This is a genomic window from Streptosporangium sp. NPDC006930, assembly GCF_040635605.1.
In the GTDB taxonomy this organism is placed as follows: Bacteria; Actinomycetota; Actinomycetes; order Streptosporangiales; family Streptosporangiaceae; genus Streptosporangium.
The window spans coordinates 115,344-228,287 of the sequence record NZ_JBEYID010000013.1 but is presented as its reverse complement, the minus strand read 5'-3'; the positions used below and the strand labels follow the sequence as shown (position 1 = coordinate 228,287).

108 protein-coding genes, 2 tRNA genes, 1 pseudogene, 1 riboswitch and 1 other annotated feature (1 of these 113 cut by a window edge) are annotated in these 112,944 nt (G+C 67.3%); of the genes and pseudogenes, 66 read left to right on the top strand and 45 right to left on the bottom strand.

Features of this window, described 5'->3' with window-relative positions; all coding sequences use genetic code 11:
* Positions 1-526: the 3' portion of an integrase gene (locus ABZ664_RS23525; RefSeq protein ID WP_362513625.1), read on the top strand. It extends 374 nt beyond the left edge of the window; only the last 526 of its 900 coding nucleotides appear in the window; its start codon lies beyond the left edge, outside the window; it ends in the stop codon at positions 524-526.
* On the opposite strand, the gene ABZ664_RS23520 is transcribed toward ABZ664_RS23525, so the two are convergent.
* Positions 502-1,275, bottom strand: coding sequence for a hypothetical protein (locus ABZ664_RS23520; RefSeq protein ID WP_362513622.1), 774 nt, complete (start codon positions 1,273-1,275; stop codon positions 502-504). The two genes, ABZ664_RS23525 and ABZ664_RS23520, sit on opposite strands and share 25 nt — an antisense overlap.
* 450 nt (positions 1,276-1,725) lie before the next feature.
* Complete coding sequence (locus ABZ664_RS23515) at positions 1,726-2,268, bottom strand: flavoprotein (RefSeq protein ID WP_362513617.1); 543 nt, start codon at positions 2,266-2,268, stop codon at positions 1,726-1,728.
* Between the two features lie 86 nt (positions 2,269-2,354).
* On the opposite strand from ABZ664_RS23515, the gene ABZ664_RS23510 reads away from it, so the two are divergent.
* Positions 2,355-2,603: a cell division protein SepF gene (locus ABZ664_RS23510; RefSeq protein ID WP_362513614.1), complete on the top strand. Its 249-nt coding sequence runs from the start codon at positions 2,355-2,357 to the stop codon at positions 2,601-2,603.
* Positions 2,604-2,780: 177 nt separating this feature from the next.
* Here ABZ664_RS23510 and ABZ664_RS23505 read toward each other — a convergent pair whose 3' ends face one another.
* Positions 2,781-3,179: a nuclear transport factor 2 family protein gene (locus ABZ664_RS23505; protein ID WP_362513611.1), complete on the bottom strand. Its 399-nt coding sequence runs from the start codon at positions 3,177-3,179 to the stop codon at positions 2,781-2,783.
* Positions 3,180-3,266: 87 nt separating this feature from the next.
* Between ABZ664_RS23505 and ABZ664_RS23500 the strand changes: the two genes are divergently transcribed.
* Positions 3,267-4,040: a helix-turn-helix transcriptional regulator gene (locus ABZ664_RS23500; protein ID WP_362513608.1), complete on the top strand. Its 774-nt coding sequence runs from the start codon at positions 3,267-3,269 to the stop codon at positions 4,038-4,040.
* Between the two features lie 264 nt (positions 4,041-4,304).
* On the opposite strand, the gene ABZ664_RS23495 is transcribed toward ABZ664_RS23500, so the two are convergent.
* From ABZ664_RS23495 to lepB, 3 genes are all read right to left on the bottom strand, one after another.
* A complete protein-coding gene (locus ABZ664_RS23495) occupies positions 4,305-4,901 on the bottom strand; it encodes a hypothetical protein (protein WP_362513605.1) in 597 nt (198 codons plus the stop codon).
* A 135-nt stretch (positions 4,902-5,036) separates the two neighbouring features.
* The gene (locus tag ABZ664_RS23490) at positions 5,037-5,579 is read right to left on the bottom strand and encodes a hypothetical protein (RefSeq protein ID WP_362513602.1); all 543 of its coding nucleotides are present in this window, start codon (positions 5,577-5,579) and stop codon (positions 5,037-5,039) included.
* Between the two features lie 230 nt (positions 5,580-5,809).
* Complete coding sequence (lepB, locus tag ABZ664_RS23485) at positions 5,810-6,691, bottom strand: signal peptidase I (protein WP_362513599.1); 882 nt, start codon at positions 6,689-6,691, stop codon at positions 5,810-5,812.
* A gap of 927 nt (positions 6,692-7,618) precedes the next feature.
* Here lepB and ABZ664_RS23480 point away from each other — a divergent pair.
* Positions 7,619-7,858: a DUF4231 domain-containing protein gene (locus ABZ664_RS23480; RefSeq protein ID WP_362513597.1), complete on the top strand. Its 240-nt coding sequence runs from the start codon at positions 7,619-7,621 to the stop codon at positions 7,856-7,858.
* A gap of 234 nt (positions 7,859-8,092) precedes the next feature.
* Here ABZ664_RS23480 and ABZ664_RS23475 read toward each other — a convergent pair whose 3' ends face one another.
* Positions 8,093-9,382 carry a RelA/SpoT domain-containing protein gene (locus ABZ664_RS23475; RefSeq protein ID WP_362513594.1) on the bottom strand — a complete coding sequence of 430 codons (1,290 nt, stop codon included), beginning with the start codon at positions 9,380-9,382 and terminating at the stop codon, positions 8,093-8,095.
* A 1,054-nt stretch (positions 9,383-10,436) separates the two neighbouring features.
* Here ABZ664_RS23475 and ABZ664_RS23470 point away from each other — a divergent pair.
* Complete coding sequence (locus tag ABZ664_RS23470; protein ID WP_362513591.1) at positions 10,437-11,132, top strand: DUF6188 family protein; 696 nt, start codon at positions 10,437-10,439, stop codon at positions 11,130-11,132.
* A 631-nt stretch (positions 11,133-11,763) separates the two neighbouring features.
* On the opposite strand, the gene ABZ664_RS23465 is transcribed toward ABZ664_RS23470, so the two are convergent.
* Positions 11,764-12,531: a Shedu anti-phage system protein SduA domain-containing protein gene (locus ABZ664_RS23465; RefSeq protein WP_362513588.1), complete on the bottom strand. Its 768-nt coding sequence runs from the start codon at positions 12,529-12,531 to the stop codon at positions 11,764-11,766.
* A 556-nt stretch (positions 12,532-13,087) separates the two neighbouring features.
* On the opposite strand from ABZ664_RS23465, the gene ABZ664_RS23460 reads away from it, so the two are divergent.
* From ABZ664_RS23460 to ABZ664_RS23400, 13 genes are all read left to right on the top strand, one after another.
* Entirely contained in the window at positions 13,088-15,109 is a 2,022-nt protein-coding gene (locus ABZ664_RS23460; RefSeq protein ID WP_362513585.1) for a pentapeptide repeat-containing protein, read from the top strand.
* A gap of 104 nt (positions 15,110-15,213) precedes the next feature.
* On the top strand, positions 15,214-15,585 hold the full coding sequence (gene cutA / locus ABZ664_RS23455; RefSeq protein WP_362513582.1) for a divalent-cation tolerance protein CutA: 372 nt from the start codon (positions 15,214-15,216) through the stop codon (positions 15,583-15,585).
* A gap of 61 nt (positions 15,586-15,646) precedes the next feature.
* Positions 15,647-15,772: a hypothetical protein gene (locus ABZ664_RS23450; protein WP_362513771.1), complete on the top strand. Its 126-nt coding sequence runs from the start codon at positions 15,647-15,649 to the stop codon at positions 15,770-15,772.
* Positions 15,730-16,536 (top strand): helix-turn-helix transcriptional regulator, encoded by an 807-nt coding sequence (locus tag ABZ664_RS23445; RefSeq protein ID WP_362513762.1) that lies wholly within the window; start codon positions 15,730-15,732, stop codon positions 16,534-16,536. The genes ABZ664_RS23450 and ABZ664_RS23445 overlap by 43 nt, the downstream gene beginning before the upstream one ends.
* 99 nt (positions 16,537-16,635) lie before the next feature.
* Entirely contained in the window at positions 16,636-17,043 is a 408-nt protein-coding gene (locus tag ABZ664_RS23440) for an ATP-binding protein (protein ID WP_362513579.1), read from the top strand.
* 415 nt (positions 17,044-17,458) lie between these two features.
* Positions 17,459-18,301, top strand: a complete 843-nt coding sequence (locus tag ABZ664_RS23435) for a sigma factor-like helix-turn-helix DNA-binding protein (RefSeq protein WP_362513576.1) — start codon at positions 17,459-17,461, stop codon at positions 18,299-18,301.
* Position 18,302: 1 nt separating this feature from the next.
* A complete protein-coding gene (locus tag ABZ664_RS23430) occupies positions 18,303-19,124 on the top strand; it encodes a protein phosphatase 2C domain-containing protein (protein WP_362513573.1) in 822 nt (273 codons plus the stop codon).
* Between the two features lie 126 nt (positions 19,125-19,250).
* Positions 19,251-19,682, top strand: coding sequence for a plasmid replication, integration and excision activator (locus tag ABZ664_RS23425; protein ID WP_362513570.1), 432 nt, complete (start codon positions 19,251-19,253; stop codon positions 19,680-19,682).
* Between the two features lie 83 nt (positions 19,683-19,765).
* On the top strand, positions 19,766-21,190 hold the full coding sequence (locus tag ABZ664_RS23420) for an FtsK/SpoIIIE domain-containing protein (protein ID WP_362513567.1): 1,425 nt from the start codon (positions 19,766-19,768) through the stop codon (positions 21,188-21,190).
* The gene (locus ABZ664_RS23415) at positions 21,187-21,381 is read left to right on the top strand and encodes a hypothetical protein (RefSeq protein ID WP_362513564.1); all 195 of its coding nucleotides are present in this window, start codon (positions 21,187-21,189) and stop codon (positions 21,379-21,381) included. Before ABZ664_RS23420 ends, ABZ664_RS23415 begins: the two co-directional genes overlap by 4 nt.
* Positions 21,378-23,090 carry a replication initiator gene (locus tag ABZ664_RS23410; RefSeq protein WP_362513561.1) on the top strand — a complete coding sequence of 571 codons (1,713 nt, stop codon included), beginning with the start codon at positions 21,378-21,380 and terminating at the stop codon, positions 23,088-23,090. The genes ABZ664_RS23415 and ABZ664_RS23410 overlap by 4 nt, the downstream gene beginning before the upstream one ends.
* Positions 23,087-23,281 (top strand): helix-turn-helix domain-containing protein, encoded by a 195-nt coding sequence (locus tag ABZ664_RS23405; RefSeq protein WP_362513558.1) that lies wholly within the window; start codon positions 23,087-23,089, stop codon positions 23,279-23,281. Before ABZ664_RS23410 ends, ABZ664_RS23405 begins: the two co-directional genes overlap by 4 nt.
* A complete protein-coding gene (locus ABZ664_RS23400) occupies positions 23,278-24,648 on the top strand; it encodes a site-specific integrase (protein WP_362513555.1) in 1,371 nt (456 codons plus the stop codon). Before ABZ664_RS23405 ends, ABZ664_RS23400 begins: the two co-directional genes overlap by 4 nt.
* 212 nt (positions 24,649-24,860) lie before the next feature.
* Here the strand turns inward: ABZ664_RS23400 and ABZ664_RS23395 are convergent.
* Positions 24,861-24,949: transfer RNA gene (locus tag ABZ664_RS23395), tRNA-Ser, on the bottom strand.
* Positions 24,950-25,069: 120 nt separating this feature from the next.
* Positions 25,070-27,499, bottom strand: coding sequence for an AAA family ATPase (locus ABZ664_RS23390; RefSeq protein WP_362513552.1), 2,430 nt, complete (start codon positions 27,497-27,499; stop codon positions 25,070-25,072).
* 117 nt (positions 27,500-27,616) lie between these two features.
* On the opposite strand from ABZ664_RS23390, the gene ABZ664_RS23385 reads away from it, so the two are divergent.
* Positions 27,617-28,573, top strand: a complete 957-nt coding sequence (locus ABZ664_RS23385) for an NAD(P)H-quinone oxidoreductase (RefSeq protein ID WP_362513549.1) — start codon at positions 27,617-27,619, stop codon at positions 28,571-28,573.
* Positions 28,574-28,577: 4 nt separating this feature from the next.
* Positions 28,578-29,093: a bacterial proteasome activator family protein gene (locus ABZ664_RS23380; protein WP_350942052.1), complete on the top strand. Its 516-nt coding sequence runs from the start codon at positions 28,578-28,580 to the stop codon at positions 29,091-29,093.
* A gap of 49 nt (positions 29,094-29,142) precedes the next feature.
* Here the strand turns inward: ABZ664_RS23380 and ABZ664_RS23375 are convergent, their stop codons facing one another.
* On the bottom strand, positions 29,143-29,961 hold the full coding sequence (locus ABZ664_RS23375) for an HAD family hydrolase (RefSeq protein WP_362513545.1): 819 nt from the start codon (positions 29,959-29,961) through the stop codon (positions 29,143-29,145).
* A 251-nt stretch (positions 29,962-30,212) separates the two neighbouring features.
* On the opposite strand from ABZ664_RS23375, the gene ABZ664_RS23370 reads away from it, so the two are divergent.
* Positions 30,213-30,416: a cold-shock protein gene (locus ABZ664_RS23370; RefSeq protein WP_012886943.1), complete on the top strand. Its 204-nt coding sequence runs from the start codon at positions 30,213-30,215 to the stop codon at positions 30,414-30,416.
* A 659-nt stretch (positions 30,417-31,075) separates the two neighbouring features.
* Here ABZ664_RS23370 and serS read toward each other — a convergent pair.
* The 3 genes from serS to ABZ664_RS23355 all read right to left on the bottom strand — a co-directional run bounded on the left by serS (position 31,076) and on the right by ABZ664_RS23355 (position 35,502).
* Positions 31,076-32,338, bottom strand: a complete 1,263-nt coding sequence (gene serS, locus ABZ664_RS23365; RefSeq protein WP_362513541.1) for a serine--tRNA ligase — start codon at positions 32,336-32,338, stop codon at positions 31,076-31,078.
* Between the two features lie 406 nt (positions 32,339-32,744).
* Positions 32,745-33,665, bottom strand: a complete 921-nt coding sequence (gene pheA, locus ABZ664_RS23360; RefSeq protein ID WP_362513538.1) for a prephenate dehydratase — start codon at positions 33,663-33,665, stop codon at positions 32,745-32,747.
* A 307-nt stretch (positions 33,666-33,972) separates the two neighbouring features.
* On the bottom strand, positions 33,973-35,502 hold the full coding sequence (locus ABZ664_RS23355; RefSeq protein ID WP_362513535.1) for a glycosyltransferase 87 family protein: 1,530 nt from the start codon (positions 35,500-35,502) through the stop codon (positions 33,973-33,975).
* A 67-nt stretch (positions 35,503-35,569) separates the two neighbouring features.
* Here ABZ664_RS23355 and ABZ664_RS23350 point away from each other — a divergent pair, with 67 nt between their 5' ends.
* Positions 35,570-38,074 (top strand): hypothetical protein, encoded by a 2,505-nt coding sequence (locus tag ABZ664_RS23350; protein ID WP_362513531.1) that lies wholly within the window; start codon positions 35,570-35,572, stop codon positions 38,072-38,074.
* Here ABZ664_RS23350 and mptB read toward each other — a convergent pair.
* The 3 genes from mptB to ABZ664_RS23335 all read right to left on the bottom strand — a co-directional run bounded on the left by mptB (position 37,956) and on the right by ABZ664_RS23335 (position 40,802).
* Positions 37,956-39,428, bottom strand: coding sequence for a polyprenol phosphomannose-dependent alpha 1,6 mannosyltransferase MptB (gene mptB, locus ABZ664_RS23345; protein WP_362513527.1), 1,473 nt, complete (start codon positions 39,426-39,428; stop codon positions 37,956-37,958). The two genes, ABZ664_RS23350 and mptB, sit on opposite strands and share 119 nt — an antisense overlap.
* Before the next feature lie 291 nt (positions 39,429-39,719).
* Positions 39,720-40,400, bottom strand: coding sequence for a glycosyltransferase (locus tag ABZ664_RS23340; protein WP_362513524.1), 681 nt, complete (start codon positions 40,398-40,400; stop codon positions 39,720-39,722).
* 48 nt (positions 40,401-40,448) lie between these two features.
* The gene (locus ABZ664_RS23335; RefSeq protein WP_350942041.1) at positions 40,449-40,802 is read right to left on the bottom strand and encodes an STAS domain-containing protein; all 354 of its coding nucleotides are present in this window, start codon (positions 40,800-40,802) and stop codon (positions 40,449-40,451) included.
* Positions 40,803-41,374: 572 nt separating this feature from the next.
* Here ABZ664_RS23335 and ABZ664_RS23330 point away from each other — a divergent pair.
* Positions 41,375-41,788: an RRXRR domain-containing protein gene (locus ABZ664_RS23330; protein ID WP_362513519.1), complete on the top strand. Its 414-nt coding sequence runs from the start codon at positions 41,375-41,377 to the stop codon at positions 41,786-41,788.
* Positions 41,788-42,330: a hypothetical protein gene (locus ABZ664_RS23325; protein WP_362513516.1), complete on the top strand. Its 543-nt coding sequence runs from the start codon at positions 41,788-41,790 to the stop codon at positions 42,328-42,330. The genes ABZ664_RS23330 and ABZ664_RS23325 overlap by 1 nt, the downstream gene beginning before the upstream one ends.
* A 134-nt stretch (positions 42,331-42,464) precedes the next feature.
* Here the strand turns inward: ABZ664_RS23325 and ABZ664_RS23320 are convergent, their stop codons facing one another.
* Both ABZ664_RS23320 and ABZ664_RS23315 read right to left on the bottom strand, forming a co-directional pair.
* On the bottom strand, positions 42,465-43,592 hold the full coding sequence (locus ABZ664_RS23320) for a HAMP domain-containing sensor histidine kinase (RefSeq protein WP_362513512.1): 1,128 nt from the start codon (positions 43,590-43,592) through the stop codon (positions 42,465-42,467).
* A complete protein-coding gene (locus tag ABZ664_RS23315; protein WP_362513509.1) occupies positions 43,589-44,284 on the bottom strand; it encodes a response regulator transcription factor in 696 nt (231 codons plus the stop codon). Before ABZ664_RS23315 ends, ABZ664_RS23320 begins: the two co-directional genes overlap by 4 nt.
* A gap of 129 nt (positions 44,285-44,413) precedes the next feature.
* On the opposite strand from ABZ664_RS23315, the gene ABZ664_RS23310 reads away from it, so the two are divergent.
* The 4 genes from ABZ664_RS23310 to ABZ664_RS23295 all read left to right on the top strand — a co-directional run bounded on the left by ABZ664_RS23310 (position 44,414) and on the right by ABZ664_RS23295 (position 46,488).
* Positions 44,414-44,578 (top strand): hypothetical protein, encoded by a 165-nt coding sequence (locus ABZ664_RS23310; protein WP_362513505.1) that lies wholly within the window; start codon positions 44,414-44,416, stop codon positions 44,576-44,578.
* A complete protein-coding gene (locus ABZ664_RS23305) occupies positions 44,578-44,844 on the top strand; it encodes a DUF6412 domain-containing protein (RefSeq protein WP_362513502.1) in 267 nt (88 codons plus the stop codon). Before ABZ664_RS23310 ends, ABZ664_RS23305 begins: the two co-directional genes overlap by 1 nt.
* A gap of 291 nt (positions 44,845-45,135) precedes the next feature.
* On the top strand, positions 45,136-45,831 hold the full coding sequence (yidC, locus tag ABZ664_RS23300) for a membrane protein insertase YidC (protein ID WP_362513499.1): 696 nt from the start codon (positions 45,136-45,138) through the stop codon (positions 45,829-45,831).
* Positions 45,832-46,275: 444 nt separating this feature from the next.
* Positions 46,276-46,488: a hypothetical protein gene (locus tag ABZ664_RS23295; protein WP_362513496.1), complete on the top strand. Its 213-nt coding sequence runs from the start codon at positions 46,276-46,278 to the stop codon at positions 46,486-46,488.
* 118 nt (positions 46,489-46,606) lie between these two features.
* Here the strand turns inward: ABZ664_RS23295 and ABZ664_RS23290 are convergent, their stop codons facing one another.
* Both ABZ664_RS23290 and ABZ664_RS23285 read right to left on the bottom strand, forming a co-directional pair.
* Positions 46,607-47,056, bottom strand: coding sequence for an ATP-binding protein (locus tag ABZ664_RS23290; protein WP_362513493.1), 450 nt, complete (start codon positions 47,054-47,056; stop codon positions 46,607-46,609).
* 157 nt (positions 47,057-47,213) lie between these two features.
* Positions 47,214-49,085, bottom strand: coding sequence for a PAS domain S-box protein (locus tag ABZ664_RS23285; protein ID WP_362513489.1), 1,872 nt, complete (start codon positions 49,083-49,085; stop codon positions 47,214-47,216).
* Between the two features lie 125 nt (positions 49,086-49,210).
* On the opposite strand from ABZ664_RS23285, the gene ABZ664_RS23280 reads away from it, so the two are divergent.
* Complete coding sequence (locus tag ABZ664_RS23280) at positions 49,211-49,795, top strand: methylated-DNA--[protein]-cysteine S-methyltransferase (RefSeq protein WP_362513484.1); 585 nt, start codon at positions 49,211-49,213, stop codon at positions 49,793-49,795.
* 114 nt (positions 49,796-49,909) lie between these two features.
* Here the strand turns inward: ABZ664_RS23280 and ABZ664_RS23275 are convergent, their stop codons facing one another.
* Positions 49,910-51,286: a cytosine permease gene (locus tag ABZ664_RS23275; RefSeq protein WP_362513481.1), complete on the bottom strand. Its 1,377-nt coding sequence runs from the start codon at positions 51,284-51,286 to the stop codon at positions 49,910-49,912.
* Positions 51,279-51,391, bottom strand: a riboswitch (TPP riboswitch). Its footprint overlaps the gene before it by 8 nt.
* Before the next feature lie 253 nt (positions 51,392-51,644).
* On the opposite strand from ABZ664_RS23275, the gene ABZ664_RS23270 reads away from it, so the two are divergent.
* Both ABZ664_RS23270 and ABZ664_RS23265 read left to right on the top strand, forming a co-directional pair.
* Positions 51,645-52,894 (top strand): IS3 family transposase gene (locus ABZ664_RS23270; protein WP_362513758.1). Its coding sequence is split into 2 segments (ribosomal slippage): positions 51,645-51,954 and positions 51,954-52,894, totalling 1,251 coding nucleotides; the frame shifts between segments, so codons are not numbered across the junction.
* Positions 51,947-52,060, top strand: a sequence feature (AL1L pseudoknot). Its footprint overlaps the gene before it by 114 nt.
* A gap of 458 nt (positions 52,895-53,352) precedes the next feature.
* Entirely contained in the window at positions 53,353-53,676 is a 324-nt protein-coding gene (locus tag ABZ664_RS23265; protein WP_362513478.1) for a hypothetical protein, read from the top strand.
* Positions 53,677-53,797: 121 nt separating this feature from the next.
* Here ABZ664_RS23265 and ABZ664_RS23260 read toward each other — a convergent pair whose 3' ends face one another.
* The 5 genes from ABZ664_RS23260 to ABZ664_RS23240 all read right to left on the bottom strand — a co-directional run bounded on the left by ABZ664_RS23260 (position 53,798) and on the right by ABZ664_RS23240 (position 58,481).
* Positions 53,798-54,559 carry a hypothetical protein gene (locus ABZ664_RS23260; protein ID WP_362513475.1) on the bottom strand — a complete coding sequence of 254 codons (762 nt, stop codon included), beginning with the start codon at positions 54,557-54,559 and terminating at the stop codon, positions 53,798-53,800.
* Positions 54,560-55,037: 478 nt separating this feature from the next.
* Positions 55,038-55,361, bottom strand: a complete 324-nt coding sequence (locus ABZ664_RS23255) for a rhodanese-like domain-containing protein (RefSeq protein WP_362513472.1) — start codon at positions 55,359-55,361, stop codon at positions 55,038-55,040.
* A 252-nt stretch (positions 55,362-55,613) separates the two neighbouring features.
* Positions 55,614-56,219, bottom strand: a complete 606-nt coding sequence (locus tag ABZ664_RS23250; protein WP_362513469.1) for a transcriptional regulator — start codon at positions 56,217-56,219, stop codon at positions 55,614-55,616.
* A gap of 15 nt (positions 56,220-56,234) precedes the next feature.
* Positions 56,235-56,822: a DM13 domain-containing protein gene (locus ABZ664_RS23245; RefSeq protein WP_362513465.1), complete on the bottom strand. Its 588-nt coding sequence runs from the start codon at positions 56,820-56,822 to the stop codon at positions 56,235-56,237.
* Positions 56,823-57,179: 357 nt separating this feature from the next.
* The gene (locus ABZ664_RS23240; RefSeq protein ID WP_362513462.1) at positions 57,180-58,481 is read right to left on the bottom strand and encodes an LCP family protein; all 1,302 of its coding nucleotides are present in this window, start codon (positions 58,479-58,481) and stop codon (positions 57,180-57,182) included.
* A gap of 294 nt (positions 58,482-58,775) precedes the next feature.
* Between ABZ664_RS23240 and ABZ664_RS23235 the strand changes: the two genes are divergently transcribed.
* Both ABZ664_RS23235 and ABZ664_RS23230 read left to right on the top strand, forming a co-directional pair.
* The gene (locus tag ABZ664_RS23235; protein WP_362513457.1) at positions 58,776-60,257 is read left to right on the top strand and encodes a hemolysin family protein; all 1,482 of its coding nucleotides are present in this window, start codon (positions 58,776-58,778) and stop codon (positions 60,255-60,257) included.
* Entirely contained in the window at positions 60,254-61,288 is a 1,035-nt protein-coding gene (locus ABZ664_RS23230; protein WP_362513453.1) for a hemolysin family protein, read from the top strand. Before ABZ664_RS23235 ends, ABZ664_RS23230 begins: the two co-directional genes overlap by 4 nt.
* A gap of 402 nt (positions 61,289-61,690) precedes the next feature.
* Here ABZ664_RS23230 and ABZ664_RS23225 read toward each other — a convergent pair.
* A tRNA-Leu gene (locus ABZ664_RS23225) sits at positions 61,691-61,773 on the bottom strand.
* A 165-nt stretch (positions 61,774-61,938) separates the two neighbouring features.
* Here ABZ664_RS23225 and ABZ664_RS23220 point away from each other — a divergent pair.
* The 7 genes from ABZ664_RS23220 (at position 61,939) to pknB (ending at position 70,774) form a co-directional block, all read left to right on the top strand.
* A complete protein-coding gene (locus ABZ664_RS23220) occupies positions 61,939-62,679 on the top strand; it encodes a DUF3662 and FHA domain-containing protein (protein ID WP_350942016.1) in 741 nt (246 codons plus the stop codon).
* 17 nt (positions 62,680-62,696) lie between these two features.
* Positions 62,697-63,164 (top strand): FHA domain-containing protein, encoded by a 468-nt coding sequence (locus ABZ664_RS23215; RefSeq protein ID WP_350942014.1) that lies wholly within the window; start codon positions 62,697-62,699, stop codon positions 63,162-63,164.
* Positions 63,161-64,471 (top strand): PP2C family serine/threonine-protein phosphatase, encoded by a 1,311-nt coding sequence (locus ABZ664_RS23210; protein ID WP_362513447.1) that lies wholly within the window; start codon positions 63,161-63,163, stop codon positions 64,469-64,471. Before ABZ664_RS23215 ends, ABZ664_RS23210 begins: the two co-directional genes overlap by 4 nt.
* Before the next feature lie 4 nt (positions 64,472-64,475).
* Entirely contained in the window at positions 64,476-65,855 is a 1,380-nt protein-coding gene (locus tag ABZ664_RS23205) for an FtsW/RodA/SpoVE family cell cycle protein (RefSeq protein WP_362513444.1), read from the top strand.
* Positions 65,852-67,309: a penicillin-binding protein 2 gene (locus ABZ664_RS23200; RefSeq protein ID WP_362513441.1), complete on the top strand. Its 1,458-nt coding sequence runs from the start codon at positions 65,852-65,854 to the stop codon at positions 67,307-67,309. Before ABZ664_RS23205 ends, ABZ664_RS23200 begins: the two co-directional genes overlap by 4 nt.
* Positions 67,306-68,817, top strand: coding sequence for a protein kinase (locus ABZ664_RS23195; RefSeq protein WP_362513438.1), 1,512 nt, complete (start codon positions 67,306-67,308; stop codon positions 68,815-68,817). The genes ABZ664_RS23200 and ABZ664_RS23195 overlap by 4 nt, the downstream gene beginning before the upstream one ends.
* An 82-nt stretch (positions 68,818-68,899) precedes the next feature.
* On the top strand, positions 68,900-70,774 hold the full coding sequence (gene pknB / locus ABZ664_RS23190; protein ID WP_362513434.1) for a Stk1 family PASTA domain-containing Ser/Thr kinase: 1,875 nt from the start codon (positions 68,900-68,902) through the stop codon (positions 70,772-70,774).
* Positions 70,775-71,004: 230 nt separating this feature from the next.
* Here the strand turns inward: pknB and ABZ664_RS23185 are convergent, their stop codons facing one another.
* The 3 genes from ABZ664_RS23185 to ABZ664_RS23175 all read right to left on the bottom strand — a co-directional run bounded on the left by ABZ664_RS23185 (position 71,005) and on the right by ABZ664_RS23175 (position 72,539).
* Positions 71,005-71,577: a gamma-glutamyl-gamma-aminobutyrate hydrolase family protein gene (locus ABZ664_RS23185; protein WP_362513431.1), complete on the bottom strand. Its 573-nt coding sequence runs from the start codon at positions 71,575-71,577 to the stop codon at positions 71,005-71,007.
* Positions 71,578-71,703: 126 nt separating this feature from the next.
* Entirely contained in the window at positions 71,704-71,862 is a 159-nt protein-coding gene (locus ABZ664_RS23180; protein WP_362513428.1) for a hypothetical protein, read from the bottom strand.
* 26 nt (positions 71,863-71,888) lie between these two features.
* Positions 71,889-72,539: a class E sortase gene (locus tag ABZ664_RS23175; protein WP_362513425.1), complete on the bottom strand. Its 651-nt coding sequence runs from the start codon at positions 72,537-72,539 to the stop codon at positions 71,889-71,891.
* A 211-nt stretch (positions 72,540-72,750) separates the two neighbouring features.
* Between ABZ664_RS23175 and ABZ664_RS23170 the strand changes: the two genes are divergently transcribed.
* Positions 72,751-72,996, top strand: a complete 246-nt coding sequence (locus ABZ664_RS23170) for a cell division protein CrgA (RefSeq protein ID WP_362513423.1) — start codon at positions 72,751-72,753, stop codon at positions 72,994-72,996.
* Between the two features lie 50 nt (positions 72,997-73,046).
* On the opposite strand, the gene ABZ664_RS23165 is transcribed toward ABZ664_RS23170, so the two are convergent.
* Both ABZ664_RS23165 and ABZ664_RS23160 read right to left on the bottom strand, forming a co-directional pair.
* Complete coding sequence (locus ABZ664_RS23165) at positions 73,047-73,922, bottom strand: rhomboid family intramembrane serine protease (protein ID WP_362513420.1); 876 nt, start codon at positions 73,920-73,922, stop codon at positions 73,047-73,049.
* Positions 73,923-74,231: 309 nt separating this feature from the next.
* Positions 74,232-74,768, bottom strand: a complete 537-nt coding sequence (locus ABZ664_RS23160; RefSeq protein WP_362513416.1) for a peptidylprolyl isomerase — start codon at positions 74,766-74,768, stop codon at positions 74,232-74,234.
* A 207-nt stretch (positions 74,769-74,975) separates the two neighbouring features.
* On the opposite strand from ABZ664_RS23160, the gene ABZ664_RS23155 reads away from it, so the two are divergent.
* Together ABZ664_RS23155 and ABZ664_RS23150 are read left to right on the top strand one after the other, a co-directional pair.
* Positions 74,976-75,623: a hypothetical protein gene (locus ABZ664_RS23155; protein ID WP_362513413.1), complete on the top strand. Its 648-nt coding sequence runs from the start codon at positions 74,976-74,978 to the stop codon at positions 75,621-75,623.
* 248 nt (positions 75,624-75,871) lie between these two features.
* Positions 75,872-76,963, top strand: a complete 1,092-nt coding sequence (locus ABZ664_RS23150; RefSeq protein WP_362513410.1) for a hypothetical protein — start codon at positions 75,872-75,874, stop codon at positions 76,961-76,963.
* Between the two features lie 362 nt (positions 76,964-77,325).
* Here ABZ664_RS23150 and ABZ664_RS23145 read toward each other — a convergent pair whose 3' ends face one another.
* A complete protein-coding gene (locus ABZ664_RS23145) occupies positions 77,326-77,862 on the bottom strand; it encodes a hypothetical protein (protein ID WP_362513407.1) in 537 nt (178 codons plus the stop codon).
* 208 nt (positions 77,863-78,070) lie between these two features.
* On the opposite strand from ABZ664_RS23145, the gene ABZ664_RS23140 reads away from it, so the two are divergent.
* From ABZ664_RS23140 to ABZ664_RS23120, 5 genes are all read left to right on the top strand, one after another.
* Positions 78,071-78,739, top strand: coding sequence for a response regulator transcription factor (locus tag ABZ664_RS23140; RefSeq protein WP_362513403.1), 669 nt, complete (start codon positions 78,071-78,073; stop codon positions 78,737-78,739).
* Position 78,740: 1 nt separating this feature from the next.
* Positions 78,741-80,390: an ATP-binding protein gene (locus ABZ664_RS23135; RefSeq protein WP_362513400.1), complete on the top strand. Its 1,650-nt coding sequence runs from the start codon at positions 78,741-78,743 to the stop codon at positions 80,388-80,390.
* 50 nt (positions 80,391-80,440) lie between these two features.
* The gene (locus tag ABZ664_RS23130; RefSeq protein ID WP_362513397.1) at positions 80,441-80,860 is read left to right on the top strand and encodes a Rieske (2Fe-2S) protein; all 420 of its coding nucleotides are present in this window, start codon (positions 80,441-80,443) and stop codon (positions 80,858-80,860) included.
* Between the two features lie 531 nt (positions 80,861-81,391).
* Entirely contained in the window at positions 81,392-82,285 is an 894-nt protein-coding gene (locus ABZ664_RS23125) for a L,D-transpeptidase family protein (protein ID WP_362513395.1), read from the top strand.
* A 254-nt stretch (positions 82,286-82,539) separates the two neighbouring features.
* Positions 82,540-82,785, top strand: coding sequence for a hypothetical protein (locus ABZ664_RS23120; RefSeq protein WP_350941987.1), 246 nt, complete (start codon positions 82,540-82,542; stop codon positions 82,783-82,785).
* 171 nt (positions 82,786-82,956) lie between these two features.
* On the opposite strand, the gene ABZ664_RS23115 is transcribed toward ABZ664_RS23120, so the two are convergent.
* Positions 82,957-83,922, bottom strand: coding sequence for a serine hydrolase domain-containing protein (locus tag ABZ664_RS23115; RefSeq protein WP_362513390.1), 966 nt, complete (start codon positions 83,920-83,922; stop codon positions 82,957-82,959).
* Between the two features lie 249 nt (positions 83,923-84,171).
* Between ABZ664_RS23115 and ABZ664_RS23110 the strand changes: the two genes are divergently transcribed.
* Positions 84,172-84,660 carry a MarR family winged helix-turn-helix transcriptional regulator gene (locus tag ABZ664_RS23110; RefSeq protein ID WP_362513387.1) on the top strand — a complete coding sequence of 163 codons (489 nt, stop codon included), beginning with the start codon at positions 84,172-84,174 and terminating at the stop codon, positions 84,658-84,660.
* Between the two features lie 74 nt (positions 84,661-84,734).
* Entirely contained in the window at positions 84,735-86,180 is a 1,446-nt protein-coding gene (locus tag ABZ664_RS23105) for an MFS transporter (protein ID WP_362513384.1), read from the top strand.
* Here ABZ664_RS23105 and ABZ664_RS23100 read toward each other — a convergent pair.
* On the bottom strand, positions 86,167-87,018 hold the full coding sequence (locus ABZ664_RS23100; protein WP_362513381.1) for a DUF72 domain-containing protein: 852 nt from the start codon (positions 87,016-87,018) through the stop codon (positions 86,167-86,169). The two genes, ABZ664_RS23105 and ABZ664_RS23100, sit on opposite strands and share 14 nt — an antisense overlap.
* Before the next feature lie 112 nt (positions 87,019-87,130).
* Here ABZ664_RS23100 and ABZ664_RS23095 point away from each other — a divergent pair, with 112 nt between their 5' ends.
* From ABZ664_RS23095 to ABZ664_RS23075, 5 genes are all read left to right on the top strand, one after another.
* Entirely contained in the window at positions 87,131-88,090 is a 960-nt protein-coding gene (locus tag ABZ664_RS23095) for a superoxide dismutase (RefSeq protein WP_362513378.1), read from the top strand.
* Between the two features lie 169 nt (positions 88,091-88,259).
* Positions 88,260-88,757, top strand: coding sequence for a DUF1203 domain-containing protein (locus ABZ664_RS23090; protein WP_362513376.1), 498 nt, complete (start codon positions 88,260-88,262; stop codon positions 88,755-88,757).
* A 305-nt stretch (positions 88,758-89,062) separates the two neighbouring features.
* A complete protein-coding gene (locus ABZ664_RS23085) occupies positions 89,063-89,413 on the top strand; it encodes a winged helix-turn-helix domain-containing protein (RefSeq protein WP_362513373.1) in 351 nt (116 codons plus the stop codon).
* On the top strand, positions 89,414-89,683 hold the full coding sequence (locus ABZ664_RS23080; protein ID WP_362513370.1) for a hypothetical protein: 270 nt from the start codon (positions 89,414-89,416) through the stop codon (positions 89,681-89,683). It abuts the gene before it with no gap.
* Positions 89,684-89,712: 29 nt separating this feature from the next.
* A complete protein-coding gene (locus tag ABZ664_RS23075; RefSeq protein WP_362513367.1) occupies positions 89,713-90,681 on the top strand; it encodes an NAD(P)-dependent alcohol dehydrogenase in 969 nt (322 codons plus the stop codon).
* Positions 90,682-90,739: 58 nt separating this feature from the next.
* Here ABZ664_RS23075 and ABZ664_RS23070 read toward each other — a convergent pair whose 3' ends face one another.
* Positions 90,740-91,993, bottom strand: coding sequence for an MFS transporter (locus ABZ664_RS23070; RefSeq protein WP_362513364.1), 1,254 nt, complete (start codon positions 91,991-91,993; stop codon positions 90,740-90,742).
* Between the two features lie 550 nt (positions 91,994-92,543).
* Between ABZ664_RS23070 and ABZ664_RS23065 the strand changes: the two genes are divergently transcribed.
* Positions 92,544-94,223, top strand: a complete 1,680-nt coding sequence (locus tag ABZ664_RS23065; protein ID WP_362513361.1) for a cellulose binding domain-containing protein — start codon at positions 92,544-92,546, stop codon at positions 94,221-94,223.
* Between the two features lie 438 nt (positions 94,224-94,661).
* On the opposite strand, the gene ABZ664_RS23060 is transcribed toward ABZ664_RS23065, so the two are convergent.
* Entirely contained in the window at positions 94,662-95,039 is a 378-nt protein-coding gene (locus ABZ664_RS23060) for a DUF5997 family protein (protein ID WP_362513358.1), read from the bottom strand.
* A 55-nt stretch (positions 95,040-95,094) separates the two neighbouring features.
* Between ABZ664_RS23060 and ABZ664_RS23055 the strand changes: the two genes are divergently transcribed.
* Both ABZ664_RS23055 and ABZ664_RS23050 read left to right on the top strand, forming a co-directional pair.
* On the top strand, positions 95,095-95,826 hold the full coding sequence (locus ABZ664_RS23055) for a LysR family substrate-binding domain-containing protein (RefSeq protein WP_362513354.1): 732 nt from the start codon (positions 95,095-95,097) through the stop codon (positions 95,824-95,826).
* A gap of 428 nt (positions 95,827-96,254) precedes the next feature.
* Entirely contained in the window at positions 96,255-96,683 is a 429-nt protein-coding gene (locus ABZ664_RS23050) for a hypothetical protein (protein WP_362513351.1), read from the top strand.
* A 110-nt stretch (positions 96,684-96,793) separates the two neighbouring features.
* Here the strand turns inward: ABZ664_RS23050 and ABZ664_RS23045 are convergent, their stop codons facing one another.
* The 3 genes from ABZ664_RS23045 to ABZ664_RS23035 form a co-directional block, all read right to left on the bottom strand.
* Positions 96,794-97,636: a carbohydrate ABC transporter permease gene (locus tag ABZ664_RS23045; RefSeq protein ID WP_362513348.1), complete on the bottom strand. Its 843-nt coding sequence runs from the start codon at positions 97,634-97,636 to the stop codon at positions 96,794-96,796.
* Between the two features lie 10 nt (positions 97,637-97,646).
* Positions 97,647-98,603 carry a sugar ABC transporter permease gene (locus ABZ664_RS23040; RefSeq protein WP_362513345.1) on the bottom strand — a complete coding sequence of 319 codons (957 nt, stop codon included), beginning with the start codon at positions 98,601-98,603 and terminating at the stop codon, positions 97,647-97,649.
* 72 nt (positions 98,604-98,675) lie between these two features.
* Positions 98,676-99,953: an extracellular solute-binding protein gene (locus tag ABZ664_RS23035; RefSeq protein ID WP_362513342.1), complete on the bottom strand. Its 1,278-nt coding sequence runs from the start codon at positions 99,951-99,953 to the stop codon at positions 98,676-98,678.
* Between the two features lie 739 nt (positions 99,954-100,692).
* Here ABZ664_RS23035 and ABZ664_RS23030 point away from each other — a divergent pair.
* Positions 100,693-100,893, top strand: a complete 201-nt coding sequence (locus ABZ664_RS23030; RefSeq protein ID WP_362513339.1) for a hypothetical protein — start codon at positions 100,693-100,695, stop codon at positions 100,891-100,893.
* Positions 100,894-100,966: 73 nt separating this feature from the next.
* Here the strand turns inward: ABZ664_RS23030 and ABZ664_RS23025 are convergent, their stop codons facing one another.
* Both ABZ664_RS23025 and ABZ664_RS23020 read right to left on the bottom strand, forming a co-directional pair.
* On the bottom strand, positions 100,967-101,677 hold the full coding sequence (locus ABZ664_RS23025; protein ID WP_362513336.1) for a DUF998 domain-containing protein: 711 nt from the start codon (positions 101,675-101,677) through the stop codon (positions 100,967-100,969).
* Positions 101,678-101,852: 175 nt separating this feature from the next.
* Entirely contained in the window at positions 101,853-103,349 is a 1,497-nt protein-coding gene (locus ABZ664_RS23020) for an FAD-dependent oxidoreductase (protein WP_362513333.1), read from the bottom strand.
* Positions 103,350-103,850: 501 nt separating this feature from the next.
* Here ABZ664_RS23020 and ABZ664_RS23015 point away from each other — a divergent pair.
* The 6 genes from ABZ664_RS23015 to ABZ664_RS22990 all read left to right on the top strand — a co-directional run bounded on the left by ABZ664_RS23015 (position 103,851) and on the right by ABZ664_RS22990 (position 108,628).
* Entirely contained in the window at positions 103,851-104,339 is a 489-nt protein-coding gene (locus ABZ664_RS23015) for a MarR family transcriptional regulator (RefSeq protein WP_362513330.1), read from the top strand.
* 330 nt (positions 104,340-104,669) lie between these two features.
* Entirely contained in the window at positions 104,670-104,969 is a 300-nt protein-coding gene (locus ABZ664_RS23010) for a hypothetical protein (RefSeq protein WP_362513327.1), read from the top strand.
* A gap of 127 nt (positions 104,970-105,096) precedes the next feature.
* Positions 105,097-105,633 (top strand): MauE/DoxX family redox-associated membrane protein, encoded by a 537-nt coding sequence (locus ABZ664_RS23005; protein ID WP_362513323.1) that lies wholly within the window; start codon positions 105,097-105,099, stop codon positions 105,631-105,633.
* Positions 105,634-105,683: 50 nt separating this feature from the next.
* Complete coding sequence (locus ABZ664_RS23000; RefSeq protein ID WP_362513321.1) at positions 105,684-106,259, top strand: hypothetical protein; 576 nt, start codon at positions 105,684-105,686, stop codon at positions 106,257-106,259.
* Between the two features lie 3 nt (positions 106,260-106,262).
* Entirely contained in the window at positions 106,263-108,086 is a 1,824-nt protein-coding gene (locus ABZ664_RS22995; RefSeq protein ID WP_362513318.1) for an ABC transporter ATP-binding protein, read from the top strand.
* Positions 108,083-108,628, top strand: a complete 546-nt coding sequence (locus ABZ664_RS22990) for a S26 family signal peptidase (protein WP_362513315.1) — start codon at positions 108,083-108,085, stop codon at positions 108,626-108,628. The genes ABZ664_RS22995 and ABZ664_RS22990 overlap by 4 nt, the downstream gene beginning before the upstream one ends.
* A 64-nt stretch (positions 108,629-108,692) precedes the next feature.
* On the opposite strand, the gene ABZ664_RS22985 is transcribed toward ABZ664_RS22990, so the two are convergent.
* Complete coding sequence (locus tag ABZ664_RS22985; protein WP_362513755.1) at positions 108,693-109,313, bottom strand: AfsR/SARP family transcriptional regulator; 621 nt, start codon at positions 109,311-109,313, stop codon at positions 108,693-108,695.
* 24 nt (positions 109,314-109,337) lie between these two features.
* Positions 109,338-109,589: pseudogene (locus tag ABZ664_RS22980) on the bottom strand (winged helix-turn-helix domain-containing protein); the annotation flags it as partial.
* A 477-nt stretch (positions 109,590-110,066) separates the two neighbouring features.
* Here ABZ664_RS22980 and ABZ664_RS22975 point away from each other — a divergent pair.
* Positions 110,067-112,766 carry a LuxR C-terminal-related transcriptional regulator gene (locus ABZ664_RS22975; protein ID WP_362513312.1) on the top strand — a complete coding sequence of 900 codons (2,700 nt, stop codon included), beginning with the start codon at positions 110,067-110,069 and terminating at the stop codon, positions 112,764-112,766.
* Positions 112,767-112,944: the final 178 nt, after the last annotated feature.

Here is a 112,944-nt window from a genome sequence, read left to right as displayed (position 1 = left end):
GGTCCGTCGTATGGCGGGCAACCTGGACTTCCTCGTTCTGTCGGACTCCGTCCTCCTCCTGGACGTGGTCGGCGAGGAGGAGCCGACAGTCGTCTGTGACGACCGGGTGAACCGGATCGGCAGGGCGCATCGATCTGCCATGGACACCCTCGCCCACGGAAGCGCCGAGCACGTGACCGCGCGCCGGGAGTACGTGGAGACCATGCGGGACCACCGCAACCGCGAGGGCGGTTTCTGGATCGCCGCCGTCGACCCGCTCACCGCCGAGCGGTCGCTCACCGGCACGCTCCCCGCCGACCGGGTCCGGGCAGCCGCCCTGCTCAGCGACGGAGCCTCCCGGCTCGTCGACCTGTTCGAGCTGGCCACCTGGCGCGAGGCCCTCGACGTCCTCGAACATTCAGGACCCGGCGAGCTGATCCGCAGGGTCCGCGAGGCGGAGAACGCCGATTCCGACGGCTCCCGCCGGCCCCGAACGAAAACCCACGACGACGCGACGGCCGCCTACTGCCTGTTCGGCCGAGGGTGAGGATGCGGCTGAACGCCTCCCGGTGCGGTCTGACTGTCCCCGCGCGACGGGCGATCATCTGATGATCTTCCCCTGAGCGGCGAAGGACCGTCCAGGTGAAGGAAGAGTTCGTGCGCCGAACCGATGCTGGCGCGCAACGCCCGCTCCAGCTCATCGGCCTCACCCGCGAGATATCCGATCTCAGGCATGCCCAGGGCGTCGGCGCCCGACTCGACGAACAACTCCTCATAGCGCGGCAACCGTTCCACCAGCGCCTCGATCTGACCACGGGCCCGGTAGGCGCGTTCGGCGTCGGCGACATGAGCCGCGTAGCGCTCCAACGCCTCGACCTTCGCGATGACAGCGCTCTCACTGCCGGCGAGTACCCGCTCCAGCGGCTCCATCGCCGCCGCCACCTCCCGGGCGACCCCACCACGCACGAGATCGCGGTGTTCTCCACGCAGGGAGGACAGCTTGGCCAACAGGCGCGCGACCTCCCACTCCTGCGACGGCAGCATGACGGCGTTCCGTACGTCGTCAAGCAGCCTTTCGGCGTTGACACGCGATCGCAGGATGGAGTCGACCGCCGTCCGCGCCCGGCCGAGCAGGCGGCTCGCATCGGTGTCGAAGTCATCGGACAGAAGATAGGAATCCCGGTAGCGGTCCGCGAGAGCGTACAGTTCCCGTTCCGGAGTGGCGCTCTCCTCGGAATCCCCGGCGGCTCTGATCGCGAGGTGAAGGCAGTACGCGAGCATGATGAGCAGCAGCACTGCGAGCCAGGCTCCTCCTCCGAGGAAAAGCACCATCAGAAAGCCGACCCCCGCGAACATGCCACCGGCAGCCGGGAGATCTACGGACTTCCTTCGCGGAATCTCCGGTGGCCTCCAACCGGCCCGTATGCGCCCGAGCAGGGAGGGATTCGCGCGCAACAAATCCGCGATCTCCGAGGGCAGTCTGGGATCGACCACCACAAATGATCGCTGTCTTCCTGGTCCTTTCAGATACTCACCCCCTGTTCCACGGGTCATTGTAGGGTCCGAAAGTCGGAGTAGACGTGAGCCGGCCGATCGAAATCGGATAACTTCAGAAGAAGGCATGCGCCGCGAAAACCAGGGGTGATCTCGCATCACCCGATAATCGCGGACACGTAATGCCTTTCCAAGGCAGACCGATAATCCCCGGGATCGACGCGACCCATGGCATCGACTCTTCGCCCCGCGCTATGGGCGGCCGCCGCGTATCGGGCGAGGCCGTTTCCCTGAGATCTCCTGGAGAGCGAGGGCCCATTCGTCTCCGGTGTCGGTCGGGTCGGGTCCGGAAGGGCTGGGCAGGACGCGGACGCCTTCGGCCCTGAGGCTCTCGACGCTCCGGCGGAACGGCGCGCGCGTGGCGAGAGCGTCGTTGACGAAGGGGAGGACGACTACGGGGATGCCGAGACCGGGGGCCTCGGCGAGGAGGCCGAGGGCGTAGGTGTCGGCGATGCCATGGGCGAACTTGTTGACGGTGTTGTAGGTGGCGGGGGCGACGATGATCGCGTCGGCCCTGGGCGGCTTGGGCTCGTCCGGCCTTCGATATCGGCTGCGGACGGGACGCCCGGTCTGCCGTTCTAGGACGGGGACGTCGATGAAGTCCAGCGCGGACGGGGTCGCGACGACCTGGACGACCCAGCCCTCGTCCAGGGCGAGGGCGACGAGACGGCCGACGTCCCGGGCGGCGCCCGCCGCGCACACGATGACGTGGAGAAGCCTGCCGGACTCAGTCACGCGATCACTCCCGGGTACGCGACATATTCGCGGGTTCCAAGCAGAAGACACCTTGACGGGTGTGACGGACGGTGGAGACTTGTCCGGTGGTCAAAACACTACGTCCCCAGAACTACAACGAGGCGATCTACGTCGGACACTTCTTCCGTACGGGCATGCCCGTGGTGATGGATCTCAACGGGCTCACGGACGACGAGGCGAAACAGTTCGTCGACTTCGCCGCCGGCCTGGTGTTCGGCAGAGGCGGGGACATGGACCGGCTGTCCCCCAAGGTCTTCCTGCTGATGCCTCGCGAGGCGGGCAATCGAGTGCCGGCCGTCGAAAGGACACCGTAGGCCGGACAGTCTCACGGAGGCGCCTCGCCCCGGCCCGCCCACCCGGGAGCGCCGGGCGGTCGCTGTCGTCCCCTATCGCCCCTGGCGTGACGCGGAGATGTGCGCCCCACCCCGCTCAGCGCGAACGCGAGATCGTCACGGCGCGGGCAGTCGACCGGTATGCCGTACGGTCAGCGATCAGCGAATCTCCCACCACTTCAGGTTGGCGGCCGCGTGGGAGGTCGGCTCAATGATCTCCCACGCCTCGGTGATCAGACCGTCGTTGAGCCGCCAGATGTCGACGACCGTGATCTCCGGCCCTGCACCGGGCAGCCGACGCCGCGAATGCATCACGACGTGTTCGCCGTCCGCCAGCACGTGCTGGATCTCGACCTGCATACCGGCGAGCGGGACGAGCGCGGCACCCACGGCGGCCAGCCATTCCGGCTTCGTATGGAAGGTCGCGTCCGGCCGGTGGTGGAGGAAGTCGTCACTCAGCAACGGCGCGAGCGCGTCGACGTCGCCGGTCGCGACCAGTGCCGTCAGCGCCTGCTGGACGATGCTCTTGTTGTCATAAGCCATGTTCTGCGTAGTCATGGGCAGCAGTGTTTCCACCTCCGGGGTGGTTGTCGATGAAATCCCATTTCATGGCGTTCGGCTGTTCGATGAGTAGCATCGACGTTCATGTACACGGTGGGTGAACTGCTACGGCAGTGGCGACATCGCCGGCGACTCAGCCAGCTGGATCTCGCGATCGCCGCCGACGTGTCGGCTCGTCACGTCAGCCTGGTGGAGACCGGCAGGTCCCACCCGAGCGCCGAGATGATCCTGCGGCTGGCCGAGCAGCTCGACGTGCCGTTGCGTGAGCGCAACCGGCTGCTGCTGACTGCCGGCTTCGCGCCCCGCTATACCGAGCGACCGCTCGATCAGGAGGCGCTGTCAGCGGCCTGGGGCGCGATCGAACGGGTACTGCGCGCGCATGAGCCGTATCCGGCGCTGGCCGTCGATCGTCGGTGGAACATCGTGATGAGCAATCGCACCATCGACCCGTTCCTCGCCGGCGTCGCCCCCGACCTGCTGGCCCCGCCGATCAACATGGTGCGGCTGGGATTGGATCCGCGTGGGCTCGCTCCACACATCGTCAACCTGGCGCAGGTGCGTGCGCTACTGCGTATCCGGATCACACGACAGCTCGCCACGGCTCCCGACCCCGAGCTCACCGCACTCTACGAGGACCTCCTCGCCCCCCACTCTGAGGAAACGAGCAAACCGGTCGAGTCCGAGGTCGCCATCCCAATGATCTTCAACTTCGGTGGGCGGGAGCTGCGACTGTTCTCGACGACCACCACGTTCGGCACTCCGATGGACATCACCCTGGACGAGGTCGCGATCGAGTCGTACTACCCGGCGGACGCTGAGAGCGCCGCCTACTTCACCTCACCCGACATCGGCATGTAGTCTCGGCGCCTCCTCGGTTCGTCACGCAGATCATGAACGAGCCAGCCGGTCATGTCAGTCCAGCTCGATCCTGGGCTACACGACTCATCGGCTCTCAGAAAGTGGACTCGCGTGAGCTGGCCATACTTCTCATGGTGCCCTTCCCGGGAAACCCTCCGCCTCTGCCTGGTGGGCCGTACGGCAACGCGTCGGGGCAACGCACGGCGACAGTGTCTGGAACTCTACGGATCACCCGATGCACCGATCAGAAGATCAATCTGACGTCTATTCCACCCACCACCAACCATCTCCAAGATCGTGCGTGGCACTGCCGAGGTCACCGCTCGCCGTCTGGATCGTCGTACCTCGACCATCGGAACCCGGTATGTAGGCGACGCCCCTGCCGGTCTCTGCCCGCCAATCTTCGAATACCGGCAGGTAGAGAGTGTCGCCTTGTGGCCGTACCTGACCGTCTATCGACAGGTACTCCATCCACCCGGGCACAGTGAGCGGCCGGTGATTGCCGTGGTCGACGGCGAGTTGGGCGAATGCGGCTTGGTGCGACCAGATCAGGCTCTCCGCGTACAGAGCTTCCCAGTCAGCGGTCCTGGCCACCGCTCCGACGCCGAGAGTGAGCAACAGCGCAGCGACACATCGGCCGTAGTCCCTGAGGGACAGATAGCTCATCACCACCGCGGTCGACCGACTGATCACCCACAACCAGGACGCCATGATCGCAAGCCAAGCGAACAACCAGGACACCCTGAACACAGGGATCCAGAAGTACTCCAGCGCTAACAGCACGAACCATGCGAGTACCACCTTGAGCACCGGTCGGCTCGCGGGCCTCTTCTCACTGGGTTCACCGAACTCGGTCGACACGGCTGAAGTCTTCTGTAGCAGCGAATGGCCAGGCCATGTCTGGCCAGATAATTTCACACTGCTTGCACCGTTTCTCTCCACACAGCAGGTCTCACCCCTGGCAGCCCGGTCGTAGAAGAAGCTCTTGGGAACGAGCTACGAGGCAAGCAGATCGAAATGAAAACCGACGATCAGTAGTGCGGCCGCCACGATACGGATGTGAACCGCGCGAGGATGCGTGAAGATCATGGGCAGCTTCGCGCACACCTTGTCGATGACAAGTACGGTTCCAGCTACAGCCAGGGGGAGCAGAAAGCACAGCGCGGCGATGGCGACAACCCTGAGGAGGCCGACGAGCACATCCAAGCCGGAGACAGCGACCGGTACGGGAATGTCAATGCTCCATACGATGTCCCATATGGCGACCCAGCCGAACGCCATGACAAACGAGGCGACCGAAAACGAATAGATCAACGCGCGGCTCCAGAGAGCCTGAACGAGGGCGTGTAGCCGATCTGCGAACGACGTGAGACGCTCGGGACCCGCGATGTCGAGCAGGATCGTCATACCACTGACGAAGGCCGCGATTTTTCCGGCCCTGCCCCACCAGATCATCGGCAGGCCGAACATGCCGTTTCCCAAGGTGGACTTACCGTCCAGCCACATCTGCCAAGCCTCGAAATAGCCGATGTCCGCCACGATTGGAGCGTATGACCCGACTTACCGCCTGACCAGTACCTCGCTCCGACGCACTCGAAGTCGGAAGCAGAAAGGTACGGCTAATAAAAGGGAGACTGAGGCACGGATGACTTATATGTCCGAATGATCCCAAAGATCCCTAGGAGCATTCGGAACCGGTTTCCCTGCCGATCCCAAAAGCCCGGCTGCCCGGATCCGCCTAAGTCAACCTCCCTCTATCCCCGTGCCCCTCACTCAACGGCGGCAAGGTCCACGATCGCGATGACGCTGGACACCGGAATCATGGCATCCTCCTGCTTTTTACTCGGGTCGAGAAAGTGGCTGCGCGAATCGAGAGAAACGTGCCGGTTATCTCCTTGCACCCAAACACGCCCTTCGGGAACGACCACTGGGCCGAAGGCAAGGCGAGAAGCGGGAAGCTCCTTGATGTAGGACTCCTCCAAGGGGTATCCGTTCAAAGTCATTCGTCCTTTGCCATCGCAACACTCCACAGCAACCCCTGGAACCCCGATGACTCGCGAGACGCGTACCCCCTTATCATCCCAATTCTCGGGGGTCTCGAAAAGGATGATGTCACCGAGCTTCGGAACGTATCGCCCTCCGATATGGGTCACCGTTATGTGACTGCCTGCTTTTATCGTAGGTTCCATGACTTCACTTGGGACGCCATACTTCTTCTTTTCCGCCACACTGTCGACAAGGCCGCATCCGCCGAGCAGCGGCAGAATTACAGCCAAAAACAGAGCATGCGACACGTAGTATTTCATCACGAAATTATAGACACCGGTGTGCGCTAATGAGACATATCTGAGGATTATCCCGTGCAGTTCTCCGACCCCGCAGGAGGTCCGTGGCCTCTGGTAGAGAGACGGGCTGGAGACCGGCTGCGTGTCGTTCATGGCATACACCGAACGCACCCGGGCGGCGATAAGCCGGTGAGCCGTGACCAGAAGACCCCGGTCCGTCCCGGTGTTCTCACGCCGGGCCTCGCTCGCCAACCTCAATACCTGGGGATGCTCCCAGTCCAGAATGGGCGTCGCCGCCAACTCGCCCTCGCCCGTTCCCTGGTGGGCGGCGCGACGACGCCGTAAGGGCGAGAAGACCAGCTTCATTTCATGATCGTATATGTGGCTTGCGGCGCATCAGGTGGGACCTGCGAAGTGCGCCGACTTCTTCCGCCGTCCGCCGCCTCACTGTTTGGCATAACTTGCAGGTACAGGCCATAACCTGGTCGGCAGGGTACGCCCCGACGTGAGCCTGATCCCGGCGTCGGCAAGCTTCGCTGAACAGGACATCGAGGCCAACCACCTGGGAAACGCGACCACCATCATTCCGCGAACACCGGCCGAGAGCCGCTCACGGTGACCTACGGCTGCATACCCTGGAAACGATCAACGGCGCCTGCTCCGAGGGAAGTCCCTGGTCAGACGCCGTTTTCCGAGCTGAGCGGAGAGCGTGGGATTCGAACCCACGAGACCGGTCACCCGGCCTAGCGGTTTTCAAGAGGGCTGCGTTTCGAGCGACGACAGTGCCTCTGACCAGTATAGAAGCATCTTTGCGGGCTCCTATCACAGAAGATCATCCCGCACATATCCCATCAGATCTGCGTGAGCTGCCTTACGCCGAACCACGACCATCGGATTAGAAGTGGAGCGTTGTTCGTACGCCGGACGACAGGCTGACCTGCGGTTAAGGCATCCGATGTTCCCGGGTGCGGTATCCGCGTTCCGCGCATTTTCCGGATCTTGATTGATGCGCCACATGATCAAAAAGGCGCCGTAGAACCCAAACCGCATTAGCAGCTCGGATCTCGACCGTCTCGATCAGTTCAAGCTGGACCAACACGGCCCAGCGGCCAAGGTTGAACGGGCTGGTACGGCGGTGAACTGCAACCCACTACGAGTACAGGCAAGCCGCTCATCCTGGGGACACTCCTGGGAACGTCGCCACGACTCCTGTACGCCCCTCCAGTTGGTGCAGGTGAAGGGCTTGGACAGTTGAGGCAGGGCATGAGAGAAAGATGGATCATGTCCGCCAGAATGCCTGACGATCCTTGGGACGCGCCGGATCCCGCGCTCGCCTACGCGCTGCGGCAGCAGAACTGGTACTCCGCACATCGAGATCGGGCACGGCGGTTGCACTGGGGCTCCGAGGTACTCATCCTGCTGACGACGGCCGCCGCCACGCTGGCAGCCGCTCTCCAGGCGCCGGCATGGGTGACCGCGGGTATGGGCGCAGTTGCGCTGATCTTCGCCGGTCTGCGGAGAATCTTCGACTAGCACGAGAACTGGTTGTCCTTTTCGAGCGCGTGGGCGGAACTCGGACGCGTGATCCATACCTACCGTCTCTTACCGGAATAGCGCCGGGGCGAAGCGGAGAAATCAGAGTTGGTGCGGCAGGTCGATGACATCGTCATGGGCGAAGCGACGGCATGGACGGCGCGTCGGAGAACCATGAGGGATGGTGAGCAGACTTCCTAGGGGGCTGCAACCTGGTCCGTGTCTAAGCAAGTCTTAGTCTTCTTGCTTCTTGCGATCCTCGCTAGCAAGCTTGGCAGCTCGCTCCTGAATCTCTCTCTTTATCGCATCGAGACGTTGTGATGCTTCAGCCAGGACGGCTGCTTCTATGGGCTCTACTCCGTGCACTGCGTAGCTTCTTAGGCGCCGCAGCTGGTCAAACTCTCGCATCATGTTGGGAGGAAGCACCCTCGCGCGCGTGAACAACGCAGAGGTTGGCATGGCTGGCTGGCGAACCTCAAGTGGTACAGCAAGCTCCCGAGCCAGGCGCTCAAGGTCAATCCAGTGATCCAGGAAAATGCCCAACTGGCGATGGTATTCCTGACGGTCGGAGGCATCTTCTGGGACCGCGGATCCGTATTTCGCCTGCAGTACTCTATACAATTCGTAGCGAGTAGGGTCTTCTGCTAGTAGAGCATCGCTGATCTGCTCCGCAAGTGGTCGTTCCTCAAGATTCCCGTGCAGTGCTTCTACGTAGCGGGCGAGGTACTGGGAGGTGTTAAGGCCCAAGCGAGCAGTGAATTCGAAGAGCAGATCAACACGCCCTAGGCCGGACTCGCTGATCGGATCTTCTGTTTTATCCGTTGCGAGGCGTATCAGATGAGCTGCAAGCTCATAGTGGTTCGCGAACGGTTGGCCATCTACCGTGACCCTGGCTTCACCCGCTTTCTGCAGCATTTCCAGGGCGATCTCACCAGAGATCACTAGGCCGTTAAGCTGATCTAGAATGGCGTGCTCGGTGTCGGACAGCTCTCCTGCTAGCGGTTTATAGATCAGATCGTGCTCTACCTCCGACCAGGCGTGCATTAATATAGATGCTACTTGTATCTCGATCCTGGCTCGCGCATATCGCTTGTCCGGCTCGCTCAGATGGCGCTCCTTGAGTTGCACTCTATAGTGGAGAGCCGAATAACCAGTAAAGCGCTTACCCTTAGTGTTGGCATCGGGTGATGGAAACTCTTTCTTCTCTTGTACGTCAAACAGTCTGTTGATCACTCCATCAACTTGGGTCCGTTCCGCCGGAAAATAAAGCGCAACGCGTACGCCTGTCAAATCAACGATGTCATCGTAGATATCGTCGACGGAGTTGTATCTACCATCGGCCGTGTGTCGCTGGACGCATTTAGCTCGAAGACGTGAGACTGATTTAGCTCTGTGGGTGACGATAGATCGAATTCCTGCCGCTTGGAGTGTTGTCTCAAGCTCTTGAGCTGCGATGCGCCCCACTTGTGCATAGAAGTCATACTCCTTGGTGTATCGGTTGATGAACTCCTCGATGAAATCCATAACTACTGGCCCGCCTATACTTAAGCAACTTGCATGTGCTGGTGTCTGCCACGGGGGAACTCGTCTCGCTGGGCAAATGCAGTCCGATGAAAGGTGGCCTCGCCAGAAGTGATCGAGGCCAGACAGCAAGCCCTGTAATGCCTTAGTAGGCAGAGTAAGGGATGTCTTGATGTTCTGATGCCCAGACGCGAAGAACCTGAAGGAGGTTCCTCAAGCGTGCGCAGGGCTACACAGGTTGAATTCGTAGAGTCGGTCATGTCGAGGGTGATCCCGGTCTGTGCCAGGCAGCCGGTGAGCAGATATGGCCGGTACTGGATCTTCTTCAGCTTGCGTTTCACGATACGGACGAGTTTAGGCAGGTCGGCGGCAGCGATCAGCCACGCAGGGTCCTATTCGATGAGCGTCCACCCCCGGCTCTGGGCTCTGATCAACTCTCGGCTGAGGCCACGTGTCTTAGGGTCCTGTTCCGCGATCATTCGTAGGATGCGAGTCGCCTGCCCAACTCGCTCGACGATCGCCGCGATGACATCGATCGTCTCTCCCTGCTGGTCGGTGTACGACTCGAAGCCTGGTTCAGGCTGAAAACATCCCCACCAATCGAGCAGGACACAAAGGGCAGCCTGCCTCGGCGGCCCTGGATGCTTGACGATGACCTCCAGCAACACGTCGGTTCCTACGACGGCTGCTGGATAGAGCGTCCCTGCGTGATCGTTTCCTACAGCTGATCGAACGCCGCCTCCTTGGTCCAGGTCATTGCGAGTACTCCTGATCAAGTTGGCGAAGGCCTCCGCGACTGCTTCGGGCCGGTACCACCTCGGTCCTGGGATCGATGCCCAATCCACGGCTTGAGGATCCATGGGGCCAGCGTAGGTAATGCCCGATTTCAAAGCTCCTTGGCCAGGAAGGTTCACCTTCGCTATCAGCTTGGGAAGTGTATGGATCACAGCTTGTAGGGGCGCTGAGCTGGGCGTTCGGCCGGTCATGAGTGACCGTGGTTAACCCCTCGTCACCCGGTCTAATGGCACGCTAATGGCACGAGCGGCAGGATGATCCGGTGAAGCTGAACGAGAAGGTCGCGGCGGGGATCGCGGAGGAGTACCTGGACCGGTGGCGCCGTGTCGCGCGCTACGACGAGCTTGCCGTGATGGAGGAGAACGACGACAAGGAGTGGGAGAACGTCGTCGGTGAGGACGGCCAGGAGTACAAGGTCCTCGCCTATGTGCTTCCGCACGGCGACGGAACGCTTCGGATGGTGATCTCGGTGAACCGCCGGAGAAAGGATCGTGCGGCTGCCGACCCGCTGATCCGGGAAGCGGTCATGCGCTCAGACGGCACCGTGACCACACCGGCAGATCTGGCCGAGCTGGAGGATCGTTGGCTTCTGCCCTACCGGGGGATGCGGGTGGTCCAGGTCCAGGTGAGTTATCAGCTGACGTTGCTCCTCGACGGTGACGCCCAGGTGACCATCGAGTCCACGGCGACCCTCACCAGCGGCTCACTGAGCGCTCCCGACGCGGAACCGGTCCAGTTGGCCCCTGAGCGCCAGGAGGTGGCGCCGGCCCTGGCTCTCTTCGGCGCGACACTCGTGTCAGCGGTTGCCTTCAAGTCCGGTGCGCTGCGGCTGGTCTTCGACACCGGGACACACCTGACCGTGAAGCCCGATTCCCACTACGAGGCGTGGAACACCCGCGGTCCTGACGATGTGCGCTTCATCTGCCTGCCGGGCGGCGGGCTTTCGATTTTTCGATGATCAGAAGAGCCGGTTCGGAAGATCTCGGCACGTGACTCTCGGACCTGCTACTTCCTAGGTCAGCGGCGGTCGCGCTGTGTCCGTGAGTCCCCCTTGTTAACCCTTCTGATGGGCACGCAACGGGCACGGCATGACGCTAAACCTAAACCGCATTAGCAGCTCTGATCTTGCCCGTTCCGATCAGTCCCACCTGGACCAACTGGCGCGGCCGGTCCCTCCGGAACGGGGTTGAACTGGGCTGGATTGCAACTAGAACTGCAACTAGAAATCCGTCACTGGTGGGACATGATCTCGATGATGTGTGCCGTACTCGCAGACAGTCGCGCCTCGTGCGGACGCACACACCTCAGCCTGCCTGATCTTCCCGTCTGCCTCGACCCACCGCGAAGCGGCAGCGGGCCGGCGACGGAGGGGCAAGCCCGTCTTCGCGTGTCCGTTCACCCGTCGCCGTTCCTCGTTCATGGGATGCCAACCGTCGCAGACGGGCTTGAGCCGGAGGTGCTGGCCTGCTGGGCTTGCCTGGGTCGAGGCAGACGGGATGATCAGGCCCACCTCAGCCAAATACGGTCCTTCGGCCGTGTACCGACAATCATCCCGGAGCTGAGTGCCCCCGCCGGAGGCAACATTGTCGTCAGACAGACCAATCAAGGGCTTCATCATCAACGATCCATTGCCGTCCCCCAGCACTTTGCTCTCCTGCTTCTATCCGCCTAGCGGATTCGAGCATCTCCGCTCGAATAGTGATTCGGTGCAGAGCTACACGATAAAGCCAGTCGTAGGAGCGAATATCGAGGTGCATGTCCCAACAGAGTTGCTCCAGTTGATCCCGATCCTGTAGAGATCGATCGGCTGCCCGACCAATCAAAATAAGTCCTTTCGATCGATCATTTATACCTAGTAGCCCCAGTCCATTTTCTGCGGTATGGCGATTGGCGTAATCACGATTCCTTGCGAGCCATCTACGCCATTCAAGAACCTGGCTGATCCCTTCATCCAGCTGCTCCGATGGTCTGCGCTTTTTAGTAAAAAGCTTGGTCTGCGGACTCTGTAGTTCGACCAGGATCCATTGACGTGCATAGCTGTGTGCTTCTCCTATCAAGAAGTCTGGGATGAACTCCGAACCTAGTCGGCTTTGCGGGATTGCCCACCGTCCATGGGCTCCCTGTAGATGCTGAACGAGCATTCTGGGATAGTTATTGAGAAATGCCTGTATCGGCCTCTCGTTGGAAGCTGCATCGATGGTTGACAGATAGTTTTCTGTTTCAGCGGTATCAATATCCTCCCACCACCATACAAAGTGTTCTATCTGGGGATCGTTTCGTAGTTCGTCAATATGACTTCTCCTCCAATGCGGCCAGTGCACCGAAGGGGCGCCATCAGGTGGACCAGGAATCCTCATGAGGACATAATGGACCATTCAGGCAGTCGGCGCACCAAATTCTTGACGAGCTATCCAGCTTCTTGCGCGAGAATAAGCTACAAATAGGACAAATGATGACAATTTGATAGATAGACCATAAAGTGGTCTTCACTGCTGTTTGAGCTACTTCTTCTACCAGGCCGCAGCAAGCCGACTTGCCACCGTTCACTTCGGCGGCTCTCAAGATGACTCACAGAGATGGGCTTGCCAGTGCCCACGTGTGTTGCTCATACTCTTTGTGGTGATTGGTTCGGTAAGCCCGTCCACATACCTGCTGGGTGAGCTGCACGAGCACTGATGCAGTCTCCCTCCTCCATAACTGCTATCAGACCACAGTTTCAGATAGCAGCGGAAGCTGATCGCGAATCCATGCTAAAGCGCTTTTCGTTTGGGCAGTTCATCCGAGGTGCGTAGTCAACGCCATCACTTAAAAGCCGCTCATATTCATTTGCATCCGATGCATCCTCCGACTCGATTTACAAAAGCCCCCAAAGGGCCTTTCAATATTTCAATTCCTCGCCATGGCTATATAGAAATGGATATCATCGACATGCAGCACGAGCATAAAGTAAAGTATTTTAATGGAGGCGGAAGCAGCTCTTGGGACTTCTGTGGTTATGCCGGGTGCCCAGGCGCCAAAGTTCCAGGGCATGATCTATGTTACTTACACTTGCCAGCCGAGCAGCGGAGAGATTATCTGCATGCGGTGCATAAGCAGAAATACCCGCTGGAGCTCAGCGGCCTTACCATTACTGGTCCAGAGTTTTCGGCAATCATGGCTGCAATGCCAGTTAAAGAAAAAAGTCCCTATGAACGTTTTCCAATAATGCCTCACACGTCATGTAGAGGAACTCTATTCCCGGATAAGATTAACGCTCACCAAGTCATATGGAACGGCCATGTAGACTTCACCAATGCGCAATTCGCAGAAGAGCTCTTGATACAGGACGGAACATTCAATGAGCTCGTGGACTTCAGCGGAGCGAAGCTCGCTTCGATAAATGCGTCACACTGCAAATTTAAAGACCTAAAGATAGAGATGTCTACCATCGAAGGGAGTTTTAACTTATCTACTTCCGAGATATCTAGTAGCTGTTCTATCGCTGGATCCAAAATGGGATCTCTATACATGCGAAGTGCTGTATTGAAGTGTCCCCTTAATCTTCAAGGTGCGACAACTGGATCAGGGGCGTCAGGGCACTTCGACTTAACCTCAGCAAAAATTACTGGTGGACTGAACTGTATAGATGCTAGATTCCCCGTATCTACGGCTTTCGGAAGTCCGTATCGGGAATCAGAGCCCTCAGAAGTTACCGGATTAATCGATTTCCGCGGCGCCACTTTTGGTGATCAAGGTAAAGGGCGATGCGTCTTTGCGCACATGGAACTCAAGAGTGCAGATTTCTCGGACAGCATATTCCATGGGCGCGTTACCTTCAGCAATATCACCATGACAGGAAGATGCGAACTTCAAAACATCCGACACGAATATGACCTCAATCAAGACTCGCAATCCGTAAAGCAATTCAAGCCAACACTTTTTGACGGTTTTCAATTTAAAAACGTGAGCTTCGATGAAGCTATCGAACTCAAGAATTGGAAATCTAGCGGCGAGGTTCAACTTAACTCGATAACGTCTGATAAAGCTATTGAAGTCCTTGATGCAGACATTAAGCACTTGTCACTGCAGAACGTTGGCTGTCTGAGCTTCAGTGGCCTCGGGAGCTTCTCGACGATGAATCTCTCTCGATGCAAGTTTTCCAACGGAGGGCAGGTTCGATCCGGTGTATCTGAATTCAACATTGAGCAGTGTTCCAGCAGCGCGCCATTCACTATCGCGCCATTGTCTTTTGAGGGAAAGCCATCGATTCTCGCGCTAAATGGCACTGATCTAAACAACTTCATATTTTCCGGCCTAGATCTACGTAGGGCAAGAATAGAAACCGCAGCAAATGTAGACAAGGTCGCTATTCAAGGCCCTATCTTGATGCATATCCCTCCTGTCCTCAGATCAAGGAGGGCTGTTCTCCTTGGCGAAATAGCTTACCGGTCAGAAACGGTAGGACGGCGAAGCTGGCGTAAGCGCGCCTCAGCGGACGTCCTGCCAATACCTTCGGCATCTGAGCTACAAGCTTCTTATCGAGCATTGAGGAAAGCGCAAGAAGACCGAAAAGATGAGCCTGGAAGCGCTGATTTCTACTATGGCGAAATGGAGATGAGGAGACTCGCATCGACAAAACCGTCTTCGGAATGGATCATACTCACTTTGTATTGGCTGGTATCGGGATACGGGCTGCGGGCATGGCGCTCACTGATGATTCTAATTATCATACTGACTGGATCTTCAGTACTTATACATAGATTTGGTCTAATAAATCCAGTCGAGCTTGCCGACGCATTCCTATTCTCGATACAGAACTCATTGTCTATTAACAATGCAAAACTTTCTTCTTCACTGAACGCTGTCGGGTCCTGGATACAAGTCGTGCAACGAGTGTGCGCTCCAGCTTTCATCGCTCTCGCACTCCTGGCTCTTCGCGGTCGTGTCAAGAGGTAGCGGCCCGAGCACGGCCGCGCGCGAGAACGGCCCCCAGGCCGCACGCGCAGCGTGCGGCCGAGCGCAGGGCCGCTCAGCGGCGCGGAGCGCCGCTCTTGATACCTATGAGAACAATTCGGCAGTGTGTTGGCATGATCGAAAAAACTTCGGATTGCATCGAGGTCCGTGTCACTGCCAGCAGTCGTGATGAGGCTGATCGGATTTGTTCGGCAGTGGTGGAGCGTCGGCTGGCTGCGGGGGCTCAGGTCGTCGCGCCGATCGAGTCGACCTACTGGTGGGCCGGGCAGATCCAGCACTCCGACGAGTGGCTGTTGCTGATGACGACCACCACCGAACGATTCGAGGATCTGGCGCGGTGCGTGCGGGAGCTGCACTCCTACGAGGTGCCGCAGATCATCGCCAGCGCACTCGTAGCCGGCACTCCTGACTATCTGGAGTGGATCAGGCGGGAGACGGTCCCGCGTTCCGGCGGGTAGCGGTGATGTCGCCGAGTAGCTCGCGGACGGTGTGGTCGGTGCCTATGAGAACAATTTAGGAGTGATCCGTGATGGGCTGCGCTCGACGTGCAGGTGGCTGGTAGAACGCTGGGTGTGGAGGATCGTCGGGATCGCCTACGGGCGCTGGGTGAGCTGTTTCGTCGGCTACGTAAGGATGCTGGGCTGACGGGGAAGGATCTGGCGTTGCGGGCCGGGGTGGCTCAGCCGACGATCTCTCGGATTGAGACGGGGCGGCTTCTTCCGGTTCCGGAGACGGTGGATCGTCTCGTTGAGGCGTTGGGCCTGGATGATGCGGGCCGCGGGGAGCTGGATGCGCTGCTGGTGCGGCTGCGTGATGAGGTGTCTCGTCTCAAGGGCGGGCTTGCCGGTCGGGAGGCGGCCAATGTCACCCGGTTGCGGTCGGCGCGTCGGGTGGTGGTGTTTTCTTCGGCAATGATTCCGGCGTTGTTGCAGACGGCGGAGTATGCCCGGTTGGCGTTGGCGGTCGGTCGTGAGGTGGATGAGGAGGACGCTGCCAGGGCTGCGGCGGTTCGGGTGGAGGGGCAGGCGGTCCTGTTCGAGTCCGGCCGGGAGTTCTCCTTCGTGCTGACCGAGGGGGCTGTGCGTACGTGGCCGGGGTCGCCGGCGTTGATGCTGGCTCAGCTTGATCGACTGCTCCAGGTGGCGACGCTTCCTGGTGTCGCTGTCGGGGTGGTGCCGTGGTCGGTGCAGGTTCCGGCGTTCCCTCTGCATGGGTTCACGGTCTATGACGGTGCGGTGAGCGTGGTGGAGAGCCTGACGGGTGATCTGACGTTGACGGAGCCTCGGGAGCTGTCGACTCACGGGGAGACCTTCGAGGTGTTCGCGGCGGTGGCTGTCTATGGCGAGCAGCTGCGGGATCTTCTGGGGCGAATCGGTGCCGACTATCGCACCTTGACGACACACCTCTAACGACTGACGCATTTATGCGTCGAATTCCTTGAGATGCTTCTAGCATCACTCATACGCTGGCCCGGTGGATGTATAGCCCCCTAGACATCGGAGTCCGCTATGTCGCCCTGGCGCATGTCCCGCACCTTTCCCGGCTCTCCCGTGGCGATCACCGAAGCGCGACGCTTCGTCACCGCCCTTCTGAGCACCTGGCCCGTGACCGAAGACGCCGAACTGATCGTCAGCGAACTGGCCACCAACGCCATCCGTCACTCCGCAAGCGGCCGGTTCGGCGGCTGCTTCACCGTTGCCGTCCACGCCACCCACAGCCGAATCTGGCTCGGCATCCTGGACCAGGGCGGCCAGCGCGCACCGCACCCCCTCCCCCCTCAAGCGGACGAGGAAGGGGGACGGGGCCTGGCCCTCGTCGCCGCTCTGGCGACCAGCTGGGGTGTGACCGGAGACGAGCAGGGTCGCATCGTCTGGGCCACCCTTAACCCGGCTCCCGAGAAAACGGCTGCACGGTGAAAAGGTGCCTGGCCCCGCACGTGGGACCGTTGCAGGCCGGTCACATCCCGTTGACCTGGATCGACCCGCGAGAAGACGGGCGACGGCGAGTGATCGCCTGGACCTGTGACTGCCGCTCGGTCATTTACGAACTGTGCTCGGCAGGCGGGCAGTCCTACCTTCGCCGCACTGTGCAGGGCGTTCATCTGAATGTCACCGAGACTCCCCGAACCTGCGCCAGGGAAGCGCATGACCTTTGGGCCGAGTTGCTGACGGGGCACGTGCGATGACGCGCGGTGTGCCCAAGCGACGCTCAGCGATTCGGGCAACCAGCCCAAAAACCGGCGAACAGCTCAATGCCGTACTGTCAAGGGGGATAGACGACATTTCGTCTAGGGGTCTAGACTCGGCTGAGCATCACCGAAAGGGAACCCCTGTGCCACCGAGTGACCTTGAGCGCATCGCCGCCATGGACGACCCGTATCTGTTGATCCGGGCCGCAACCGAGCGGCTGAGCATCGCACAACAAGAGGTCACCGAACTGGCTCGCCTCCGACGCCGCGTCATTCAGGAGTTGCACGCCCAAGGCATCTCATACGCGCAGATCGCCGAGCAGGCCGGTCTGTCACGGGGACGCATTCACCAGATCAAGCACACCGGTCCGGCCCCAGAAGGGGCGTTCCTCGGTGTCGGCACGGTGACCGTGGTGACTCCGCTACGGCTGGACCCAGAACACAACCGGCCCGTGGTCGCCCTGGACGACATGCGCTCAGGCAAGCGATTGGAAGACCTCGCGCGCTCCTTCGGACTCACCGTGGCCTCCGACAACGTCTCGGTCGACGGGCAGATCGATCTCAACCGGCCCGGCCTGCTCGTCATCTGCGGCCCCCGGATGGCCGAAGCGATGCGCACCGCCTACGACACCGACCCCGTGATCAGATGGGAGCGCGACGACCTCGGCTGGTTGCTGCGCGACACCCGGACCAACGTGGCCTATCGCTCCGGTAGCCAGGTCAACCCGCCGAAGCCGACCGACTCGGCCTACCTCGGCCGTCTCCCTCGGCCGGACGGCAAAGGCATGTTCCTGGCCATCGCCGGCATTCACCCCAACGGCTCACTCGGCGTCGTCGACCTGCTCGCCTCTGAGATGGCCACCATCTGGGGTCAGGTGGGTGACCAGCGTTTCTCCACGGTGGTCTCCGTTGAATACGACCCCGCTACGGGAGAGCCAGTCCGTACGCAACTGGCCAGCCCTCTCTATCGACACGAAGACGACTGACGTGCGACTCAGCCTCGCCACCGAACCCGCATACGCGAATCGTCCTAATGAAGACTTCATCGGGACCACTTCTGACGCGGTGGTCCTCCTGGACGGTGCCGGAACTCCGGCGGGACTGAAAACGGGCTGTTCCCATGGCGTCGCCTGGTACGCCCACACGCTCGGCTCGACCCTGCTGGCCGCGGTTACTCAAAGCTCCGGCGCCTTGACCGAGATCCTGGCCGAGTCGATCAAGAACGTCGCCTCGTTGCACGATTTCACCTGTGACCTGGTGCATGCGGGATCCCCTTCGGCCACGGTCTCGATGGTGCGCCGTACGGGTGACGTTCTGGAATGGCTGGTGCTGGCCGACTCCGCCGTTGTCCTCGACACCGATACGGCAGAGCCGACGGTGATCTGTGACGATCGCGTGAATCAGATCGGATCGCGCTACCGGGCGCTGATGGACAGCCTGCCGGGCGGAAGTCCCGAGCATGCCGAGGCGTTTCGAGGCTACGTCGAGACGTTGCGCGATCATCGCAACCGGGACGGCGGTTTCTGGGTGGCCTCCGTCGACCCCCTCGCCGCAGAACAGGCCCTCACCGGTGCCGTCCCGGTGGATCAGGTGCGGGCGGTGGCATTGCTGAGCGACGGGGCGACCCGTCTCGTCGACCGCTTCGCCCTGGTGTCCTGGCGACAACTCCTCGACATCCTCGACCAGGACGGCCCCGACGAGTTGATCTGCCGTGTCCGACAGGCCGAGCACAGCGATCCGAACAGCTCCCGATGGCCTCGGGGCAAGGTCCATGACGATGCCACTGCGGCGCTCTGGAAATTCCCCTAAGGCATTTCGTCCACCCCCCTAGACAGTTCGCTGACTCCGGCCTAACTTACTTGCATAGCCCCCTAGACACCTCATCTCTGCGGAATGACCGCACCTGTCTAGGGGGGTCGACAACAGGAGTTCATCATGGCCCTTCAGGGACCCATCCCCGTTCGTTTTGAGCAGGTTTTCCCGCACGGCTGCTATGTCGTCGGTGAGGTCGAGCAGGTCAAGGACTTCGACGCCTCGTCCAAGGGGCGCACGGTCTACGCCAAGGACAAGACCACCGGAGAGCTGGTCTGGCAGGTCGCCGTCATGGATGCCGATCCCACCGTCAAGGCCGGACAGAAGACGGTGGCGGTCAAGATCCTGTCCCCGACTCAGCCCGTCGTCCCGGCCGCCTTGCCGGGGGTGCCGTTCGTGCCGGTGGAGTTCGACGGCATGACCGCCACCGCCTACGTCGGCCAGAACACCGGCCGTCTGGCCTGGTCCATCCGCGCGACCGCGATGCGCGCTCCCCGCTCGGCTGCGGCTCCGGCTGCGGCCAAGGCGTCGGCCGGTAAGGACATCGCGGCCTGACACGCAAGCGGGGCCGCTGGAACTGGCATTCCGGCGGCCCCTCGATCTCCCCAGACAGCGAATCAAGAGAGGACTCCAGCCTAATGTTCAAAAAACTGCCCGGTGACGAGACCCGAACCCTCGTCACCACCACCCCCGATACCGCCGTGGTGTTCCGTCCGGCCGTGGTCACGACCCCGGCGATCTTCACCATCACCATCTTCCTGTGGCGACTGCTGGCCGGAATGGTCCGCCTCATCTGGCGTCACCCGATCGCCGTGGCCGTGCTCGCCGTGCCCGCCACCATCGCCATCGTGTACGGCTGGCGCGTCGCCCTGGTCCTCGTCGCCGTTCCGCTCTCGGTGCTGGCGCCGTGGCCGTTCTTCGATCGGGCCTCGTTCAACCGGTGGATGGGCTGGCGGCTGCTGGCCTTCTGGCGGCTGGTGTGGGTCTATCGGCGGCACTGGCAACCGGTGATGATCGTCTCCGGTCTCGGCCGTCACCTCCAGGGCCGCGACTACCTGCCCTACCTCGTCCGCGTCACCTGTACCTCGTGGGCTGACCTGGTCACGGTGAAGATGATCAGCGGACAGTCGGTCAAGGATTGGGCCGACCGCCTCGCCCACCTCGCCCACGGCTTCGGCGCCACCTCATGCCGAGTCACCATCGCCCGCTCAGGCCGGTTGCTGCTGGCCTTCCCCCGACGTGACCCGCTGGCCACCCCCTTACCCGCACTCCCCATCCCCGACGTCGCGTCGATCGGGCCGGTCGAGATCGGCCGGTGTGAGGACGGCACCCCGTGGCGGCTCAACGTTCACGGCACACATGTCCTGGTGGCCGGTGCCACCGGAGCGGGCAAAGGCTCGATCATCTGGTCCACCATCCGGGGCCTGCTGCCTGCGGTGCGGGCGGGCCTGGTCCAGGTCTGGGCGCTGGATCCCAAGCGGATGGAACTGTCCTTCGGTCGTGATCTGTTTGGTGAGCGCTACGCCGCGACTCCGGTGGCCTGCGCCGATCTGCTGGAAGCGGCTGTGTCGGTCATGCAGGAGCGGGCCGACCGCTTCGCCGGACTCCAGCGCTCCCACACCCCCACCCTCGATGACCCGTTCGTCCTGGTCGTGGTCGACGAGGTGGCGTTCCTGACCGCCTACCAGTCCGACAAGGGCCTCAAGCTCCGCATCTCCGCTGCCCTGGCGACGCTCACCACGCAGGGCCGTGCGGTCGGGTTCGGCGTGATGGCCGCGCTCCAGGACCCGCGCAAAGAGGTCATGAACGTCCGCAACCTGTTCCCCGACAAGATCGCCCTCCGGCTGGACGAGTCTGAGCAGGTGGACATGGTCCTCGGCGACGGCGCCCGCGACCGGGGAGCACTGGCCGATCACATCTCCCCGGTTCCCGAGCAGGGCGCGGGCATCGGCTACGTCCGCTTGGAGACCTCACCCGATCCGATCCGCGCCCGTGCCGGCTACGTCTGCGACGCCGATATTCGCGCCATGGTCGCCGACTTCGCCGGGGAGGCACCCCAGTGAAGATCATCATTCAGGGCAGCCTCGCCGAGATCGACGCGATCCCCTTCCGCCTCCTGGGCTCTCTGTCCGACTTCCCGGCGCGCTTTGAGCTGGTGCTGTCGGAGGTGGTGAACATCCGGCTGCGCCGCGACCCCTACAGCGACGCCTACCGCTTCACCGCCGACGTGCTCAACCGAGAGGAGAACCGGTGACCGACACCCCCGCTTCCCCCGCCTCCTCCTCGCCGGACGGCTCTGATCGCACCCTTCCCCGCCTGGTGCGCGACACCCTGCCCTTCGCCCTCGACGTGGCGGTGGAGGTCGCCAAGCTCAACGGCGTCTGCATCCGCCCCCTCGAACTGCGGCGCCTGGACACCCACACCGGCACCGTCGAGTCGTTCAACATCCCCTGCGGGACCACCCAGGAAGCCAAGTGCCCGCCGTGTGCCCTGCGCAACAAGCAGCTTCGTAAGGCGCAGTGCCGAGAAGGCTGGCATCTGGAGGCCGAACCCGTCGCCGAACCGCACCCCTCGACCGAAGAGCAGCGGTGGCTGATCGAGTTCCGGGCCGACGTCCAAGCCAAACGGGACGAGGCGGAACGGGACGGGGACGACACTCTCGACTGGGACGAGGCCATCGCGGGCATCGATGCGGAGATCAACGCCGCCGGGATGCGCGGCAACGTGCTGGGCGGCCGGTCGACTCCCAAGCGCTCGCGCTCCACCCGCCGTCGCCAGGATGCGCCGGACCTGCCCAAGCGGGCCAAGCAGAACACCACCCTCGGGCGGACGTTCATCGCCTCCGACGGCAAGGTCTACCGGCCGTCCATGTTCATCACCCTGACGCTTCCCTCCTACGGACGCATCCACAACGGCGTCCCGGTCAACCCGGCCACCTACGACTACGCTCGCGCGGCCCGCGACGCGCTGCACTTCTCCAAGCTCGTCGACCGCTTCGTGCAGAACCTTCGCCGAGTGGCGGGCTATGACGTGCAGTACTTCGCCACCGTCGAACCCCAAAAGCGGCTCGCTCCGCACCTGCACATGGCCATCCGCGGCACCATGCCCCGCGCGGAGGTCAAGGCCATCGCCGCCGCCACCTACCACCAAGTGTGGTGGCCGTCCGTCGATGAAGTCCGCTTCGACGGCGACCGTCTGCCGGTCTGGAGCGAGCGGGCCGAACGCGCTGAGCCCCACCCAGACGGCCAGGCCGGCGACTACCTCGACCCGACCACGGGAGAGCTGCTGCCCACTTGGGACGAGGCCCTCGACCACCTCGGCGCCGACGAGGCGGCCGACCCTCTGCACGTGGTCCGCTTCGGCGCCCAAGCCGACGTGCAAGGCGTGCTCGCCGGATCGCCGGATGCCGACCAGTGCCTCATCTACCTGTCCAAATACCTGACCAAGAACCTCGGCGATCCCCTCGACCCGAAAGACACCGACAACCAGGCCCGTCGCGACCATGTCACCCGCATGGTCGAGGCGCTGCGGTATGAACCCTGTTCCCCGGCGTGCGCGAACTGGCTGCGCTACGGCATCCAACCCAAGGGGGCCAAGGCGGGCATGGTGCCGGGCCGCTGCCGTGGCAAGGCGCACAAGGCCGACCACCTCGGCTACGCCGGACGGCGCGTCCTGGTCTCCCGCAAGTGGTCGAACAAGACCCTGCGCGAACACAAGCAGGACCGGCGGGCCTGGGTGCTCGACATGCTCGGCCTGCCCGACGAGACCGTGACCGACCCGCACCGCTACATCTGGCGCCCGGTCTCGTCCAAGGATCCCAACCGCACCCCGTTGGCCAAACGGCTGCTGCGTGAGGTCGCCAACCGTCAACGCACCCGCGCACGCCTGATCGAACTCCAAGCCAGAGCAGACGGACAACCCATCGAAGATCCCTCGGTGATCGAGACTCGGGAGGCAGCGTGAGCAAGAACCGCGACCAGCTCATGACCGTCCCGGAGATCCTCGACGAACTCGGCGGGGTGTCTCGGCGCACCTTCTACCGCTGGCGCGAGATCGGCCACGCTCCCCAGGGCCTCAAGCTCCCGAACGGCGAGATCCGCATCTACCGCAGCGACTTCACCGCGTGGCTTGAAACCCTCCGGGAGGCAGCGTGAAAACCTCCTACGACATCAAGGTCTGGGATATCAGGCGGAACCAGTCCAGTAAGGCACCGTCGTACGAATTGAGGTGGGCTGTCGGACGTCGCCGTAAGTCACGAACCTTTCGCACAAAGGCACTGGCCGAGAACTTCCAGTCAGATCTCCGGCAGGCGGCCAAGCGCGGTGAGGCATTCGACGAGGAGACCGGACTTCCGCTCTCCATGCTGGCCGTTAAAAGCGCGGTGAACTGGTTCGGCTTCGTCATGGCGTACGTGGACATGAAATGGCCCCACGCGGCAGCGAAGACCCGCGACAGTCTCACCGATGCCCTGGCGACCGTGACACCTGCTCTGGTCAATGAGGACGCACCTGGGCGGCCTGATCCGCTGGTCCTCCGGGAGGCTCTCCGGCGGTATGTCCTTCCCCCTGCCGCTCGGCATCTCGTCCAACCAGCGGAGATCCGGACGGCTCTCGCCTGGCTCGAACGGCACTCGCTCCACATCGCCGACCTGAACAAGGTCCGGAACGTGCGGCTCGGCCTGGATGCGCTGACGCTCCGGCTCGACGGCAGAGCCGCTGCGGCTACCACGATCGCCCGTAAGCGGTCGGTCTTCTACAACGCCCTTCAGTACGCGGTGGACTTGGAGGAGTTGCCCTCCAACCCGATCGACAAGGTGAAGGCGTGGAAGCCTCCGAAGGTCCGGGAGGTTGTTGATCGGCGCGTGGTGGTCAACCCGGTCCAGGCGCGTGAGCTGCTCACCGCAGTGACCTACGTGAGCCGTCTCGACCGTGGCCGGCACCTGCGCGGCTTCTTCGCCTGCCTCTACTTCGCCGGTCTTCGCCCGGCTGAGGCGCTCGGGCTCCGCAAGCAGGACTGTCACCTTCCCGCGACCGGCTGGGGGCGGCTGATCCTGGCCAAATCCAAGCCGCAGACGAACAAGAAGTGGACCAACAGCGGGGAGGCTCACGACGATCGCGGACTCAAGCACCGGGCAGAGGACGAGGGCCGTCCCGTGCCGATCCCGCCTGAGCTGGTGTCCATCCTTCGCGAGCACATCGAAGAGTTCGGCGTCCACGAGGACGGGCGGCTGTTCTGGACCTCACGCGGGGGCGTGATCTCCATCGGGACCTACTGCGAGGTGTGGAAGGCTGCGCGGGCCTTCGCCCTGACTCCCGAACAGCAGGTCTCACCCCTGGCGGCTCGGCCGTACGACCTGCGCCACGCTGCGGTGTCCCTGTGGCTCAATGCCGGGGTGGCGGCTCCCGACGTGGCAGAGCGGGCGGGGCATGGGGTGGATGTGCTTCTCAAGGTCTACGCCAAGTGCATCGACGGCGGCGCGGAGATCGCCAACCAGCGGATTGAGGACGCGCTGGCGGCGTGAGTCCACCGGTTACGGTGAGAGGGTCTCGGTCATCCGGGACCCTCTTTTTTTGCTTGATGAGCTGGGCAAACGTGGCCGGTTCCATCCCACAGATATCCCACGACCAGCGACATGTGGCCGCTCACGGTGGCCTACGGCTGCACATCCTGGAAACGATCAACGGCGCCTGGTCCGAAGGAAGTCCCTGGTCAGACGCCGTTTTCCGAGCTGAGCGGAGAGCGTGGGATTCGAACCCACGAGACCGGTCACCCGGCCTAGCGGTTTTCAAGACCGCCGCCATCGTCCACTAGGCGAGCTCTCCTGGTGACACGTCCGAAGAACGTGTCAGATTGCACCCTAGTCTCTCATTGGCCCGAGCGTGCCCGGACCCGGCAGGCGCCGTGGCTCCGATCTGGAGTCGTGGCGCCCGCCGGTGTGTGGATCAGGGCTGAGGACCGGCGAAACCGTCGCCGACCGAGGCGGCCAGGCGGAGGTAGGACTCGCGGGTGCCGGCCTGGAGCCTTTCCAGGTCGATCTCCGCGCCCTCCTCGAGGTGCGGGTCGTAGGGGACGCGGACGACGGCGCGGCAGCGGGCCGCGAAGTGGGCTTCCAGGCGGTCGAGGTCGACGGTCGACTTCGAGCGCGGGCGGACGCTGCACAGCACCACGGTCGCGGAGCGTACGAGCTCCTCGTAGTGGTGGGCCTCCAGCCAGTCGAGAGTCGCCGAGGCGGCGCGGGCGCCGTCCACGGAGGGGGAGCTGACCAAGACGAGCTGGTCGGCCAGTCCGAGCACACCGGACATGGCCGAGTGGAGCAGGCCGGTGCCGCAGTCGGTGATGCAGATCGAGTAGAAGTTCTCCAAAACCTGGGAGACCGACTGGTAGTCGGCCGCGCTGAAGGCCTCGGAGACCGACGGGTCCCGGTCGGAGGCGAGGATCTCCAGGCGCGACGGGGCCTGGGAGGTGAAGGCCCGGATGTCGACGTACCTCTTGATCTGCTGACGCTCGTTCAGCAGGTCGCGGACGGTCGCGGAGGTTTCGAGTTCGACCTTGTCCGACAGGGTGCCGCGGTCGGGGTTGGCGTCGACCGCGATGACCCGGTCGCCGCGTACCTGGGCCAGGGTGGCGCCGAGGCCGACCGTGGTCGTGGTCTTGCCGACACCGCCCTTGAGGCTGAGTACGGCGACACGGTGGTGGCCGGTGGCCACCGGGGTGCGCGCGCGGCCGACCAGCTCTCTGCGGCGGCGGACCTCCGGGGACTCGCCCGGCTTGATCAGCCCTGCCGACGCCTTGTAGACGAGTTTCCGCCAGCCGCCGGCGGGCGCGTTGCGGCGGCCCCTCAGCAGCGACTCCGGATCCAGGCTGTCGGCGGACGGCCGGGGAGCCGTGCCCGGAGGCTGCTGCCTGGCCGGTGCGCCGAAGGCGGGTGCCGGGGCCGTCTGGCGGCGGCGTGCCTGGTACGGCTCCCGAGCCGGTTCCGCCGCGTCCCGACCGGGTGCGAAAGGGTTCTCCCGTTCCGTCGTATCCCGACCGCGCTCCTGGGGTGAAGGGGTCTCCCGTTCGGGGGCGGGGGGCGCCTCCCGGCCCGGCGAGAAGGCCGTGGGGCCGGAGAAGGCGGCGAAACCGGAGGAGCCGGAGGAAGAGGGCGACGGTGAGCTGGAACGCTCCGTGTCGAATGAGCCGAACGAACCGAAGGCTCCGGAGGAACCGGGGGCGTCACCGAAGGCGCCCGAGGTGGACTTCGAGCCGAAGGCACCCGCCGTGGAGGGGCGCTCCGGCGACGCGGCCGGTTCCGGCCTGTCGGTGCCGAAGGATTCGGATGCCTGGAACGACTCCGACTCGGGCTCGGAACCGGGCGGAGGAACGGGCGCGAAGCGATCCGGAGCGGGTTCGAAACGCTCGGGCGCCTGCCTGGACGACGGCGACTCCTTCGCCGCCGACGTCACCGTGGAGTCGAAGGATCCGAAAGGCTCGAAGCTCGTGCGGTCGCGGTCGTGCTCGGCGCCGGTGGAGGGGAAGTGGTCGGCCTCTGCGGCACCTGACGGGAATCGGTCGCCACCGTCGGACGAACCAGACGTACCGGATGGGCCTGATGCACCGGACGAACCGGACGTGCCGGATCCAGTGGTGCCGGAGGTGCCGGACGGGGACCGGTCGGCCTCGGTGGTTCCGGCGGAGAGATCTCCGCTGGTCGAGGAGAAGTCCTTGTCCCCCGAGGCGGGGCGCGTGTCGCCGCTTCCGAAGGAGAAGCGGTCGGAGTCGGTGCCGCCGAACTCCTTACTGCCGAAGGTGAACCGCTCGGTGTCCGAGGAGGACGGTCTGAGCGGCTCCAGGTCGGAGGGCTCCGCCGAGGCGGGAGAGGAAGCGGGGCCGGCCGGCTCCGCCGGACGCTGGGGTTGCTCGAACAACCCGCGGGACGGCTCCTGGGCGGGCGCCGCGAACGGGGTGCGGATGTGCGGCTCGGTGAAGTCGCCGACGCCGTACTCGCCGGTGTCGGCCGGCTCCTGGCGCGGCAGAGGCTTGAGCGGCTCGAGAAAACCGTCGTTGTCCTGCTTGCCGGACGCCGGGGCGGGCACGGTGAACGACGTCACCGTGTCGGAGGCCTCCATCCACTCGGCCGCGTCGGCGTCCTCCACCGGCGGGTCGGTGTCCGGGTGGGCCGAGTCGACAGCCGCACGGAACAGCGGCGAGGACGTCGTGTCGGGCTCGGTCGGGACCAGACTCCAGGGATCCTTCGGGTACGGCGAGACGACGGCGTCGTCCACCGTGGTGGCCTTCACCGCCAGGGCGGGCGCCTCCTCCTCGTGCTCCTTGATGGCATCCAGCCACGCGAGCTGTTCCTCGAGAGATTCCTCACGATCGTGTCTTGCCACCGTGTTCCCCCTCGGGATGGGCATAAAAGGGCAGCAAACACATAGCAGGTTAACGCCCTGTGTTCATGTCAACGCCTGCAACCACCAAGTTGGGGCTCAGCGGATACCTTTTCTCACATGCGCGCCATCGTGATCGATAAACCAGGCGGACCGGAAGTTCTGACGTGGCGGGAGGTTCCCGACCCGCTACCCGAACGTGGCGAAGTCATCATCGACGTGACCGCCTCCGCGGTCAACAGGGCCGACGCGCTCCAGCGTCAGGGCTTCTATGATCCGCCCCCCGGCGCCTCACCGTACCCGGGTATGGAGTGCTCCGGCGTGGTCGGTGCGGTGGGGCAGGACGTGGAGGGGTTCGCGCCGGGTGACCGGGTGTGCGCGCTGCTCAGCGGAGGTGGGTACGCGGAGAAGGTCGCCGTGCCCTGGCAGCAGGTCATGCGGGTGCCGGAGGGCGTCGACCTGGTCGAGGCCGCCGGGCTGCCCGAGGTGGCCTGCACGGTCTGGTCCAACGTTTTCATGACCGCGCGCCTGCGGAAGGGCGAGACCCTCCTCGTGCACGGCGGTGCCAGCGGGATCGGCACGATGGCCATACAGCTGGCGAAGGCGTTCGGCTCGCGCGTGGTGGTCACCGCCGGGTCCCCCGAGAAGATCGAGCGCTGCCTGGAGCTGGGAGCCGACGAGGGGATCGACTACCGGCGGGAGGACTTCTCGGAGAAGGTCAAGGCCGACGTGGTCCTCGACATCATGGGCGGCAGGTATCTTCCGGGAAACATCAAGGTTCTCAAGACAGGGGGGCGGCTGGTCGTGATCGGCCTGCAGGGCGGCGCGAAGGGCGAGCTGAACCTGGGGGCCCTGCTCGCGAAGCGGGCCTCGGTGTACGGCACCACGCTGCGCTCCCGGCCCGTCGACGAGAAGGGGGTCATCGTGCGCGGGGTCGTCGACAACGTCTGGCCCCTGCTCGACGCCGGGGCGATCCGGCCGGTGGTGCACGCCCGGGTGCCGATGAGGGAGGCGGCCGAGGCTCACCGCATCCTGGAGTCTGGAGAACACGTCGGGAAAATCCTGCTAGTAAGTTGAGGTTATGAACGCTGAGGAGAGCACTCCGCACATCGTGGTCGTGGGTCCCCAGGGCTCCAAGGGCGAGGAGGAGGGCGAGAGCAGGTCCATCGCCGACCTCGTCGAGCAGCCCGCCAAGGTGATGCGCATCGGCAGCATGATCCGTCAGCTCCTTGAGGAGGTCCGGGCGGCTCCTCTGGACGAGGCCAGCCGCAAGCGGCTCAAGGAGATTCACGAGAGTTCCATCAAGGAGCTCGAAGACGGTCTGGCGCCCGAGTTGGTCGAGGAGCTGGAACGGCTCTCGCTGCCGTTCACCGAGGACGTCAACGGCACCCCGCCCAGCGAGGCTGAGCTCCGGGTCGCCCACGCGCAGCTGGTCGGCTGGCTTGAGGGACTTTTCCACGGCATACAGACCACCTTGTTCGCCCAGCAGATGGCGGCTCGCGCCCAGCTGGAGAACATGCGCAGGGCTCTGCCCGGCGGCATGTCCCTACAGCAGCAGGAGGGAGGACCCGCGGGTAACGCGGGCCCCTACCTGTAGAAGGCCCGCGATCCGGCGAGAGCCGGGGCGACCGCCACCCGCGGAGCCTTCATGGGATGCCTTCATGGGGGTCGCGAAGCCCGTCACCCTTGTAGAGCTCCTCAAGAACTCCGGCGACCCCGTCGTCGTTGTTGGCCGCGGTCACGTGATCGACCGCGGCCAGCACCTCCGGGTGGGCGTTGGCGACGGCGTACGAGGTGCCGGCCCACCTGAGCATCGGCAGATCATTGGGCATGTCGCCAAAGGCGACCACCTCTTCGGCCACGACGCCGAGCGTCATAGCGAGATGGGCCAGTGCCGATGCCTTCGTCACACCGTGCGCGCTCATCTCTATCAGTGCCCGACCGCTGGAATGGGTGGGGGTGACAAGGTCACCGACCAGCCCGTAAACCGCCTCATGGAGGATGTCGGGGTCCATTCTGGGGTGCAGCGCTAGAAGCTTGGCGCAGGGCCGCGAGGTAAGTGCGTCCGTTCCGACGCGGCGTCCGACGACCGTCTTGCTGTCCCATCTTCCGAGACGGAAGTCCGATTCGTGGGCGAATCCGCCCTCGTATTCCACGGAGAAGGCGAGGTCGGGCACCTTTTCACGGAGGCGTCTCACCACCTCTTCGAGCACGTCCGGGTGGATGAGGTGGGATTTGACGATCTGCTCGCTGTGCAGGTCGTAGACGAGGGCTCCGTTGGCGCATATGGCCAGCCCACGACGGCGTACGGCCCCCGCGACCATGCTCATCCAGCGGGGTGGCCTGCCGGTCACGAAGACCAGCGTGGCCCCGGCGTTCTCCACAAGCGCAAAAGCGGCGGCCGTGCGGGGAGAGACGGTACCGTCCGAGCGCAGAGCGGTGCCATCGAGGTCTGTGGCGACCAACCTGGGGCTTTGCATAACACGTCCCAGTCTGCACTGTGATGGCCGGTCTGTCGGCCCCGGGATCCGGTCCGAGGAATCTTCCTCATGGCGGGAACACGCCCGCGCCGGATAGTGTTAGATGTGATGGCGTTGTATTAGCTGAATCCCGTTGTGAAAACCAGTTTGACTGAGCCACCCCGGGGCCCGCTGTACGACACATGGGGTTCATGAGGTGTGAATCCCAAAGTTTCAAATCCTGAGGGAGAGCTTTAATGGCTCAGGGAACCGTCAAGTGGTTCAACGCTGAAAAGGGCTTCGGCTTCATCGCACCGGACGGCGGTGCACCGGACGTGTTCGTGCACTTCTCCGAGATCCAGGGCAACGGCTACCGTAGCCTCGAAGACGGCCAGCGGGTCGAGTTCGAGATCACCCAGGGCCAGAAGGGCCCGCAGGCCTCGCAGGTCCGCGCCGTCTGACGCATAGACCTCTTGGTTGAACCGGGAAGGCGGGGTTCGCTTCTGGCGAACCCCGCCTTCTTCGTTTCCGGACCACCGGAGTCACCGGAGTCATCCGGACCACCCAGCACATCCGGGGTAGTTCGCGGCACCCGGACCATTCGGATCCTCCGGGTTCCCCATGAAGAAGCGACACCTCGGATCCTCCGGCCCTGAGAGCGATCGTGAGAGCTTCGGCCACGGTGCTGCGCGGTTTCCCTCCGACGATCATTTCCCGCCCTCTCGCGGGCCTGAGAACGCGCCGGACGCCGATGGCGCCGCCGAGGCGGGGGCGCATCCCTACCTACCTCTCGGCCGGGCGGACGCGAGACGACCACAAAGGTGCGGGGGGCGCGAGGAGACCATGGAAGCGCGGACGGACGCGAGACGACCACAAAGGTGCGGGCGGGCGCGAGGAGACCATGGAAGCGCGGACGGGCTCGGGGGCGGCCACGAAGACACGGGACCGACCGCAAGACCATCGGAGACCGCGAAAGCGGTGGAAGATCCAGGCTTTCAACGGGGTCCACCGACCCGTCGCGGGCAAGCCGGGCCGCGAAAGCGGTGGAAGGTCCGGGCCGAACGCGAAGAAAGCCCCGCCGTGGGCGGGGCCTTTCGCGAACTTCGCCGCGAGCGGCGGGTTACTTGACGGGTTCGAGCACGTCGAGGCCGACGTACGGGCGCAGAGCCTTGGGGAGCACGACGGAGCCGTCGGCCTGCTGGTGGTTCTCCAGGATGGCGACGATCCAGCGGGTGGTGGCCAGCGTGCCGTTCAGGGTGGCCACATGCTGGGGCTTGCCACCGGAGTCACGGAAGCGAACGCCGAGACGGCGGGCCTGGAAGTCGGTGCAGTTGGAGGTCGAGGTGAGCTCGCGGTAGCTGCCCTGGCTGGGCACCCACGCCTCGCAGTCGAACTTCCGCGCGGCCGAGGACCCCAGATCTCCGGCCGCGGTGTCGATCACCCGGTAGGGCAGCTCGACCTTGGCCAGCATCTCCTTCTCCCAGGCGAGCAGACGCAGGTGCTCGGCATGGGCGTCCTCGGGGCGGACATAGGAGAACATCTCCACCTTGTCGAACTGGTGAACCCGGATGATGCCCCGGGTGTCCTTGCCGTACGAGCCCGCCTCGCGGCGGAAGCAGGAGGACCATCCCGCGTAGCGGTACGGGAGCGCGGAGCCGTCGAGGATCTCGTCGCCGTGGTAGGCCGCCATCGGCACCTCGCTCGTGCCGACCAGGAACAGGTCGTCGTCGGGCAGGTGGTAGACCTCGCTGGCGTGGGCGCCGAGAAAACCGGTGCCCTTCATCGACTCCGGCTTGACCAGCACTGGCGTGATCATCGGGACGAAGCCGGCCTCGATCGCCTGCTGCATAGCCATGTTGAGCAGCCCGAGCTGCAGCCTGGCGCCGACACCCTTCAGGAAGAAGAACCGCGAGCCGGAGACCTTCGCGCCACGCTCCATGTCGATCGCGCCGAGGATCTCTCCCAGCTCCAGGTGGTCCTTGGGCTCGAAGTCGAAGGATGGCTTCTCGCCGATCTCCTCCAGCACGACGTAGTCGTCCTCGCCGCCGGCGGGAGCCCCCTCCTCCACGAGGTTGGACACCGTGTAGATCAGCTCGTCGAGTTCGGAGCCGAGCTTCTCCGCCTCGGCCTCGGCGGACTTGACCTGCGCGGAGAGATCCTTCGCCCGCTCCAGCAGGGTCGCCTTCTCCTCACCCGAGGCACGGGAGACCGACTTGCCGATGGTTTTCTGCTCGGCGCGGAGCGTCTCGAAGCGACTCAGCGCGCCGCGCCGCCGCTCGTCGAGGTCGAGCAGCGTGTCGACGACAGAGTCGTCCTCACCGCGGGCACGCTGCGACGCCCGTAGCCGGTCGGGATCCTCACGAAGGGTACGCAGGTCAATCACAGCCACAAGGCTACCGATGTACTGCCTGCACCCGCGCCCGGATTAACCTCCCGCCCTCCGAGGCCGCGGTGGCCCCACGGGGGCGGAACCCACTTTCCCGCCCGGCGGGACACCTTCGGCGGACACCCACCGGTCCCGCTTTTCTTCCTGAGACGCCTTCGTTTCTCCCTGGGACGCCTTCGAGCGGGCACACCGGCCCTGTTTCCCGTCCGGCGGGACACCTTCGGTAGACACCCCCGGCCCGCTCCCCCCGACACGCATCCGGCGAGCACGCACCGGCCCCGCTCCCCTCTGACGCGCCTCCGGCGAGCACCCGCCGGATCCGTTCCCCTCTCGGGGGCACCTTCGGCGGGCACTCTCCGCCTCCCGCCCGGGGACCGGCGCCGACTCGCGGGCCGGGTGACGGTCAGACCTGACCGTTGCGGATCCTGCCGAGCCAACTGGCGGCCTCGGTGAAGTCGCTGTCGTTCGTACCACGCTTGATCTGCGGGAAGAGACCGTCGGCACGCGGGTAGCTGCCCAGGAAGCGCACCTCGGCGGAGACCCGGTGGAGACCCGAGATCGCCTCTCCGACCCGAGCGTCGGCGACGTGGCCCTCGAAGTCGAAGTGGAAGAAGTAGCGGCCGATACCGTCGCCGGTGGGCCGCGACTCGATGCGGGACAGGTTGACGCCGCGGACGGAGAACTCGGTCAGCATCTCCAGCAGCGCGCCCGGGTGGTCGTCGGCGAGGAAGACGACCAGGGAGGTGCGGTCGGCGCCGGTCGGCTCCGGCAGCGGTCCGGGACGCGACACCTGGACGAACCGGGTGACGGTGTCGGTGCGGTCGCCGATCCCGGACGCGAGCTCGACCAGGCCGTAGTGCTCTCCGGCGATGCGCGCGGCGATGGCCGCGTCGTACGGCGAGCCGGGCAGCGCGACCTCCTGCGCCGCGGCGGCGGTCGACGGGGCGGCGACCACCACGGCGTCGGGCAGCTCGCGGGCGATGAAGTTGCGGCACTGGGTGATGGCCGCCGGGTGGGTGAAGACCCTCTTGATGTGGCCGATCTCGGTATCGGGACGCGCCAGGAGCGAGAATTCGACGGGAAGCAGCAGCTCGGCGGTGATGAGCAGCGCCTCACCTCGGGCGAGCTCGTCGAGGGTCGTGGTGATCGCGCCTTCGAGCGAGTTCTCCATCGGGACGACGGCTCCGTCTGCCTCGCCGCGCCGTACGGCCTCAAGGGCCGCGGTGACGTTCGGGCTCGGCAGGCGCTCGGCCTCAGGCGCCAGGATGCGCAGGGCTTCCTCGGTGAAGGTCCCCTCCGGTCCCAGGTAAGCGAGTTTCGGCATGGCCCCAGGGTATCCGGCGACTGTCAGAAAATGTGCGCAGGATTACATACCGATACGACCGACTCCTATCCGATCAATCGAAGTCGTCCCACGTCAGAGGTCGTTTTCTCGTCGATCTTCCCCTCGACGGCCACCGTGCGCCGGAGCCCTTCCCGCTCGGGCCCTCCTTCACGCCCGTCCTGAGCCGCTCCAGCCCGGACCGCACCCTTAGAAGCTCCCGCCCAGGGCTCGCCCCTTGAGTCTTCCGTCCGGGAACCGCTCCCGCTCGATCCCCTCGACGGTCACCGCGCGCCGGGCCCCCTCCCACTCAGGCCCCTTCGACGGCCGTTTCACGTCCGGGGCCCTCGTCCCTCCCGGGCCGCTCCGCCTCCGGGGCCGTATCCCGCCGGGAGAGCGCCTGGAACGTCGCCCTTCGCCGGGGCAGCCACACTCCCAGCACCCAGACCAGGGCCAGCGCGCCCAGCCCGAATCCGTTCTGCACGATCTTGCCCAGCACCGGGCTGAGCATCGGGATCTCCATCGCCTTGATCGTCACTCCCCACCAGGGGATCGGCAGCACGTAGTAGAGCCAGACCCCGGCGGCCACCCGGAGCCTGACCGGGTCGCGCCCGTCACCGACCAGCGCGCCGAGCACCACGACCACCCAGGCCAGATGGTGGATCCAGGCGACCGGCGAGAGCAGTACGGCCATCAGCCCGACCAGGGCCACCCCACTCACGAGGTGCCCGTCGAGCAGTGCTCTGCGGGCGTGGCGGAAGCCGTACCAGGCGACCACGGCGACCAGCGCCACCCAGAGCAGGCTCGTCAGCACGTCGGGGAGGTAGAGCCGAATGAGCATGCCGCGCATCGACTGGTTGGTGGTCGCCGCGTTGGCACCGAGCCGCTCGGGGTCGAGCAGCGCGCGGAACCAGAAGTCGGCGGCGTCCGCCGGGATCACCAGGAACGGGAGCAGGGTCAGCAGCGCGGCGGTGAGCGCGGCCACGAGGAAGGTCTCTCGATGCTCCCGCCTCGCGCCGGGTCCGAAACCGGCGATGAGAAAGTAGATCAGGAAGACACCCGGGGTGAGCTTGACCGCGGTGGCCAGGCCGATCAGCATGCCGCGCGGCCACAGCGGGCGCCTGGCCACGCAGTCGGCCAGACAGAGCGCGACGAGCAGGATGTCCACCTGGCCGAAGCGGACCTGGTCCCTGATCGGCATCAGGTAGGTACACGCGATCATCAGGGCGGCGAACAGCAGGGGCGTCCACAGCCGGCCCATGGCCGTCCCGCTCGTCCCGCCGAACCCGCCAAATTTACCCAAACCACCCAGTCGGGTGCGTACGCCCCGGAGTTTCCTCTCCGTTCGCGCCGGATCCCCACCGGGCACGCGGGGAGCGGAACCCGGCGAGAGCGGGACCTCGTCCGCCGCTCCAGACGCTCCCGACCTCCCCGGCGCGCCGTCCACCCCGTCGAACACGGCGCGGAAGGAGAGCCAGACGGAGACCCCCAGCGTCAGGAAGATCAACGCCGTCCACGCCCACTGCGCCGTCGTCCACGACACCGCCGCCAGCGGCGTGGCGAACAGCGCCGCCACCGGCGGATAGGTGAAGGGCAGCAACTGCGGCGCGGGCGTGACGAACCCGTAGACGGACCGACCCTCCAGGATCGCCGCTCCGCCGGTACGGTACACATCCAGGTCGACCAGGCGCTGGTCGTCCACATTGCCCAGCCAGTAGAGCACCAGCGGGGCCACCGCGGCGGCGACGAGCAGCAGCGCGGACAGCCACGAGAGCCACGCCGGCCGCGACGGCCACGTCCATGGGCGCCGCTCGGTCGTGGTCGCCTCGCCAGTCCTCACGAGCAGGCAGGTTACCGTGGGGGCGGGGAAAAGTGGCCGCCCAACGGGCACGGACAGGGGGAACCGGATGGCTTCGGCGCACAGCGGTCACGGGCGCGCGTGCCCGGCGACCGGGGGACCCGCGACACGACCGGCGTTCCGCCGGGTCGCCGGGACCGTGCCGACCACCGCGTCCCTGCTACTGGCCCTGCTGTCGGTCCTGCTCTGTGTCCTGCTCGGCCTCCCGGGTACTCCGGAGGCCTTCGCCGCCTCCGGTGTTCCCCATGCTCTGGGAGCTCAGGGGGCCTCGGGTGCCTCGGATGCCGGTACGGGCGCCTCGGATGCCGGTACGACGGGCGCCTCGGGTGCCCCCGGGGTTCCGAGGGCCTCCGGTGACGGCATGACGGGCGCCTCGGCGGTGACGCCTCCCGGAAGGGTCGTGATCATCGGGGTGCCCGGCCTGGAGTGGAGCGACCTCGACCGGGAGCGGACCCCGAACCTGTGGAGGCTCGTGGGTGAGGGCGGGTCCGCGTCCATGTCCACCCGGGCGGTCCCGCCGCCCGAGCGGGGGATCACGTGCCCGGCGGCGGGCTGGCTGACGGTGTCGGCCGGCCAGCGCGCGGGCGCTCCCGGTACGGGTTGCGAGCCCCCTCGGGCACCGGAGGCGGCCTCCTACGGCGGGGCGAGCGTGCCCGGCTGGGGCGAGCTGACCGCTTTCAACGCCACCACCTCCTACCGGCCGGTTCTCGGGCAGCTGGGCGGGCTCGCGGCGGAGGCGGGTCTGAAGGTAGCGGCCGTCGGGCCGGGAGCCGCCCTCGCCGCCGCCGACAGATCCGGAAAAATCGGGAAATACGCGGCGAGTGTCGAGGAACTGGGCGACCTGTCCCCGTACGGGCTGATCGTGGTCGAGGCCGACGACCTCGCCAGGGCCTGGACCGGTGACGCCCCCGCCGCGGACGACGCCCCTGCCACGATGACCGCCCAGGCCAGGCGGGAGGCCGCGACCAGGGCCGACCGCGTGGTGGGCGCGGTCCTCGACCGCCTGCCCCCGTCGCTCGCCGACGGCACGACCCCGGCGTCGCCCACGACGAGCACGGCCCCGGAAACCACCGCCCCCGGAACGGAGACCACGGTCCTGGTCGCCGGCCTGGCCGACGCCTCGGTCGCGCCTCACCTGCACGTGGCGATCGCCCGGGGGCCGTCCCCCGGCGGGGGAACGTACGCGCGCGGCTACCTCACCGCCGCCTCCACCCGACAGGACGGCCTGGTCACGAACACCGACCTGACCGCCACCGCGATCGGCCTGCTGGGCCTGGAATCCCCCAACGGGGTCGTGGGACGCGCCTGGCAGGGCGGCGAGGCGAGCGAGGAGCCGGTCGCGGCGACGGTCGAGAAGCTCGCCGACGACGACCTGGCGAGCCAGGTGCTGCGCGAGGTGAGGGGGCCGTTCTTCGCGGTGTTCGTGGCGGTGCAGATCCTGTTCTACCTGCTGGCCGCCGTCGCGATCCGCCGGGGCTGGGGCGGCTCTCGTGCCCTGACGGCCATCCAGGTCGTCGCCGTGGTCAGCGGGGCGATCGCGGTCTCCACCTTCCTGGCGCAGCTGATCCCCTGGTGGAGCCTGCCCGCGCCGATGGTCTGGGTGATCGTGACGATCCTCGGTTTCGCCTGCGCGGTCGCCGGGGTGGCGCTCTCCGGACCGTGGCGGGCGCATCCGCTCGGCCCGCTGACGGTGGTCGCCGCCATCACCTCGGTCGCGCTGCTGGCCGACGTGATGACCGGCTCGGCACTTCAGGTGAACGCGGTCACCGGCTACGAGCCGGTCACCGGCGGGCGCTTCTACGGTTTCAGCAACATCGCCTTCGCCGTCTACGCCGCCGGCACGATCCTCGCCCTCGCCGGGATCGCCCAGTGGCTGATCTCAGGTGGCCGTCGGACACTCGCGCTCGCGGTGTGCGCGGTGTACGGAGGGCTGGCGGTGTTCGCCGACGGCTGGCCCGCGTGGGGCGCCGACTTCGGCGGGGTCCCGGCGTTCCTGGTGGGGGTCGCGATCCTCATCATCCTGGTGTCCGGCGGGCGGGTCTCACCGATGAGACTGATCCTGGTCGGCCTGGCGGGCAGCCTGCTGATCGGCGCCATAGCGGCGGTCGACTGGCTGCGGCCCGCCGACCAGCGCACCCACCTGGGTGCCTTCGTGCAGCAGGTGCTGGACGGGGAGGCCTGGACCGTGGTCGGCCGCAAGTTCGGCGCGATGATCGGGGTCACGGTCGGTAACTGGTCGCTGTCGCTGCTCACCCTGGTCGCGCTGGCGTTCCTGTTCCTGGTGCTCGACCGCCCTTCGCGGTGGGGGGCCTCGGCCCTGGGCCGGGCCTACACGCTCGCGCCCGCGCTGCGCGCCGGGCTGATCGGGGCACTGGCCTGCTCACTGATCGGGTTTTTGATGAACGACTCGGGCATCGCGATCCCCGCGATGGCGCTCACGGTCGCGGTGCCGCTGACGCTGGCCGCCTGCGTGCGCGCCGTCCGGCTCTCGCCGCCCACCACACCAGGGCGATCGTCAGTGCCAGCAGCGTCCACGGCACCACCGTCTCCCTGAGCAGGGTCTTGGTCCAGAGCAGGTCATCGGGCCGCGCTATCTCCCTGGCCGGGAGGTAGGCGAGCGACAGCACGGCGACCCTGGCCACCATGAACGCCTCCAACACGGGCCAGGACGCCATCGCCAGCAGCGCGAAGGCCAGCCCGTCGTACCAGGGCAGCGCGTACGGGGCGGCGAACAACCAGGCGACCACCATCGCGGCGGCCACGGCCGGCCCCACGGTCTGCGCGGTGTCGGCGGGCAGCGTCCGCAGCACGAGCCAGGCCAGGCAGGCCATCAGGAGCAGGGACCCGATCTGGATCCACGCCGAGTACGCGCCCGGCCCGAAAAGCGACTGGAGCCCCACCTTGACGAGTTGCCAGGGGGTGGCGAGGGAGACCCTCTTACTGGCGGCGCTCACCTGATCGAGCACGTGCGGCCCGGCGACGGCGTAGATCGCCACCACGGTGGCCGTCGCGGTCCCCGCCACCACAGCGAGCCTGCCCGGCGAGCGACGCAACTCCCACGCGGGTCCTAGGGCGACGAGCCCGGCGTTGAGCTTGACCCCGATGCCCACCCCGAGCATCAGCCCTGAGGCGGCGCCGCGCACCGTGAGTGCGGCGACCATGCAGGCGACGGCGAGGGTGTCGACGTGTATCCCGGCGGCGAGGTGATAGATCATCAGCGGGTTCGCCACCCACAGCAGCGCCGCGCGCCGCTGGAGGTTCGCGTCCCCCCTGGCGAAACGGTGCAGCAGCAGCGCCGTACCGATGAACGCCGCCGCGTTGACGACGGCCATCACGAAGACCGTCAGCCTGACCGAGTCACCGCCCACGAGGCTCGCCAGCGCCTGTACGGCGGTGGCGACCGGGCCGTAGACGCTGGTCACACCGGCCCACTCCTCCACCGCGCCGGTGACGGGGTCGCCGGGCAGGGTGGCGGGGGTGATCGCGTACGGGTCCAGGCCGAGCGTGACCAGGCGGCCGTACGCGGCGTAGTTGAGGTGGTCGGCCGAGCCCGAGGGCGGCAGGAAGGCGAGCAGGCCCGACACGGCGCAACCGGCCGCGAGCAGCCAACGCGGGTCGGGTCCCCACCGCGACCTGAGCGCGCCGACGAGTCCGAGCCCGCCCAGTACGATCGCGACGGCGCTCATGGCGATGACCAGATGGGTGCCGGGATGGACGTCCAGCGAGTACGGCGGCTGCCAGGAAGAGCCGGGCAGCCTCGGAACCATGGCCGAGGGGCCGAGCAGTCCGATCAGAACCGTCGTCGCCGCCGAAAGCCCCACGGCTGCGAACGCGGCGATGTCGAGCCCTCGCGGCGTATCGCCGGCGGGGCTCCGCCTCTCGTCGACGACCGACGCATCCCGAGTCACCCGCAAATTCCAGCACACCCGGCAGGGTGCCCGGTTCGGCGCCGGCTTCCAGACCTGCCGACCTGGTCAACCGGGTCCCATGCCTGGAAGCCGGGTTGACCGTGTCCGGAGGTCCGGTGCCGGATCGGCCGGGTGCCAGGTTGGCCGGACGTTCGGTGCCGGATCGGCTGTGTCAGCCGGAGGTCCGGTGCCGGATCGGCCGGGTGCCAGGTTGGCCGGAGGTCCGGTGCCGGATCGGCTGTGTCAGCCGGACGTTCGGCGCCGGGTCGACCGGGTGTCGGGTCAGCCGGGTTAACGGCGCGCCAGGAGGGCGCGGGCGACGTCGCGGAACTGCCTGGCCCGATGGATCTGGGCCTTCCAGTCGGTACCGGTGGCCCGGTGTGCCATCTCGACCTGAACCTCGCGCACCCGGAAGCCCTTCCTGAGCAGGTCGATCGTGAGACCTGTCTCCACGCCGAAGCCGCGCGCCAGGGGGCGGGCGGCCTCGAAGGCCGCCCGTGTCAGGCAGCGCTGCCCGTTGAGCGGCTGGGTGGGGGTCCAGCCGGTGGCGCGCTCGACGCCCTCACGCGCGAGTTTCACGACGAATCCGTGGCCGCCGAGCTTCACCCGGGTGACGAAGACGGCGATCGTCATGTCGACCTCGCCCGCCGCGACCGGCTCGATCAGCGCCGTGGCCGTACGGGCGGTGTCGCCCAGATCGGCATCGAGGAAGAGCAGGTGCCGGGGCTCCTCGCCGTCGAGCAGGCGCACGGCGTGGGCACCGCTCTCCATGGCGGCGGCCTTGCCCCGGTTTCGGCTGTGTCGCACGACGCGGGCGCCGGCGGCCTTGGCCACCCGTCCCGTCTGGTCGACGGAGCCGTCGTCGACGACCACGACGAGGTCGACGCCGGGCAGCGCCAGGACCGCGGCCACGGTGGCCCCGATCCTGTCGCCCTCATCCTTGGCGGGAATGATCGCCGCCGTGCCGACCATCGAACACCTCCAGCGTGGTGACCCCGGGCATCAGCCGTGGGGAGGACGTCATCCTTGGGAATCGGAGGTCAGCAGCTTCTCCGGCAGGGTCTCGTGCACGACGAAGACAGAGTCGAGACCTGTGACCTGCAGGATCTTGCGCACTGCGGGCCGGGGCGCCGCCACCTCCAGTGTGCCGCCCCGCTCCCGCAACCGCTTTAGCGCGGACAGCAGCACGTTCATGCCGGTGGAGTCGCAGAACTCCACCGCGGACATGTCGAGGACGACACGCATGGTCTGGCTCTGACCAAGCAGCCGGGTGAACTCGGCCTGCAGGCGAGGCGCGGTGTATAGGTCGATTTCGCCAACGATGGTCACGACGGTGTGCCCGGCATGAGATCGAGTTGAGACTTTTAGCTCCACAGCGGGCACACTATCGGCGCGAGAGCCGCTGGTCACGTTCTCTTGAACAACCCGAGTCGTCCGCCCTTTGTCCCCCGTTTCCATGTCACGGAAACCCTGAGTGCGCGAAGCTTGACACTACGCAACGACGGCTTGGCCCGAAAGGGAGGAGACCCGGCACCTCCCGATCACCGCCGCGCTACATCAGCGGCCATTGAGTCACAAGAAACGGGCTCGAACGATCAGTCAACGACCCCCTCCTGAAGGAGGGGGCTTGAAGTGCAGTAATGCGCTTTGAAGCCCTGCGTTGACCAGCCCTGGTCATCAGCTCAAGGAGGTGCATTTTGATGACTACGTCGAACACAAGATCGCAGACCGACCTTGGGGTGCTTCCTCAGCCCCAGGCTCTCGAATCCGTGGGAGCGGACACGCCCGAGGGTGGGCACGAAACGGCTCACGGACACCGCCTCGCAGCGGTATCTGGTGTTCAACCTGGGCGAGGGGAGATCGAGCAGGCCGGCACCCGGTCTACTCGGCGTCACCCCGACCCGGCTTCGGCTGGGAAGGGAGCGGGCACTCCAGCCCACCCGGTCGTGTTCGTCCTGAACAAGCACGGCCAACCGTTGCAACCCACGAGCCCTGCCTACGCGCGGAAACTCCTCCGTTCCGGCCGGGCTGTGGTTCACCGCCATACCCCATTCGTTATCCGGCTGAAAGACCGCACGGCAGCCGATTCCGTCGTGGCGGGCGTACAGGTCGGTATCGACCCCGACTCAAAGCACACCGGCAAGAAAACCGGTGTCCACTTCGGCCGCATCGCGGTCCGCAGCACCGGCAGTTTCAACATCACCACCCGGCACGGCACGGTGCAGGGCATTCACCACCGCCACATCCGGCTGCTCCAACGAGCAGACGGCTACGGCTACACCACCCACCCAGAAGCGCGGCACCATACCGCGTTTCCTCCCGGCCCTGAAGGACCAAGTCTCCACGCTGGTGGTAATTGATGAACACCGACCTACCCGAAGATCTCCAGCGAAAGCGGCTCCGGGAGCACCTGGAGTCCATGATCACTCGTACCGACAAGGCCACCTCGTGGCGCGACGCGGCGAGTTCACTGCGAAACCTGGTGGACCACGAGGGGCACATCCCGATCAGGACCCGCCTGTCGACCGAGGACCTGGACTTCCTTGAGGGAGCGCGTGAGGAGCTCCTCGACTTCGCCACGCTCGGCGTCAGACTGCTCGACCTGCACCGGCCGCGCGACGCGGGCGGCGTCACCAGCGACACCGCGCATCCGATCCTGCGCTGCCGCAGCTGCATGTGGCGCTGGCCGTGCCCGACGTTCCGGGCGATGGTGGAATCTCTCGGCACCACCAGGAGGCTGACCTCCTGCCAGCACGTCGAACGCGACACCGAGGGCGACGAGTGCGCGCAGATGACTCTCATGGTCGCCGTGAGACCCGAGAACCTCGATGACCTCGATGACCACGTCACGCCCGCGCCGGCCGCCGGCGGCACGGGTTCCAACGGCACGGGCGCGAACTGACCGTCCTCCGACCGTCCTGCCCCGCACCCGGGCTCGACCGTTCAACACGCGGCCGCCCAGGCGAAGGAGCACCCGGCACGCGGCCGCCCGGACGAACCGAACGAAGGAGCACCCGGCACCCGGCACGCGGCCGCTCAGGCGGAGAGTGACAGCCGGATCTCGAAGCGGCAGCCGGCGCCGGAGTTGACGACGCCGATCGACCCCTCGTGGGCCTCGACGATGCCTCGCGCGATCGCCAGGCCGAGGCCCGCTCCGGCGCCCTCGGCGCTGGGGGTACGGGCCGTCTCGCCGCGGAAGGCGACATCGAAGACTCGGGGCAGGTCGTCGGCCGGGATGCCGCCGCAGCAGTCGGCGACGGACAGGCAGGCGATGTCGTCCTCGGCCGAGGCACGGACCACGACGGTGCCGTCGCCGGGGGTGTGCCTGATCGCGTTGACCACGAGGTTGCGCAGCGCCCGGGAGAGTTCGGCAGCATCGGCTTGGACGGGGACCACCTGGTCGGCCTCGCCGGTCAGCCGCACCCCCTTCGCCCTGGCCAGCTGTTCGACCCCGGCCAACGCGTCGGCGACCAGATCCCCGAGGCCGATCCGGCTGCGCGACAGGCGCAGCGTCCCGGCGTGGATCCTGGACAGCTCGAACAGGTCGTCGACCATGCCCGACAGCCGGTCCACCTCCAGGCGGATCTGGCGGTGGTAGCGGCCGACGGTCTCCTCATCGGAGACCACCCCGTCCTCCAGGGCCTCGGCCATCGCCCTCATACCGGCCAGCGGAGTGCGAAGGTCGTGGCTGACCCAGGCGACGAGCTCGCGGCGGGCGCTCTCCAGTGCGCGCTCGCGCTCGTGGCCGAGCCGCAGCCGCCGATACGCCTGGTCCAGGCTCCCGGCAATCGTGCCGAGCTCGGCGGGCAACCCCTTCGGGGGGGTGAACTCCCCCGAGGGCGATACGGCGTGCACGGCGTCGACGAGCCTGCGGCTCGCCGCCACGACCCGGCGCGAGAGCACCGTCGCGACGCCCAGCCCGACCAGGCCGCCCACGACGACCACGCTGAGCACGATGTCCCTCGGCGTACCCTCGATGATCATTTTCAGGGTGATGGCGACCACTCCGCCCACCGTCGCCACGACGGTCACCACGACGACCACCGCGAGCATCACGCCGATCGACCGCTCGCGCAGCAGCCGCATCGCGCCCAGCCCGGCCAGCGCGACCAGCAGGCCCAGCCCGGCGGTGACCGCGACGATCAGCAGGATCTCGGGGATCACGGCTCCGCCAGCGGTTCGTAGCGGTAGCCGACACCCCACACGGTGACGATGCGCCGGGGAGCGGTCGGGTCGGGCTCGATCTTCTCGCGGAGGCGGCGGACGTGGACGGTCACCGTGGACGAGTCGCCGAAGGACCAGCCCCATACCTGGTCGAGCAGGGCGGCGCGGCTGAAGGCCTGGCGGGGGTTGCGCATCATGTGGGCGAGGAGGTCGAACTCGCGGGCGGTGAGCAGGACCTCGTCGCCGTGGAGCCGCACCTCGTGGGCGCCGACGTCGACCGTGAGCTCGCCGTCCCTGAGCACGCCGGTGCCGGCGGGCAGGGAGGTGCCGCGCGCCCGCCGCAGCACGGACTGTACGCGCAGGGCCAGCTCACGCGGGCTGAACGGCTTCGTGACGTAGTCGTCGGCACCGGTCTCCAGGCCGGCGACCCTGTCCAACTCCTCGCCGAGCGCGGTCAACATGATCACCGGGACCGGCCAGCGCTCCCTGAGCTTCCTGCAGACCTGGAGTCCGTCCATCTTTGGAAGCATCAGGTCGAGCACCATCAGATCGGGCGGGTTGGCCAGCGCGCGCCTGAGCGCCTCGGCGCCGTCCCCGACGCAGTCGACCGCGTGACCGTCGCGTTCCAGGTAGCGGGCCACGACCTCGGCCACCATCGGATCGTCCTCGACCACCAGAATCCGCGCGCTCATGGCCTCCACGGTAGGCCCGCGAGGGAGCGATCCCTCATTCGTGTCACCGGTCCGTAAGGACTCGATCGTTATGACCATCGTTATGATCAAGGCCCTCGCCGTTTCCCCGGCCGACGTACGGTAGAGCGCATGAGTCGTATCGTGTTCGGGGTTCTGGGCGTCCTGCTCGCGCTCTACGTGGTGTTCGGGCTCGTGCTGCCCGCCCTCTTCGGGCTGCTGAAGTTCGCGCTCGTGCTCGGGGTGATCGCCCTCGTGGTCGTCGCCGCGGTCACCGTGGTGGGCAAGTTCAAGTAGTGAACCTCCTGCTCGCCGTCCAGACCCTGGCGGTCTGGATGTTCGACGGCGGCGGTGTGCTGACGGCCGCCGCCGTGGTCGGGCTGGGCGTGCTCCTGCTCGCCTGGGCGCTGCGCCCGGCGCCCGTCACCTCGGGTACGGGGTCACGGTCACCGCTGTCCCGGCGTGACCGGGCCAGGCTGACGATGTTCGTCCGGCAGCGCGACCCCGACGCGGCCGGGAGGTCCCGGCCCAGAGCACCCTCCGCGGGCCCGGCGCCCGCGTAACCCCCGCGACTTCTCGTGACTTCTCGCGACCTCTGTGCCCACCGCGCGTGATCGCCGTGTGTCCTTCATGCGCGTGATCACTGTGTGCCCGCACAGATGTGGTCGCCGTGCGCCCACGCGCACGTGATCGCCGTGTGTCACCCGCGCACATGACCGGCAACCCCGTACATGCGTGGTCGGCATGTCCCCGGGACACCCGGCCTTCGCGCGCCGCGCACGCGTCCCGGAAAGATCCCCGCGGTTCGCGGGTGCCTTCTGCGCTGTCTTCACTCCGCTCAGAAGGGCCCTTCCATGTTCGACCCCGTCATCTCGTTCACCGCCGGCCTCATCGCCGCGCTCGCCGAGCCGTTGGGCTCGACCCCGCTCGCGATCGTCGTGTTCACCCTCCTCGTCCGGCTCACGCTGCTTCCGCTCGGTGTCATGCAGGCGAGGGGCGAGCGGGTCAGGACCCGCCTCGCGCCGGAGCTCCAGAAGCTCAGGAAGCGGTACGGCCGCGACCCCGAGCGGCTCCAGCGGGAACTGGCCGCCCTCTACGCCAGGGAGAAGACCTCACCGCTGGCCGGGTGCCTGCCGTCCGTGGCGCAAATGCCGTTCCTCATGGTGACGTACCAGGTGTTCGTCTCCTCGACGATCGCTGGGCAGGCCAACGCGCTTCTGACCCACGGGCTCCTCGGAGTGCCGCTCGGGCAGCAGTTCGCGGGCACGGTGGCCGGATTCGGACTGATCAGCGGCCCGACCATGGTGTTCGCCGGACTCTTCCTGCTGCTCGTCGCCGTGGCGTGGGTCACCTCCCGCCGGATGCGGCGCACGATGAGCGAGGACCTGCAGCCCGCGGCGCTGCGCCGGATGCTGCCCCTGCTGCCGTACGGGACGGTTCTGGTCGCCATGGTGCTGCCGCTGGCGGCGGGGATCTACCTCCTCGTCTCGACGGCCTGGACGGCCGGGGAGAAGGCGGTGCTGCACCGCCCGGCGCTCGCCGGGGCGTGAGGGGTGCCCGTCCTCGGATCCATCGAGCTCGGCACCGGCGAGGGAGTGCCGTCACACCGGCTCGACCTCCACGAAGGAAGCGCCGTCACACCCCTTCGACGCCCACGAAGGAAGCGCCGCGACATGGGGTCGGCAGCCGCGGAGGAAACACCGTCACACCGCTTCGGACACCTGCGAAAGAAGCACCGTCACACAGGTTCGGCAGCCGCGAAAGAACCGCCGTCACACCGGCTCGGCACCCGCGAAAAACCACCGTGAACGTTTCACGTTCGCCGCACCTCTCCTCGCCGGTGTCACGAGGTCAGGCCCGCTCCGCGGACCGGGACGGTAGAGGTGATCTGTTTCCGGGCGAGCGCCGGTGTGATACTTCCGGTGCCGTCCGGCCCGACGGAGTGATCACACGTCTTCGCGGAATCGCATTTCGTCCATGCCCCAGGAGGAATGATGCGCAAGACCCTGACCCTGCTCGCCTCGGCCGTGCTGGCCACCGGCCTGGCACTGTCCGTCGGCGCGGCGCCCGCACAGGCCGCCACCCTCAGAAACGTCTACTACTACGACTGGGACTGCCACCGGGTCGGAAACCTCGGCATCCAGAGCGGCTGGTGGACCTCGTACAGCTGCGTCCCCCAGTACGACAAGTGGTTCCTCTACGCATAGAGCCCGGGTAGCCGCCCACCGAACAACGCCGCCCGGCGGGCCCCGGGTGGGCGCTCGGAGATCGGGATCCCGTCCCGCCTCGTGACGTGTGAGGCGGGACGGAACACCGTCGGGAGCGTTACCCGCATTCCCTGAGGGCGGGTTCGGGGGTGGAAACACGGCCGTTACCTACCGTGTCGACCGCCGCGACCAACGCCCACACCGTGGTGATGTCTCCCTCGTGCCTGACGCCCCAGGTGGAGGCCAGATACTCGACGATTCCGAGTCCTCGCCCTCCCAGGGAGGAGAGCGCCGGGCGTCCCGCCCGCGGTTCGGTGGCGGCGCCACCGTCACTCACAGCGACTTCGACATGCTCCTCGGTCCAGCGCCATGACACCCTGATCTGCCCTGATGGCAGGGGGTGGGCGTGACGCAGCGCATTGCTCAGCAGTTCGCTGACCACGAGCACCGCGTCATCGATGGCGGACTCGTACACACCCCGTTCCTGCAGGTCAGAGCAGAGGCGTTGGCGTGCGACAGCGACGCTGGACGGTGCATACGGCAACAGAACGACGCTCGACGCACTCACCTCCCCGTATGCCTGTTCCCCCCTGAGGAACTCACCCCAGTACGACCGAAATGCCCCGTTAGATAGTCTTGGAAACCGCACACCAACTACAGCTTGTGCACATTCGACAATAGATCAGCACATCCGTTACCGGCTCGTTACCGCTTCGGCGTGTCGATCAGGTAAGAGCGTTCGGCGTGTCGGCAATACGAAGAGCCAACCTCATCCGGGTGCCGCCCGAGGGGCGCGGATGCGCCGTGACCTCCCCTCCCTGGGCCCGCGCGAGGCTCCGCACGATGTAGAGGCCGAGGCCGACCCCGCCGAATCTGCGGCGGTCACCGCTGTCCGCCTGAACGAAACGTTCGAAGACGCGCTCCCGGCTGGCGGGGGCGATCCCCACGCCCTCGTCGTCCACGACCAGCACCACCCGGTCGCCGTCCACCCACGCCTCGACCCTGATCAGGCCACCGTCCGGCGAGTACTTGAAGGCGTTCTCCAGCAACTGGGCCAGCAGGATGTCGGTGGCCAGCGCGTCACCGGACACCGGGGGCAGGTCGTCGGGGACGGCGACCTCGATGCGGTGCAGGTCCGACAGGATCGGCAGGCCCAGCGTGGCACCCCGTACCAGCTCGGCCAGGTCGAAACCCTCGATCCTGAGCATGAGCTCTCCGGCCCCGGCGCGCGAGCCCAGCAACAGGTGGTCCATGAGCTGGCCGAGGGAGCGGGCCCGCTCGGCGATGGTGTGCACGGCGGCACGGCGCTCGGCGTCTGTCATGCCGTCCCAGCGGCTGTCGAGCGTGCTGGCGAAGCCTCGGACCACGGTGATCGGCGTGCGCAGCTCGTGGCTGGTGGTGGCGAGGAAGAGGTCCTTGGCCTCCTCCAGCTCCTTCGCGCGGGTGACGTCGCGAAAGTCGACCACGATCTCGCCCGTCTCCACGATCTCCGCGCAGAGCACGTCCAGCCAGGTGCCCGACGGCAGCTGGATGCCGAGCTTGTCCCCGGGCCTCGGCAGCTCGAACGGCGGCGGCCCGCCGATCACCTCTGTGGCGTGGAAACCGGTCAGCTCGCTCGCGGCCGGGTTCCACCGGACGACCCTGCCCGCGCCGTCGAGGACCGCGATGCCGTCGGCGCTGGCGTCGAACACCGCCCGCTCGTGGGCCCGCTGGCGTACGGCCTCCTGGTAGGCCATCGCGTTGCCCACGGCGATGCCCGCGTGACCGGCGAGGAGCTCCAGCAGCTCCAGCTCCAGGTGGCTCACCTTGCGCTTGGCGAACAGCGCGTACAGCGCACCGTACGGCCGCCCGCCCATGGCGGCGAGGCCGAGGGCGATGGTGTGCAGGCCGGGCAGCCGCGACCAGATCAGCTCGTCCAGGCGGTTCTGGTCGCCGGTCTCCAGCAGGACGGTCCTGCCCTCGCGCAGCAGCCTGCCGACCAGGCTGGTGCGAAGGTCGGCGGTGGAGTCGCGTATCGAGTCGGGAAGGTTGTGGCAGGCCACGAGCCTGAGTTTGTCGCCCTCGATCAACACGAACCCGCCCGCCTCGGCCCCGGTCAGCTCGGCGAGGCTCGCCGCGATCCGGTCGAGCACGGCGGGCAGCTCCAGCTCGGCGTTGATGTCGGCGACCACGTCGGTGAGCCTGCGGACGAGCTGTGCCCTGCGGGTGCTGCGCTCGTTGGCGGTCTCGTCGGTCTGGGCCAGGTGGTAGACGCTGACGTAGCCGAGGAGGGCGCCGTCCGGCGAGGACAGCGCGCCGGTGTCGACCCGCACGTCGATCAGGCTGCCGTCGCGGCGAAACCGCTTGGTCCTCAGCGAGACCTCACCGCCGGTGCGGACCTTCTCCAGGACCGCGTTGTGCTCGGCCGTCAGCTCCTCGGGGACCACCGGCGCCCGGCGCCCGACGATCTCCTTCGCCGACCAGCCGAAAAGGCGCTCGGCGGCGGGATTCCAGGCGAGCACCGTCTGCTCGCGATCGATGGCGACGATCGCGTTGGGCGCCGCGGCGACGACCTCACGGCCGATACCGCCGTCACTGCCGGCCCTGTAATCCACCACAGACCCATAGTGCCGTCTCAACCGGCCTGATCTTGGCACTTTCGTCCCGCACGTGTTGCCACTGGCCGGGCGATCCGTCCGATACTCTGCGGTCACCACACACCTGGATACGAAAGGGTGGGGCCATGTCATCCGGCGACATCGATGCATTGCTACGGGTGACCTCGCCCGACTACGTCGGCACGAGCCATCCCGACATCGCGTTCGGCACGCTCGACGGCCCGCTGGGGCGTCTCACCCTCGCGGTGACGGGCAGGGGTGTGGTGGCCTGCAGCTACGAGGACGAGAACGTCGTCTTCGAACGGATCAGCAGGGAGGTCGGCACGTTCATCGGGCCGGACGCCCGGCGGCTCGATCCCGTCCGCCGGGAGCTGGACGCCTACTTCTCCGCCAGGCTCCGCGCCTTCACGACACCGGTCGACCTGCGCCTGGCGACCCAGTTCTCCAGGACCGTCCTGCAGATGATGCTCGCGGTGCCGTACGGGACGGTGACGACCTACCGCGAGATCGCCGAGCGGATCGGCAGGCCGCGGGCGCTGCGCGCGGTCGGCAACGCGCTGGGCAGCAACCCGGTGTGCGTCATCGTGCCGTGCCACCGGGTCGTCGAGAGCGAGGCCGTCCTGGGCGGGTACGCCGGAGGATCCGCCGCCAAGGAACGCCTGCTGCGCATCGAGTCCACCGCCATGGCCCGCGATCCCGGCGGCGCGTAGACCGCCTCGCCCACTCGGCCGCCCCTCTCCGTCCGGCCGAAGGCGTACGCTCCCGTGCGACAGAAAGCCGTACGCCCTCGTATGCCCCGACCGGAAACCGCACGGCCGGCACGGTCAGGAGCGGCGCCGGAGCGCGCCGAGGGCCAGGGTGGCGAGACCCGCGACGAGGAACGCGCCGACGGACGCGCTCATCCACGGCTGCGGGACGAAGCCGAGCGCGTCGCGGACGCCGTTCCAGAACGAGGTCCACCACGCGACCTCCGGAGCGGTCGGCAGTGCGGCGAGCATCCACCACGTCACGAAGCCCAGCACCCACGCGACCACCATGAGCGGGCGCGAGGGCGCGGTCTCCGAGGTGTCCCAGCGATCGGCGCCGCCGAGCAGGAAGTAGTCCGCGGCGAGCACCGCGAACATCGGCACGAATACCGCTCCGATGAGCCCGAGGAAGCCGGTGTAGGTCTCGGCGTTGACGAAGATCGCGAGCAGGGTGACCAGCACGCCGATGGCGACGGAGATGATCCGGCGGTCCAGCCTGGGCAGCAGGTTCTGCAGCGACATCGCGGTGGAGTAGACGTTCACGAACGACTGGTCGGTCTCGCGCAGCACCAGGATGCCGAAGAACAGCGGGCCGAGCGCCGCGGCGACGAAGGGGTCCCAGACCTGGTTCGGGTCGTTGCCGACCAGTGCGAGCGCCGCGATGCCGAGGACGAGGCAGGCCACCTGGGCGATCGTGTAGCCGCCGACGACCCCGGTGAACGCGGCCCTGCCGGAGCGGGAGAAGCGGGCGAAGTCCGCCGCGACCGGCACCCACGAGACCGACAGCGCGATCACGTAGTCGACCGCGGGGGCGAACGCCTCCCAGGATCCGCCTCCGATCGCCGGTCCCCGCTGGAAGAGCGCGACTGTGAACCAGATCATCGAGATCACCACACCGGCGGTGACGTACCTGCGGAGCAGGCGAACCGCTCCCAGCGGCCGGATGGTGAGCGCGGTGGTGATCACCCCCGCGACGACCACCCAGACCGCGTAGGGCACCTCGACACCGAAGGACCCGGCGATGGCCTGGGCGCCCTGGGCGATCACCCACAGCTCGAAGGCCCCCCAGCCCAGCATCTGGATGATGTTCAGCACGGTCGGCAGGTAGGAGAGCCTGGCCCCGAAGAGGCCTCGCAGCAGGACCATCGCCGGAGCGCCGGTCCGCTGCCCGGGAATCGCGGCCAGGCCGACCATCGCGGTACCGATGACGCTGCCCACGACGGCGGCCAGGATCGCGGCCACGAAGCTCAGCGGCCGGTCGCCGAGCGGGTTGATCAGGGCGATCGCACCGGAGAACCCGAGCAGGCTGACTCCCAGGTTGGCCCAGAGCGCGCCCTGGTCGAGCACGCCGAGGGCCTTGGGAGGAGCCTCGCCGAGCGTGAGGGGCGCCTCGACCGCCCCTGAGTCCCCGGGATCGCCGGAGCCCTTGGTGGAATCAACGGCGGCAGACGTCATCGCGCACACTCCCTACGCCGGCATTACCCGGACAGGTTCATGCGGTCGGCGACAGCTGTAGTCGCCCTCTCAGCCTGGTTGCCCCAAGCTCCCGCGTTGGTTGACACGCAAAGCCGGGATCACCCCAGCTCGCGCCCTCATGATGCACCATTCGCCCGTGTTCGGCCAGTGCCGGGTTCGCGCGAACGTCTCATGAGACGAGTCCGTAGACGTCCGCAGAAGTACAGCTACGTACGTAGCGGTAGCTGTACTTCCTGGCTGTACGGCAACCGTCTGACCTCTAGGTCTAGAGGGATATCCCTCTAGTGAACCGCGCCGGGATTGCTGGAGGCTTCATCGGTTGGAAAGGATGAAGCTCATGTCGGGTCGATCTGGTTCGTCGCACCCCGCCCAGCGTCGGTATCCGCCGGAGTTGAAAGAGCGGGCGGTTCGGATGGTGCAGGAGGCAACCGCGCAGTCCGGGGAGTCGTTCGGCGTCATCACCCGCGTTGCCCGGCAGTTGGGCATCGGGTCAGAATCGCTGCGCAACTGGGTCAAGCAGGCCGAGATCGACGGCGGTCAGCGGCCCGGGACCAGCACCGATGAGGCCAAGCGGATCGCCGAGCTGGAGCGCGAGGTTCGCGAGCTGCGCCGTGCCAACGAGATCCTCAAGGCGACATCGGCTTTTTTCGCCAGGGAACTCGACCCTCGACCGCCCAGATGAACGCCTTCATCGACGCGCACCGCGACCAGTTCGGCGTCGAGCCGATCTGCCGGGTCATGCAGGCCGCGCCCTTGACATACTACGCAGCCCGCACCCGGCCGCCGTCTGCGCGAGCAGTACGCGATGACCGGCTCAAAGCGGAGATCACCCGCATCTACCAGGACAACTACTCCTGCTACGGCGCCCGCAAGATCTATCGGCAGTTGCAACGCGACGGGCGGGTGGTCGCCCGGTGCACGGTCCAGCGACTGATGAGCGAGCTGGGCATCGCCGGACTGGTCCGTGGCAAGACCCGGACAACCACCACCGCCGGCGGCCAGGGCGAACGACCGGCCGATCTGGTCAGCCGCAACTTCTACGCGCCGGCGCCGAACCGGCTCTGGGTCGCCGACCTGACCTACATCCGCACCTGGTCGGGCTGGGTATACGCGGCGTTCGTCATCGACGTCTACTCCCGGATGGTCGTCGGCTGGCAGATCGCCACCCATCTACGCACCGATCTGGCCCTGGACGCTGTGAAGATGGCCATCTGGCGTCGCAACCACACCCAGTCCGCGGATCTGTCTGAACTGGTTCATCACTCCGACCGCGGGGCGCAATATCTGTCTATCCGCTACACCGAGCGCTTGGCCGACACCGGCGCGGTCGCTTCTGTGGGCAGTCGCGGCGACTCCTACAACAACGCTCTGGCCGAATCCTTCAACGGTCTGTTCAAAGCCGAGCTGATCCGCCGCTACGGTCCCTGGAGGAGCATGGACGACGTCGAGTTGGCGACGCTGGAATACCTCGACTGGTTCAACCATCGCCGTTTGCACACCGCCTGCGGCAACATCCCGCCCGCAGAGTACGAAGCGATCCACTACTGTCACCAACAGGCCGCACCCATCGCGGCAGAAACCAAGTAGCCGAGTTTCCACGAAACCCGGCGCGGTTCATAGAGACGCGCGGCGCCCTGTCGAGCACTGGAATCCCAAGCGGCGTCGGCACTGCTGCGCGGTCGGCCAGTGCTGTGGCCAGAGGCTTTCCGAGGCCACGGCGCAAAAGGCCGTGAAGATTCTCCGTAGCCTTCTGTCCAACGCGATCACGGAGGAGGTCATCACCAAAAATGCCGCGACCGCGCTCCGCCTTCCCACCCTGCGCAGGCGTAAGGACAAGGCGTGGTCGGTGGACGAGGCGCGGCTGTTCCTGGAGAACGCGCGCAACGAGGCTGATCCGCTTTATGCGGTGTACGTCCTCATCCTCGTTCTGGGCCTACGCAAGGGCGAGGTGCTGGGGCTCGATTGGAAGTATGTGGACCTGGACGCGGGGGATTTGTACGTCGGCGAACAGCTGCAAAGGGTCCGTAATCGCCTGCTTCGGAGCGGTGAAGACCGACGATTCCGAAGCGCCGCTTCCCCTGCCCGGGATCTGCTTTGCCGCCCTGAAGCTGCGCAAGCAGCAGCAGGACCACGACAAAAGGGAAGCCGCGGGGCAGTGGCAAGAAACGGGCCTGGTCTTCACCTCTCCTCTGGGGAAGGCAATGGACCCGACGAAGTTCAACGGCCGGTTCGATGCTCGCGTGGCGAAGGCGGGCGTACGCCGGATCACCGTGCGCGGCATGCGCGGGACGTGCGCAACCCTACTGGCCGCCCTCAACGTTCATCCTCGCGTAGCCATGCGGGTTCTCCGTCACAGCAACATCAAATGACCATGGAGGTCTACACCGACGCCACCGACGAAGCCACCTGCGAGGCGCTAAAGAAACTTAGTAGCGCCCTCGATCAGAGGGGACCTTAGAAGAAGATTCAAATGACAGCCAAAGACCATGGCTATTTGATAAATTGTTCCACCAATAGCTGAAGAGCGGTTCCCAGCAAAGCGCCGAGCGCCACAAATAGCCACTGGGACCTCTTTGATCTATCGTCGATCGCTTTAATGAGGGGATCGGCGCGAGCTGCAACAAGACGCTCAATTGCCTCGACAGCATCACGCTGCGTTTGAGCATATTCTCGATCTCTCTCAGCTCGTTCGCGACTCTCCTTGGCTTGTCGGGTCAAATCTTTGGCTATCTCTGCTCTCGCTTGAATCTCGTTTTGCAGTAGAGCAACATCGGCCGCCGCCTTTATTAGATGCTCCGTAGCAACGGAAAATCTTTCACCCAGGTCATCTTCGGTCGGCACACTGATTTGCTTGAGTTCCTGAGCGTAACCTTCAATACGAAGTACTCGTACAGCTACTGCCGCCATACCGAATACCATTAAAGCATTAACGATACTATAATCTATACTGTCGCTCACAAATACAAGAACACCGAAAGATAAATTCACTACTCCTATCACTCCAGTACTGGCCCTACTTGCAATACGATTAGCAATAGCGAGCACAGGGGAGCCGGATGTCCCGACTTCGCCCTTCCGTGACAGCGGTCCCATCAATACCAGCGCGAGCATGAATAATATAATCGCTTGATACATGTTGCCTGGAAGAAAGTCTGCCAAAACTGCCATTAGCGAAAACGTGGCAGAGATGCCAAAAATAATTGCTATTGCAACTTTTCTTGATTTCACAGTATCGAGCAGTTTGGTGTCCACAGCTGTCTATCGCGCGAAACCGTGCCCGTGTTGCACGTTTGGCCGGTCCACTCTGCGGGGCAGTCCAAAACTTGAGCCAGAAGGGAGCGGGATCCCGCAGTCAAGGGGACGGAATCCCGCGACAAAGATCACCGAAATTCTCAGGGGCGAAGGATCAAGGACAGCGTGCACATCTCATGACTACTGCTGTACTTCGTAGCCGTACGAGGGGACAAACGGCCCTCTACCCATACATGATTAGCCTCTGACCTGCGCTGCAGCGGCGGTGCACGTAAGCGCAGCACCATCCGGACAGGTTCATGCGGTCGGCGGCGCGTCGGAGGGTTCGAGACCCTCTGCGTGATTCCGCCCTCTCAGCCCGGTTACGCCCGAGCTCCCGCGGTAGACATTCGCCCCGATTATGTCATTCATTCCTTTCCTAGGAAGGGCTCCCCCTCGTGTCCCCTTCAAGGGCTTCCCCTCGCCCGGTGCGTACGGCTCAGGCGACGAAGGGGTCCTGGCCGCTCTCGGCGATCATCGGGCGTCCCGCGCCGTCCCAGGACCGCATGCCGCCGCCGACGTTGATCGCGTCCCAGCCGACGTGGTTGAGCCAGGCGGCGGCGTTCGCGGAACGGCCGCCGACCCGGCAGACCACGTAGACGGGTGTGTCCTTGGGCACCTCGTCGACCCGCGCCTGCAGCTCGCCCAGGGGGATGTGGACGGCGCCGGGCGCGTGCCCGGCACGCCACTCGTCGTTCTCACGTACGTCGAGCAGGAACGCGTCTTCCGGCACGGCCTGCACCTCAACTTCAGGAACACTCATGCGCTCATTGTTCCAACGTCCCCCACCGGATGGGGCGCGAAGCCGCTCGGACGCCCGCATCCGGACCTTCAATTTCCCCTGATAGCAGGCTAATTGGGGACATCCAGCCTGCCGAATTGTCCGTTCACCGGCGGGGCGGGGAAGCCGTTCACCGAGGGCGGCTGGGAGCGTCCCACGGAGAACCGATAATCCGGCAGATCGGCGGAGGGCGGAAGGACCCGGCCGCCGGAGGCGTTCACCCACGTTCCGCTGTCAGGGAACGTCCCAGAAGGCGAGTTCGTGAGCCATCCCCTCGGCGAACAGCTTCCCCGCCCTGCCAGGGTCCGGTGCCACCTCGTCGATCATCACCGCGATGCGCTCGGTCAGCTCGGTGAAGGCGGGGTGTGCGTAGGTGTCCACCCAGGCGCGGTAGCGGGGCTCCTCAGGAGGGTTCTCCGCCAGGACGCGTCCGAGCGTGGAGTAGCCCCACATGCAGGGGTAGAGCGCGGCCAGGCCGTCGGCGTAGACGGCCGCGGAGTCGAGTAGGAAGGAGGTGTACGCCGCGCAGGCCGGACCCTTCCTCGCGCCGCCGAGGTCGGCGTCGAACTCGGCCGACAGCGACCGGTGCAGGCTCAGTTCCTCGTGGAAGGTGGCGTGCGCCAGGTCCACCAGGTCGCCCAGATGCCCGTCCGGAGCCTGCCACGCGAGTCGCGAGAAGACCCGGACGTAGTCGAGCAGGAACAGGTAGTCCTGTTCCAGCCACGACCGGAAGACCGGCTCCGGCAGGTCTCCCCGCGCGATGCCCACCACCGTCGGGTGGGCGAGCTGCGCCTCGACGAGCGGGCGGCCGATCGCATGCAGTTCCTCAGAAACCCTCATGGGTCGGAGATTGTGTCAGGTCAGGGCGGCGGCGCCGAAGGAGACACTGAAGCGCTTGCACCAGATGGTGACGGACCTCAGGCTGTCGAGGTCGGCGCCGGCGGGAATGGCGTAGTTGGCGTTGCCTCTGTTTCCCTTCAGGTCACCGAGTTCGAGGTGCTTGCCGTCGTCCAGGTTGAACCATCCCGCGGTGCCCTCCTTGACGGGCTGATCGCTGAGCCAGACCCGCAGGTCCGGCCCGTCGGAGGTGTTCAGGTCCTCGATCCGCAGGACCCGGCTCCCGTCGGGCAGCTCCAGCACCCTCGCCCTGCCCTCGGTCTTGTGCTCGTGGGAGATGAACGTGCCCTTGGACAGGGTCTTCGGCTCCCGAGCGGGCACGGAGGATTCGGAGGGCGCAGCGGACGCGGAGGACGTCGAGGGCTCGCCCTGCGGGGTGGCCTCGGCTCCGGGTGGCGCGGTCGCCACGGGCAGCGCCTCGTTCACCTCGACGACGGTGAACAGGCGCCACGGCTGGAACAGGTACAGCGCGACACCGAGCGCGACGGCGCCCAACGCCAGGACGCCCCAGGTGACGGGGTGTCGGAGCAACCTCTTGAATCTCATGGGATACCTCCGGCGTCGAGTCCTGCGGCTTCCGGCCACGGGGAGAAAGCCGAGATGTCCCTCCGGCCTCGACGCCGACGCTATCCGCGGCACCGCCCTCGATCGATTACGGACTGCTTACAACCGCGAAGTCCTCGCCTCGCTCCCGCGTGACACGACGGCGCTGACCGCCTCGGCCCCGCCGCCCCTCGGCGTCTCGCCCCGCTCCCGCGTGACACGACGGGACTCCCCGGTCTCCGAAGGACGCGGTCCGATCGCCTCCGTTCGACGTCCGGCATCGTTGTCCGATGCGGGACGAGCAGGCCGCGGAGCGCGAAACCGAGTTGGGCCGACGCCCCAGGAAGACCGGGGAGGAGGTCACTTGCCGAGGGCGTCCTTGGGGACGGGCTTGTCCTGGGCGAGGGCCTCGAACATGCGCAGGGCCTTCTCCCGGTCCCACTTGACGACGGACTGGCCGTCGATGGTGGGCAGGGAGCCGATGGGCACGACCGTGGTGATCGGGTCGCCGCCCATGGCGAGGCCGAGGGAGAGCAGGTCGAACGCGCCGGTCTCCTCGCCGACGGTCACCGAGTCGGCCGCGCTCAGCGCGAGCGGGACGGAGGTGAAGGGGTTGATCAGGACGCCGGGGCTCGCCGCCTTCTTCACCACCGCGGAGAAGAACTGGCGCTGGCGCTGGGTCCTGTCGAGGTCGGGGATCGTGCCGGTGGCGCGGGTGCGGACATAGCCGAGGGCCGTCCCGCCGTCCATGGTCTGCAGGCCCTTCTTCAGGTTGATCCCCGCCTTGGGATCCTTGATCGCCTGCTTGACGTTGATCTCGACCCCGCCGATGGCGTCCACGATGCCCACGAAGCCGCCGAAGCCGATCTCCATGTAGTGGTCGATGCGCAGCCCGGTGACCTGCTCCACGGTCTTGGGAAGCAACTGCTGGCCGCCCTTGAAGGCGTAGGCGGCGTTGAGCTTGTTGCTGCCGTGGCCGTCGATCGGCACGTACGAGTCACGCGGGAGGCTGACCAGGGTCGGGCGGTCGTCGCCCTCGGGGATGTGCAGCAGCATCATCGTGTCGGTCCTGCGGCCCACCGCCTTGCCCGTGGCGAGCTTCTTGCGCTGGGCCGCGGTCAGGCCCTCGCGGCTGTCGGAGCCGACCAGCAGCCAGTTGGTGCCGGGGGTGTCGGCGGGACGGCCCTCGTAGTCGGTGAGCGCCTCGACCCGGGTCAGCCGCGAGTTGACCGTGAAATACCCGACGACGGTCAGGAGGAGCAGCACGACGACCAGTCCGGCGAGGATCCGCACGGCGAGCCTTCCGGGACGCTTCGGCCGCCAGGCGGGCATGCGCGACGCGAACCCGCCGCCCTGGCCGCCGGAGCCCCCGCCCGAGCCCCCCGGCTGGGCCGAGGGGGCGTTCAGCGGCCTGACCGGGCCGGAACCCGATCTGGCTTTGCCGTACACCCGCCCGCCTCCCCGGGAGGGCGGCACCTCGCGCGAGGACGCCTCCTGCCGGACGGGCGTCTCCCGGGAGGAGGCCGACGCCCCCCGGACGGGCGTCCCCGGGCCGCCGGGCGAGGGGTAGGCGGGCTGCCCGGCCGCTCTCGACGGCACGGGCCCCGGCGTGGGCGATCGCAGCGCGCGGGTGCGGTCGTCGTCTTCGGGCCTGTCAGCCACGTCTTGTCCCGCCACTTCTCGATCTCATGGTGAAAACGTCATTATCGACGCTACGTCGTGGCTCAGGAACCTGCCGCGAGGCGGCCAAGGTTTCCCTATGTAAAAGTACTCAGACAGGTGGTTAGCGACCAACAATGCGATCGTCGGCCGATCCGGAAACATTGACCCCCACCCGGATCGTTACGGTAGAGGACCACCTCTGCTCGAAAGGATGATCGTGTCCACTCCGGACTCGTGGAATATCTGCCCGTGCGAACGCACGGGCACCACTGAACCAACCGGGAGAGCCGCCCGGTGAACACGGCTTTGGGCCTTCTGGCCATCCTCCTCCTCACCTTCGCCACCGGTTACTTCGTCGCCCAGGAGTTCGCCTTCGTCGCGGCGGACCGGGGTGTGCTGCGTGAGCAGGCCGACTCCGGCGACGCGGCCGCGGCACGGGCGCTGGAGGTGACGAAACGGCTGTCGTTCATGCTGTCGGGCGCGCAGCTCGGCATCACCGTGACCGCCCTGCTCGTCGGCTTCCTCTCCGAACCCGCCATCGCCACGGTCATCCGTCCCTGGCTGGAGGACGCGGGAGTGCCGTCGGGGGCCGTGCCCGGCATCGCCGTGGCGCTCGCCGTCACGATCGCCACCGTGATCCAGATGGTCTTCGGCGAGCTGGCCCCCAAGAACCTGGGCATCGCCCGTCCCGAGCCCGTGGCGAAGTTCCTCGCCCGCTCGACGTTGATCTACCTGCGGATCGCCGGACCGGTCGTCCGGCTGTTCGACTCCGCCGCCACCGGCCTGCTGCGCCGGGTCGGCGTGGAGCCGGTGGAGGAGATCGAGCACGGCGCGAGCCCCGAGGAGCTGTCGCGGATCATCTCCGAGTCCGCCACGGCGGGTGACCTGCCGCCGAGGCTGTCGGAGCTGCTGGAGCGGGCTTTGGAGTTCGGTGACCGCACCGCGGAGGACGTGATGGTGCCGCGCCCCCGCCTCGTGCTGCTCAGGGACGACCGGCCGATCTCCGACCTGGTCGACGCCGTCCGCAGGCATGGTCACTCCCGCTACCCGGTGCTCTGCAACCAGAACGGCGACGACGTGGTCGGCGTCACCGGCGTACGCGAGCTGCTCAAGTCGGGGCTGACCGACGGCAGGCTGGAGGAGATCACCCGTCCCGCGCTCCTGGTGCCCACCTCGTCACCGCTGCCTCTCGTCCTGGAGCGCATGCGCACCGCCCGCGACGACCTGGCGTGCGTCATCGACGAGTACGGCGGCCTGGCCGGCGTGGTGACCATCGAGGACCTCGCCGAGGAGCTCTTCGGCGAGCTCATCGACGAGAACGACCCGGAGCCCGCGGGGGTCGTCGTGGGCGAGGAGGGCACGTGGGACCTGCCGGGCACGCTCCGGCTGGACGAGATCGAGCGGGCCATCGGGCTGCAGCTCCCCGAGAGCGACGACTACGACACCGTCGCGGGCCTGGTGCTCGCCACCCTCGGCCGGATGACCGAGCCCGGTGACGAGGCGACCGTCACGCTGACGCCGCGGCACGATCCCCTGGAGAGCGACGACGTCGACGAGGAGGAGGCGGTGCTCACGGTGCTCTCCGTGCACCGCAGGGTCCCCGAGTGGGTTCGGCTGTCGCTCAACACGTCGCGGGAGACCGATGGCGACCAGGGCACGGAGACGAGACCCGGGAAGACCGGGGATGAGGAAGAGCCGGAGATGAACGCGCCGCGGATGATCCAGCGTGGCCCCGAGCCGCCCATGATCGAGCGGAGCGGGGTGAGGCGGCGATGAGCACCGTCTCCGCCCTTCTGCTCGGTGTGGCCCTGCTGATCGGCAACGCCTTCTTCGTCGCCGCCGAGTTCGCGGTGATCTCGGCCCGCAGGCACCGCCTGGAGGAGATGGCTGGCAAGGGCGGCCGGTTCACCCGGCTCGCCGCCCGCGCCGCCGTGCGCGGCAGCAGGGAGCTCTCCCTGATGCTGGCCGGAGCCCAGCTGGGCATCACGCTGTGCTCGCTCGGCCTCGGCATGGTGACGGAGCCGGCCATCGAGCACCTGCTGGAGCCGGTCTTCGGCGCGGTCGGCCTGCCAGAGTCGCTGCGGGTCGCCGTCTCGCTCGTGATCGCGCTGGCGTTCGTCACCTTCCTGCACATGGTGATCGGCGAGATGGCCCCCAAGTCGTGGGCGCTCACCCACCCGGAGACCGCGGCGATGGGGCTGGCCCTGCCGTTCCGCGGCTTCACCTGGCTCATGAGGCCGGTGCTCGCCGCGCTCAACGGCCTGACGAACGGGATCCTGAGGCTGTTCGGGGTGGATCCCAAGGACGAGCTGGCCACCACCAGGACCCCGGTCCAGCTGGCGATGCTGGTCGGCGAGTCGGGCCGGATGGGCCTGCTCGACCGCGACGAGCACGACCTGCTCACCCGGGCCCTGCGGGTTCACCAGCAGCCGGTGGAGCGACTGATGCTGCCGCTGGAGAAGACCACCTCGGTGCCCACCGACGCGACGAGCGAGCAGATGCGCCAGGTCGCCGCACGCGACGGGCACCTGCGCATGCTGGTCACCTCCGGCAGGCCGGGCGACGTCCTGGGCGTGGTGCACGTCAGGGACATCCTCGTCCGGCCCGAGGCGAGCCCCGCCGAGCTCGCCCGCCCGGTGCCGCGCCTGGACAAGGCCACCACGATCCCCGACGCGGTCTCCACGCTCCAGGACGCCCACGCGCACCTGGGCCTGGTCACGGAGAACGGCGGCGAGGTGGTCGGCATGGTGAGCCTCACGGACCTGCTCGGCGAGGTCCTGGACGTGCGGGTGCTCGCGGCCCGCTAGCGGCCCCCTGACTCGCGGCCCGCCGACCGGCGGGGACCGACGGGAGCCGACAGGACCGGTCTCGGGATCGGCGGGAGACGGCATGGGCCGGGGAAAGATTCTTTCCCCGGCCCATGTTCTCTGTCAGCGTAATCCGAGCACCCGACGAACCCCTGCAAGTCATCCGAAAGTGATCAGCAAGCACGGCAGGGTAGAAGGGTGAGGCATGCCGTAGTGGGCCAAAAACCACAAGACCCATGCGTAACCCCTGAGACTTCTCTATAACGGAGCGAGCGACTATCTTGATCGATGATCCACTCGGTCCGGCACGAGACCTTACGGACGGCTCAGATGAATACGCGGTTTCCCGGAAAGCGACAAAACCCCGGTCGCGATGCTCGCATGACCGGGGTGGTGATCTTGTGGGCGAGGAGGGATTTGAACCCTCACGTCCTTTCGGACACACGGACCTGAACCGTGCGCGTCTGCCGTTCCGCCACCCGCCCTTGTTGGGTGCGGTCGAAACATTAGCACGAATCGGCCGGTACCCATGAACCCGGATACGATCCTCCTAGATGCGGAAGCGGGCAGCTGGGTGCGAGAGAGCGAGGAACGAGCCAACGAGCCCCCAAGCGGCCGCGACCAGATAGACGGAGGAGGGGAGGTACCCGATGGGAGTCCTTCAGCGTTTCGAGCGGAGGCTCGAAGGCTTGGTCGAGGGGGCCTTTGCGCGGGCGTTCAAATCTGACCTTCAGCCGGTAGAGGTCGCCAGTGCGGTCCAACGGGAAATGGACGAGCGGGCGGCGATCGTCGCCCAGGGCCGCACTCTCGTGCCCAACGACTTCGTGGTCGAACTGTCCACGACCGACAGCGAGCGGTTGGAGGTCTACTCCGACAGCATCAGCCACGAGCTGGCCAACCTCGCCAGGGAGTACGCCAAGGAACAGGGCTACTCCTTCGTGGGACCGGTCAGGGTCCGCTTCGAGACGGCCGACGACCTCGCGGTCGGCCTGTTCCGCATCCGCTCGGGCGTGATCCGCGGCGCGACGGTCGAGCAGGACGAGATCCGCACCCCGGTGAGCGACGTGCCCCCCGCGCGGTCTCACGCCTTCGGGGGCCGCCCCCGCCTGCTGGTCTCCACCCAGGACGACCCGCAGGGCCAGCGGTCCTTCGATCTGACAACACCGGTGACCCTGCTCGGCAGGGGCACCGACTGCGATCTACGGCTGGTCGACCCGGGTGTGTCCCGGCACCACGCCGAGCTGCGAGTGGAGGGTCCCTTGGTCGCGCTCGTCGACCTCGGCTCCACGAACGGCACCTTCGTCAACGGCCAGCCGGTTCGCCGGGTCGAGCTCCAGAACGGCACTCGTGTGACGCTGGGGCGAACGACCCTGGTTTTCCGGCGCGATTAAAGGTAAACAGACGGTCCATGTCCGAGCTCACGCTGCTGCTGATCCGGCTCGCCTTCCTCGCGGTGCTGTGGTTCTTCGTGATTGCCGCGGTCGGTGTGATCCGGACAGACTTGTTCGGATCACGCACGGCCGCCGCCGTCCCCGCGCGCAAGGCCCCCAAGCCGGTGAAGCCCGCGGCCAAATCCAGAAAGGGGGAGCCACGGGAGATGATCGTTACCGGTGGCCCCCTCCAAGGCACCACCATTACCCTCTCGGAGACGCCCATCACCATCGGCCGGGCGAACGACGCGACGCTGGTAGTCAGCGACGACTACGCCTCCAGCCGGCACGCCCGGCTCTTTCCCCAGGACGGTCAGTGGATCGTGGAAGATCTCGGCTCGACCAACGGCACGTATCTCGACCGCTCCAAAGTCACCCGTCCGACTCCGGTGCCGCTCGGTGTTCCGATCCGCATCGGTAAGACCGTCATCGAATTGCGCAAATGACCATCGCACTCCGTTACGCCGCCCGCTCCGACGTCGGCCTCCTCCGCGAAGGCAACGAGGACTCCGCCTACGCCAGCGGCCGCCTGCTCGCCGTCGCGGACGGCATGGGCGGCCACGCACACGGCGAGGTGGCCAGCTCGGTCGCCATCGCCGCGATGTCCTCGCTCGACGTGGACGCCCAAGGGGGTGACCTGCTCAGCGCCATCGAGGCCGCGGTACGCGACGCCAACCGCAAGCTGCACGAGATGGTGGGCCGCGATCCCAGCCTCAAGGGCATGGGCACCACCCTCACCGCCATGCTCTGGTCGGGGACGAGGGTCGCCCTGGTCCACGTCGGCGACTCACGGGCCTACCTGCTGCGCGCCGGAGAGCTCTACCAGATCACGCACGACCACACCCTCGTGCAGTCACTGGTGGACGACGGCCGCATCACCCAGGACGAGGCCGCCACCCATCCACAGCGGTCGATCCTGCTGCGGGCGCTCGACGGCAGCGGTGAGGTCGACCCCGACCTGTCCCTGCGCGAGGCCCAGGTCGGCGACCGCTACCTGCTCTGCTCCGACGGCCTGTCCGGGGTGGTGAGCGCCGAGACACTGCACCACACGCTCTCCACGATCGAAGACCCGGAGGGGGTGGTCCGCACCCTCATCGACCTGGCCAACCGTGGCGGCGGTCCCGACAACATCACCTGCGTCCTCGCCGACGTGCTGGAGGTGGACGAGAGCCACGTACCGCGCACCGACGCGGCCGTGGTCGGCGCCGCGGGTTCCAGCATGCCGCGGTCGGAGCTGCCGGACACCCCCGCGGGTCGCGCCAGCGCGGTCACCATGCCGCAGCCCGTCATCTCCGACGACGACGACATCGACGAGCCGATCATCAGGGCCGCGGCCCGACCGGCCAAACGCCGCCGGCTGTGGCCTCTCCTGGCCGTGGCGGGCGGCGTCGTCGTCATCGGAGGCGGCCTGGGCTGGTATTTCGGCGGCCAGTGGCTGGAAGACCAGTACTTCGTGGGTGCCAAGGGCAACGAGATCGTGGTCTTCCAGGGCGTGAAGACCAACCTCGGCCCCTTCGAGCTCTTCGACGTGGCCCAGAGCACCGCGGAATCGATCACCTCCCTCGGAGCGTTCCAGCAGGGTCAGGTCCGCGACGGCATCCCCGTTCCCACCGTCGAAGCGGGCCTGAAGAAGATCGAAGAGCTGAAGTCGTCCGCGGCCAAAGCCGACCGGAAGGAAGAGCCGACCGCGTCCCCGAGCGCCTCCGCGTCCTCCGCGCCCGCCAGGGCTCCCGAACCCACAAGGTCACAGTAGACACATGAGCACCCCTAGCGCCGAGCCGGTCCCGCTTCCCGCCAAACGGCGGGTGGCCCAGTTGGCGATGCTCGCATTCGCGGTCGCCATCGTGATGCTGGCGTACGCCAACGTGGGGTTGGCCCTCGACAATCAGATCCCATCGGGAATGCTCACCTACGGCCTCGGCCTGGGTGGCCTCATGCTCGCCGCCTACCTGGTCCTGGCGAAGTTCGCCCCCTGGGCAGATCCACTGATTTTGCCGCTGGTGACGCTGGTCAACGGCATCGGGCTGGTGGTCATCTACCGCCTTGAGGCGTCCGGCATGCCGGGGGCCTCGGCCACCACCCAGCTGCTGTGGACCGCCGTCGGGGTCGTCATGTTCTCCCTGACGCTGATCGTGCTGCGCGACCACCGCGCGCTGCAGCGTCTGACCTACACCATGGGCGCCGTCGGCCTGGTCCTGCTGATCGCTCCGCTGCTGCCTCTCATCGGCCATTCGGAGAACGGCGCGACCATCTGGATCAAGATCGCCGGCTTCACCCTCCAGCCCGCGGAGTTCACCAAGCTCGCCCTGGTCATCTTCTTTGCCGGCTACCTGGTCGCCAAGCGCGACGTGCTCGCCCTGGCCGGGCGGCGACTGCTCTTCATCGACCTGCCCCGGGCCCGCGACCTGGGACCGGTCCTCATCACCTGGGGCCTCAGCCTGGGCGTGCTGATCCTGCAGAAGGACCTCGGTTCCTCGCTGCTGATCTTCGGCACGTTCATCGCGATGCTCTACATCGCCACCCAGCGCACCTCGTGGGTGCTCATCGGCATCCTGCTCTTCGTCGGCGGCGCGGTCCTGGCGGGGCTCATCTTCGACCATGTCGCGGCCCGCTTCGAGGTCTTCCTCGACCCGGAGAATCCTGCGCTGTACGACCGCGAGCTCGGCGGCAGCTTCCAGCTCATGCAGGGACTGTTCGCGATGGGGCAGGGCGGTGTGCTCGGCACCGGGCTCGGCCAGGGGCATCCCAACCTCATCCCGCTCGCCTTCTCCGACTTCATCTTCACCGCCGCCGGCGAGGAGCTCGGCCTCACCGGGCTGATGGCCCTGCTGATGGTCTACGCCCTGCTGGTCGAGCGCGGCCTGCGCACCTCGATCGCGGCCCGTGAGCCGTTCTCCAAGCTGCTGGCGGGCGGCCTGTCGTTCATCCTCGCCTGGCAGGTCTTCATCATCGTGGGCGGCGTGACCAACCTGATCCCGCTGACCGGCCTGGTCACCCCGTTCATGTCCCAGGGCGGATCGGCACTGCTGGCTAACTGGATCCTTATCGCGCTGCTGGTACGCATGTCGGATACGGCGAGGAAGCCTCCGCCCCAGGCCATCCAGGACGAAGGAATGACGCAGGTGTTCCAGCGATGAACGGTCCCCTCAAGCGCGCCGCCTTTGCCTGCCTGCTCATGTTCGGCCTGCTCATGATCAACGTGAACTACCTGCAGGCCGTACGGGCGGAGGATTTGCGCGACGACTCGCGCAACACGCGAAACTTCTTCGCACGGTACGAGGTCGAGCGCGGTCGCATCACCGCGGGCGACAAGATCCTCGCCGAGTCGATCGACACCGGCGACTCCGAGTTCCGCTTCCAGCGGCGCTATCCCGAGGGCAAGGTCTACGCGCCCATCACCGGCTTCTTCGCGCCGGAAAGCGAGCGCGACATGGAGCGGGCAGAGAACAGCCTGCTCGACGGGAGCAGCGCCGACCTGCTGATCCGGCGCAGTATCGACCTGTTCACCGCCAAGCAGACCAAGGGCGCCAACGTCGACCTGACGATCAACCCCAGGGCGCAGGAGGCCGCGTACAAGGCGCTGGGCGAGAGCGGCAAGAAGGGCGCGCTGGTCGCGATCGAGCCGAAGACCGGGGCGATCCTCGCGATGGTCTCGATCCCCACCTACGACCCCAACCCCCTGTCCAAGCCCAGCAAGGCCGAGGTCAACAAGGCCTACAACAAGCTGAGCGACGACGACGACCAGCCGCTGCTCAACCGGGCCATCGAGCGCACCTATCCGCCGGGCTCGACCTTCAAGGTGGTCACCACCGCCGCATACCTGGAGAGCGACGACACGGTGGGTCCGGAGACCCAGGTCGACGCCCCGCAGCGGCTCGATCTGCCCGGCACCACCGCCGACCTGCCCAACTACGGCGGTGCGGCGTGCGGGGCCGGGCGGGTGACGCTGTCGTTCGCGCTGGAGAAGTCCTGCAACACCCCGTTCGGCAAGATCGCGATGGACCTCGGCTACGACGCGCTGCGCGAGCAGGCGCTCAAGTTCGGCATCGGCGGCGACCCGATCGAGATCCCGCTGCCGGTCGCGGGCAGCGGGATCGGCCCCGAGGAGGACCAGGCGGCCCTCGCCCAGGCGTCGATCGGCCAGCGCAGCAACCAGATGACCCCGCTGCAGATGGCCATGGTCGCCGCCGGCATCGCCAACAACGGCGTGGTCATGAAGCCGTACCTGGTGGACAAGATCGCGGACGCCGAGGGCGGCGAGATCGAGAGCGCCGACCCCGACGAACTGGACACCGCGATGAGCGAGGACAGCGCGCGCAAGCTCCAGGAGATGATGGTCAACGTCGTCAACAAGGGCACGGCGAGCGCGGCGCAGATCCCGGGGGTGACGGTCGGCGGCAAGACCGGCACCGCCGAGACCGCGAGGGGCCGTGACCCGCACGCGTGGTTCATCTCCTTCGCCCCCGCCGAGGACCCCAAGGTCGCCGTCGCACTGATCGTCGAGTCCGGGAGCGCCGGCAGCGACGCCTCCGGTGGTCAGACCGCCGCCCCGATCGCCAAGAGCGTGATGGAAGCGGTGCTGGGTAGATGACCGCGTTGCTCGGGGGCCGATACCGCCCGCTGGGGCGGATCGCGTCGGGCGGCATGGGTGAGGTGTGGCGGGCCAAGGACGAGCTCCTCGGCCGCGAGGTCGCCGTGAAGCTGCTGCGTCCGCACGTGGCGGAGGATCCGGCCTTCCGCCTGCGGTTCCGCTCCGAGGCGCGCATCGCGGCCGGGCTGTCCGATCCCGGCATCGCGCAGGTCTTCGACTACGGCGAGGGTGAGGGCGTCGCCTACCTGGTGATGGAGCTGGTGCCGGGACAGTCTCTCGCCGGCATCCTGGCACGCGACGGCGCGCTGAGCCCCGAGATCACCCTCGACGTGGTCCGCCAGACCGCGATGGGCCTGCACGCCGCGCACCGCGCGGGGATCATCCACAGGGACATCAAGCCCGGGAACCTTCTGGTGACCGAGGCGGGCGTGATAAAGATCACAGACTTCGGCATCGCGCGAGCCATGGAGGCAGTGCCGGTCACCCAGACGGGCATCCTGATGGGCACCGCGCAGTACGTCAGCCCCGAGCAGGCGTCGGGCGAGCCGCTCACGGCCGCCACCGACATCTACTCGCTCGGGGTGGTCGCCTACGAGTGCCTGGCCGGTCGGCCGCCGTTCCGCGCCGACACGCAGGTGGCGATCGCCCTCATGCACATCGGCGAGCCGCCGCCGCCCCTGCCGTCGGGCGTCCCTCCCGCGGTTCGCGAACTGGTCATGGCGTGCCTGGCCAAGGACCCGCTGCGGCGCCCGGCCGGTGCCAGGGAGCTGTCGGAGCGGGCGGACATGCTGCTCGACGCGCTGACCTCCACCGGTTCCACCGGTCTCGGCATGCTCACCGACCCGGTGGGCTGGCGCGCGGAGCCCGCGAGCGAGTGGCCTCAGGAGGTCACCTCCGCCCTCGCCGTCCCTCCCCGGCCCGAGTCCGGCCCTGGGACGGGTTCGGGTGCCGGAGCGGGAGCGGGAGCGGGGGCGGGTGCGGGTTTCGGAACCGGTCAGGGCGGGGGTCCCGGTCCCGGGTCCGGTCACGGGTCCGGGACCGGCGCGGGCGCGAACGGGGTGTCCGGGGCGGGCACCGCTCCGGTGCGCGGGCGCCGCGGCCTGCGCAGGAAGACGGTGATCGCCGCCGCGGTCGCGGGGTGCGCCGCCGCGGTCGGGCTGGGAGCCCTCGCGGTCCACGAACTGACGAACCAGCCCGGTGACAGCGAGCCGGGAGAGCCGGTCGTACGGTCGAGCCCGGCCACCAGGTCGCCGACGGCCAGACCGTCGGAAACCAGGTCTCCGACGAGCAGACCGCCGCTCTCGCCGACGAACTCGGCCCGCCCTTCTGTCACGCCGTCGGCTACGGTAAGCACATCGGCCACGCCCACCGTAAGGCCGAGTACGTCGCCACCGCCCAGCCCCAGCCCGACGCCCAGCCCGACACCCAGCCCGACGGTGACACCGAGCCCCACACCGAGCCCGACTCCTGAACCCGGTGACACAGAGCCACCGAACGAGGAGACGTGATGCGGCAACGGGTCGATGATGGACACCGGTGGCCCAAGAGCTCACCGGCACCCAAGATGAACGGTAAGGGACAGTGCAGGAAATGACTCAGCCCCGACGCCTCGGCGATCGCTACGAGCTTGACGGCGTCGTCGGGCGTGGCGGCATGGCCGAGGTCTATCGCGCCCGAGACATCCGGCTGGATCGGATCGTCGCCATCAAGACCCTCCGCGCGGACCTGGCCAGGGATCACATCTTCCAGGCGCGCTTCCGCCGGGAGGCGCAGTCGGCCGCGTCACTGAACCACCCGTCCATCGTCGCGGTCTACGACACCGGCGAGGACGTCTCCGAGGGCGCGCCGGTGCCCTACATCGTGATGGAGTACGTCGACGGCCGCACGCTGCGCGACCTGCTGCGAGCCGACCGGCGGCTGATGCCCGAGCGCGCCGCCGAGCTGGTCGACGGGATCCTGCGGGCGCTGGACTACAGCCACCGCGGCGGCATCGTCCACCGTGACATCAAGCCCGCGAACATCATGATCACTCGCAACGGCGACGTGAAGGTGATGGACTTCGGCATCGCCCGCGCGATGGCCGACTCGGCCGCGACCATGACGCAGACCGCCCAGGTGATCGGGACCGCCCAGTACCTCTCGCCGGAGCAGGCGAGGGGCGAGCGGGTCGACGCCCGCAGCGACCTCTACTCCACCGGCTGCGTGCTGTACGAGCTGCTGACCGGGCAGCCGCCGTTCACCGGTGACTCCCCGGTCGCGATCGCCTACCAGCACGTGCGCGAGGACCCGATCCCGCCGTCGCAGATCGACCCCGACATCCCGCCGTGGGCCGACGCCATCGTGCTCAAGGCGATGGCGAAGGACCCTGCGCACCGCTACCAGAGCGCAGGGGACATGCGGGCCGACATCCAGCGGGCGATGTCCGGCATCCCGACGGACGCCCAGACGATGGCCCTGAGCGCCAACAACGAGTACGGCTCGGCCACCCGGACGATGATGCAGCCGCCCGGCCCCGGCGGCCCCGCCACCCAGCGCACCACCGCCGTCCCCCCTTACGAGTACGGCGAGGAGGGCGGCGGCGGGCGCACCGGCGGAGGCGGGGGCGGCCGACGTCGGCAGCAGAGCGGCGGGAACACCGCGGTCAAGACCGCGGCGTGGATCCTCATCCCGCTGCTGATCATCGGTGCCTTCATCGGCGTCGGCGTCATGTTCCTCAGCTCGCCCGGCGATCCCACCGTCTCGACCAAAGTGACGATCCCGCAGTTGGTCTCGCAGACCGAGGAGGCGGCGACCAAGAAGCTGGCCGAGCTCGAACTGAAGGTGAAGACGGTCCAGGAGTACGACGAGGAGATCCCGAAGGGGTCGGTGATCGAGACCGATCCCGCGGCCGACACCGAGGTCGAGAAGGGCACCGAGGTGACGCTCAAGGTCTCCAGGGGCGTCGAGAAGGTCGAGGTGCCCTCCGTGCTCAACATGACCACGGAGGAGGCCAAGCAGGTCCTTGAGGATGCCGGCTTCAAGGTCAGCGTGCAGACCAAGGCATCCAGCCGCAAGCAGGGAATCGTTTTCGAGACCGTGCCCGAGGCGGGCAAGAAGGCCAACAAGAACAGCACCGTCCGGATCTACGTCCCGAAGGAGGCGATGGAGGTCCCGTCCGTGGTGAACCTCACGGTCGAGGACGCCACGAGGGCGCTCAAGGAGGCGGGCTTCAAGGCGAAGATCTCCGAGCAGCCGAGCGACCTGCCCAAGGGCACCGTGCTGAGCCAGTCTCCCGAGGCGGGCAGCAAGTATCAGCCGGGGACGACCATCACGCTGATCGTGTCGAGCGGGGCGCCGCCCCAGCCGACCGAGCAGCCGACCTACCCCGACGAGCAGCCGACCGTTCCCGACGACCAGCCGGATGAGACGCCCACGGATCCCGATGAGGGCACGATCTTCGACGAGGCGCCCGGTGACGAGTTCTGATCTGAGCACCTGACCGGATCATCCGATGAAGGCCCTCGCGACCGCGGGGGCCTTCGTCGTTTCCCGTCCTCCGACTCGGCTCCCGCTGGGAAGCACCCGAACGGGAAAGGCCCTGAAGGCGGGGAGGTCCGGAACACAGGTGAGCCCTGAAACGGGGAAGAGCCCTTCCGCCACTCGGGGGCGATGGCGGAAGGACTCTCACTGGTCAATCGTCCAGGATGGGTTCCGCGTTACAACAATCTTTCCAGCCAGTTTCCGAGCAGTTGACGACCGTGTTCCGAGATCACCGATTCGGGGTGGAACTGCACGCCCTCGACGGGGGCGGTACGGTGGCGCAAGCCCATGATCACACCGTCCTCGGTGGTCGCGGTGACCTTGAGGACCTCGGGAAGCGTCCCCGGCAGGACCGCCAGCGAGTGGTAGCGCGTCATGGTCACCGGGGACGGCAGGCCGGCGAAGACGCCCTGCCCGTCGTGCTCGATCGCGCTGGTGCGGCCGTGCACCAGTTCGGGGGCCCGCGCCACGGTCGCCCCGTGGGCGACGGCGATGGCCTGATGTCCCAGGCAGACTCCGAGGAGCGGGATGCCGTGGGCCTCGCAGTAGCCCACGAGCGGGACGCTCACCCCGGCGTCCTCGGGGGTGCCGGGGCCGGGGCTGATCAGGACCCCGTCGAAGCCACGGGTGTCCTCGACCGCGACCCGGTCGCGCGGGCGCACGTCGCAGGTGGCACCGAGTTCGCGGAGATACTGAACGATGGTGTGGACGAAGCTGTCGTGGTTGTCGACGACGAGGACCCGGCTCATCGGCCCACGACGGTCGAGGCGACGCGGTTCATCGGGCCCTGGGCGGTCAGGAGCGTCCCGTTCATAGGGCCACGGCGCACAGGAGGGACACGGTTCGTCGGCCCACGCCGGTCGGTAGGGCGCGGTTCATCGGCCCACGGTGGTCAGGTCGAGGGAGATGCGAGGTTCGATCCAGGGAAACACGACATACCAGAGTACGGCCGCGACCAGCCCGACCAGCACCAGGGTGGCGAACACCCTGGTCACGAGATTGCCGGGAAGCATCCGCCAGATCCAGCCGTACATGAGACCCACCTTCCTTCCGATCTTGGTCACCCGGGCCGTACGGGGTGGTTCTCACGGCCTTCCAGCTCGCCGGAGACGATGAGGCGCTGGGCGGCCGAGTACTCCGGGTGGCAGGTGGACAGGGTGATCAGCGCTCTGTCCGGTTCGCGGCCCGGCCGGTCGGGGACCGGGGCGATCACGCCGATCTCGGTGGGGTCGACGACCCGTTTGCCGGTGACGCGGTAGGTGTAGCGGGTCTCGCGGGTGTCGACCAGGATGGGATCGCCCCTGCGGAGCTCGTCGATACGGTTGAAGGGAGCGGCGTAGGTGGTCCGATGGCCCGAAAGTACGAAATTACCGATTTTTCCTGGCATAGCGGTTCCTGGGTAGTGCCCAGGGCCCATCCTCAGCCGATCCTGGTCGACGCCCTCCACGATGGCGTACCGGTAGTCGTCGCCGAGCCTGGGGATCGTCAGCATCGCCACCGCACCACCCAGCCGGACCGGCCAGGCCGCCCTGTCCCGCCGATCCCCTGCCTTTCCACCCGGCGGGGCTTCCGCCAGGAGTTCCTCACGCAGCAGCGCCTGCTGCTCGGCGGTGTAGGAGCCCGTGCCCCACAGCAGGTAGGCGCAGAAGAGAAGGACGACCAGCCCCGCGGTGAGGCTGAGGTCGCCCAGAGCCCTCAGCGCTGCTCTCATGGGGGCAGGGTAGTGAAGGGAAAGGCCGCCGCGGCGAGCCGGATCACGGGCCCGGCATAACATTTGCCACAGGATGGTGCCCTGTGGAATCGCCACGGCCCACCTGCGCCGACTATCCTTACACGGAACTTCACCCACTAGCGACTACGCTCACCGACACGGCCTGCGCACGATCCGGATCGCGCAGGGTTGACGCAGGAGAAGAACCTCAGTGCCCAAGCCCAAGACTCGTAAGAAGCCGGTCTACACCCCGCCGCAGACGTCACAGCAGATCAAGGTCAGCCCGCGCTGGCTGGCGCCGGTCATGGTGACCTGCTGGATCGTCGGAATCCTGTGGATCGCCGTCTACTATGTGGCGCCCACCGCGCCCCTTCTCGGCGACCTCCAGAACTGGAATCTGCTGGTCGGGTTCGCGTTCATCATCCTCGGGGTGGTCCTGTCCACTCGGTGGCGCTAGCTTTTCCACAGGGATTGTCCACACCCTGGGGAAGCATCAGGGTGTGGAGATCAACCGAAGATCCCGAGCTCGGCCTGGACGGCGAACGGTGGCAGCCCCAGCACCATCGCGACCAGGACGACCAGCATCATCGCGCAACCTCCCCATTGGATCGCGCTGCGGTTTCTGGCGGGGGCGAAGGCGAAGATCACGGCGACCAGGGTGCCGGCGATCAGGCCACCGAGATGCCCCTGCCAGCTGATGCCGGGGATCACGAAGGTGATCACGGCGTTCGCGCCGATCAGCCAGAGCACGCCCTGGGCGTTGTAGCCGAGCCTCCTCGCGAGCACGAACAGCGCGCCGAACATGCCGTAGATCGCGCCCGAGGCGCCGACCGCGGCGATGCCGAACAGGTAGATCGCGACGGACCCGCCGAGCGCGGAGAGAAGATACAGCGTCAGGAACCTGGCTGACCCGAGGCGCCGTTCCAACTCGGGGCCGATGACGTAGAGCGCCCACATGTTGAACAGGATGTGGGTCAGTGCCCAGCTTGAGCCACCCAGCGGCTGGTGCAGGAACGCACCGGTGATGAGGCGCCACCACTCGCCCTGATAGCCGACCTCGTAGGCGTTCATCGTGAAGTTGGCGAGTACCCAGTTGGTGTTCACGGTCTCGACGGCGTACGCCAGGACGTTGACGATCAGCAGCGTCCAGGTGACCCGGGGGGTGGTGACCGCCCGGCCGCCGAAGACCGCCTGCGCCTGCCGCATGCCCCTGTTGCCCTCGTTCACGCACTCGGGGCACTGGAAGCCCACCGAGGCGTCGCGCATGCAGTCGGGGCAGATGGGACGTTCACAGCGCTGGCAGCGGACGTAGGTCTCACGTTCCGGGTGCCGGTAGCAGGTGGGGACAACGGTGTTGGGCTCGTTGGACGGCTGGGTGGTCATGTGTGTGGCTGGCCCCTTCGAGCGTGCTGTTATCCACAGACTGCCAGCCTATTCACGATCCCGAGCGCCCGTGCACCCGCGAACGGCGACCGGGCCACACCGGGCGAAGCCCAGGTCGAGGTGAGACGGCCTCGGACGAGCGGGTCCGAGGAACGGCGCGGGCCCAAAGGACGGCGTGGAAAGAACCGCGGCGAGGACCGAAGCGAGGCTGCCTCGGACGGGCGAGTCCGAGGACGGGGCCGGAGGAGCCGGACGAGGGTGTGCGGGAACGCGAACGGCGGCCTCCGACGGAGGCCGCCGAGCATGAGATCAGCTCTGGACGCGCTCGATGGTCACCGACTCCAGGACCACGGGCTCCGTGGGACGGTCACGGGCGTCGGTGTCGGTCTTGGCGATGGCGTCGACGATGTCCTGGCCCTCGATCACCTCACCGAAGATGGTGTGCTTGCCGTTCAGGTGCGGCGTGGGCACCACCGTGATGAAGAACTGCGAGCCGTTGGTGCCGCGGCCGAACTGGACACCGGCGTTGGCCATGGCGAGCAGGTAAGGACGGTTGAAGTAGAGGTCCGGGTGGATCTCGTCGTCGAACTTGTAACCCGGGCCGCCGACGCCCTGGCCCAGCGGGTCGCCACCCTGGATCATGAATCCCGAGATGACCCGGTGGAAGATCGTGCCGTCGTACAGTTTGGCGGTGGACTTCTGGCCGGTCTCCGGATGCACCCACTCGCGGGTGCCCTCGGCGAGCTCGACGAAGTTTCTCACGGTCTTGGGCGCGTGATCCGGGAAGAGCTGGACCTTCACGCTGCCGCGGTTGGTGTTGAGGTTCGCGATCAACTTCTCAGCCATGATCGGACTGCCCCCTTCAGGTCGTAGGCAATACCTGAGCAACGTATTGCTTTTGTGGCACTTTGACGATTTCGGCCGTGGCCGCATCCCCAAGCATCCTCCCACGGGCCGTCATGATTGAGCCGCCTTCGAGCGGGAAGGGGTGGCGACGGGGCCCCAACGAATGGGGAGGTTGTTGTGCCTCTAGCACTGTTTGGAAAGCGCCACATGAAGATCGTGGCACCGGAAAGGCGGCTGCGCCACGTGAAGGCTCAGGCCGTCCGAGCCGCGGATCGGGTCGGCCCAATGGCCAGTCATGCCCGTGACGCGGCGAGTCAGCACGCACATGACGTAGCCCTTCAGGCTCGCGACGTGGCCGGTCAAGCTCGTGAGATGGCCGGTCAGGCCCGTGAAGCGGCCGGCCAGGCCCGCGGCGTGGCGAGCGAGAAGATCATCGTGGCACGTGGGTGGGCGGCACCGAGGCTTGACGCCGCTGCGCACTCGATCGAGGAGCAGCTCGCGCCGAGACTCAGCGCCGCGCTGTCCCAGGCCGCCGCGAGGATCGATCCCACTCCCGTGAAGTCCAGGAAAACACCGATGTTCCTGCTGTTCACGGGCATCGCGATCGCTGCGGCGGGCTACGTTCTGTACCGCAAGAACGCCGACCAGTGGGCGGACACTCTGAAGGAGAGCGCCTCCGACGCGTCCCAGTGGGTGGGGCAGAAGACGGAGGCGGTGGCCGGAAAGGCCTCCGGCGCGGTGGATGACGCCGTGAAGAAGGCCGAGGAGGTCGGTGCCAAGGTCACCGACAAGGCTGCCGACACCAAGGCGGAACACGCGTCGCACACGTCGCAAACGCCGAAGAGAACCCCTTAGGGGTTGGGGCGCGCCTCTCGGATGACCGGGCTCCCGCTCGGCACCCGGACACGGCGCGCAACCGATCACGGCGTACGACGTCGGCAGAAAGTACGGCCCGCACCGCGAAGGTGCGGGCCGTACTTTCGTGTGGCGGCCCGTCGGGCGTGTTTCCGCGCGGCACCCCGTTGATCGAACTTCCGGGTGGCGCCCCATTGACCGATCACCAAGCGCTTGTTAGAACGTGTTCCCCGGCCCAAGGAGCACCGATGACGCTGTCGCCCCTCGACGACCATCCCGTACACCAGTCGTCCGAGGTGATGCGGCACGTCACGACGTCGGACCGCAACTTCTACGACCGGTACTACTTCAACTGCCACGCCGGATCCGACGAGCTGATGCTCATCATCGGCCTCGGCCAGTATCCCAACCTGGGGGTCACCGACGCGTTCGCCTGCGTACGCCACCGCAACCTGCACCGCGTGGTCAGGGCCTCCCGGGAGCTCGGCGACGACCGGATGGACACGAGGGTCGGCCCGTTCAGGGTCGAGGTGATCGAGGGACTGCGACGGCTGCGGGTGGTGCTCGACCCCACGGAGCACGGCCTGTCCTTCGACCTCACCTGGGAGGGCACCGTGCCGGCCACGCTCGAACCCCGGCACTTCCTGCGCCGGCAGGAACGCGTGGTGTTCGACTCCTCCCGGATGGCCCAGACCGGCCGGTGGACCGGGCACATCCTGATCGGCGACGAGCGCGTCGAGGTCACCCCCGACCACTGGCAGGGCACCCGCGACCGCTCGTGGGGCATCCGCCCCGTCGGTGAGCCCGAGCCCCCGGGCATCCAGGCGCGCAACGCGGGGACTTTCTACTGGCTCTACACGCCTGTCCAGTTCGACGACCACGCCATCCTCTGCATCATCCAGGAGGACGAGAAGGGCCGCCGGGTGCTGGAGGAGGCGGTGCGCGTGTGGGGGTTCGGGTCCACGCGGGAGGGTGAGGAGGAGTATCTCGGCCGTCCCGAGTATCGCCCGACGTACGTGGACGGCACCCGGGAGGTGCGCGAGGCGACGATCTCCTTCTCCCCGCCGGGCGGGAAGCCCTTCGACCTGCACTGCGTCCCGATTCTCCCGGTGCACCTGATGGTGGGCACCGGATATGGCCTGGAATCGGATTGGAAGCACGGCATGTACCAGGGTTCCCACCCGGTGGTCCAGGGCGTCACCCACACGCTGCCCGAGGACACCCCGAAGATGTGGGGCATGGTCGACGCGGTCGGCCGCTTCGAGTACGACGGCCGGATCGGCTACGGGTTGTACGAGTACTGGGCCCTGGGCCCGCACCCGTCCTTCCCCGAGGACTGAACACCGCGTCCCCTTCAGAGGGTCTTCCATCGCTCGGAGCCCGTTCTTCCCGGCTCCGAGCCCGTGCGTCGGAAGACCTTCACCGGAGGGTGAGCCGCGCCGTCCCCTGTACGGCGCGGACTCCCGGGTCGGTCCCGCGATCCCGCGCGGTCGTCCCCGGTGGCTCTGTGGTCCGGTGGCTCTGTAGCCCGGTTACTCCGTGACCTGGTGACCCTGTGGCCCGGTGGCCACGGACCGGTCAGGCCTCCCGGATCGCCTCCGAGCCGGCTGCGAACCGGCCGGGCCATTCCCGCACGGATGTCCCGGCCGGTTCGCAGGTCTTTGCGGGGACGCCTCTCCGCTTGCGCGGCGTCCCCGCGAGATCACTTCTCCTCGGCCTTCATGACGCAGGTGACGGTGGGCACGTCGCCCTCCGAGAACTTCTGCGCCACCCTCACCTCGGTGACCGCGTCCCCGTCGGGGACGGGCACGGCCGTGGAGAGTGTGGCCGCCTCGCCGGACCTCTGCGCCCCTGCGGGAACGGCCGGCACGGCCATGACCGTGACGTCCTCGGGCAGGGCGGAGGGATCCGCGGCCGGCTTCGCCTTCCTGATGTCCTTGGTGATCGTGACGCGACCTGCTTCGGCCTTCCTGACCTCACCGGTCTCCCCGAGCGGCGGGACGGGAACGGCGGGCACCGCGAGAGCGGCTCCGCCCTTCTCCAGTTCCTTACGCTCGGCCTCGGTGAGCGTGCGCGTCGTCAGGCTTATCCGGCCGCCGCCCTCGCAGTCGACGCGCAGCGCGACACCATCCTTGGGAAGGGGAACGGGGGTGGGTGTGTCGGCACTGGCGGCCCCGGTCAGCGTGGCCATCAGAGCACCCGCGGTCACCACGGCGGCGGCGAGCATGCGAATACGCATGTGTTTCTCCTTGTCAGACGGATCGATGTCGGACGGATCGACGGGTCGGGCGGATCGATGGGGCAGGCGGATCGACGAACGAATCGGCGAGCGGACCGGCCCGCCGTTCCGGAGGCCACAGCTTCCCGCCCGCTGCCTGAACCCAGGCTGAAGGCGCCGGAAGTCATCTTCAGGTTGGCTTTAGGCGCGGTACGGCAGTCTGAGCGGCATGCGCGTGCTGCTGGTTGAGGACGAGAAACGCCTGGCTCATCTCCTGAAGGAAGGGCTGGCAGGCGAGGGGTTCGCCGTCGACGTCGCGTACGACGGGCGCGACGGCCTGTGGATGGCGACCGAGAACCCGTACGACGTGATCGTGCTCGACGTCATGCTGCCCCGGATGAACGGCTACGCCGTCTGCGCCAAGCTCCGCGACGCGGAGAACTGGACGCCGATCCTGATGCTGACCGCCAAGGACGGGGTGCACGACGAGGCCGAGGCCCTGGACACGGGCGCGGACGACTTCCTGTCCAAACCGTTCTCCTACGTGGTGCTGCTGGCCCGGCTGCGCGCGCTGGTGCGCAGGGGCGGCGGGGCGCGGCCGGTGTCCATCGTGGTCGGCGACCTGACCATCGATCCGGCGGGGCTCCGCTGCCGCCGGGGCGACACGGCGATCTCTCTCACGCCCAAGGAGTTCGCGGTCCTGCACGGCCTGGCGCGCAGGCAGGGGGAGGTCGTCTCCAAGAGCGAGCTGCTCGCCCAGGCGTGGGACTTCTCCTACGACGGCGACCCGAACATCATCGAGGTCTACGTCAGCGCGCTGCGCCGCAAGATCGACGCTCCGTTCGGCCGCTCGTCACTGGTGACCGTGCGCGGCGCCGGCTACCGGTTGGAGGCCTGAGATGACATCACGTCTTTCCGTACGGCTCCGGGCGACCCTCGCGGCCACCGCGATCGTCGCGGTGGCGCTGGGGGTGGCGTCGGCGGTGCTCGTCGGCGTGCTGACGGGGAGCCTCACGCGCAGCGCCTCCGACGAGGCCGCCCGTCGCGCCGTCGCGACCGCCGACGTCCTCACCGGTGGCACGGTGATGCTCGACGTTCCGACGATCGACGTCACGCGGGTCGCCGTTCCCGCGACGGCCGTGGCGAGGGCCGACGCTCCGTCGGCCACCGTGGTGACCGTCACAGGAACGGCGGCCGGGGTTCTTCGACATTCGGAAACGACCCTTCTCGATCCCGACATCAAGATTTTCACGCACCCCGTACGGCCGACTTCGGCGGTCGCGGTCCCACCGTTCAAGGGAAAGAGCACAGCGTCACCCCCGGAGGCGGTCATGAGGGGCACGGCGGACGAGCTGTCACCCCCTGCGGCGGCGAAGGGCACAGCGGACGAGGCGTCGCCTCCGGAGGCGGCCGTGAGGGGCACGGCGTCACCCTCGGAGGCCGCCGAGGGCACGACGGGCAAGACGTCACCCTCGGAGGCCGCCGAGGGCACGACGGGCAAGACGTCACCCCCCGCGGTGGCCCTGCGGAGTGTGGCGGGCGCGCCGGCGTTCCAGCTCGCCGAGCCGGCGCCATGGGCGTCCGGCGGCTCCTTCGCCCTCGCCACGATGCCGGTGGACACCGCGAACGGCACGTTGTTCGTGCAGGCCAGGGCATCGATGGAGCCCACGGTGGACGCCCTGAGGTCCCTGCGCGGCCTGCTGCTTCCCGGCATTCCCGCGTTGCTTCTGCTGGTCGCCGTCCTGACCTGGATCACCGTCGGCCGGGCGCTGGCACCGGTCTCGGCCATCCGCGCCGAGGTGGCCGACATCACCGCGAACGACCTGCACCGGCGGGTCCCCGTACCGAGATCGCGCGACGAGATCGCCCGCCTCGCCGAGACCATGAACAGCACACTCGACCGGCTCGAACTGGCCGTCGGCCGGCACAAGCGCTTCGTCGCCGACGCGGCCCATGAGCTCCGCAGTCCGCTCGCCATCCTGCGGACCCGCCTGGAGCTGGCCCAGCCGGGGCCGCTCGCGGCCGAGGCGCTGACCGACGTGGAGCGGATCCAGGCGCTCACCTCCGATCTCCTCCTGCTCGCCCGCCTGGACGCCGGTGAACCCGCCTGCCACGAGGAGGTGGATCTCGGCCAGGTGACCGCCGAGGAGGCGACCAGGTCGAGGCCCAGGCCGGAGGTCAAGGTCACGCTGGAGGTGGCGGCCGACACCGTGGTCATGGGCTCCGCCGGGCAGCTGCGCCGCCTGGTGGCCAATCTGGTGGACAACGCCGTACGCCACGCGAGTTCCACGGTCGCCGTCCGGCTGGCCACGGACGGCGGCGAGGCGGTGCTCGACGTGCGCGACGACGGGCCGGGCATTCCCGCCGAGCACCACGAGGCGGTCTTCGACCGCTTCACCCGGCTGGACGAGGCCAGGGACAGGGACGCGGGCGGTGCGGGGCTCGGGCTCGCCATCGCGAGGGATATCGCGGTACGGCACGGTGGGAGCCTGCGCGTCGCGGGGAAAGATCGCGAAGCCTGGCTACAGGCCCGTTTTCCTGTGATATGAACCACGCAAGTGATCTATCACGGAGCCCTTCACTCCCCAGGAGGCCCACCATGCCCGCCCCAACCCGTCGCCTGATGATCTTCCGAGGTCTCGCGGGCGGCGCCGCCGCCGTGATCGCGTCGGCCGCCACGTGGGTACGCCCCGCCCAGGCGTCCTCGGAGACCCAGGAGTCCGAGGAGACCGCCGGTCCCATCCTCGCCAGGACGAGCGGCATCCCCGTCGGCGGCGGCCGGATCATCAAGGGAACGTGGGTGGTCACCCAGCCGGTGAAGGGCACCTTCCGTGCCTTCAGCGCGAAGTGCACGCACCAGGGCTGCACCGTCGCCACCATCCGCGGCGGGACCATCAACTGCCCCTGCCACGGCAGCAAATTCAGGATCGCCGACGGCTCGGTGGCCAGAGGCCCCGCCAAGCAGCCGCTGGCCCGCAGGAAGATCAAGGTCTCCAAGGGGATCATCAGGCTGAGCTGACCGCCCGGCCTCAGGCGTGGCCGGCCGGAGCGCGCGAGCGAGCCGAACGGAGCCGGAGCAGCCGGATGGGCGAACCGGACCGATGACCTCCCCGGACGTCGGCGAAGGTTTCACGTGAATCAATACGCTTCGCCCGGAGGCCAGGACGGTCTCGGCGGATCGCACCCGTTCCCGAGGGACAGGAGATGTCACTCCGGGGGCGGGATATCCGATGACCGCACGGCCACAGGAGACCCGGAGGCCGCCGTGGGAGCTCTCGCTCGGTAAGAGTCATCCGGTGTCCGCGCGGCGACGGGAGACACTCGGCTTCCGCGCTCGTGGCCGGGCGGCCCGCCATACGCGTACCCGGTGAACGTTTTCCGAAATACCTTGTCGATATCACCACATAACGCCACCGGGAAATATATACATATTTACCCGGGAAAACTCGCCCGAGATAACCCGTGAATCGCATGCGGATGTACAAGTCTCACTCTCCGGCAAGTAATGTCAAAGGGTTGATCGCGCCTCACCGCGGATAGACGTCACACCATGCGAGGCACAGTCAGACGTTCCCTGATCACCGGCACCGTCTTCGCCCTGGCCACAACCCTCCCCTTCGGCATCGCGCCCGCCGTGGCCGACCCCACCCCCGACTCCCGGCACCTCCCACTGCCGGATCAATTCACGGTCCTCAGAACAGGCAGCAGGGGAATAGAGGTGCACAACGCGAAGAAAAGACTCAAGGGTCTGGGATTTTTCCCGGGAAACCTCAGCCCTCTGTACGACTCCGCTCTGCGGATGACCGTATGGGCATTCCAGAAGGCGAACGGATTGAAACCCGTCGACAGAATCGACCTACCGACCTGGCAGGCCCTCCTGCGCCCTCGCCGGATCAGGCCCCTGGTGACGTACGCGGAGCGGGAAAGGGCCGAGATCGATCTGCGGCGCCAGCTCCTCATCGCGTGGAGAGACGGGAAACCCGTGCTGGTGACCCACATCTCCACCGGCGCCCGCAGGCCGTACTGCGAGAAGGGCCACTGCGGGTTCGCCTCGACCCCGGTCGGCGACTATCGGGTGGGAGTGCGGGTCCCCGGCTGGTCCACGGGGATCCTGGGGGCGATGTTCTATCCCGTCTACTTCAACGGCGGCATCGCGATCCACGGTTCCACCCTCGTCCCCCGCTTCCCCGCGTCCCACGGGTGCGTCCGGGTCCCGCTGCACAACGCCCTCGACCTCTATCGGTTCCTTCAGCCGGGGACTCCCGTGTACGTCCGCCGCCCGGAGGCTCTCGCCGGACGTGCGATGAGGGTTCGCGGGGAGCGACGTCCGCGAATCCCGAAGGCACGACCTGTCGAGGCTCCGCACCGCTCGTACAAGAACTCCTCGCGTCCAGGGCGCTCCACCGGCCACCGGACGGGAGGTGACGCCGGTGGCCATCGGTGACCGTACGGGCGCACCGGATCCGGGAGATCGCGCCCACGTGGGCGCGGACGCCTGCGACAAGCCGTGCGGGCCTGGTCCGGCGGTGCGCATTCACCTGCGCGCGGACGCCTGTGACGAGCCGTGCGGGCGCCCCGCGCCGGTTTCGCCGCGAAAATCCCGGCCTGTACGCCGATCGAGCCGATCTCGAGGGCTTAGAACCGACGCCCCGAGGTGATGATGAGGATGTCGGCAGATCATTCCGAAGGGCGTGCATCGTGATACCAACCATGATCCTGTTCGGCCTGGTCTTCGGACGCTGGTGGCGCGCCTCCCTCCTCGCCGCCGCCGTGTTCTGGCCGGTGGTGCTCCTCGCCGGCGACGCGATCGGGCTCGACGGGTCACTCATGACGGCGGCCGCGCTGGGAGTGCTCAACGTCTCCGCCGGGGTGGCGATCCACCAGAGCGTCCTGTGGATCGTCAGGAACACGATCACGCAGCGGCCGCGGGCGAAGAACCCCTGACGCACTTCCCCGCGTGGAGGGACGCTGTCGCCTACATTCGACGCGCCTTCCGGTAGCCCGCACGGAGCCGTCCCGGCGGCGTGGTCAGGCGAGCCGATGGACCCCAATACGTCCCCGATTCCCCCATCACCTGGCGGCGTCCGGCAGTCGATATCGCCCGCGGGCGCGTCTTCATGACCTGATCCCCTCCAGGATCACCTCTTCGAGCACGATCGAGGTCATCGAGCGATCGCGCGTGTCGTACTGTCCTCCGGTGATGGCGACGACCAGGTCCAGCGCGGGCGCCACGTAGATCACCTGGCCGCCGTTGCCCGACCCTCCCTTCCACGTGTCGCCCGAATACCAGTGGTAGCCGTAGTGGAGGTCCTCGTCGATCCGCACGTGCGGGTGCAGGGCCGTCTTCAGCCAGGACGAGGGGACGACGTCGCCGCCCCCTTCGAGCACGAGTCGCCCGATCGCGAGAAGGTCGCGGGGGGTGAGCCGCAGCCCGGAGGCGGCCATCGCCGTCCCGTCCTCGCCGGACGACCACTCGAAGCGCGTGATGCCCAGCGGTTCGAACAGCCTGGCACGCGCGTAGTCCTCCACCGCCCGTCCGGTGCCCTTCGCGATGAGCCGCGCCACCAGCGCGGAGGCGCCTCCGCAGTATGACCACTTCCTGCCCGGCTCCTCCACGATCCGCTGCTCCAGGACGTAGCGGAAACGGTCGGGGGACAACTCCATCGCGATCTCGCTGTTCGCCGCGCTTGTGTAGGGGACGCTCTCGTCCCACTCCAGGCCGAGCGTCATGGTGAGGGCGTGCTCGACCGTGAGCGCTGCGCGCCGGGGATCCTGTGAAAGGTCCGAATACTCGGGGAAGTGCCGGAGCAGTGGCTCGCGCGGCTCCGGCACCTCGCCGTCGGCCAGGGCGATGCCGTACAGGAGGCCGACGACGCTCTTGGTGATCGAGCGGAGGTCGTGGAGCGTGTCGGGCGTGAAGCGCACCGGGCCGAGCGGCTCGTTCAGCTTGAAGTCCTCGCCCTCGCCGTAGTGCTCAAGGATCACCTGGCCGTGGCGGACGGCGACCACGCCGTGGAGGTCGGGCACCCGGCCCTGCTTCACGGCCAGGGCGAGACGGTCGTTGAGTGTGTCGCTGCTCATGGTTCCGTTCTACGCCCTGCCACCGTGTCAGGATCAACCTCTCGTTGATCACGGTGCGCGTCGGAGGCCGCGGCCGTCACGCCCGCCGGCCACTGACCGTGCCTTTCTCACCTCGTTTCCGGCAGGCCCCCTTTGCCCGGCCGCGGACCGCGAAGGGACTTCGCCGATCGAACGCGGTCGGCCGGGCCCTGACGAGTGCGTCCGCTTGCGGATAATCCCGAACGGTACCGGTTGGCTATGGTAAGGAGCATGACCGCGATGGCACCCGCCCGTACCGAGCCGGATCTCTCTTTCCTGCTGGACCACGCCGGCCATGTCCTGAGGACCCGGATGGCGGCGGCGCTCGCCGAGATCGGGCTCACGGCACGGATGCACTGCGTGCTGGTCCACGCCCTGGAGGAGGAGCGCACGCAGATCCAGCTCGCCGAGCTCGGCGACATGGACAAGACCACGATGGTGGTCACGGTCGACGCCCTGGAGAAGGCGGGCCTCGCCGAACGCCGCCCGTCGAGCACGGATCGGCGGGCCCGGATCATCGCGGTCACCGAGAAGGGCGCGCAGGTCGCGCGGCAGAGCCAGGAGATCGTCGACGGCGTGCACAGGGCGACCCTGGGCGCTCTGCCGGGAGACGAGGGCGAGGTGCTCGTACGGGCCATGAAGCGCCTGGTGACGGGACATCTGGCCACCCCCGCGGAGGCGCCGCAGGGAGTCCGGCGGGCACGACAGCGCACAAAGTAGGTCCATAGAGGATCGTCTATAACAAAACCATCTGCTACGGTCTCTCCTGTTCCCCCTGAACAGGAGGCGACCCCATGTCGCGTACCGCACCTTCCCCACGCCCCGCCCGCACCGATACGTCTCCCTCGCGCTGGACGGCGCTCGCCGTGCTGTCCGCCACGATGTTGATGACGATCCTGGACGGCAGCATCGTGACCGTGGCGATGCCGACCATCCAGGCGGACCTGGGCTTCTCGTCCGCCGGGCTCAGCTGGACCGTCAACGCCTACCTCATCGCCTTCGGCGGGCTGCTCCTCCTCGCCGGCCGGCTGGGCGACCTCGTCGGCCGCAAGACCATGTTCCTCGCGGGGAACACGGTCTTCGCCGCCGCGTCGCTGCTGGCCGGAATGTCCACGGGGCCCGGCATGCTGATCACCGCCCGGTTCCTGCAGGGTGTCGGCAGCGCGATGGCCTCGGCGGTCGTGCTGGGCATCCTGGTGACGCTGTTCACCGAGCCCGGGGAGCGCGCGAAGGCGATCGGCGTCTTCAGCTTCACCGGCGCCGCCGGGGCCTCGATCGGCCAGGTCCTGGGCGGGGTCCTCACCGACGCGCTCAGCTGGCACTGGATCTTCTTCATCAACCTGCCGATCGGGCTGGTCACGATCGCGCTGGCGATCCGGGCGCTGCCGGGCGAGCGCGGGATCGGGCTCGCCGCCGGAGCCGACGTCCTCGGCGCCGTACTGGTCACCGGCGGGCTGATGCTGGGCCTCTACACCGTGGTCAAGATCGAGGAGTACGGCTGGCTCGCGGCCCGCACCTTTGGCCTCGGCGCGGTCTCGCTCGCCCTGCTCGCCGCGTTCTTCGTCCGCCAGGCGACCGCGAGAACCCCGCTGATGCCGCTGCGGATCCTTCGCTCGCGCAACGTGTCGGGCGCGAACCTGGCCCAGATCCTGACGCTGTCGGCCATGTTCGCCTTCCAGATCATCGTCGCGCTCTACATGCAGAGGGTCCTCGGCTACGGCGCCCTCGACACCGGCCTCGCGATGCTCCCCGCGGCGGTGGCGATCGGCGGCGTGTCCCTGTTCCTCTCCGCCCGGCTCAACACCCGTTTCGGTGAACGCGCCGTCCTGCTGGCGGGCCTGGTGCTCCTGTTCTGCGCGATGTGCTGGCTCACCCGCGTACCGGTGAACGCGAACTACGTCACCGACCTGCTCCCGGTGATGCTGCTCATCGCCGGCGGCGGGCTGGTGCTCCCGGCACTCACCACGCTCGGCATGTCCGGCGCGGGGGCCGACGACGCGGGCCTGGCCTCCGGGCTGTTCAACACCACCCAGCAGATCGGCATGGCCGTCGGCGTCGCGGTGCTGTCCACGCTGGCCGCCCGGCGTACCGAGGAACTGCTCTCAGCGGGAGAGAGCGCGGCCTCCGCGCTCACCGGCGGCTACCACCTCGCCTTCGGTGTCGCCGCCGCCCTGCTCCTCGCCGCCTTCACCGTCGCGCTCGTCGTGCTGCGGCAGCCCAGGCCGGTCAGAAAAGGGTGAGCGGCTCGGTGGGCATGGGCTCGGGCAGCGGCTCGACCTCCGGCAGCAGGGCCCGTACGTCGTCGTGGAAACGACGGGCGAGCGTGAGCGCGTCGGCGTTGTCGGGGGTGTGAACGAACACGGTCGGCGAGCGGCCCTCGCGCAGCCAGCCGGTGACCGTGCCGATCCAGTGCTGCCAGCCCTCGACCGTGCTCTCGGTGTCGTCCCTGCCGAGGTAGCGGACGATCGGCCGGTCGGTGAGGGCGACCGACCGGAGCGGCATGCGGGGCTTCCTCGACCACGCCTCCCGTTCGGTGTCGCTGGTCGGGGGGCTCCGGAAGAGCGTCGTGGTGTCGAAGGGCACCCACTCGGCGCCGACACCGGCGAGAACCCCTTCGAGAAGCCGCGCGGACCGCGCGTCGTCGAAGAACGCGCGGTGGCGGACCTCGACGGCGTACCTGTGCGAACGAGGGAGCCGGTGAAGAAAGGCGGCCAGGGTGCCGACGTCGGTCGGGGCGAACGACCCCGGCAGCTGGATCCAGAGGGCGTGGGCTCGCGGCCCGAGTGGCTCGATCGTCTCCAGGAACGACCGGACCTCCTCGTCGACGCCGGTGAGGCGCCTCTCGTGCGTGATCGACTTCGGCAGCTTCACCACCAGGCGGAAGTCGGGCGCGGTCTGCCGCGCCCACGACTCCACCGTGCTCCTCGCCGGTGTCGCGTAGAACGTCGTGTTGCCCTCCACCGCGTTGCACCAGGTCGCGTAGGCCCGCAGGCGCTCTCCCGGCGGGAGCGGGTGGGGCAGGAAAGTCCCCTGCCATGACTTGAGGGTCCACATCGCGCATCCCACATGAAGCCGCATGACCTCGACGCTATCCAAGGACGGGGGTGAACCGGGCGTCGTACGTTAGATCCATCATCCGAGCGGGCATCCCGATAGACCATCGCATTCGCGACAGATGGGATGTTTCCCGATGAAGGCGATATTTATCGCGGCAGGGGTCCTGGCCGTGCTCGTGGCGGCCCTGCCCGCGGTCGCGGCCGAGACCGGATCCGGAATCGGCGCCTCCCCGGCCTCCGCCTCCTCCACGAAGCCGGCATATCCCACCGAGTTCTCCCTTCCCGACGGTTTCCAGCCGGAAGGGATCGCCATCGGCCCGGGGCCGTCCGCGTACTTCGGCTCGCGCGGGACCGGCGCGATCTACCGGGCCGACCTGCGCACGGGGAAGGGCCGGATCATCAATCCGGGACCCGGCACCCCGTCGCTCGGTCTCAAGGTCGACCCGCGCGGGCGGTTGTTCGTCGCCGGCGGCACGGGCGGCGACGCCCGCGTGATCGACACCCGCACCGGCAAGGTGCTCGCGAGCTACCGGCTCGCCACCGGCGCCGCGTTCGTCAACGACGTCGTGCTCACCCGCGACGCGGCGTACTTCACCGACTCGGCCAACCCCGTGCTGTACAGGCTGGCGTTCGGGCGCGGGGGAGCACTGCCGGCCCAGGCGGCGAAGGTTCCGCTGAGCGGGGACATCGTCTACACGACCGGCAACAACGCCAACGGCATCGCCCAGACCCCCGACGGCAGGGGCCTGCTCGTCGTGCAGTCCAACACCGGCAGGCTGTTCCGCGTCAACCCCTCGACCGGCGTCGCCACCCTGGTGGACATCGGCACCGAGTCCCTGGCAGGCGGGGACGGCCTGCTGCTGGAGGGCCGCACCCTCCACGTCGTACAGAACCGTTTGAACCTCCTCACGTCCCTCTCCCTGGACCGCGCCGCCACCTCCGGGAAGGTGGTCCGCAAACTCGTCGACGAACGCTTCGACGTCCCCACCACCGTCGCATCCTTCCGCGACCGCCTCTATCTCCCCAACGCCCGCTTCACCACGACCCCCACCCCGACGACCCCGTACAACGTGGTGGCCGTCAAGGGGCACTGATCGTTCTTCTCGTGACCGCCCGCCGCTGATCGGCGTGCCCGCCCCTGCGGGCACGCCCTCGCATGTCCGCCGCACCGAGAAATCGGCCGCGCGAAGGGGCGGCGGCGGAGCCCACAACGACGGCCGATTTCCGCCAGCGTGCCACCTCGGCACGGCCGAGCATGGATCCATGAGTACTCTTCGTACGCTCGCCATCGAAGCCGAGGTCGCCGCCGAGCTGCGTGTCCGCGACGACGCCGGGCGCCCGCCCCGCGTGGTCACCGACACCGAGGGAGGCTCTCCGCTGCGATGCTGCCTGCGTCGCAGCCTGCCGGGCGAGCGGCTCGCCCTGCTCGCGTACGCGCCATTGCGCAGGTGGGCGGCACGGACCGGGGGCGATCCCGGCCCGTACGAGGAGCTGGGCCCGGTGTTCGTGCACGCCGCGCCGTGCGAGGGACCCGGCGGGACGGGTTTTCCCGTCGAGATGTGCGGCGAGCGGCGGGTCTTCCGCGCCTACGACGCGGTCGGCAACATCCTCGGCGGACGGCTGGTGGACCGGCACCTCAGCCTCGACGCCGCCGCGGCGGAGGCCGTCCTGGCGGAGCAGTTCGCGGACCCGGTCGTGGCGCTGGTGCACGTACGGGCGGTGGAGTTCGGCTGCTTCATGTTCGAGGTGCACCGTGCCTGACCCGGAGATGTACCTCGCCTGACCGCAGGCGGCGAATTCTTCGCCGCCTGCCTCGGACGACGCCGTCATGTGATGACGGCGTCGGAGATCTTCACCGAATTCTTCCCCGGTGACCCCAACGGCGCGGAAGGTCTCGTCGATCATCGCCCAGATCGACGAGACCCTCCGCGCCGTATGTGTACCGCCGTCGCCGGCGGCCCTGCGAGTACGAGTTCACGGTCATCGACACCATCGGCTCTGGTCAGATTCGGGATGCATGAGTTATATTTCACATGTAAGAAAATTATTACAGGTGAAGGAGCATCATGACAGGGGCCGTGCCGACCGGCGACGAACTGGTCGTGGTGCTCGCGGCGCTCGCCAACCCGCTGCGGCTGCGCATCGTCGCGAAGCTCGCCGACGGGCGTGACTACGTGAGCCATCTGGCCCGCGACATCGGGATCAGCCGCCCCCTCCTGCACATGCACCTGCAACGGCTGGAGGCGGCCGGGCTGGTCGTCGGCAGCCTTGAGCTCTCGGAGGACGGCAAGGCCATGAAGTACTACGAGGTCACGGACTTCCACCTGCGCCTCACCGCCTCGACCGTGGCCGAGGCGGCCCAGACCCTCACCCCATCGGACCCCGAGAAGGGTCCCGCACCCAAGGAGCGGTCCTGAATGGACACGACGACCTGGCCGGGCACGGTCCTGATCCTGGGCCTGTCACTCCTCGCCCTGATCCTGATCATCGGCATCGCCGCGACCGTGCTGGAGTTCCGCAAGCTGAAGATATCCGCCGCCGTCCAGGAGGACCTGCGACAGCTCGTACGCCGCTACGAGCAACTCGCCGAGAACACCATGGACGCCCAGCAGCGGATGTCGAACGAGCTCTCCGACGTGCGGTCGCGCGCGACCTCGATCGAGCAGATCCTGCGGACCGTCGAGTGAACAGGCCCCCCACCCATGAGAAGGACACGATGAAGGCGATCATCCGGGAAAGGTACGGCTCCTCCGACGTTCTGCGACTCGACGAGATCGACAAACCGGTGCCGGGAGACGACGAGGTCCTGGTGCGCGTTCGCGCGGCGTCGGTGACCCACGGCGACCTGGTGACCATAACGGGTATGCCGTACCTGGGCCGCCTCGCGTTCGGGCTGCCCAGGCCGAAGCAGAAGGTCCCCGGCCGCGACATCGCCGGAGAGGTCGAGGCCGTCGGCCGGAACGTGACGCGCCTGCGGCCGGGCGACGAGGTGTACGCCGAGGTCAACGGCGGAGGCTTCGCCGAGTACGTCCGCGTCCCCGGGGACCTGGCGTGCCCGAAGCCGGCCAACCTCACCTTCGAGCAGGCGGCCGCCGTCCCCCTCTCGGGAAACACCGCGCTGCAGGGTCTCCGCGACCGTGGCGAGATAAAGGCCGGGCAGAAGGTCCTGATCAACGGGGCGTCGGGCGGCGTGGGCACCTTCGCCGTGCAGATCGCCGCGTCGTTCGGGGCGGAGGTGACCGGGGTGTGCAGCACCAGAAACATGGAGCTGGTCCGCTCACTCGGTGCCGACCACGTCGTCGACTACACCCGGGAGGACTTCTCCAGGAGCGGCCGACGCTACGACCTCATCTTCGACCTCGCGGGAAACCACTCGCTCTCCGACTGCAGGCGCGCGTTGAGCCCCGGAGGGACCCTCGTACTGTCCAGTTCGAAAGGCGGGCGGTGGTTCGGTCCGATGGGCCGGACCATGAGAGCGTTGGTGCTGGCGCCGTTCGTACGGCAGGACCTGCGCGCGTACATGGCGACGCGAAGCCGGGAGAACCTCGCCGATCTCAAGGAGCTGATCGAGTCCGGGCGGATCACCCCGGCGATCGAGAGGACCTACCCGCTGAGCGAGCTCCCCGAGGCGATGCGGTACTTCAGCGAGGAGCACGCACGAGCGAAGATCGTCATCACCGTGTGAGGCCGGTGGATGCCGTTCGCCCCCGGAACGTCCGCGCGGATCTCGGTCCGCTACCGGGTCAGGCCGGATTCATCCGGGTGACGATCGTCCGCCAGAGGGCGAGTTGCAGCAGGGCGAGGAGCACGACGGCGGGCATCAGGGTCCAGATCCCGACGCTCTGCCCGATGGCGCCGGTCAGCCAGGGAAGCGCCGCGCCGCCGATGACCGACACCCCGTTCATGATGCCGATGGCCGTCGGCACCAGCCGGGCCGTGGTCAGGGTGGGCACCACCGCCATCGCCGTCGGGAAGATGGGCCCGAGGAAGAAGCCGAGCAGGAGGAAACCTGCGGTCGCCACGACCACTCCCGGCGCCACCCAGGTGAGCACCGTGCTCGCCGTCACACCGACCAGGCAGGCGTAGGTCATGCCGACCGCGGTCAGCCCCATCCTGGTGGCGACCGGACTGATCAGGAACCGCCCCAGGGTCAGCCCGAGCCAGTAACCGCTGGAGATGTAGCCGGCGGTGAGGCCGGTCTGCGCGTGCTCCTCCACCAGGAAGGTGAACCCCCAGTTGCCCACGCTGATCTCCAGGCCGACGTACACGGCGAGGAACACCGAGGCCAGCACCACCGCGGGCGAGCGCAGGACGGAGGTGAGCAGGCCGCCCCGCTCCGGCTCGGAACCCATGGGGCCCGCCGGGGGCACCGGGACATCCGGATACGGGGTCCCCTCCTTCGCGGGGAGCTCAGAGGCCGGGGCGCCGGGCTTCACGGAGGCGTCGGGGGTACGCCTGGGATAGGCGATCAGGAAACCGGCCAGCAGCGGCAGGCACGCCAACGCCAGCACCAGCCACACGGCGGTCCACGGCAGGAAGGTCAGCGTCCAGGCGGCCAGCAACGGACCGAGCAGCGCGCCGACACCGAAGAACGCGTGCAGGCGGTTGAGCAGCGTCGTGGCCGAGGGCAGCTCCGCGAGATAGGCGTTGAGCACCGACTCCAGCACGCCGGTGCCGTAACCGACCACCAGTTGCACCGCCACGAAGGCCGCGAACGGGGGACGGCTCGCCATGTACAGCGTGGCCAGCACGTACAGGCCACCGGCGACCGCGAGGGAGAGGCGCGTACCGAGGCGCTCGAGCAGCGGGCCCGTGGTGGATCCGGCGAACATGAACCCGGCGGAGGAGACGAAGAAGGTGATGCCGATCGTCGTCATGTCGACGCCGTAGTCACCGATCAGCGTGGGCAGCAGCACTCCGCCCACACCGGCGTTCAACCCGGCCAGTACGAAGGTCGCGTACGCCAGGACGACCGGCGCCCGCCAAGGGCTGCTCAAGACGGGCACATGCTCTCCAGCACGGTCGTTTGATGCGGATGGTTTCCGAACCGTCCGGTGGAGGTGCGGGTCCACGGCGATCCACCGTCGTCCGACCTCTCCCGGGGGCTTCGCCACTCGGGTGATCACCCAGGAAAGCACTTTTGGGGGGAGTCTTGCCATCCGCTTTACCTGAGGGGCTCAGCATATGGCGATCTTCGACAGCGGAACAGACGCGAGGCCGCAGATTTTTTAACCTGAAATTTTCATGACCGGCGAGGCATTTCTACAGTTCACTGTTACCCGGCCTGTGTCGCGCTTGCCCCTCGCCGAGGGCCGGGTCAGACTCCGCCGGAGTATCACCCCTCCGCGCGACCACGTGAGCGATCCGCATTCCCGTCGCACTCGCATGCCGGTCCACGCGAGGAAATGTTAACGCTAACAATCGCGGGAGCCGATCACCGTCGAAACGGTCAAGGTCCATCCCGGCGGCGACGCCGAAGACCGGCGCCGACCGGGCCGACAAGACCGAGAAGGCGCGGATCGGCATCCACAGCCACGAGGAGGAGACATGGCACAGGATCAGAACGAGCCGGAGAACGGTGAGCGAAGCCCGCTGAGCCGGAGAGCCGTCCTGACGACGCTGGGAGCCCTGCCGGTCCTCGGCGCGGCCTCCGTCGTCGCGGCCACGGAGGCCACGGCCGCGACGGCGGTCATCAACCCGTCGGCGCAGCGGCAGACGATCCGCGGCTTCGGCGGCATGGCCTTCGCGGCCTGGATCGGCGACCTCACGGCCGCCCAGCGGGAAACGGCGTTCGGCACCGGCGAGGGCCGGCTCGGGTTCTCCGTGCTGAGAATCCCCGTCCCCGAGAACCAGGCGGACTGGAGCCGTGACGTGGCGACGGCGAAGCGCGCCATCGAACTCGGCGCCTCCGTCATCGCGTCACCGTGGAATCCCCCAGCCAACATGATCGAGACCTTCGTCCGCGGCAGCCAGACCAACGCGAAACGCCTCAGGTCCAACATGTACGCGGCCTACGCCCAGCACCTGAACGACTTCAACACGCACATGCGCAACAACGGCGTGAACCTGTACGCCATATCAGTGCAGAACGAGCCCGACTACGCGCATGACTGGACGTGGTGGACCCCCGCGGAGATGCTCAAATTCATGCGGGAGAACGCCGGCTCGATCAACACCAAGGTGATCGCGCCCGAGTCCTTCCAGTATCTGAAGAACATCTCGGACCCGATCCTCAACGACTCCACCGCACTCGCCAACATGGACATCCTCGGCGCCCACCTCTACGGCACGCAGTTCTCCAATTTCCCCTACCCCCTCTTCAAGCAGAAGGGCGCGGGCAAAGAACTCTGGATGACCGAGGTCTACCACCCCAACAGCAGCGACTCCGCGGACCTCTGGCCCCAGGCGCTCGACGTCGGGGAGCACATCCACCGCGCCATGGTGGACGCCGAGTTCCAGGCGTACATCTGGTGGTACATCCGGCGCAGCTACGGCCCCATGCGGGAGGACGGCCAGATCAGCAAGCGCGGCGCCATGATGGCGCACTTCGCCAGGTTCGTCCGCCCCGGATACGTGCGGGTCGACGCGACCGCGAACCCGGCGTCGAACGTCTACGTCTCGGCGTACCGGGGCGGTAACTCCACGGTCATCGTCGTCGTCAACAAGAACACCTCCGCGGTGAGTCAGCAGTTCACCGTGTCGAACGCCACCGGATCGTCCAGCGTCTCGTCCTGGCTCACCGACGCGAGCAGGACCGTCGCGCCCCAGGGAACGACCACCATGTCGAACGGCTCCCTCACCGTCACGCTTCCCGCCAGAAGCATGATGACCTTCGTGATTGGCGTGAACAACGACCCCAACCCCACCCCCACGCCTACCCCCACCGCCAGCCCCACTCCCGGTGGCGGAACGGGACCTCGGGTCGCCTACACGATGAACTCCTGGAACAACGGCTTCACCGCCAACATCAGCATCACCAACACCGGGACCACGACGATCAACGGCTGGACGCTGGTCTTCACCCTGCCCTCCGGCCAGTCCATCACCTCGGGCTGGAACGCCACCTACTCGCCCTCCAGCGGCCAGGTGAGCGCCGTCAACGTCGGCCACAACGCCACGCTCGCCCCCGGAGCCACCATCGACATCGGCTTCCAGGCCAACCACACCGGCAACACGGCCGAGCCGACCGCCTTCACCCTCAACGGCGTCGCCTGCACCGTGGTCTGACCGACGACGGCCCGCCCCCCGAGGCTCGATCGGGGACAGGACGAGTGCGGCCCCTCCGACACCGGAGGGGCCGCAGCTCGTGAAGCGCCATCTCGCAGGCGGCCACGCCGAGACCACGGACGACGGACGACGGACGACGCCATGCTCGCCTCACTGAACGCCGTACGGCGGAGACTCTCCGCGAAGCCGTTCGCCGAGCGCCGCCGACCGGCGTGCGCCGATCACCGTCTACCGATCAGCCGCGAGGCCGATCGACAGACGGGTCTTGGCACTGCTCCGGATGGACGACGACCCCCCTGAACCGGACGCGGACTCCGAACTCGCGTAACCTCCACCGCCGGTCCGGCAGTAGCCGGAGTACAGTTCACCCGGATAGTCGCTCGGCGAGGCGACGGCGGCAGCCTGGAAACGCGTCCGGGCTCGGAAACGTGCGGGATCTCAGCTGTCGCGCTGCTTGAGGCGGAGTGCTTCCTTGCGGACCTCGGCCTGGAGGGACTGCTCGCGCTCCAGCCACGCCGGGTTCTCCGCCTTCAGCGCGTCGATCTCAGCGGTGGTGAGCGGTTCGGTGATCCCGCCCCTGAGCAGGCCGGCGATGGAGATCCTGAGCTTCGCGGCCATGACCTGCTTGGTGTGCGGGCCGTTGCGGCGCAGGTCGGCGAGCCAGGCGGGCGGCGTCGCCTGCAACTCGTTCAGCTCGTCCCTGGAGATGACACCCGCCTGGAACTCGGCCGGGGTGGCCAAGAGAGGGACACCCAGCTTCTTGGCCGCGGTCGCGGGCTTCATCGTCTGGGTGGTCTTCGATTTGGGCGAGGTCATGGCGTCAAGAATAGTCAGCCGGAACAGGTTCCCCTGACATCGCTACCCTGGGGAAGTGACTGATGGAGAGACCGGCAGGACGTTTCGACTGGCGTACGTGCCCGGGGTGACACCCGCGAAATGGGTCAACGTCTGGATCGAGCGAATGCCCGAGGTGCCGATCACCCTGGTCGCGGTTCCCGCCGCCGAGATGGTGGGACTCCTGCGGAACGGCGGTGCCGACGCCGGATTCGCCAGACTGCCGGTCGACCGGGACGGGCTCAGCGTGATCCCTCTCTACACGGAGACCACTGTGGTCGTGGTGCCCAAGGACCACGTGCTGACCGCCGCCGACGAGGTGACCGTCGCCGACCTTGACGACGACGAGGTGTTCCACCCTCTGGACGACACCGTCGAGTGGACGGTCCGGCCCGGGCTGTCCGCGTTCACCCGCCCGGCCACAACGGCGGACGCGGTCGAGCTTGTAGCGGCCGGCGCCGGAATTCTCCTGGTTCCGCTGTCGCTGGCACGCCTCCACCACCGCAGGGATCTCACCTACCGGCCGGTGCCGGACGCGCCGCAGTCTCAGGTCGCGCTGGTCTGGCCCACGGACGCGACGACCGACCTGGTGGAGGATTTCATCGGCATCGTCCGCGGCCGGACGGTGAACAGCTCGCGGGGCCGTACTGCCCCCGCCTCCCCCGCGAAGAAACCGGCGAAGCAGCAGGTACAGAAACCCGCGCAGAACGGCTCCGGTCGCCGGGCCGTGCCGACCGGCCGCAAAAAGAAGGGGCACCGACCTCGGTGACCTGCGGGCAGATGCGCCGATCACCCCTGATAACGGCGTGAACACCGAAGCTGTCAGGCTGAGGCAGTAGGTCAATGCTCATCGCACTCCCGGCACTCGTGGTGTCACCGTGGATCCGCGGAGATTCCACCCCCTGAATTCCCACTTACCAACGGGAGTCCGTCGCGACGTAGCGGGCTCCTCGCCCTGCTCCAGAGGTGGTCGAGACTCGACCTCGCGTGCCTGTGCGAGGTGATGCCGCACCCTCGCGAACCGCGCTTTCACGAGAACACGCAGGCCAGGTTCATCGATGAAGGGCCGAACGTCACCCATCTGACTCGGAACAGCACGAATTCTTGCCCGGGCTTGTCCGAATACGCCAATCAAGTCAGAATCAGTTCAGCCTTCAACTAATTGGTTGGAGGGGCACTGCACGGATGAGGAGAGGCATGAAGCGCATCATCTCCATTCTCGTCGCCACCGTCGCACTTGGCGCCACGCTCACCGGCGTCAGCCCCGCGTCCGCGGCCACCTCCGCAGTCGACTGCTCCACGGGCGAGTACACCCGGGTCCTGAACAGCTACATGCCCACCAACCTCGAGAGGGGGGCGATAGACGGCCGCAGCTACAACATCGGCGGCTCGTTGACGTACGCGTTCGATATCTGCCTTGACATCCCGGACACCTCGACATTCACCATCGAGGTACGGATCTGGAACAACGGGACACAGACTTCGTTCGTGGACGACCGGCCCGGGGACAAGATCTTCCGCTACACGCTCGCTCCCAACAGCTTCTGGCAGGTCTACGGCACGTTGACCGGCCCCGGCAGCACCTACCTCTACTACACCTGGCACGAGAAGATGACCCTCTCCTGACGTGGAAGGGGCCGGCCACCTCACTCAGCGAGGTGGCCGGCCCCTTCCACTCTCAAGCGGTCCGGAAGCCTTTGAGGTGGAATGGAGCCGGGGCCCGGTGAGCGGCGGCCTCAGCCCTTGAAGGCGCCGTTCATGATCCCGGCCACCATGCGCCGTCCGACGAAGACGAACAGGACGAGCAGCGGGAGGGTGGCGAGGAAGGAGCCGGACATGGCGAGCCCGAGGTCGATGCTGAAACTGTTCTGCAGCGCCTTGATCGCGATCTGAACGGTGTACATCTCCGGCGACTTCAGCACCACGAACGGCCACAGGAAGTCGTTCCACGCGGTGACGAAGCCCAGCAGGCCGAGCACGAAGGCGGCGGGACGCACCAGCGGGAACGCGACACGCCAGAAGATCTGCCAGGTCGACGCCCCGTCGATACGGGCCGCCTGAAGGATCTCGTCGCTGATGGCGGACGATATGTGCTGACGCATCCAGAAGATGCCGAAGGCGTTGGCCAGGCCGGGGACGATCAGCGCCTGGAGCGTGTCCACCCAGCCCAGCGATGAGATGATCATGTATTGGGGGACGATGGCGAGCTGGGTCGGCACGGTCATCGTCAGAACGACGACCAGGAACAGCGTGTTGCGGCCGCGGAAGCGCAGTTTGGCGAACGCGAAGCCCGCCAGCGCGCACAGCACCGCCTGGCCCACGCCGATCGTCCCGGCCACGACCAGGCTGTTGCCGATCGACCGGACGAACGGCACGGTCGAGAACACCAGGCCGGCGAGGTGGAAGAAGTTGTCGCCCGGCACGATCTCGGGCGGCAGATTCGTCGCCGTCGCGGTGTCGGTGGTGGCGACGATGAACATCCAGTACAGCGGGAACAGGCAGAAGAAGACGGCGAGCGCGAGCAGCGCGTAGGTCCACCATCGGACACGATCGCCGGAGCGTGGTCTCGTCGTGCTCACGATCGCCCCCTCAGCCCTTGACCGGGCGGATCCGGGTGGACAGGAAGTAGTTGAGGCCGGCGAGCACGACGACCATCACGAACAACGCCACGCCGACCGACGCGGCGTAACCGAACTTGAACTGGGTGAACCCCTGCTCGAACAGGAAGAGAGTGAGCGTCTGGCACTGACGGATCGGCCCGCAGGTAGTGGCCGCGCCGCGGTTCACGAGCAGGGGCTCGGTGAAGATCTGCAGCCCGCCGATCGTCGAGGTCACGATCGTGAACACGATGACCGGCCGCAGGGCGGGAAGGGAGATGTGCAGGAACTGCCGCACGCCTCCGGCTCCGTCGACGGCGGCCGCCTCGTAGATCTCTCGGGGAACGGCCTGCAGGGAGGCCAGGTAGAGCAGCGTCGTGTAACCGAACCACCGCCAGGCCACCATGACGGCGATCATCACATGGCTGCCCGCCACCGACTGGGTGAAGTCGATGTGCTCGACGCCCACCAGGCCGAGCAGCCAGTTCAGCAATCCGTAGTCGCGGTCGAACATCTGGACGAACACGATGGCGGTGGCGGCCACCGAGGTGATGTACGGCACGAGCATCGTCATGCGGAAGAACACGGCGAAGCGCAGCCGTGCGTGGTTGAGCAGGTGCGCGAGCAGCAGCGCGACCAGCAACTGCGGCACGGTGGACAGCAGCCAGATGCTCACGGTGTTGCGCGCCGCGTTCCAGAACCGCACGTCCCCGAGCAGCCGGTCGAAGTTGTCCAGGCCGACGAACACCTGCTCGCCGATCGGGTTCCAGTCGAACAGCGCCACGTAGAAGGTGAACAGCAGCGGGATGAGGCCGAACACCGCGAAAAGCACGAAGAACGGGGTGATGTAGGCGTAGGGGGCAACGATCTCGGCGAAACCGCGCCGCGCCGCCTCCACCGGCGGGGCCGGGGGCAGGCCCGCCTTGGTGGGGCTGATGCTCGTCGTCACGGTCTGCTCGCTTCCCCACCGCCGGCGCGGGCCCGTCGGAACGGCCCACGCCGGCGGCGTTCGTGAAGGGTCCTAGCCACCGATCGCGGTCTTGATGTTGGTCACCGCCGCGTCCCACGCCTTCGCGGGATCACCCTTGCCCTGCTCGACGTTGGTGATGGCGTTCGTGAACTCCGTGCCGATCGTGGTGCTGTCCGGCCCGATGAGGAACGGCTTGAGGCCGAGCAGCGAATCGGTGTAGATCTTGCCGATCGGTGCGCCGGAGAAGAACTCGTCCTTGGCGGAGGTGAGCTTCGGGTCCTGGTAGACCGACGGGGTCGCGGGCAGCGACCTGGCCTCGGCGAAGTGGTCGAGCTGGCCCTGCGGCGACTGTGTGGTCGCGATGTAGTCCCAGGCGGCCTTCGGGTTCTTGGCGTTCTTGGGGATCGCGAGGAAACTGCCGCCCCAGTTGCCCGAGCCGCCGGGGATCGTGGCGATGTCCCACTTGCCCTTGGTGTCCGGGGCGTTGTCGCGGATCTGGCCGAGGAACCAGACCGGTGCGGCGGCGACGGCGAAGTCCCCCCGCTTCATCGCGGCGCTCCACCCCTCGGTGAACGAGCTCTGCTTGGCGGTGATCCCGGCGGCCACCGCCTTGAGCGCCTGGTCGAAGGCGGCCCTGACCTGAGGGCTCTTTTCGTACACCAGGTTGCCCGCGGGGTCGTAGTACTTCTCCTGACCCTGGTTGACCACCTGCGAGTAGACGCTCCCGCCCGCGTTGTCGATGAACGCCTTGCCGGTGGCCGCCTTGTACTTCTTGCCGGTCTCGATGAAGGCGTCCCAGGTGGGCCAGAGCTTGCCCACCTCCTCACGGTCCGTCGGCAGCCCGGCGTCCTTGAACAGATCGGTCCGGTAGGCGATGGCCATGCCGCCGACGTCGGTCGGGATGCCGATGATCGAGCCGTCCTTGGCCGTGGGCTGGCTGATCACCCAGTCCAGATAGTCACCCTTGACCTTGTCGGCACCCAGTGTGCGCAGGTCGATGAAGTTCTGCGGTTGCTGGACGAACTTGGGCAGGTCGTCGCCCTGGATCAGCACCAGGTCGGGCACCTTGCCGCCGGCGAGCGCGGTGGTGAGCGCCTGCGCCGTCTCCTGCGCGTTCCCCACCTCGGTCAGCTTCACCTGCACGTTCGGCTTCTGCTTCTGGTACTCGGTGACGGACGCCTTCTGGTTGATCCCGGTGAACGACCAGAACTCGAACGACGAGCCGTCCGATTCGCCGGAGGGAGTCCCGGACGACGAGCCTGAGCACGCTGCCATGCTGAGGGCCGCGGTAGCGGCCAACACGACCGCTGAGACGTTGCGGAACTTCACGGCGACCTCTTTTCGCTTGCTGTGGTCAGGGATGCGATGTGCGGCCCGGCAACGCGAGGATGCGCCGCGCTCGCCGGGCACCTCCTCCGCGCGTAGGACGGTGCCGTGCCGCTTCAGGCTCCGGATCGCGAACGCCGAACAGGTTCGGCACCGCCATGCCGACCTGCTGCTTCACCTGCGAAGCCTTCTGACATCGCTCTTGAACATGAAACTTTCGGAATGTCATACCGATCATTGATCCAGGACATTAGGGCTCCGCTGACCTGAGCGTCAATATTCTTACGGCAATGTGTCTGAAACAATCGGACTGCCAGTTTTATGTTTCGGAAGTACACCGTGCCCCTCCACCGAGACGACGGAAGTGGCCCGCCAGGAAGATCACCGGAACCGAAGGAGAGATCCTGCACCCTCGGGGCCATCTCCGGGATCATGCATCGCCGGCAGGGAGCGGGCGAATGCTTCAATGGTCGGTGCTTCTGGTGCTCGGATCTGATCATCATCTGCAAGCCCGGCTTCGTCTCGATGGTCGACGCAATACGAGGCATGATCGCGATCTTCGCGGCCCACTCCAGTGCCGTCTCACGGGACGGCGGCTCCAGAACCGTGTAGCCGCCCTTCGAGCTGCTGCGTCTGCGGGTATGCGCCCTCGATCATGGCCCCATCCCCATTCCACCGTGGCGGACGGAACGCGTTCATGGGGCGACCCGGACCTGCCGGGCGGAGGCGGCGCGCCATCGGCATGACCTTCCCTTTCCTGGTCACCGAGATCGAGGCCGCCGCCGAAGGCGCCCTGCGCACGACCGATCCCACTCGCACCGGCTACCTGCTGTGGACCGCCATCCACGGCATGGTCGGCATCGAACTCACCCACGCCATCCGCGGCCCCCTGCCCGGCTGGATCTCTTGGCACCCCCGGCAGCGGCGAGCGTCTCTTCACTGAGGGCGTCTCCCTCTTCCTGTCCGGCCTGCGCTAGCACTCCACTCGTTCCTGGCCGCCGACGGGCGTCCGCGTCTCACCGTGCCGGAGCTGGATCACGCGAGGCCCAATAAAGTTCACGCAGTTCGGCGGAGGGGTCCAGGCCGAGCGACTCCTTGAGCGTCGCCTCGGCCGCACCGGTGCATCGGGCGCGTACGCGATGCGGAGAAACGGGATCAGGCGGGCCGGCCCGAACGTAGTGGCAGGCGGACGATGAAGATCGCGTGGCGGACACGTGCGTGACCAGGAAGGCGAGGCCGCCGACGGCGCTCGCCCAGGAGACGCGGCGCAGGGGCCGCGCCTTCCTCTCCCCGCCGGGCATGCCCTGCAGCCGCCGGGCTATCAGGAGCCCGACGGCCGGGAGGGTCGCGATCGCGCCGCCCGCCGCGTATCGGTGCGTCAGCCCGCGGGCCGTGGGGACGCCGCCCTGCGGATCGGTCCGGAAGATCCCGGTGAGCGTCATGCCGCCGCACCACACGCCCAGCAGCGCGGTCGCCGGCGCTCCGATCGGCAGCCGGGACCGCACGAGTCCGGCGAGCAGCGCCGCCGAACCCACCGAGAGGCTGGCAACGGTTCCGGCGAAGACCGCGGCAGTGTTCTTGCTCAGCGCGTAGTCGCTGACCGTGTGCCGCACGGTGTCCACTTGCTTCGCCCATCCGATGTGCAGGGCGGTGGCGCCGACCAGCGACCCGACCAGCCCGGCATGGGTCGCGACCACGAGTTTTCGCGTGAGGTGAGAGCTATCCATGACCGCTAGGAAACCGGCGTGCCGTGTGGCTTGTGCGAGCGAGATCGTGAAGCTTCCGTGAAGCACTCGGGTCGTTCCGGCACCGGGATCCGCGACTACCGCTCGGTGTCCGCGTCGCCCGAACCGGCGATTCCGCCGCCTGGGCGCGGACCTGTCGTGTTCGAATGGAAACGCGTCACCGCACGGGACGGACGCCGACGCCGTCGAGGTAGACCTCGATCGCGCCGAGTTCGGCGGTGCCGACCACGGCCGCGACGTATCCGTCCGGCCGGATGAGCGCCCACTGCTCGGGTGACAGCCCGTACGCGCTCTGGACGTGGCCTCCGGTGTCGAGGATGTCGCCGCCGATGACGTGAATGCGCAGACCTCTGCGCGGTTCCGGGACCGGGGCGTCACCGGGCTCATAGCCGAGCAGGGTCCAGTGCGGTCCCTGGAACAGGCTGAACAACCGCGTGGCGAGCCCGCCCGCGCCGGTGGTGGGAGCGTCGGGCGCACGGTCGCCGGGCGCCACGCCCTTGCAGGGCTCCGTGCTGGTCAGCGACAGGGACGAGTCCGGGTAGCCGACATCGAGCTGGGTCACCTCGCGCCCCCGGCGCATGTCGCGGTTCTTGGCCGCTTCGAGCAGCTTCTTGGACAGGCCGAGGACCGCCTCGGCGACCGGTCGGCGCTCCTCCTCGTAGGTCGCCAGCAGCGACTCCGGCGCGCCGTCGAGCACGGCGGCGAGCTTCCAGCCAAGGTTGTAGGCGTCCTGGATACTCGTGTTCAGGCCCTGTCCGCCGGTCGGCGGATGGCAGTGCGCGGCGTCCCCGGTCAGGAGCACGCGCCCACGCCGGTAGGCGTCGGCCAGCCGGGCCTGCATCGTGAACACCGATGCCCAGGACACCTCGCGGATCACGATGTCGTCTTGGCCGCCGCGCTCATGGAGCAGGGCGGTGAGCCCTTCGGCCGAGAGGTCGACGTCCACGTCGAGGGGGACCGGGGCCATGTACTGGAACATGTCGGTGCCGTGGAGCGGGCACAGCGAGACGCTCCGCTCGGGCTTCTCGTTGCCCCAGCGGTGCCAGACGCGCGACGAGGCACCGTCGACCCGCACGTCGGCCACGAGCGCCCGCACGCCGAGGGACTTCCCACGGAACTCGATGCCGAGGGCCTTGCGGACGAAGCTCGATCCGCCGTCGGCGCCGACCAGGTAGGCGGCTCGCACGGTCCGCTCCCCGTCGGGGGCGGCGAGCCGCGCGGTCACGCCGTCGGCGTCCTGATCGAAGCCGACGAGTTCGCAGCCGTACTCCGGGGCGTGGCCGAGCTCGGTCAGCCGCTCCTGCAGCCGGCGCTCGGTGAGGAACTGCGGAACGAGCAGCGGGATCTGGTACGGCTCGGCAGGCGTCGGCTCCGGCAGGATCCCGGCGTGTTTGTCGACCGGTCCGTCGTGGGTGTAGATGCGCAGGGGAGGATACTCGCCTCCCGAGGCGACGATCCGGTCGACCACGCCGAGGTCCTCGAACACCTCCTCGGTGCGCGGCTGGATGCCCTTGCCGCGTGAGCCGATGAAGGGGTGCGGCGCCTTGTCGATCAGCCGAAACGCGACGTTCCTGCGGGCGAGATCGATGGCGAGGGTCAATCCCGCCGCGCCGGAACCACAGATGATCACATCAAGGTCTTCGTTGCGTGCCACGGTTCACCTCTCCGTTGGTGACGGCCGGCCAGGCAGCCCATCCCGCCCGATTCAGCTTTATGTGTATTTAGCACGGAGTATGTTCCGTAGCCGAAGCGACCGTCAAGCCCTCTCCCCTGAAGGACACACCACCCCGACAGCTTTCCGGCTATCAAAAAAGCGTCTTGAGCTGGTCTTTTATGGCCTTCAGCACATGAAAGAAGTTCTGATCCAGGTGTTGCGACCACACTGCCCCGATGACGGAAAATTATGTGTATTATGAGCATGTCTACACGGAGGGGATTGTCGTGGCCATCCGTTCCCACGCCGGTCCTGAGGTGACCGATCACCCATCGCGGGAACGGCACGGCCCCCGCCACGCCTCGCCGTCCGCATCTGCGTCCGCGTCATGCGAAGGCGGCGTCTCCGCCGGGCACCGCCGGCCTACCGGAGGCTGCCGGTATTCTCGCCTTGGCACCTCCCCGTCCGTCCGCAAGGGCACGTAAGGCATCGGTGGCGAGCATGGCTTCCCAACACCGCCGGCACATCGCGTTCCGGCGCCTGCATGAATCGCTCGTCGACCTGATCGCGCTCATGAACCTGCCGCAACGCGACGAGGCCCTCATGGCCGAAGCGAACATCGATCTCGACCGCGCGTTGTTCAAACTGATCGTCGGGATCCGGCGGTTCGGGCCGATCGGCGTGGTCGAACTCGCCGAACGGGCAGGACGCGACCACACCACCGTCAGCCGGCAGGTGGCCAAACTCGCCGAGCTCGGCTTGATCGAGCGGCGTCCGAACCCGGCGGACCGACGGGTCAGGGAAGCCGTGATCACCAGTGCGGGCCGTCGCATCACGGACGCGCTCGAGGCGGCCCGGCAGAGGCTCCTCGACTCCGCGTTCGCCGAATGGAGCGACCAGGACCTCGTTCAGTTCGAGCAACTGATGCGCAGGTGCGTCGACGACATGCTCGCGATGTCCGCGGCCGACAAGGAGGAGGGCGGCCAGTAGTGCCGCTCAGCGCTGAACGGCATCGCCCGGCAGGCCTCTGATCGGCCCCGATCAGCATGGCAAGGATCACGCGCCGGCCGCCATCATTTCACGATGCCACGCCCACCACCTGGGGAAACTCGTAAACCACCCCCGTGGACGCGACCCCGTCATCCCTGGAATCGTGCCCGGACGTGACGCCGGCTGTCATGCCGTACCGCATACCCAGGGAGCGACCATCGAGCATGCCGCTTGTATGCGGTTCCCATGCGAGAGCTTCCTACATTGATCCGTATCGCAACGTTCGGCTCTCTCGGAGAGAGGAGCCGTCACGAGAAAGAAGGTCAATCGATGGTTCGAGCCGTTCGGTCGTTCGCCGACCGACTGTTGGAGAGCCTGGTGCCCAGCACGCAGGCGCAGGCGATGGCCTGCGTCGAGCAGTGGCAACAGTTCACCTGCCCCCCCGTCGGGGGCGTCCCGTACAACACGATCGGCTTGAAGAGAGTCAAGATCTGCGACGGTGTGACGCAGGTACTGGAGACTCTGCCGTGCGGCACGCCGATCTGCGGTGGCAACAGCTCACCTTACGGGCCCTTCGTCCCCCTCCACCCGTGCCCGCCTTCCCCCTGCCCACCGTTCATGGTGTGCTGAGCCGGGCCGTCCGGCGATCCGGGCCGCCCCGGCCGGACCCGTCATGTGAGTGACCGCCTCCATCAGGGAGGGACGGGTGCCGCGACTGGCGAAGAGTCGCGGCGCCCTCTTCAGATTAGGGGTTTCCATGGAATACGTCCTGGTCTGCTGCCGGCTTCTGGTCGGTGTGGTCTTCGTGGTCTCGGCGGCGGGCAAGATGCGCACCCGCGGCGCCTACGCCTCCTTCCGCGCCACCACCGGTGAACTGGCACCGCGCCTGCCCCTGGTGCCGAGAGCCCTCATGCCGCCCGCGGTCGTCGCGGGTGAGCTGGCCACGGCCCTGCTGCTCGCCGTTCCGTCCACGGTCGGCGTCGGGTTCGTGATCGCGGTGGTGCTGCTGACCGCGTTCACGGTCGCGATCGCGACGGCCGTGCGCCTCCGCCGGCACGTGATCTGCAATTGTTTCGGCCCTTCGTCCACACCGGTGGGGCCGGAGCGGCTCGTCCACAACGGGGCGCTGCTCGTCGCCTCGTTCACCGGGGTGGTGCTCTCCTTCGGCACCGCCTCCGCATCCGTCGCGCTGGAGCCGGCCGGTGTCGCGGCGGCGGCGGTCACCGGCCTGGCAGGGGCCGCTCTGGTGCTGCTTGCCGACGACATAACCGAGCTGTTCCGGCCGCTCGTCTGACCACCACAGGCGACGGCGAACGTGTAACCGTGGAACCACTAAGGATGATCATGTTGAATGTCGTCGTGGTGCTCGTCGGCGCAGTCATGGTGCTGTGCGCGTTCGACATCGTTCTCACCGTGGGAGTGGCCCGGAGGCTGCGCGCGCAGGGCGAACTGCTGGCGCGTCAGACCGCTTCGCTCCCGGCCGGTTATCCACTGCCCGGTGGCCTCCCACCGGTCATGCGCGAAGCCGGAGAACGGCTGGGCGCCTTCCATACCACCGCCGCGGACGGTACGCCTCTCGATGAGGGTTTCTTCGCCGATGCCCCGACCCTCGTGGCGGCGTTCTCCATCGGATGCCCTGCCTGTGAGGAGCGGCTGCCCGAGTTCATCAGGTTCGCCCCGGCCTTCGCCGGCCGTGAGCGCGTACTCGCCCTCGTGGTCGGCACCGACGGCACGGCCGAGAAGGCCGCGCTGCTGGAACCGGTGGCCACCGTGGTGGTGGAGAGGACCCATGGCGGGCCGGTGTGCGGGTCGCTGGGTGTCAGGGCCTATCCGGCACTGGCGATCGTCGACCCCGGCGGCGTCGTCCGCGCTTCCGGCACCCTGATCCAGGACGCGGCGGCCGCCCTGGAAACGGTCTGACCCATGCGAAAGATCATCGTCGCGGTACGGCTGAGCTGGCAGGCCAGCCCGCTGTTCACCGCGGTCTTCGTCACGCTCACACTGGCGATCGCGCCGACACCGGTCGTGACGGCGTGGCTGACCAAACTGGTGCTGGACGACATCACCGCCGGAGCCGCTCCCGGCACGATCGCGGGGGAAGGCATCGCGCTCGCCGTCACGATCGTGGTGACCGGTCTGATACCGCATATCACCCAGTACGCCTCCCGTGAGATCGAACGCCGCGTCGGACTCCTGGCCCAGGAACGCCTGTTCGTCACGGCCGAGCGTTTCGTGGGCATGGCTCGTTTCGAGGACCCCGTCTTCCTCAACCGGATGCAGATGGCACTGCAGCACGGCGCCACCACCCCTGGGGTGATGGTCTCCGCCGTCCTGTCGATCGTCCGCTCCGTCGTCACCGGTCTGGGCTTCCTGGGGTCGCTGACGGTCATCTCCCCCTGGCTGCCCGCGGTGATCCTCGCCTCGGTCCTGCCGATGCTGGCCGTGGAGCTGTCGATGGCCCGCCGCCGAGCCGGTCTGTCGTGGCGGCTGAGCCCGATCGAACGCCGGGAGATGTTCTTCCGCGACCTGCTGACCAGTGCCCAGGCAGCCAAGGAGATCCGGCTGTTCGCCATCGGCACCTACCTGCGTGAGCTCATGACGGCCCAGCGGCGCCTGTCCAACAGGGAGAACCGCCTCATGGACCGTCGCGAGGTCAGCGTCCAGGCTCTGATCGGCCTGGGGAGCGCCGCGGTGTCGGGTGGGGCACTGCTGTGGGCGGTGCTCGCCGCCGCCGGCGGCCGGATCAGCGTCGGTGACATCTCGCTGCTGGTCGCCTCGGTGGGCGGCGTGCAGAGCGCGAGTGTGTCACTGGTGCACACCATCGCCCAGTGCCACCGTCAACTGCTGCTGTTCGACCACTACCTGCAGGTGGTCGCAGCCGAACCCGACTTGCCCGTCGCCCGCTCTCCCCGGGCGATCGCGCCGCTGGCACGCGGGATCGTCTTCCGCGACGTCTGGTTCCGCTACTCTCCCGACCACCCCTGGGCACTGCGCGGCCTCGACCTGACCATCCCCTACGGCCGGACGGTGGGTCTGATCGGCCGGAACGGCGCGGGCAAGAGCACCCTGATCAAGCTCCTGTGCCGGATGTACGATCCCGAGCGCGGTGCGATCCTGTGGGACGGCGTCGACCTGCGCGAACTGGACCCCGCCGGACTGCGTGCCCGCATCGGCGCGGTCTTCCAGGACTACATGGAGTACGACCTGACCGCGGCCGAGAACATCGGACTGGGCGATCTGGAGTACCTGCACGATCGCGAGCGCGTCACCGCCGCGGCCGTCGACGCCGGAGCCCACGAGTTCGTCAGCCGCCTGCCCCGTTCCTACGACACCCTGCTGTCACGGCTGTTCCTACAGGGAGAGGACAGCACCGAGGACACCTCCGGCGCCATCGGCGTGACCCTGTCGGGAGGCCAGTGGCAGCGGCTGGCCTTGGCCCGCGCGCATCTGCGTACCGAACACGACCTGATGATCCTGGACGAACCCAGCTCCGGCCTGGACGCCGAGGCCGAATACGAGATCCACCGCGGGCTGCGGCAGCGTCGCACGGGTCGTACCAACGTACTGATCTCCCACCGACTCAACACCGTGCGCGATGCCGACCTGCTGGTCGTGCTCGACGAGGGAACCGTCGTCGAACACGGCACCCACGAGGAACTGGTGGCCAGCGGCGGCACCTACGCCGACCTGTTCTCCATGCAGGCCGAGGGCTACCTGGAGGTCCTTCCCGGACAGGCCGGTCGATGACCGCTCCGCCCGCCCTGATCCTCATGCCGCTCGCAGCCGGTGCCGCGGCGGTGTTCTGGGCTCGCCGGAACCTCCTGGTGGCGATCATCTCGGGCGCCAGCATGCATCCCACCCACCGGTCCGGCGACAAGGTGCTGGTACGGCGCCTGCCCGCCGGCCGGATCCGGGCGGGAGACGTCGTCGTGGCTGACATCGTGGCCGTCCCGGGGTATGTGGCGGCACCCTCGTACGGCGGGATCCGGCATGCTGCGCGTCTTGGCGCGGTCGGAACGGACAGGCGGCGCGGGGCGGTTCCCCCGTGGGAGTCCTCTCCCGGCCCCGCCCCCAGCCGGGTCGTCAAGAGGGTCGCCGCCATCCCGGGGGATCCCGTCCCCGCTTCGGTACCCCGCCGGGCGGGTGAGCCCTCGGTTCCCGACGGGTGCCTCGTCCTGCTCGGTGACAATCCGGGACAGAGCCTGGACTCCCGCCATTTCGGATACGTCCCCGTGACGGACGTGGTCGGCAAGGTGGTCGGTGCCCTCTCGCCGACAGGTAGCCGGTGAGGCGCCCGGTTAACGCTCACCGGAACCGCCGCCCGGTCCACGGAAGATCCCGGCCGGTGTCCGGTCAGGCAGGGTGGCGGCTCATGGCCGGGGCGGCGGAGTTCGCGACGGGCTTCCCGTCGATGAAAAGTGGCCGGCGCGGCCACGCGGGGGCGGGGTGCGCCGGACCCGGTTCCTCGTTCCGGTGACGGAAGAAGGGTCCGCGGATGGCGTCGTCGTCCCGGCGAAGGACGGAAAGATGGAGTTCACGCAGTTCGGCGGAGGGGTCCAGGCCGAGATGATCGCTGAGCGTCGCCGTGGCGGAGGCCCACGCCGAGATCGCTCCCGCCGCGTTGCCGCCGAGATAGTGCGCACGCATCAGGTGTGCCCATGAGGTCTCCCGGAAAGGTGCCGCGGCCAGGATGTCAAGGAGTTCGGGAACGAGGTCGAGCGTGCGGCCCAGCCCCAGCCTGGCTTCCACCAGGCGTTCCCGTACTGTCAGATGCAGTTCGTCAAGGGCGGTGAAGCGGGCTCTCATCTGCTCGGAAGCTGCGCAGTCCTGTCCGGCGGGCCCCTGCCACAGGTCGAGCGACTCCTTGAGCGTCGCCTCGGCCGCACCGGTGCATCGGGCGCGCAACTCGGCGAAGCCCTGGGCGGCGAGCCGCTTGAACCTGATCACATCGACCTCGTCCGGCTCGATGAGCAAGCGGTATCCTCCGCCGCCGCCCCGCAGGGTGACCAAGCGCTCCTGCAAGGAGGAGGCCGTCAACTGGCTCCGTAGCCGGGCCATGTACAGGCGCAGGTTATTTCGGGCCGAATCTGGAGATTCATCCCAAAGGGACCTCATCAACCGCTCCGTGGAAACCGATCGCCCCTCCTCCAGGAGAAGGGCCGCGAACACTCCCCTGACCGGCGCCGACTTGACACCGACGGATGTTTTCGCGTTCTCGATCCGAACGCTTCCGAGCAGGCGGAACAGCATTTCCCTGACTCCTCCGGTAATTGGCGGAACGGTTTCCCGCCCGGGCCGGAAAAAGAGGGCGGCCGTCCACACTGACGGTGGGCCCGGGACTCACCGCCGGCCCGTGGGCGTCATGCCGTAAGACACGGGCGGATGGCGGTTCGCCCATCAGGATGGGGATCTCACCGGGGAGGAGTCATGAGTGACGATTACTCAATTTCCGGCCGGCGCTCGCACCATCTCCGCGGGTTCTCCTATCTCACCAAATTCCGGTCATCCAAAATAAGATTAATCGTCGGCATATATCCCCATTCTTTTGCGGCTGGGTCGACGACAGGTCAAGAAACGCCTTCGATATCCTGATATTTCTGACATAGCGCCTGAACGGTGCCTGTTGCAGAGCCTGCACACCGACGAATTCGTCCAGGCCCCTGGACGCAGGGCTGGTGGAGGTACTACGGGATGGGCCAGGAGGGCTTGCTGAGGCGATGGCCGCTCATGGGGCGTGCATCGCAACTGGAGAAGTTCGACGAGTCCCTGGAAGACCCTCGGGTCAGAGGTTTCATCGTCTTGGGGTCAAGGGGAGCAGGAAAATCCCGCCTGATCGAGGAGTGCCTGAAACGGGCGGAGGGAGCCGGTCGGCACATCGGCCGTGCGGTGGCCACCGCGGCCGCTGCCTCGATTCCCCTGGGAACCATCGCTCATCTGCTGCCCGCCGAGGCGGACCTGTCCGATCCGGTCACGGGGTTCGCATCGGTGGCGCGACTACTGTCGCGGTCCGGAACCGACCCGGCTCCGCTGGTGATCGGAGTGGACGATCTCCACCTCCTCGATGTGACCTCGGTGGTGCTGCTGAGGCAACTGATGGACGTCGGCGTGATCTTCCTCCTCGGCTCGGTGAGCTCAGCGGAGCCGCCCGGCGCGGCGGTGGCGGCGCTGTCGTGCGGGGACTCGGTGCAGCAGGTGAAGCTGGTCGATTTCGGGCGTTCGCAGGTCGAGGAGCTGCTGGAACAGGTCCTCGGAGGATATGTGGGCCGCAACACGGTCAACCAGATGTTCGCCGCCAGCGGCGGTAATCCGCTCTACCTGCGCGAGCTGGTGACCGGAGCGATGACCGGCGGGATCCTGACCTGCGACGGTGAGCTGTGGGAGATGGCACCGGGCCGGCTACCGGGGACGCGACGCCTGACCGATCTCCTCCGCTCCCGGCTCTCCACGGCGTCGTCCGAGGGCCGTGACGTGCTGGAGGCCCTGGCACTGTGCGAGCCGCTGTCCGTGGCTCAGCTCACCGCCGACGCCGAGCCCCGGACACTCGACGAGCTCGAACGGGCGGAACTGATCGTCATCGGCCGGGAACGGCAGCGCACCGCCGTCCGGCTGGCGCACCCCCTCTACGGCGAGGTGCTGCGCGCCGACATCACCACGATCCGAGGTCAGAAAACGCTGCTGCGCCACCTCTCCCTGTTGGAGAGAAGCGGGGCCCGGCGGCGCGAGGACGCGATGCGACTGGCCACCTACCGGCTGGCGGCAACCGGAACGGCGGATCCGGCACTGCTCATGCGGGCCGCGGCCCTGGCCATTCATACGCGCGCCTACGCCAATGCGCTCTCCCTGCTGCGCGCCGTACCCGAAGAATGGCATGGCGTTCAATACCGGTTGCTCCTGGGCAAGGCACTGTACGAGGCGGGCGAGTTCGAGCAGGCCGAGACCGTACTGTCGCAGGCGGCCGCGCTCGCCGGCGACGAGCAGGAGACGCTGTTCGTGACGGGCCTGCGAGTACAGAACCTCATCTGGGGCCTGGGAGTCTCGCAGCGGACGGTCCGCGAGGTCATCGAAGCTGCCCGCCACCGGGTCGCGGGCCCTTCCGGCCACCAGGTCCTCACCGCCACCGAGGCCGCCGGCTGCTTCGCTCTGGGCGAGTTCCCGCGCAGCCTCGCCCTGTGCTCGCGTCTCCCCCTGGACTCCGGGCCAGGCCCGGATGTGATGACGTGGCTGATCGCCGTGACGACCACGTCGGCGACGCTGGCGTTCCTGGGCCGATGTGAGGAGGCGGTGACCTGGGCCCGGCGCGCCATCTCCGTCAGCGCAGCCGTCGACGCCGAGCTGTACTCCATGACCACCCACGAGACGGCGCACCAGTCCATCCTCATGCTGGCTCTGACGGAGAGCGGTCACCTGGCCGAGAGCCGGACGGTGGGCGAGCAGGCCTACCGAACGCTCGCCCAGGGTCTGCCGAGCCCCGAGCAGAGACTCCTCGCCTTCCACCTGGGACGTACCGCGTGGCTCGCGGGCCATCCGGGGCAGGCCCGCCGCTGGTACGCCGAGCTCGTCCGAGCGGCACGTCCCTACACCGCGATCGTCCTGCCGCTGGCGCTCTCCGGGCTGGCCGCCTCAGCCGCCCTGCAGGGCGATCTACAGGCGGCCGAGGCGGCCCTGGCCGAGTACGACCGGCTGACGTGCGCGGTGCACATACCCGAGGAGCGGTTGGGAGTCGCCTGGTTGCACGCCGTCCGAGGCGAGCTCTCCCATGCCCGGGCCGTCCTCACCGCGGCGGCGCAGGATGCCCGGGAACGCGGGCAGATCGCGTTCGAGTCCGTCCTGCTGACCGACCTCGTCCGGCTCGGAGGGGCGGGCGAGGCCGCGGAGCGGCTGGCCGAGATCGCCGAGGCGACCGGCGGCCGGTTCCACCGGGCGCGAGCCCACCTGGCCGCCGCTTGGGCCGGAGAATGCCCCGACCGGCTGCTCACCGCCGCCGGTGAGATGGAGGCCATCGGCGCCGACCTCCTCGCCGCCGAGGCGACCTGCGTCGCCGCCGGAATCCTGCGGCAGGCCGGTGACTCCCGTCGCGCCCAGGCCGCCGCACTCCGCGCTCAGCTACTCGCGGCCCGGTGCGAGGGGGCTCGGACTCCCGCCCTCACCACAGGGGGCAGCGGTGCCCGGCTCACCAGGAGACAGCAGGAGATCGCGCTGCTCGTCTCACAGGGGATGCCCAGAAAGGACATCGCCGAGCAGTTGGGCATCTCGGTCCGTACCGTCGACAACCATCTGCAGCGCATCTACGCGGAGCTCGGCATCACTACCCGCCGTGAGCTGGCCACCCGCCTCAACGGTGTGGTTCCGTCACCGCTCAGACCGGACTCGTCCTCCGACCACCGTAACTCCCACCTTTCAGGCTCAGAAGCTCACCGACGACCGTAGTGTCCGTAGTGGCGCTTGGAAGCCGAGCACAGAAAGGACCTGATCGCGGATGACCCAGTGGAGTCCTTCCTCGGAAACCACCCCGACCTTACGTCCGAGCAGGTCTTCCAGCTCCTTCTGGCAACCGAAGAACTCAAGTCCGAACGCCGGTGACCCGCCAGTGGTCCCGGGCCGCAGC

Coding starts and splice junctions, on each gene's coding strand:
- ABZ664_RS23180 (WP_362513428.1), bottom strand. CDS start 71,862: ATGTACGGCTGGATCTGGCGGATGCTTCCCGGCAATCTCGTGACCAGG.
- ABZ664_RS23215 (WP_350942014.1), top strand. CDS start 62,697: ATGTCCGAGCTCACGCTGCTGCTGATCCGGCTCGCCTTCCTCGCGGTG.
- ABZ664_RS23425 (WP_362513570.1), top strand. CDS start 19,251: ATGGCCCTTCAGGGACCCATCCCCGTTCGTTTTGAGCAGGTTTTCCCG.
- ABZ664_RS23060 (WP_362513358.1), bottom strand. CDS start 95,039: ATGACCTCGCCCAAATCGAAGACCACCCAGACGATGAAGCCCGCGACC.
- ABZ664_RS23015 (WP_362513330.1), top strand. CDS start 103,851: ATGGCTTCCCAACACCGCCGGCACATCGCGTTCCGGCGCCTGCATGAA.
- lepB (WP_362513599.1), bottom strand. CDS start 6,691: ATGAAGCTGGTCTTCTCGCCCTTACGGCGTCGTCGCGCCGCCCACCAG.
- ABZ664_RS23185 (WP_362513431.1), bottom strand. CDS start 71,577: ATGAGCCGGGTCCTCGTCGTCGACAACCACGACAGCTTCGTCCACACC.
- ABZ664_RS23050 (WP_362513351.1), top strand. CDS start 96,255: ATGAAGCGCATCATCTCCATTCTCGTCGCCACCGTCGCACTTGGCGCC.
- ABZ664_RS23295 (WP_362513496.1), top strand. CDS start 46,276: ATGCGCAAGACCCTGACCCTGCTCGCCTCGGCCGTGCTGGCCACCGGC.
- ABZ664_RS23080 (WP_362513370.1), top strand. CDS start 89,414: ATGGACACGACGACCTGGCCGGGCACGGTCCTGATCCTGGGCCTGTCA.
- ABZ664_RS23505 (WP_362513611.1), bottom strand. CDS start 3,179: ATGACTACGCAGAACATGGCTTATGACAACAAGAGCATCGTCCAGCAG.
- ABZ664_RS23135 (WP_362513400.1), top strand. CDS start 78,741: ATGACATCACGTCTTTCCGTACGGCTCCGGGCGACCCTCGCGGCCACC.
- ABZ664_RS23065 (WP_362513361.1), top strand. CDS start 92,544: ATGGCACAGGATCAGAACGAGCCGGAGAACGGTGAGCGAAGCCCGCTG.
- ABZ664_RS23155 (WP_362513413.1), top strand. CDS start 74,976: ATGAAGATCGTGGCACCGGAAAGGCGGCTGCGCCACGTGAAGGCTCAG.
- ABZ664_RS23250 (WP_362513469.1), bottom strand. CDS start 56,219: ATGAGGGTTTCTGAGGAACTGCATGCGATCGGCCGCCCGCTCGTCGAG.
- ABZ664_RS23245 (WP_362513465.1), bottom strand. CDS start 56,822: ATGAGATTCAAGAGGTTGCTCCGACACCCCGTCACCTGGGGCGTCCTG.
- pheA (WP_362513538.1), bottom strand. CDS start 33,665: ATGCCGAAACTCGCTTACCTGGGACCGGAGGGGACCTTCACCGAGGAA.
- cutA (WP_362513582.1), top strand. CDS start 15,214: ATGAGAACAATTCGGCAGTGTGTTGGCATGATCGAAAAAACTTCGGAT.
- ABZ664_RS23480 (WP_362513597.1), top strand. CDS start 7,619: ATGCCTGACGATCCTTGGGACGCGCCGGATCCCGCGCTCGCCTACGCG.
- ABZ664_RS23310 (WP_362513505.1), top strand. CDS start 44,414: ATGAGTCGTATCGTGTTCGGGGTTCTGGGCGTCCTGCTCGCGCTCTAC.
- ABZ664_RS23465 (WP_362513588.1), bottom strand. CDS start 12,531: ATGAGGATTCCTGGTCCACCTGATGGCGCCCCTTCGGTGCACTGGCCG.
- ABZ664_RS23275 (WP_362513481.1), bottom strand. CDS start 51,286: ATGACGTCTGCCGCCGTTGATTCCACCAAGGGCTCCGGCGATCCCGGG.
- ABZ664_RS23095 (WP_362513378.1), top strand. CDS start 87,131: ATGAAGGCGATATTTATCGCGGCAGGGGTCCTGGCCGTGCTCGTGGCG.
- ABZ664_RS23280 (WP_362513484.1), top strand. CDS start 49,211: ATGTCATCCGGCGACATCGATGCATTGCTACGGGTGACCTCGCCCGAC.
- ABZ664_RS23165 (WP_362513420.1), bottom strand. CDS start 73,922: ATGACCACCCAGCCGTCCAACGAGCCCAACACCGTTGTCCCCACCTGC.
- ABZ664_RS23145 (WP_362513407.1), bottom strand. CDS start 77,862: ATGCGTATTCGCATGCTCGCCGCCGCCGTGGTGACCGCGGGTGCTCTG.
- ABZ664_RS23090 (WP_362513376.1), top strand. CDS start 88,260: ATGAGTACTCTTCGTACGCTCGCCATCGAAGCCGAGGTCGCCGCCGAG.
- ABZ664_RS23500 (WP_362513608.1), top strand. CDS start 3,267: ATGTACACGGTGGGTGAACTGCTACGGCAGTGGCGACATCGCCGGCGA.
- ABZ664_RS23150 (WP_362513410.1), top strand. CDS start 75,872: ATGACGCTGTCGCCCCTCGACGACCATCCCGTACACCAGTCGTCCGAG.
- ABZ664_RS23255 (WP_362513472.1), bottom strand. CDS start 55,361: ATGAGTGTTCCTGAAGTTGAGGTGCAGGCCGTGCCGGAAGACGCGTTC.
- ABZ664_RS23105 (WP_362513384.1), top strand. CDS start 84,735: ATGTCGCGTACCGCACCTTCCCCACGCCCCGCCCGCACCGATACGTCT.
- ABZ664_RS23350 (WP_362513531.1), top strand. CDS start 35,570: ATGGCTTCGGCGCACAGCGGTCACGGGCGCGCGTGCCCGGCGACCGGG.
- yidC (WP_362513499.1), top strand. CDS start 45,136: ATGTTCGACCCCGTCATCTCGTTCACCGCCGGCCTCATCGCCGCGCTC.
- ABZ664_RS22975 (WP_362513312.1), top strand. CDS start 110,067: ATGGGGCGTGCATCGCAACTGGAGAAGTTCGACGAGTCCCTGGAAGAC.
- ABZ664_RS23130 (WP_362513397.1), top strand. CDS start 80,441: ATGCCCGCCCCAACCCGTCGCCTGATGATCTTCCGAGGTCTCGCGGGC.
- ABZ664_RS23370 (WP_012886943.1), top strand. CDS start 30,213: ATGGCTCAGGGAACCGTCAAGTGGTTCAACGCTGAAAAGGGCTTCGGC.
- ABZ664_RS23220 (WP_350942016.1), top strand. CDS start 61,939: ATGGGAGTCCTTCAGCGTTTCGAGCGGAGGCTCGAAGGCTTGGTCGAG.
- ABZ664_RS23385 (WP_362513549.1), top strand. CDS start 27,617: ATGCGCGCCATCGTGATCGATAAACCAGGCGGACCGGAAGTTCTGACG.
- ABZ664_RS23000 (WP_362513321.1), top strand. CDS start 105,684: ATGTTGAATGTCGTCGTGGTGCTCGTCGGCGCAGTCATGGTGCTGTGC.
- ABZ664_RS22995 (WP_362513318.1), top strand. CDS start 106,263: ATGCGAAAGATCATCGTCGCGGTACGGCTGAGCTGGCAGGCCAGCCCG.
- ABZ664_RS23085 (WP_362513373.1), top strand. CDS start 89,063: ATGACAGGGGCCGTGCCGACCGGCGACGAACTGGTCGTGGTGCTCGCG.
- ABZ664_RS23075 (WP_362513367.1), top strand. CDS start 89,713: ATGAAGGCGATCATCCGGGAAAGGTACGGCTCCTCCGACGTTCTGCGA.
- ABZ664_RS23110 (WP_362513387.1), top strand. CDS start 84,172: ATGACCGCGATGGCACCCGCCCGTACCGAGCCGGATCTCTCTTTCCTG.
- ABZ664_RS23175 (WP_362513425.1), bottom strand. CDS start 72,539: ATGAGAGCAGCGCTGAGGGCTCTGGGCGACCTCAGCCTCACCGCGGGG.
- ABZ664_RS23160 (WP_362513416.1), bottom strand. CDS start 74,768: ATGGCTGAGAAGTTGATCGCGAACCTCAACACCAACCGCGGCAGCGTG.
- ABZ664_RS23325 (WP_362513516.1), top strand. CDS start 41,788: ATGAACACCGACCTACCCGAAGATCTCCAGCGAAAGCGGCTCCGGGAG.
- ABZ664_RS23140 (WP_362513403.1), top strand. CDS start 78,071: ATGCGCGTGCTGCTGGTTGAGGACGAGAAACGCCTGGCTCATCTCCTG.
- ABZ664_RS23025 (WP_362513336.1), bottom strand. CDS start 101,677: ATGGATAGCTCTCACCTCACGCGAAAACTCGTGGTCGCGACCCATGCC.
- ABZ664_RS23030 (WP_362513339.1), top strand. CDS start 100,693: ATGACCTTCCCTTTCCTGGTCACCGAGATCGAGGCCGCCGCCGAAGGC.
- ABZ664_RS23115 (WP_362513390.1), bottom strand. CDS start 83,922: ATGAGCAGCGACACACTCAACGACCGTCTCGCCCTGGCCGTGAAGCAG.
- ABZ664_RS23005 (WP_362513323.1), top strand. CDS start 105,097: ATGGAATACGTCCTGGTCTGCTGCCGGCTTCTGGTCGGTGTGGTCTTC.
- ABZ664_RS23100 (WP_362513381.1), bottom strand. CDS start 87,018: ATGCGGCTTCATGTGGGATGCGCGATGTGGACCCTCAAGTCATGGCAG.
- ABZ664_RS23460 (WP_362513585.1), top strand. CDS start 13,088: ATGGATATCATCGACATGCAGCACGAGCATAAAGTAAAGTATTTTAAT.
- ABZ664_RS23010 (WP_362513327.1), top strand. CDS start 104,670: ATGGTTCGAGCCGTTCGGTCGTTCGCCGACCGACTGTTGGAGAGCCTG.
- ABZ664_RS23210 (WP_362513447.1), top strand. CDS start 63,161: ATGACCATCGCACTCCGTTACGCCGCCCGCTCCGACGTCGGCCTCCTC.
- ABZ664_RS22990 (WP_362513315.1), top strand. CDS start 108,083: ATGACCGCTCCGCCCGCCCTGATCCTCATGCCGCTCGCAGCCGGTGCC.
- ABZ664_RS23205 (WP_362513444.1), top strand. CDS start 64,476: ATGAGCACCCCTAGCGCCGAGCCGGTCCCGCTTCCCGCCAAACGGCGG.
- ABZ664_RS23420 (WP_362513567.1), top strand. CDS start 19,766: ATGTTCAAAAAACTGCCCGGTGACGAGACCCGAACCCTCGTCACCACC.
- ABZ664_RS23440 (WP_362513579.1), top strand. CDS start 16,636: ATGTCGCCCTGGCGCATGTCCCGCACCTTTCCCGGCTCTCCCGTGGCG.
- ABZ664_RS23125 (WP_362513395.1), top strand. CDS start 81,392: ATGCGAGGCACAGTCAGACGTTCCCTGATCACCGGCACCGTCTTCGCC.
- ABZ664_RS23230 (WP_362513453.1), top strand. CDS start 60,254: ATGAGCACCGTCTCCGCCCTTCTGCTCGGTGTGGCCCTGCTGATCGGC.
- ABZ664_RS23195 (WP_362513438.1), top strand. CDS start 67,306: ATGACCGCGTTGCTCGGGGGCCGATACCGCCCGCTGGGGCGGATCGCG.
- ABZ664_RS23380 (WP_350942052.1), top strand. CDS start 28,578: ATGAACGCTGAGGAGAGCACTCCGCACATCGTGGTCGTGGGTCCCCAG.
- ABZ664_RS23475 (WP_362513594.1), bottom strand. CDS start 9,382: ATGGATTTCATCGAGGAGTTCATCAACCGATACACCAAGGAGTATGAC.
- ABZ664_RS23315 (WP_362513509.1), bottom strand. CDS start 44,284: ATGAGCGCGCGGATTCTGGTGGTCGAGGACGATCCGATGGTGGCCGAG.
- ABZ664_RS23340 (WP_362513524.1), bottom strand. CDS start 40,400: ATGGTCGGCACGGCGGCGATCATTCCCGCCAAGGATGAGGGCGACAGG.
- pknB (WP_362513434.1), top strand. CDS start 68,900: ATGACTCAGCCCCGACGCCTCGGCGATCGCTACGAGCTTGACGGCGTC.
- ABZ664_RS23200 (WP_362513441.1), top strand. CDS start 65,852: ATGAACGGTCCCCTCAAGCGCGCCGCCTTTGCCTGCCTGCTCATGTTC.